The following is a 112,853-nucleotide window of genomic DNA, read 5'->3' on the forward strand; positions in this document are numbered from 1 at the left end:
ACTTACCGGATAAACGAAAACCCCGCCGGAGCGGGGTTTCTCTGGAGGGGATGACGAGAATCGAACTCGCGTCATTAGTTTGGAAGACTAAGGCTTTACCATTAAGCTACATCCCCATTTCGAAGCTACTTCGCTTCGAACAAGTTCTAGTCTAGACCATAAAACTTGGGCATTGCAAATCGGGAAACCAGTCTCCGACTTGGGTGCATTCGCCTAGCACGGAGCGCCACCCAGAAAAGACAGTACACGCCGGGAATTTGAATTTAAAAGAATAAATCCGAATTCCCGGCGCAGCGCATGCTTATTTACCGGCGCGCTTGCGCGGCAGGCGCTGGCATTTGGGGCACCAGTACAGTTTCCTGGCGGCGACCTCAGCGAGGGAGATCGTCGCGGTGCATTTCCTGCATCCCATCCCTTGGCGCTGGTAAACGTAGTAGGCATTATCCGGCCAGAGAAGTCCTTCGGAATCACGGTCTTCGGGGCGGGTCGTGATGATCTTCCCGTCGCGCACGCCGTCCTCCATCGTCGCCACGATGTCGTTCCACAGTTTCTTGGCGGCCCGGGTCGAAAGCTCGTTGGCCGGAAGATCGGGAGAAATCCGGTTGCGGAACAGCGTTTCCGCGCGGTAGATATTTCCGACGCCGCTGATGAGGTTTTGGTTCATCAGCACGATGCCGATCGGCGACTTGGTGCGCAACAGGTTCGCGCGGAACAGCGTGTAGGACTCATCCAGCCGTGCGTCCGCCTCGGCGGCATCCGCCTGGCCCTTGGCCGCCCGGAACCTGACGGCGGCACCGACCAACGGGTCCGGCCCCAATTTGGCCAACTGGGCCTGCACCTGTTCGTGGTCCAGCACCTCGCAGGCTGTTGGGCCGCGCAAGTCCGCCCAGCCGTGCTCGGACACGATGCGTGCGCGCACGGCGCCCACGGGAGCCGGCGGACCGGAGTACTCCCCCGCGTCCTGCGGCGAAGCGGTTTCGCGTTCACCGATCTTCCGCGGGGCGCCGATGGATGACGCGCCGGTGAAGTAGCTGTCTCCACCGAAGCTGAAGGCTCCGTAGAGACCCAGGTGCACCCGCAGGTACAGGTCGTTGGAGAAATGGCAGAACAGCTGCTTGCCCTTGGCGAACGCGTATTCAAGTTCGCACCCGTCGATGCGCTGCGCGTCGACGGCGAAGCGGCCCTGCGGGGAAGAAACGTGGACCGTCTGGCCGCCGAATACGTCGTCGAATTGGCGGGCCAGACGGTGAAGGGAGTGTCCTTCGGGCACGGCTAGTCGATGACCTCGCCGGTGGTTTCATAGGTCGCGATCTTGCCGATGCGGCGAACGTGGCGCTCGGCTTCGCTGAACGGCTCGGCCAGGAATGCCTCGATCAGTTCGGCGGCTTCCTCCACAGTGTGCTGGCGGCCGCCCACGGCGATCACGTTGGCGTCGTTGTGCTCGCGGGCCAGCTTGGCGGTGTCCAGGTTCCAGGCCAGTGCGGCGCGGATGCCCTCGACCTTGTTGGCGGCGATCTGCTCGCCGTTGCCCGAACCGCCCAGTACGATGCCCAGCGCTTCGACGCCGGCACGCTGGTCGGCGACCACTGCCTTGGCCGCGTTGATGCAGAAGGCCGGGTAGTCGTCTTCCGCGTCATAGGCCTTCGGTCCATGGTTGACCATCTCGTAGCCCTTGGCGGTCAGGTGCTTGACCAGGTAGTCGCTGAGTTCAAGACCGGCATGGTCGGTGGCGATATGCACGCGCATCGTGTGGAGCCTCATTCATTGTGGACGGTTGTTGCTGTCTTTTCTAGCTTAGCGACCAACACGCGCGCCGCAGGCATTGCGTCGCGCTCCGGGTAATTGTGTGAAGTCACCGCCCGATTCGGGGAACTAAGAATGGTGACGCCGAAAAAACACGCGAAATATACGGATTCCCCCGGCCCGGGGGTTGCGGAGGGGCGGGTGGCGGGTGACACAATAGGCATAGATATTCAATATCCATTTCAGAACTTCGGGTGAGGTGATGCCTCACGAGAAATTGGAGCCCCCATGCCAGGAATGAACCTCACGCGCGCCGAGGCCGCCGAACGCGCCAGCGTGATCAACGTCGAGTCCTATGAGGTGAATCTCGACCTGACCCGCGGCGAGCGCGTGTTCACCTCGCAGACCACCGTGCGATTCACCGCGACCCCGGGAGCCGCGAGCTTCATCGACGCCGTGACCGACACCGTGCGTTCGGTGAACCTGAACGGCGTCGAGCTGGACCCGGCCGAGGTGGCCGACGGCATCCGCATCCAGTTGCCGAATCTGGCCGCTGAGAACGTCCTGGTGATCGACGCGGATGCGTTGTACATGAACACCGGCGAAGGCCTGCACCGCTTCGTGGACCCGGTGGATCAGGAGGTCTACCTCTACACCCAGTTCGAGGTCGCCGACTGCCGCCGCATGTTCGCCGTTTTCGAGCAGCCGGATTTGAAGGCCACCTTCCAGTTCTCGGTGACCGCGCCGAAGTACTGGAACGTCGTCTCCAACGCCCCGACCCCGCAACCGGTTGAGAAGGGCGAGGCCGCAACCTGGGACTTCGCGCCGACCCAGCGCATCTCCTGCTACATCACCGCGCTGATCGCCGGCCCCTACCAGGTGGCCCGCGACTCGCTGGTCTCCTCCAGCGGCCGCACCGTGGAACTCGGCGTGTTCGCCCGCGCTTCGCTGATGGAGTACCTGGATGTCGCGAACATCGTGACCATCACCCGCCAGGGCTTCGAATTCTACGAGAAGAACTTCGGTACCCCGTACCCGTTCGAAAAGTACGACCAGCTGTTCGTGCCTGAGTTCAACGCCGGAGCGATGGAGAACGCGGGCGCGGTGACCTTCCTGGAAGAGTACGTCTTCCGCTCCCGGCCCACCGGCGCCATGGTTGAACGCCGCGCCATCACCATCCTGCACGAGCTGGCCCACATGTGGTTCGGCGACCTGGTCACCATGAAATGGTGGAACGACCTGTGGCTCAATGAATCCTTCGCCGAGTTCATGTCCACGCTGGCCGCCGCGCAGAACACCGAGTTCACCAGCGCCTGGACCACCTTCAACACACTGGAGAAGAACTGGGCCTACCGCCAGGACCAGCTGCCCTCCACCCACCCGATCGTGGCCCCGATCAACGACCTGGAAGACGTCGAGGTCAACTTCGACGGCATCACCTACGCCAAGGGCGCCTCGGTGCTCCGCCAGCTGGTGGCCTTCGTGGGCCAGGAGGAGTTCATGGCCGGCGTGCGCGAGTACTTTGCGAAGCATGCCTGGGGCAATACCGAGCTGCCCGACCTGCTGCGCGAGCTGGAAGCGGCCAGCGGCCGCGACCTGAGCCACTGGGGCGGATCCTGGCTGGAGACCGCCGGCGTGAACACCTTGACCGCCCAGATCTCCGAGGATGAGAACGGCGTGATCACCGACTTCGCCATCCACCAGAGCGCCGCCGCGGACTACCCGACCCTGCGCCAGCACCGCCTGGCCGTGGGCTTCTACTCGCTGGACGCCGGGGGCAAGTTGCAGCGTGTGCACCGCGAGGAGCTGGACATCGACGGCGAGCTCACCGAGGTGCCGGCGCTGGTCGGCCTGGCGCGCCCGGATCTGGTGCTGCTGAACGACGACGACCTGACCTACACCAAGATCCGCCTGGACGAGCGTTCGCTGGCCACCGCGACCGAGCACCTGAAGGACTTCGCGCAGTCGCTGCCGCGCACGCTGGTTTGGTCCGCCGCCTGGGATGCGGTCCGCGAAGCGGAGTCCCCGGCCCGCACCTACGTCCAGCTGCTGCTGAACAACATCGGCCACGAGGTCGATTCGACGGTGATCATGGTGCTGCTGCGCCAGCTGAACACCTCGCTGGATTCCTTCGTGGCCGCAGAGCACAGCCAGGAGCTCGGCATCCACGCCGCCGACCGGCTGTGGGAGCTGGCCACCGAGGCCGAAGCCGGATCCGACGCGCAGCTGCAGTTCGCCAAGGCCTTCGCCCACCGCTCGCGCACCGCCGCGCAGCTGGATACGGTGCAGGCGCTGTTCGACGGCTCCACCGCGCTCGACGGGCTAGCCGTCGATACCGATCTGCGCTGGGCGCTGGCCATCGCGCTGTCCGCCGGCGGCCGCATGGACGACGCGGGGCTGGACGCGGTGCTCGCCGCCGACGACACCGCCAAGGGCAAGGCCTCCTGGCACACCGCCCGCGCCGCGCGCCCCACTGCGGAAGCCAAGGCCGCCGCGTTCGCGGCCGCAACCAGCGGGGATTTGTCCAACGACCAGCAGAGCGCGGTCATCGCAGGCTTCAACACCACCCACGACTCCGAGCTGATTTCCGGATATGCGCAGCAGTACTTCGACCTGCTGGTCACCACGTGGGAGTCTTTCTCCCATGAAATGGCCAAGCAGATCGTGCTGGGCTTCTACCCCGGCTCGAACGTCTCCGAGCAGACGCTGGCGCAGACCGACAGCTTCCTGGCCTCGCTCGGCCAGAAGCACCCGGCCATGCGCCGACTGCTGGTGGAGTCCAAGGCAGACGTGGAGCGCGCCTTGGCCGCCCGCGCCGCTGACGCGCAGGCCTAGCCCATAACGATCCCGTGGTGTGCCACGCGCCGTGTGCGTGAAGGCACACCACGTTTCGTTTAAAGGGTGGGAGAATGGGGTCATGGACCTCTCGCAGCACCGATACCAGGTGAGCATCGACTGGACCGGCAACCGCGGGTCCGGCACCGAGGGATACCGCAGCTACGGCCGGGACCACATCGTCCTGGCGCCGGGCCTGCCCGATCTTCCCGGGACCGCCGACCCCACTTTCCATGGCGACAAGGACCGGTGGAATCCCGAGCAGCTGCTGCTGGCGGCGCTGACCCAATGCCACATGCTCTCCTACCTGCATGTGGCGGTGACCCACGGCGTCGTGGTCACCGGCTACAGCGACCAGTCAACCGGCACCCTACGCCTGAACCGCGACAACAGCGGAGAATTCACCCAGGTGGTGCTGCATCCCCGCGTGGAACTCGCCGACGAGTCCCAGCGGGAACTGGCCGACTCGCTGCACCACGAGGCCAACAAGGTTTGTTTTATCGCGCGGTCCGTGAATTTCCCGGTCCTGCACGAGCCAGTCACCTTCCAACCGACAGATACCCGAGGACTTAGCCAATGAGCGAACCACAGTTCCTTCCGCAGGTCGCCCGACGCGACCCCATGAGCAACCCATTGGTGATGGGGAAATCCTCGCAGGAATTCCTCGACCTGGCGCAGGAGCCGGTGGATATCTCGCAGTACGCAGGAACCTTCTACGAGGAAGTCGGCGGCCGACCGGTTTTCGCCCAGCTGACCAAGAACTTCTACGCCTCCGTGGCCGAGGACGAGGACTTCCGCCGGATGTACCCCGAGCAAGACCTGCACCCGGCCCAGGTGCGCCTGCAGTTGTTCCTGGAGCAGTACTGGGGCGGCCCCACGACCTTCTCCGAGCATCGAGGCCACCCGCGCCTGCGCATGCGCCACCACAACTACCCGATCAACTCGCACTACCGCGACGTCTGGCTGGGGCACATGAACAAGGCCATCGACCAGCTCGCGCTTCCGATGCTCCAGGCCGAGACGCTGCGCGACTACTTCGAGCGCGCCGCGCACTCGCTGCAGAACACCCCGGACACCATGTAGCCTGCCGCAGAGAGCGAATGGGCTGGAACTCCCCCGAAGGAGTTCCAGCCCATGGTTCGCTTAACGCCCCGCGCTGCCGCCTAGCCCAGCAGCGAGGACCTGCGCAGCACCACGTGCCCGCGGCCGTTGCTGATCCGCACCCAGCTCCCGTTGCGGAAGACCCGGCTTTCGCTTCCCGGTGCCAGGAATCCCAGGGCCTGCATCGCGAAGGCTGCCCCCATGGGAAGCTCGTGCTCGGCACCGGCAATCGGCGATGACCAGATCCGCTGGCGGATCTGGGCGACCACTGGCTTTCCGGGATTCTCGGGAAGGGCCTTGGCCACGGCATCGATACCCGTTTGGGCCGCGCTGCGCAGCACGTCGTCGGCGATGGCGCCGCTATCGATCCATCCCGAAACCGGTACCGAGATCCCGGCCCAGCGGGGGTTCTCCTGCACCGGAGGAAGTGAGAACTCGACGGAGCCGTCCGTCATGCGGGCCAGGCGGTCCTGCATCGAAGCCAGGGAGTAGCTGCGCGTCAGCTCCGCCGGCTGGGCCAACCGGTGCACCCGCATGGCGAGGATCGTGTATTCGCCCTGGCCCAGGTCTGCGGGAACCAGTACCGGGACGTAGACTGCCAGCGCGGCACCCCGGGCCATGAGCAGCGCCGCATCGTCTTCCACAGTTTTGGCGCGGCTGATGAAGTTCGCCAGATCCGCCACGGAGGTATTGTCGTCAAAAACTAATGCGCTGCTTGCCATGCATTCATGGTCTCACGACTCACGTTCGGCAAATCCCAGCTTCCGCTAATGGCGTCATGAACTGCCATGAAACGTATAGTTGGACGATGAGACTGTGGATGGAAGACGTCATGTTACTTTGCGGTACACGGCGTTGCCCTTCCTCCGCATTATGTACCTGAAGGAGTCGAGATCGTGTCCGAAGAACTAGGCACAACACAAATGCTGCTGGATCTGCTCAATCTGGATGGCGATGACCATGCGCGAACCGACGAGGACATCTTCGTCGGACATACGCCGTCGCACACCTTGGGGCGCGTCTTCGGCGGCCAGGTGCTGGCGCAGTCCGTCGTCGCGGCAACGCGCACGGTCGAACCCAGCCGCGCTGTGCATTCGCTTCACGGCTATTTCCTGCGCCCCGGGGACCCCACCCAGAACATCACCTTCGGCGTCCAGCGCCTGCGCGACGGACGCTCGTTCTCGGCACGGCGTGTGCACGCCTACCAGAACGGCGAGCCGATCCTGTCGATGATCACCTCGTTCCAGGAACCGGCCCAGGGCATCGAGCACTACGATCCGCTGCCGATCTCGGCCCCGGACCCCGAGACGCTGCCGACCACGGCCGAGCTGATCGGGCACATCGACCACCCGGTGGCCCGCGAGTGGGCCTACCAGAGGCCGTTCGACGTCCGGCATGTCACCGACGCCATCTACCTTCCGCACAAGTTCGAGAAGTCCCCCGAGGCCGTCGTCTGGCTGCGCACCACCGCCAAGCTGCCCGACGACCCGGCGCTGCATCGCGCCGCCTTGGCCTACGCCAGCGACTACATGCTGCTGGAACCGGTGCTCCGCGCCCACGGCAAGACTTGGGTCCACCCGGGCTTGAGCGTCGCAAGCCTGGACCATGCAATGTGGTGGCACCGGGATTTCCGCGCCGATGAATGGCTGCTGTACGTCTTGCATTCGCCGTCGGCCTCATCGGCCCGCGGGCTGGGGACCGGGCAGTTCTTCAACCGAGAGGGAACGCTCGTGGCGACGGTGGCTCAGGAAGGAATGGTCAGGCTGCCGGAGGACTCGCTGTAGCGAGCCCAGCGGCGGGCCGGGTCAGGTTGGGCGCAAGTCCTCGTCGTCGGCGGCTTCCAGGCGGCGCGCGCCCGAGCCTTCCTGGGCCAGCGCGTCGTCCGGGTTCAGCAACGTGCAGGCCTGCATTGAGAGGCAGCCGCAGCCGATGCAGCCCATCAAGCGGTCTTCGAGTTCCTCGATGGCCCTTCGGCGTGCTTCCAGGACCCGTTTCCATTCGGCTGTCGCCCGCAGCCAGTCGGCTTCGGAGGGCATGGTGCTCATCGGCACCGGTTCAAGCGCACGTTTGATGTCACTCAACGGAATACCCAGCTTGCTGCCAACGGTGATCAGCGAGATACGCCGCAACATGTGCCGCGGATACCGGCGCTGGTTGCCCGCCGACCGAAGCGACGCAATGAGTCCCACGTCTTCGTAATAGTGCAGGGCCGAACGGGCGACCCCGGTTCGCTCGCTCACCGAGCCGATGCTCAGCAGTTCCTGCCCGGGCATCTCGCGAGGCAGCTCTTCGCCGCTCATTGTGTCCATGATCACCACACCTCCGCTTGACCTCAAGTTTACTTGAAGTCTTAGTGTGGGGCGTATAGATGGTTTAGATTCAGGGCCAGCATCGGCTCTGACCAACACTGGACTGCCCCATACAGCCCAGCAGAAGGATCAGTGAATATGTCGACTTTGTCTGATGATTTCCGTACCGCATTCCGTCATCACCCCGCCGGCGTCGCGCTCATCACCGCAACGGTCGACGGCATTCCCTACGGCCTGACGGTGTCATCGCTGGCCTCGCTGTCCATTGAACCCGTCGCTGTGTCCTTTTCCCTGACCAAGGAGTCCGGAGCCGCAGGAGCGGTCTTGTCCGCATCGAGCTTCATGATCCACCTGCTGGGCGAAGACCATCACGAACTGGCAACGAACTTTGCCAAGCCGGGAGCTCCCCGCTTCACCGAGGAACAGGGATTCCAGTTCCTGCCCACCGGTGAACCGTATTTCCCGCATGCTCCGGTGGCGCTTCGCGCGAGCCTCCACTCCTCGATCAGCATCGGCGGTTCCCGGCTGATCGCCGCCGAGGTCCACGAGATCCTGCACGGCACCCACCAGCAGCACCTGCTCCACCAAGACCGCCAGTACCTCCGGCTGTCCGGGCTCATGGCCGCCTCGCCAAACACCTAGGCGCTCACAGGAGCCCGCGCCGGGGTACGAAAAAAGCCGCCACTTTCGTGGCGGCTTTTCCCTTACCCGGAATCTTTAGTCGCGGGTCAAGCGGCGGTGGGTGACGCGGTGCGGCTTCGCTGCATCCGGGCCCAGGCGCTCAATCTTGTTGGCTTCGTAGGACTCGAAGTTGCCCTCGAACCAGTACCAGTTCGACGGGTTCTCTTCGGTGCCCTCGTAGGCCAGGATGTGGGTGGCCACGCGGTCCAGGAACCAACGGTCGTGGGAGACGACCACTGCACAGCCCGGGAACTCCAGAAGCGCGTTTTCCAGCGAGGACAGCGTTTCAACGTCGAGGTCGTTGGTAGGCTCATCGAGCAGCAACAGGTTGCCGCCCTGCTTGAGGGTCAGTGCCAGGTTCAGGCGGTTGCGCTCACCACCGGAGAGCACACCTGCCTTCTTCTGCTGGTCCGGGCCCTTGAAGCCGAACGCCGAAACATAGGCGCGCGAAGGCATTTCGACCTGGCCGACCTGGATGTAGTCCAGTCCGTCCGAAACAACTTCCCACAGGCTCTTGTTCGGATCGATGTTTTCGCGGTTCTGGTCAACGTAGGAGATCTTGACGGTTTCGCCGACCTTCAGGTTGCCGCCGTCCAGCTGCTCCATGCCCACGATGGTCTTGAACAAGGTCGACTTACCGACACCGTTCGGACCGATAACGCCAACGATGCCGTTGCGCGGCAGCGAGAACGATAGGCCGTCGATGAGGACGCGGTCGCCGAAGCCCTTCTTCAGGTCCGTGGCCTCGATAACTACCTGGCCCAGGCGCGGGCCTGGCGGGATCTGGATCTCTTCGAAGTCAAGCTTGCGGGTGCGCTCGGCTTCGGCTGCCATTTCCTCGTAACGTGCCAGACGGGCCTTGGACTTGGTCTGGCGTCCCTTGGCGTTGGAGCGAACCCATTCGAGTTCCTCGGCCAGGCGCTTTGCCAGCTTCTGGTCCTTCTTGCCCTGGACCTCCATGCGTTCGCGCTTCTTCTCCAGGTAGGTGGAGTAGTTGCCCTCGTATGGGTGCAGACGACCGCGGTCGACTTCACAGATCCATTCGGCGACGTGATCGAGGAAGTAACGGTCGTGGGTCACGGCCAGTACGGCGCCCGGGTAGGCCGACAGGTGCTGCTCCAGCCACAGGACCGACTCGGCGTCCAAGTGGTTGGTGGGCTCATCGAGCAGCAGCAGGTCCGGCTTCTGCAGAAGCAGCTTGCACAGTGCTACACGACGGCGCTCACCACCGGAGAGGTGGGTGACCATTTCGTCGCCCGGCGGGCAGCGCAGGGCATCCATGGCCTGTTCAAGCTGGTTGTCGATGTCCCAAGCGTCGGCAGCGTCAATCGCTTCCTGCAGCTTGCCCATCTCTTCCAGCAGGGCATCGAAGTCGGCGCCGTCTTGGGCCATTTCTTCGGAGATTTCGTTGAAGCGCTGGATCTTTTCGTAGATCTCGCCAACGCCTTCCTGGACGTTGCCCAGGACAGTCTTTTCTTCGTTCAGCGGCGGTTCCTGCAGGAGGATGCCGACCGAGTAGCCTGGTGAGAGTCGAGCCTCACCGTTCGACGGGGTATCAATCCCCGCCATGATCTTCAGGATTGTTGACTTACCAGCACCGTTAGGGCCCACGACACCAATTTTGGCGCCCGGATAGAACGACATGCTGACATCGTCAAGAATGACTTTGTCACCAACGGCCTTGCGAGCCTTGGTCATCGTATAAATGAATTCCGCCATACCCTTAAGGCTAGTCTGTCGCAGGCTCCAAAACCCAATCCATGGGGCAGAATCTTCCTCTCACGGTGCCCGGATTCACAAAGTCCGCCCGGGCACCGAAGGTTTTGCGGGTTTCAGGCCGCGTCGGTGTCCTCGCTGGCCCACATGTTCTCTCCCCGCACTTCGTCCGAAGATCGAGAATTCCCCGCGGCCGAGGTGTGCGTCACGCGTTCGGCTTCGCCGCCGTCACTGCGAACCTTGGTGAATAGCGACGTGCCGAACCTGAGATCATGGCCCAGCGAATATGCCTCAAGGTCGGCGCTCATCCCCCGGGTGCCGTCGGGCCGGTCAAACTGTCGAATCTGCAGTTTTCCGAAGATCACCAAATGGTCTCCTTGGGCAATCGACTCCATCGCGTTTTCTGCCAGGGCGCGAAATGCCGAGATGGAAAACCAGCTGGTTGCGCCATCGACCCACTGCCCGGTTTCGCCGTCGCGTTTGCGTTCATGAGTCGCAACACGGAACTTGAGTACCGCGAGTCCCTTCGGGGTAATGCTCAATTGCGGTTCCGTACCGACAATCCCCCGGATGGTCATCAAATCGGTCATGGCCTGTTCTCCTTTGAACGTGGAACCAGCGAATGCCGGCTTCCACTCCATGTTCAGCCATGCTCCTTTTATTCAGGACCGAATCGGACGATCTGTGGATAATCGCGGTGTTGCCGGTTCGCCGAAGGCGCGGACGGACAGCATGACAGCAATCAGAATTGCAGGAAGGATCCACCCGGACCATCCGAGGATCGAGGCCTTTTGCGTATCAAGGATTACGCCCATCACCATGAATAGCGATACGAGTCCCGCACTGGCGTTGAAGATCGCGTGGGCGAGGGCGGCAGGCCAGACCGACTGGGAGAAGGTCCGCAACCAGGCGAAGAATGCGCCCACCACAACGCACATTCCACACATGGACACTACGCCCCATGCTCCGTCGGCCAACGGGTAGTTGTAGCCGAGAAGGATTAGTGGTGCATGCCAAATTCCCCACACGATTCCGGAAATCAGAATGGCGGGAAGTTGGCCCATCGGCTGCAGGCGGGGCCACAACCAGCCACGCCAACCGACTTCTTCACCCAGAGCAGGAAGCAGGTTCATCAGTCCCGCAACAAGGATCAAACCACCCTGATCTGCGAGGTAGTGGCCGATACCATCCTCGCCTGAAACGATTTTCAAGATCGTGAAGTTCTGCAGATCCCCGGGAAAGACGCCGAGCCAGGACCCGACGAAGACCGCCTGGAGGATCAAGAACACCGGAATCAGTATTCCGAGCAGCATGGCGGTGATGAACCGCCAAGGACGGCGCACTGGCCACATGCCGACGTGCTCAAAAAATTTACCGAGCTTCCCTTCGAGGGACGCTACGATAACAGCCGCAATGCTCGGAGTGATCATCATCGCCAGCGCGATCCACCTGAATGATGGATGGGCAAGTCCCCCGCCAAGCCATAGCGGCATGGCGACGATCCACGCAAGAATCATGCTCAAGAGACAGAACAGCACAGTTCCTTGAACTCTCCCGATTTTCCATCGCTGCACGTTAACCTCGCCTAATCAGCAACTGTAAAACCACTGCCAATCCCACCCTATCCGTTTCGAATCGCGTTCCATGCGAACCATAGGCTAAACTATTTTGGGTTCTGCCTCCGTAGCTCAGCTGGATAGAGCAAGAGCCTTCTAATCTCTAGGTCGTGGGTTCGAATCCCGCCGGGGGCGCAAAACAGGAACCGCCGTTCACTTGGTCAAACAGGTGCACGGCGGTTCTTTTCTTCGGTCAGAAACCTCTAGTCCAGTCCGCCGCAATCCCCGGATGCCAACATTGACAAGGCTCTTGTCACTGCAGGCGGTCCCTGAACCGGGCTGATCGATCGCGACTGGCATTGTGAGCCAGCGCGAGGGCGTGCTGCGGACCGCGCTTTCTCCACCGTTAGATGACCTGCGAGCAAATGGCTCGACCTGCTTGGCGACCGGTGAAGAGACAACCGCCCAGAAAAGTTCCCTCAAGAGCGTTGTATCCGTGCATACCCCCGCCGCCGAAGCCTGAGGCTTCCCCCACGGCGTAGAGTCCATTCAGAAGCCTGCCTTCCGGAGACAGCACACGCCCCGAGAGGTCGGTTTGCAATCCGCCAAGCGACTTGCGGGTCAGCACATGCAACTTCACGGCGATCAGCGGCCCGGCGGCAGGGTCGAGGATCCGATGCGGCGCGACGACGCGCATGAGCCTGTCGCCCAGATACCTGCGCGCATTCCGGATGCTTTGCATCTGCGAGTCCTTGCTGAAGGCGTTCTCCACTTGGAGATCTCGTGATTCTATTTGCCGGCGCAGGAGTTCCGTGTCCAACTGTGCCTCTGGCGCAATCGCGTTCATTTTCGCGACCAGGCCTTCGAGAGTATCGGATGACACGAAATCCGCCCCATGCTCCAGGAACGCCGCGACGGGAGCCGGGGCGCCTTTGCCGAAAAGCCGGTCTTTGACCACTGCCTTGCGATCATGGTTGGTGAGGTCCGGATTCTGCTCGGAGCCTGAGAGCGCGAATTCTTTCTCGATGATCCGCTGGTTCAAGACGAACCACGAATGGTCAAACGCGGAAGAGCTCGGATCGGTTCTCAGATGACGGAGGGTACCGATGGTGTCGTGCCCCGGCAGACCGGGCGCAGGCAGGCGGTTGCCGTTTGCATCGAACCACATTGATGTGGGACCCGGGAGTATCCGGATGCCATGCAGTGGCCAAATCGGGTCCCAGTTTCTGATTCCTTCGGTGTAATGCCACATGCGATCGCGGTTCACGACGTTTGCCCCCGCAGCTTCGCCAAGTTCCAGTCCGCTACCATCAACGTACGCAGGCACCCCCGAAATCATGTGGGCTGGCGCGTTGCCAAGGCGGTCCGGCCAGTATTTCCTGACCAAATCATGGTTGCCCCCGATCCCGCCGGTGGCCACGACCACTGCCTGCGAATGGATCTCGAACTCGCTTTCGACGACCCGAGAGGATCTGACGCCACGGGCACTGGCATCCGGCTCCAGGACGCTGCCGCGCACCCCGGTGACGGTCCCATCAGTCACGACGAGTTCGGTCACCCGATGCCTGAAGCAGAGATCTGCTTTGCCGTCCCGGTGCGCTTGAAGAACTTTCTCTGCGAAGGGGCCGCTAACGCCAGTACCCGTTCCCCATGAAATGTGGAAGCGTGGAACGGAGTTCCCGTGGCTTCCCGCGGCGCCGCTACCCCGCTCGGCCCAGCCGACAACCGGAGTCAGCTCGATGCCCTGTTCGCGAATCCACGAGCGTTTTTCCTCAGCGGCGAATTCAACATAGGCCTTGGCCCACTTCACAGCCCAGGCGTCCTGATCTTCCAGCCGATCAAACTGTGCGCTGTCCCGCCAGTCGCTCCAAGCAAGCTCGAAGGAGTCCTTGACACGGAGGTGCCGTTGCTCGGGCGAGTCAACGATAAACAGCCCGCCGAATGACCAATATGCCTGCCCGCCGAGATTGTTCGAGTTTTCCTGGTCCAGGACGGTTACGTGCAGCCCGGCGTCTATGACCTCGGCCGCCGCAACCAGTCCAGACAACCCGGATCCGATGATCACCACATCAGTTTTCAGTGCCTTGGCTCCCACTACCATATCCCCGCTTCGTTGGAAGAGCTTCAGATAATGCTCAGAGCCTACGTGGCATCGGCAAATCACACCAGCCTTGCATTTGTTTGACTTGGGCAATAATTACAGAGCCCGAGGATCTAATCTCGACTGGACCAATCAGGCTGAGGCGGGCGCATTATCCGATTCTGTGAATGGCATACGAGCAAGCGCAACACCGACACTGAAGATCGCTCAAACGAGGGCATCACGCAAGGAAACTAACGCGGAATGAGATAAACTTTTAAGCAGTTTCACGTTGAAGGGCGAAAGGGTAAATGACACAGGCCACCAGCACAGCTTCTCGGAGAGTTCTCACCGAGCGGACTAGCATTAATCTCATTTTTCTAGCTGCTGGCATCTCTTTCGCATCGTGGGCCGGTCGCCTGACCGTCATTGATGAGGTCTTCAATTTTTCGGGCCTGACGTTCGGTTCATTCCTGCTGTGCATGACCGCGGGAACCCTATTGGGCATTTCGATAATTCCGATAATTAGTAGAAAAATAAATACTCGAAAACTACTTTTCTACTTCCCAATTCTACTCGCTGCGTGCCTTGTCGCCCTTGGTATTTCAATTTCAATTACGCGCACACCAATAACTGCGTTTATCTTCCTTTTTATTAATGGGATATTTTTCGGATGCCTGGATATCATGATGAATGTCAGCGGCGCTCGTGTTGAACGGCATCAAGGGCGAAGCCTCATGCCGATATTCCATGGATTCTTCAGTCTCGGAACGCTACTCGGCGCGGGGATCGCGACGGCAACAATTAGCCTCCGGATGCTGACCATCTGGCATTTCTCGATTGTCGCCGCCATGCTGGTGGCTATCGCCGTTCTGGCACAGGTGGGGCTAGTTGGCTGGGAACAAGAAAACTACGGAACTCGATCCAAACCGTCGAACAGGAGCAATACCGCGTCGAACCAAAAGTTGGGCCTGCTGCTCTTGCTCGGGCTCATGGTAGCCGGCCTAAGCTTCGCCGAAGGCGCGGCCAATGACTGGATTGCTCTGGCAACCGTCAATGGCCATGGCTTGCCCCATCACACCGGCGCGCTCATGTTCACCCTTTTCGTGGCAGCTATGACGGCCGGGCGGTTTGCTGGTGGCAAGATCGTGGACAGCGTCGGACCACGGCGCACCCTGCTGCTCATGGGCTCGATAGGGTTGGCCGGCATCTGCATATTCCTGATCGGCCACGGCCCTATCGTCCTTGGAATCGCAGCGGTCATGTGGGGCCTGGGAAGTTCATTGGGCTTCCCGGTGGGCATGACCATCGCCGCCTCGCAGGGCAGCAGACTTGGCCCCAACGCTGTAAGCATCATCAGCGCCTTCGGATACGGCGCGATGCTTTCCGGCCCACCACTGATCGGATTCGCCGTCGATCATACCGGCCTGCCGGAAGCCCTGTGGATCGCTTTCGGGGTCATGTTGATGTCCTTGCTGCTGACACCACGCGTAACCCGCGTGCCGGCAAAGATTACGAGTGTCGGCTAGACCGGCAGGACCGCCCTGCCCTTGATGTTTCGCATGACAATGGTGCTGGTCAACTTTTCAACCGCCGGCAAGTTCACCAGCACCTCGTCATAGACCCGCTGGTAGTGCGGCAGATCCTTGGCGAATACCCGCAGCAGGAAGTCGGGTTCGCCGAACAGGCGCTGCGCCTCCACGATGAGCTCCTCCGATTCGACGGCTGCCTCGAATTCCTTCAAATGCGAACGGTCCCTGAGCGTGACGAACACCAGCGCCTCGAATCCGAGCCCCAGTTGCCTCGGATCGACCACGGCTTGGTATCCGGTGATCACACCGGACCGTTCCAGCTCGCGCATCCGTCGGTGACATGGCGCAACCGATAGTCCGACGCGGGCGGCAACAGCAGTGGCGCTCATTCGCCCGTCCTGCTGCAGTTCAGCGATGATGGCGCGATCCAATTTATCCATAGCTTGATAGTACTGCACAAATATTTTGCTTAAGTTCTGAGTAAGAATGATTTATATTGCTCATGTGGTCCGTCAAGGCAAAGATTCGGCAAGCACATTTCCCGTTTTTTCTCCTAACGTTGTTCCCAGGTCATCAGATACACACTGGAGGAACAATGGAAATCAGTCAGCTGACGGGTTTTTTGCTGGTTTCAATTACCCTTGCCTGCACCCCTGGCGCCGACTGGGCCTACATCATCTCCTCCGCGCTGGGAAAGACCAGCTACCGCCCGGCAGTCTGGGGCCTGCTCTCCGGATACCTGTTCCACACCGCACTTCTGGTCTGCGGCATGGCCGCCCTGGTGGCAAGCTCCCCCAATCTCTTGATGGGCCTGACCATGGCCGGTTCGCTCTACCTGCTCTGGCTTGGCATCTCGACGTTGCGCAGCTGGAAGAAAGCCAAGTTCTATGACGGTTCCGCCGGCCCGGGACTCCAGGAAGTCGCCACCGACCCTACACCGGACGCCCCGCAGGCGTCGGCTTCGGTTGCCCTGCTGCAAAAGGCCCCGACCGAGGTGAAGTCCGCCGGCGCATGGCGCGCCCCGTTCTTCAAGGGTCTGCTCACCAGCGGCACCAACCCCAAGGCCTTGCTTCTTTATGTCGCACTGATCCCCCAGTTCCTCGATAGCGCGCAGCCCATGCCGATGACGGTGCAAACGGCCATTCTCGGCCTCGGGCACTTCGTGGTATCGATCGCCGTGTACTTCTCCGTGGCCAAGGCCGCCCGGGTCCTGCTTCGCTCCAGGCCCGTGGCCGCCCGCATGGTGACCTTCGGCTCCGGAATCATCATGATCGGCCTCGCTCTGGGTTTGATTTACGAGCAGTTTTTCGTCGTATAGCTACTTTCTTGAACAGTGATCAAGAAAATTGAACGGTGATCAAGTATCCTCTTAATTGTGGCCACCCAAGCCATGAACTAAGAGCATGACTGATCGAACTGCACCCAGCAGATCTCATCGGCCTTGCATGAGTGACCTGCTGGAGCATTGTGAACTTACCTCAGATTCAACTGGAGAACGTGACGGTCAGCTACGACGACCGTGACGTGCTGACCAATCTCACGCTCGCACTCAACGAACAGCGCATCGGAATCATCGGTGCCAATGGTGCGGGAAAGAGCACCCTGTCCCGTCTGCTGAACGGATTGGTCCTGCCTACCACGGGCACCGTCCGCGTCGGCGAGCTCACCACGGCCAAGCATGCAAAGCAGATCCGGCGCGATGTGGGGTTCGTTTTCCAGAACCCCGCAAACCAGATCATCATGCCGCTGGTGGCCGAAGACATCGCCTTCGGATTGAAAAACCTCGGACTCGGAAAGCAGGAACGCCAGTTCCGCGTCGCCGACACCCTGGCGCAGCTGAACATCACGCATCTCGCGGAGCGTGAAAGCCATACCCTCTCCGGTGGAGAGCAGCAGATGGTCGCGCTGGCCGCTGTCATCGCGATGCAGCCGCGAACGATTGTCTTCGACGAACCGACCACCATGCTGGACTTGAAGAACCGGCTGGCATTCCAACGAGAAATCGCCCGGCTGGACCAGCGGGCCATCGTGGTCACCCATGACTTGGAGATCCTCGAGGACTTCGACCGGGTCGTGGTGGTCACCGACGGCGGCATCGGATTCGACGGGGCTCCGGACCAGGCCATCGCCCACTACCGTCAGTGGAGCCACGCATGATCGCGGCGAAAAATACGTCGTGGCTGTCCAGAACCCCCGCGGGATGGAAGTTCGGAACCCTGCTGGCGATCAGCATCAGCCTGTATCTGATCTCCTCCTGGCAGGTGCTGCTGGCCTTGCTGCTCGTGAGCATCGCCACCCTGGTATCGGCCCGGGTGGACTTCAAGCAGCTGCGCATGCCGCTGGTAACGCTGGCCGCCATCCTTGCCGTGGTGCTGATCCTGCTGGGAATCCAAACAGGCTGGCTCAACGCAACCATCGCGGTGCTGCGCTTGCTCACCATGTGCATATTCGCCTATTCGGTCAGCCTGACCACGAGTTTCGACGCCATGCTGGAGCTGTTCCAGAAGGTCGCTTCTCCCCTGCGCGTTCTCGGCGCCAATCCGGCGCAGATCGCGTTGGCCCTGTCCATGGCCATCCGGTTCATCCCGGAGCTCAAACGCGTTTATCTTGAGGTCCGCGAGGCGCAGCACGCCCGCGGTCTGGGCAACAACCCGCTCGCGGTAAGCGTCCCGCTGGTCATTCGATCCCTGAAAATCGCGGACGAGACCGCCGAAGCGCTCGACGCCCGCGGCTATGATTCCGCACCGGCACGGCACCACCGGCTCTAGCCGCCCCACCACCCTTCATCGCCTTCACCCGTCTCTAGGAGTACCCATGTCCACCACCACCGCCCCCTCCCAAACACGCAATACCGTGTACGTCGCAGTCTTCGCGGCGATGATCGCCGCAATGGGACTGGTTCCGCCCATCACCCTGGGCGTCATCCCGGTGCCGATCACCCTGCAGACCCTGGGCGTCATGCTCGCCGGCGCCATGCTGGGCCCTTGGCGCGGTTCCTTGGCGTCGCTGGTCGTGATCGTGCTCTCCGTGGCAGGACTGCCGCTGCTGGCCGGAGGCCGCGGCGGGTTGGGTGTGCTGTTGGGCCCAACCGGCGGCTACCTGGTCGGATGGTTCTTCGGCTCGCTGGTCATCGGTGCGCTGTTCAAGTACTGGGTGATCCGCATGCAGTCCAAGCTCCTGCAGCTGGTGTCCGGCCTGGTTGCCACCATCCTCGGCGGCATCGTGGTGATCTACCTGTTCGGCGTCCCGTGGACCGCGGTTGTCACCGGTCTCGACCTGAAGACCTCGCTGGTCGGCTCCCTCGCATTCCTGCCCGGTGACCTGCTCAAGGCAGTGGTGGCCACGCTCGTCGCCCTGACCGTCCACCGCAGCTACCGCGGACTGCTGAAGTAACCTCGTGGATCTCTCGCTTGCCGTGGAGCATTGGGCTCGAAGCACGCCGGACCGGATCGCAGTGGCCTCCGCCAAGGAGGAACTGACCTTCGGCCAGCTGATGCTTCGGGCCCAAGGTCTATCCACGCGCCTTCGCCGGCACCCGGGCCTGCGCGTGGGCATCCATACCCAGGACCCGGTGGCCATGGCGGTCGGGTTCCATGCGGCGGTTCTGGCCGGAAAGTCGCTGGTTGTCCTCGATCCAGCCTGGCCGCAGGAACAGCTAGCAGCAACCGCCCGACGGCTGGGAGCCGCCTTGGTGGTCACCGCCCCGGAGCACGCAGCTGTGCTCCAAAACCTTGGTTTCTCCACCCATTCGGTTCCAGTTGACGGCGCAGGTCCCCTGCACCCGGTCCGGCCGGCCTCTGCAGAGCGCGAACTGCTGGTCATCTGCACCTCCGGATCCAGCGGCGAGCCCAAGGCGATCGTGCGCAGCCAGGGCTCATGGCAGCAGTCGCTGTCCTCGGGCGCCGCGATCCTCGGCGCAGTTCCCGCCGCGCTCACCCTATGCCCCGGGCCGATATCCCATGGGCTCGGACTGTACGCGCTGGTCGAATCGCTGCATACCGGTGGAACCCTGCTGGCCAGCGGACGCTGGAACACCGATACGGCCCGCACCCTGCTTGGAAGGTACGCCTGCACCCGCATCGTCTCGGTCCCGACGATCATCCAGCGGCTGCTCGATGCGTCCCCCGACGGCGCACTGGACTCGCTTACCACGGTGGTCAGCGGCGGTGAACCGCTGCCCGCCCCCACGGTGGAGACGATTTTCACCGATACCCCTGCGACGGCCTGCACCGAATACTACGGCAGCTCGGAGCACAGCCTGATTGCCTACCGCCACCGCGAACCAGGCGAAGAGCCCGCCGGAAACTTCATTGGCATTCCGTTCCACGGGGTGAAGGTGCACATCCACCGTGAGGAGGGCGCTTCGCCCGGGGGCGCGATCTTCGTAGACAGCCCGTTCAACGCCGAAGGCTACGATTCTTCCGGCGCCGTGTGCATCAATCGGTGCGGAGCCTCCACCAGCGTCGGCGACCTCGGGCGGCTGCTCGACGATGGCCGATTGGAACTTCACGGACGCGGCGGAGCGATGCTCAACCTCAACGGCAATAACGTGCATCCGGGTGAAATCGCGCAGGCCTTCGCACGGCTTGGCCTGGCGGACGTGCGGATCCGCATGTCCTTGCGCGGCGGCAGCAAAACGCTGCTGGCCTACACCTGCACGGAACCGCAGCCGGGCCCGGAGCTTGCCGGCCGGCTGCGCGAGCTGCTGCCGAGCTACAAGATCCCCCGCGAACTGGTATTTCTTGAACGCTGGCCGATGACTTCCAGCGGAAAGATCGCCGACGCCGAACTTCCCGATTCGGGTATTCCCGACCTAGCGAAGGTGGCCCTGAGATGAATCACGCCTACATTATCGGCGCCGCGCGCACTCCGATTGTCCGCGCAGGCAAGGAGTTCACCCGGATCACCGCGGACAGGTTGCTCGGGACCGTGGTCGATGCGCTGCTGCAACGCACGGGCATTGCACCCCAGGCCGTGGACCATGTTTATGCCGGCAACGCCGCCGGACCGGGCGGGAACATTGCCCGGGTTGCGGCTCTCGCCTCGGCGCTGCCGCAGACGGTTCCGGCCACCAGCGTGGATGCGCAGTGCGCCAGCGGACTGGAATCCATCGCGGCGGCGGCGCGCATGATCCGCTGCGGCGAAGCGGACCTGGTGATTGCCGGAGGTGTTGAATCCGCGAGCACCGCGCCGTGGCGCGTGGAGAAGCAGACCGATCCCATGATGCAGCCGCGGCTCTATTCGCGGGCGCGCTTCACGCCAGTTCCCGATCCGGACCCGGACATGGGAGTCGCGGCGGAGAATATCGCGCAGCGCTACGGCATCAGCCGGCAGCGGCAGGACAAGTTCGCGTTGGACAGCCACCGCAAGGCGCTGCAGGCCATGGAATCCGGGGCATTCAGCGCCGAGCTTGTGGGCATCCCGACTTCAGGCGGGCTGGTCGAGGCCGACACCTGCCCGCGCCCGGGGCTCACCCCGCGCAAGCTCGCAGCGCTCAAGCCCGCCTTCGTGCCTGGAGGCAGCGTCACAGCGGGCAACGCCTGCCCGATCAACGACGGCGCGGCCGCGGTCGTGCTGACCAGCGAGCGGATGCTCGAACAGCTGGAACCTGACTTTGCCCTGCGCTACCTCGGCGCGGCCTCCGGAGCGAGCGATCCGGAAATCCTCGGCATGGCGGCGACGCCCGCCTACCGGAATCTGGTCCGCCTGCTCGGCGAGGATCCCACGCGCAGCGACGCGCTGATTGAATTCAATGAGGCGTTCGCGGTGCAGGCGCTGGCCTGCCTGGACGAATTGGGCATTGGCGAACACCGGGTGAACCGCCAAGGCGGAGCCTTGGCCCTCGGGCATCCCTACGGGGCCAGCGGAGCGGTCCTGGTCACCCGTTTATTCTGGCAGGCCCAGCAGGCCCCCACCCCGGGCCAGCGTGCCGTCGCGTTGATGGCCGCCGCAGGAGGCACCGGAAGCGCAGTCGCCTTCGAATCGATGCCCAGTAAGCAGGATTAGAGGTTGAAGCCCAGCGCGCGCATCTGGTCGCGGCCGTCTTCGGTGATGTGTTCGGGGCTCCATGGCGGCATCCAGACCCAGTTCAGGCGGTAGGCCTCGACGAGGCTCTGCAAGGCGTTTTCCACCTGGTCCTCGATGACCGGGGTCAGCGGGCAAGCCGCGCTGGTCAGCGTGATGTCGATGTCCAGGGCGCCGTCCTCGGCGAAGCGCAACCCGTACACGAGGCCCAGGTCAACGATGTTCACACCGAGTTCCGGGTCAATGACATCCCGCAACGCTTCTTCAATGTCCTCAATGGGCTTGGCAACCAGCTTGGCGGTTGCGTGCGTCGTTTCTGTCACGATTCTCTCCCCTGTCGCACTCTATGTGAGCTAGCCCTCACTGGAATACAGGGAACTATACGCACGGCTTCGCGCCGCCTGCCACCGCCAGTCCCACTGAGTCGAAATGGGCAGAGATTTTGCCCCTGCAGCCGTACCGCGAGCCGACAGCAGATGGCAAAAGGCGCCGCACGAAACGAAATTCGTGCGGCGCCTTTGTGGCTCAGCCGTGACTAGATGTTGAACCCGAGGGCTCGCATCTGGTCGCGTCCGTCATCGGTGATCCGTTCAGGACCCCAAGGCGGCATCCAGACCCAGTTCAACCGGTGATCGTCGACGACGCTCTCCAGCGCGGAGGCTACCTGCTCCTCGATGATGTCGGTCAGCGGGCAGGCGGCGGTGGTCAGGGTGAGGTCCAGGACCAGCGCGCCGTCTTCGGCGTACTTCAATCCGTAGAGCAGCCCCAGGTCGACAATGTTGACTCCGAGTTCCGGGTCAATGACGTCCTTCAGTGCTTCTTCGACGTCCTCCAGCGGAGTAGTCGTGGAGCCCTTGCTCTGTTCCGTAGCTTCGCTCATGGGAACTTTCCTAACTAGGCGTTGACGTTCAGGTAACGGTCGTAGCCTTCTTCTTCCAGGCGGTCGGCAAGCTCCGGGCCGCCCTGTTCAGCGATCTTGCCATCCACGAACACGTGCACGAAGTCCGGCTTGATGTAGCGCAGGATGCGGGTGTAGTGGGTGATCAGCAGGGTGCCCATCTGGTTCTCCTCCTGGGCGCGGTTGACGCCCTCGGAGACGATCTTCAGTGCGTCGACGTCCAGGCCGGAGTCGGTCTCGTCCAGCACGGCGAACTTCGGCTTGAACAGTTCCAGCTGCAGGATCTCGACGCGCTTCTTCTCGCCGCCCGAGAAGCCCTCGTTCACGTTGCGCTGTGCGAAGTCGGCATCGATCTTCAGCTTGCCCATGGCTTCCTTGACGTCCTTGGTCCAGGTACGCAGCTTCGGGGCTTCGCCGTCGATAGCGGTCTTGGCGGTGCGCAGGAAGTTGGTCATGGTCACGCCCGGAACCTCGACCGGGTACTGCATGGCCAGGAACAGGCCTGCCTTGGCGCGCTCGTCAACGCTCATCTCCAGCACGTCTTCGCCGTCCAGGGTGATCGAACCACTGGTGACGTTGTAGCGCGGGTGACCGGCGATGGTCGACGCCAGGGTCGACTTGCCCGAACCGTTGGGGCCCATGATTGCGTGGGTCTCATTGGTGTTGATGGTCAGGGTTACACCCTTGAGGATTTCCTTGGAGCCCTGCTCGGTGTCGATCGAGACGTGCAGGTCCTTGATTTCCAGAGTAGACATACGTCGTTCCGTTTCTTTCTAAAAGCTGATGAAGACAGGCACTGACTAGTTGTCAGTTGCAGCCAGTTCGGATTCGATGGTCTCGGTCAGACGCTCCTGCAGAGCTTCGTCGCCGATCTGCTGAACGATTTCGTTCAGGAAGCCGCGAACCACCAGGCGGCGTGCGGTCTTCTCGTCGATGCCGCGGGCCATCAGGTAGAACAGGTGCTCGTCGTCGAAACGGCCGGTGGTCGATGCGTGTCCCGCACCGTCGATCAGGCCGGTTTCGATTTCCAGGTTCGGCACCGAGTCGGCGCGTGCGCCGTCGGTCAGCACCAGGTTGCGGTTCGCTTCGTAGGAGTCGGTGCCCACGGCGGCCTTCTGGATCAGCACGTCGCCGACCCATACGGTGTGCGCGTCCTTGCCCTGCAGCGCACCCTTGTAGAGCACGTTGGACTTGCAGTTGGCCACGGCGTGGTCAACGAACAGGCGGTGCTCCTGGTGCTGGCCGGCATCGGCGAAGTACAGGCCGTACAGCTCGATCTCGGCGCGTTCGCCGGTGAAGCGTGCCGACGGGTTCACGCGCACCAAGTCGCCACCGAAGGTGACGGCGATGTGCTTGAACGATGCACCGGCGGCAACCAGCGCCTGCTGCGAGGAAGCATGGACGGCGTCGTTCTCCCAGGCCTGCAGCGAGATCACGGTCAGGCGGGCGTCGGCACGGACATCGAATTCGATGTTCTGCGCCAGCACGGCGGAGCCGACGTGGTCCAGGATGATGGTTGCTTCGGTGTTCTCCTCGGCAACCACGATGATGTGCTGGGCGGCGGCATCCAGCGACTCGCCGGTGATGCGCAGGGTGGCCTGCACGCCTTCGGCGCCCTTCGGAACGGTGACGACCTGCGAGCTGGAAGCGTACTTCCAGGCGTTGGCCGAGACGCGGTCATCCGGGGTGTGGGCGATGCCGTTGAGCACGTCATCGGCGGCGACCTCGGTCAGCACGACTGCATCGCTGCCGGTCAGCTCGACCTTCGGGGCGGCACCGGTCAGCTCGTCGGTGTGCAGGCCCTTCAGGCGCTTGAGCGGGGTGAAGCGCCAGTCCTCTTCGCGGCCGGTCAGCTTGGCGAAGTCCTCGACGTTGTAGCTGGTCAGACGGCCTGCACGCGAGGAGTCCGGAACGCCTACGCCGCCGCCGTGGCTGTGCGCCTTCGATGAAGCGCCGCCCAGCGGCGAGCCGTTGGAGTCGTTGATCGGCGAAAGGTTTTCGCCCTCTTCGGTGAAACCGGGAATCGATGGTGCGCCGATGCGCGACTTCTCTTCCGGGATATGGGTGGTGGTCTCCGACATTCTTAGCCGACCGATCCTTCCATCTGAAGTTCAATAAGGCGGTTCAGTTCCAGCGCGTATTCCATTGGCAGTTCGCGCGCGATCGGCTCGACGAAGCCGCGCACGATCATTGCCATGGCCTCGTCCTCGGCCAGGCCGCGGGACTGCAGGTAGAACAGCTGTTCCTCGGAAACGCGGGAAACGGTTGCCTCATGGCCCATGGTCACGTCGTCCTCGCGGACGTCGATGTACGGGTAGGTATCCGAACGCGAAATCTGGTCAACCAGCAGCGCGTCGCAGACGACCGAGTTCTTGGTGCCCTTGGCGCCTTCCTGCACCTGGACCAGGCCGCGGTACGCCGAGCGGCCGCCGTTGCGGGCTACCGACTTGGCCACGATGGCGCTGGAGGTGTTCGGGGCGATGTGGACCATCTTCGAACCGGTGTCCTGGTGCTGGCCCTCGCCGGCGAAGGCGATGGACAGGGTCTCGCCCTTGGCGTGCTCGCCGACCAGGTAGACGGCCGGGTACTTCATGGTGACCTTGGAACCGATGTTGCCATCGACCCATTCCATGGTGGCGCCCTCTTCGCAGACGGCGCGCTTGGTCACCAGGTTGTACACGTTGTTCGACCAGTTCTGGATCGTGGTGTAGCGAACGCGGGCGTTCTTCTTCACGACGATCTCGACCACTGCGGAGTGCAGCGAGTCGGACTGGTAGATCGGGGCGGTGCAACCCTCGATGTAGTGGACGTAGGAGCCCTCGTCGGCGATGATCAGGGTGCGCTCGAACTGACCCATGTTTTCCGTGTTGATGCGGAAATAGGCCTGCAGCGGGATCTCCACGTGGACGCCCTTCGGGACGTACACGAAGGAACCGCCCGACCAGGTCGCGGTGTTCAGCGAAGCGAACTTGTTGTCGCCAGCCGGAATAACCGAACCGAAGTACTCCTTGAAGATATCTTCGTGTTCCTTCAGGCCGGTGTCGGTGTCAAGGAAGATAACACCCTGTGCCTCAAGGTCCTCACGCAGCTGGTGGTAGACGACCTCGGACTCGTACTGCGCGGCAACACCGGAAACCAGACGCTGCTTCTCAGCCTCCGGGATACCCAGCTTGTCGTAGGTGTTCTTGATGTCCTCGGGCAGGTCGTCCCAGCTGGTGGCCTGCTTCTCAGTGGAACGCACGAAGTACTTGATGTTGTCGAAGTCGATGCCCGAGAGGTCTGGACCCCAGGTCGGCATAGGCTTGCGGTCGAAGTACTTCAGTGCCTTCTGGCGGAGGTTCAGCATCCATTCCGGCTCGTTCTTCAGAGCGGAGATGTTAGCTACTACATCCTTGTCGACACCGCGGCGCGCGTTGGCTCCGGCGTCGTTCTTATCGGCCCAGCCGAATTCGTAATTACCGATTCCCTGGAGTTCAGGGTTCTTTTCCAGAATCTCGGAAATTACACCTGGGTCTGCAGACTCCTGTGCAATCTGATCCGTCATCGCGGCCTCTCCTGCTTCGTGAACTGAATTCGAGTTCTCTTCTCGGCGCGCATTGGCGCCTTTTCACGCCCCACAGGGATGTGGGTCGTGCACACGTGTCCGCCTCCGGCCAAGGTTGAGAGCCTACGCACATCAACCCCGATCAAGCGGGCGAACATTTCGGTTTCCATGTCGCAAAACACCGGAAACTCCCGTGCCAAGTCTTGTATTGGGCAGTGCCCCTGGCAAAGCTGGACGCTATGCATCAGAGCCGTAGCCACCTTGGTGTCGACCTTGCGGGTGTACCCGACAAAGCCGTCCGTGCTGAGCAGTTCGCTCAAAACGTCAGCCCGGGCTTCCAGGCCTTCCACGCCGGCCAGGGCCTTGGCGTAGCGGTCTTCCATCGCCGCAAACCGATCGCGGGCAAACTTGCGGATCGCATCCTCGCCGGCTGCCTCACCGAGCACCTTCAGTGCATCGGTGGCGATTTCCAAGTAATCGTTGCCAAGCTTGGCCTGCCCTCGGTGCGAGAGCACGTATCTGCGGGACGGGCGGCCAGCACCCGTCTTCTGGTTGGCCACGAGCTTTACCTCGACGAGCCCTGCCTTGGACAGGGCGTCAAGGTGACGGCGGACCGCCGCGGGTGTGAAGCCAAGCTTGCTGCCAAGCTCGGCTGCACTGACCGGCCCATCTTCGAGAACAGCGTTCAGGACTCGGTCGCGCGTGCGTTCCTCTGTATCACCCGCAGCGCCGGCGACGACGCTGGTCGAGCTACTCACTGAGTTTGAATTAGATGAATACACAACACAATCATGCGTATATTTTCGCGATCAGTCTAGTAAGGAAGGACTTACTAAGGACGGGCTTTCCCGCCTAGAAGATACGCGGTTTTCGAACTGCTTCTGACATCTTCAATTCTCTCGCGTTGGCGCCGACAACTCGAGTGATGGTGACCAACCACTCAGGCTGGAGAGTTCGACATGACGTAGAATGCTGTGGTGTCTTCTGTAACCCCCAGCCTCGTCATTAATGAGCTGGCCAAAGATTTAGGTCCAGTTCCGGCCCTGGATAATCGCATGCTGCGAGTCCTGGAATCGGTCTCGCTCAAGGCCTACCCGGGGCAAATCACCACGCTGCTGGGCTCCAACGGCGCCGGCAAGTCCACGACCCTGGCCTGCGCTCAGGGACTGATGCGCCCGGATGGCGGTTCCATCGAACTGCTGGGCCAGGACCCCTACGGCGACAACCCGGAACTTCGGGCATGCGTCGGCGTCATGCTGCAGGACGGCGGGCTCCCCCCGTCGATGCGGCCGGTGCCGCTGCTGCGCCATGTCGCTTCGCTCTACCGGAACCCGGTGGACATCGACGCGTTGATCCAACGCCTGGATCTGGAATCCTTCGGATCGCGTAATATTCGCCGCCTCTCGGGCGGCCAGAAGCAGCGGGTGGCATTGGCTCTGGCCCTGGCCGGAGATCCGGAAGTGCTGTTCCTCGACGAACCGAGCGCCGGACTCGATCCGCAGTCCCGGCAAGTCGTTTTCGACCTGATCTCGGAGCTGCGCGACGCCGGCAAGGCGATCGTGCTGACCACGCACCTCATGGATGACGCGCAGCGCCTGAGCGATTACGTGTACATCATCGACAAGGGCTGCACCGTTGCGCAGGGCACCGTCTCGGAGCTCATCGCCAGGGCGGAAGAGGGCCACGATGCACGTCCGGTCTCATTCAGCGCCACTGCAGGGCTCGCACTCCCCCAACCACCGCTTGGCCTGTACCTTGCGGAGACCTCGGCCGGACAGTACCGCTTGGACGGCGTGACGACCCCCGAACACCTGAACTGGCTGACCAGCTGGTGGGCCAGGGAATCGATCCTGCCGACCCAATTGAACTTGCAGTCACGCAGCTTGGAAGATGTTTTCCTCGAGTTTGCGCAGAAGGAGGAACAGGCATGACCCAGGTCAGCACCGAGTCCAACGCGGTTTCACCGCTCAAGCGCATCCTGATCCAGGGCAAGTACGAAGCGCTCCAGATGCTCAGCAACGGCGAGCAGCTGATCCTGGCCGTGGTCATGCCGATGATCGCCCTCTTTGTCCTGACGTTCACGGATCTGATTTCGGATATAGCCGAGCGCACCATTGATGCAGCGGTGCCCGGAGTCCTGGCGTTGTGCGTCATTTCCACCGCATTCACCGGCCAGGGCATCGGCACCGGGTTCGACCGCCGCTACGGGGTGCTGAGAATGTTCTCCACCACCCCGCTGGGCAAAACAGGACTCATTTTCGGCAAGGTCATCGCCGTGCTGACCGTGCTGGTGATCCAGGTGGTCCTGATCAGCGCCGTGGCGCTGCTGCTGGGCTGGCAGCCGAATCCCTGGGGCATTATTCCCGGGATCCTCTTCCTGCTCCTGGGCGCCGCGGCCTTCACCTCCCTGGGTTTGCTGATCGCCGGAACCGTCCGCCCGGAAGCGACGCTGGCCATCACCAACCTGGCCTGGATCCTGCTCGCAGGCGCCGGCGGCGTCCTCTATCCGCTGAGCATGGCCCCGGAATGGCTGCAGCCCACCTTGAGCGCACTGCCGTCGGCAGCCCTGGGCGATGCCATGCGTGATGCACTGATCAACGGGCACTTCAATTTTCCCGGACTGATCTTCCTGGTGCTGTGGGCCGCTGCGGGCTCATTCGCTGCCATCAAGAAGTTCAAATGGAACTAACCACCACACCAAGCCAAAAGGGATGATTCTCATGTCTTCAGACCTAGCCGCAAAGAGCTGGGCCGATAAGCTGCCGACGAAGGTAACCCGCCTCGTTCACGGTCTGGCGATCGCATCACTGATCTCCCAGATTGGCATCATCGTCACCGGTGGCGCAGTACGCCTGACCAAGTCAGGCTTGGGCTGCTCGCAGTGGCCGAACTGCGTGCCCGGTTCCATGACCCCGGTCCCAGAGATGGGTATCCACGGCCTGATCGAGTTCGGCAACCGACTGCTGACCTTTGTCCTTCTGGTCATTGCCATCGCTTTCCTGGTTTCGATCTGGAATATGCGCAAGACCCACTCCACCTTGTACAAGCTGGGACTGGTGCTGCTGATCGGCATTCCTGGCCAGGGTGTCATCGGCGGCATCACCGTGCTGACCGGCCTAAACCCGTGGGTTGTCTCGCTGCACTTCCTGCTCTCGGCATCGCTGGTCGCTTTGGCCACCATCCTGGTCAACCGCACCCGCCGCGAACTCAAGCGTGACGAAGCGCCGGCCACGACCAAGGCCATCGCGCAGGTCGGCACCCTGGTGCTGCTTCTGGCGAGCATCGCCATCATCATGGGCACCATCGTCACCGGCACCGGCCCGCACGCGGGGGACGCCGATGCACCGCGCCACCTGTTTGATCCGCGCATCGTCACCCCGCTGCATACCGGTCCGGTGTACCTGCTGATCCTCGCGACCATCGCCTTCATGGTGCTCGCCTACCGCACGTCCAACAATCCGAAGCTTCGTGCGGCCGGCTGGTGGATGGTTGTTGTCATCCTGGTCCAGGGAGCCATCGGCTACATCCAGCACTTCAACGGCCTGCCGGTCGCCCTGGTGCTGCTGCACATGCTCGGAGCCAGCATGCTCATGGTCGCAGCGACCAACGTCTGGGATCGTTCGAGCCTGATGCCGAAGTCCGCGCGCATCGACCAGGACTAGTTCCCTTCCCCTGCGACGACGGGCGGCTCCCAACGTATTGTTGGGAGCCGCCCGTTGTTTATGCGCAACTTTTCCTAGGCCTTTTGCGCGGGTTGGAGCCGCAGCAACCCTGCCAGCCCGGCAAAGAAATAGATCGTCCCCGCGATCCAGAAGCCGAGCACCAGCATACCCATGTCGAAGACCGACGCGACCAGCAACAGCGCACCGTACGCCGCCAAGACCCAGTAGGCTGCGCGCAGGCCCAGAATCGCTCCCACGGCGGCCAGGACCAAAACCGCCAGCACTGTAATCCCCAGCAGCCCGGTCTCCACGGTTCCGGTGGCCAGGCCGGCCAGCAGCGCCGCGGCAGGGACTCCCGCTGCTAGCCCGGCAGTCATCCGCAAGGGCAGGTGCCTGCGGCCCTGAGCCCGCTGTTGCCGACGGTAGGATACTCCAACGATCATCCACGCGGCCACGATCAGCGGCAGGTAGAAGACTCCGAGGTTGAAGCCGATCACGAAGGGCAGTGCCGTCACGATCACCGCAGCGACCGTCCTGCAGATGCGCGCAGCTTGGGATTTCATCATGGATCCCGCCGCAACCATGAGGCCTGGAAGCAGGAAGAGCAGCATCAAACCCGCTCCGAATCGGGTGCTCGCATCGTAGTTAATCGCGCTCGAATGCAACCAATCCGGCCAGAATTCATCAACATTCAAGGACGGGTAGATCCACGTGTCGACCACTGCGGCCAGCACTCCCGCCGCAAGTGCAATGAAGCCCAGAACCTTGCGCTTCGCGCGTTGCTCCATTTCCACGGCTCCATCGGCGAAGTCCGCCTGGACCTCGGCGGCGATGGCCTGAACCGGCCCGAGGCCGGCGATGATCTGGTCATCGCTGCGGCCGCGTTCCCTGGCTTCGTCGATATGCTCCGCAAGGTCGGCGACGACTGCTTCGCGCCGCGCTGGAGGAACCTTCCGCAACTCGTGGTCGAGCGCTTCCAGATACTTGCCTACAGCACCATGGTTCTCAGTCATGTTCATGTCGTCTCCCGAGTAGTTCGCCTACTTGCCCAGATATTTCGTTCCATACCGCATCGAATTGACGCAGGTGCGATGCTCCCCGATCCGTCATCGCGTAATACTTCCTCCGCCGGCCGGTATCGCTTTCCTCCCACCGAGTGGTCACCAGGTCCGCAGTTTTCATCCGCGCCAGCAAGGGATAGAGGCTTCCCTCGCTGGCCGTCAGATTGCGCTCTACCAGCTCATCGGCGAGCTCAAGGCCGTACTTGTCTCCTTGCGCCAGCAAAGCCAGCACGCAGAATTCCAAGACGCCCTTGCGGATATTCGTCGCAATCTTCTCGCCCTGTTCTTCCATGCTTGGAACCTTACCTTGCATAACAAGACTTGCATAGTAGGGCAAGGTTCGTTTCTGTTGCAAATCAGCGTTAAAGCAAGCATCCGGCACTGAATCAAATGATTCAGCACCGGATGCTTGAAGCGCGGGAGAAGTCCTAGCCGAAAAGCGGGCTTCCCACGAACGGGTCGATGGCCAAGGCCAGGAACACGATCGAAAGGTAGGTGATCGAGATGTGGAAGACCTTCATGGCCTTGCGGTTGACCTCGGCTGGCTTGTGGTCGCGCTGCGCCTCGCGGTAGAGCACATGGGATTCGTAGACGAACCACGCGCCGGCGCCGCCAGCGATCGCCGTGTAGACGATTCCCGCGTCACCCAGCGGCACGAGCAGCAGCGAGCACACCACGGTGGCCCATGCGTAGAGCACAACCTGAACGGAAACGCGGCGCGCATTGGCGATGGCACCCAGCATTGGAACCGATGCCGCGTTGTAGTCGTCCGCGTACTTCATGGACAGCGGCCAGTAGTGCGGCGGGGTCCACAGGAAGATCACCAGGAACAGGATGATCGCAGGCCATTCGATGGTTTCCTTGACGGCCGCCCAAGCGATGAGCACAGGCATGCACCCGGCAATACCGCCCCAGACGATGTTCTGCGCGGTGCGGCGCTTGAGAATCATGGTGTACAGAACGACGTACAGCAGGATCGCCGCAAGCCCCAGCGCGGTGGTCAGCGGGTTGGTTCCCACCCAGAGCACCACCAGCGAAGCGATAGCCAGGGTCCACGAGAAGATCAGCGCTTCCTTGGGCGTCAGGTCGCCGGTAACCAGCGGACGGCCCTTGGTTCGCTTCATGAGCTTGTCCATGTCGCGATCGATGTAGCAGTTGAATGCGCCCGAAGCGCCAGCGGCCATGGCACCGCCAACAAGGGTGGAAACCATGAGCCAGACCGGAGGGAATCCGCGCTGGGCAAAGATCATGGTTGGAAGCGTGCTCACCAACAGCAACTCGATCACGCGAGGCTTGGTCAGTGCGAGGTAGGCACTGGCCTTGCGCTTCAGAAAGTCGCCGGTGGATTCATCAGGCTGGCGCGATGCGCGTGGCACTGACAAGTCGGCGACACTTTGAGTCTTCAATTAAACGCACTCAGTTCTTCGCAGGGTACAAGGACAGACACAACCATTCTACGTGCTATAGAAATTGAAAGAAACTCTCCCCAATCAGGGATTCGGCCGAAACAAGGTGATTTGAGTCAACATGGCGTCTCATGCAGGCCGAGCGCGCGCCCACTGGCACACGATCAACAGACCATCGCTGAACGCAAAGTCCATGCCGCAACATTGCTGGCGAACCCAAGCGCTTCAACAAATGGGTTCGCCCCGCGCAACGGATCCGCCGCCGCGCGACGCCAAAGCAGGTCATGAAATCCGCCCGTCGACATCATCCCGCCCGCACCCAGCCACCCGATGGGCCGGAAAATCATTGGAACCCGATCGCATTGGCCATTAACCAACAAAATCCAAACATAGTGGGCTGTTCACGAACAAATTATAGATCTTGTTCAAAGGTTCCCGTTCCTTGGTATGGAGACGATGCGGCACGCCGCTGCCGTACGCTGACCAAACCGCTCGCCACGTCTTCCCGGACACGATTCGTCCAGTCCGATCAGCCCGACGAGCCGCTCCTGAACTGCCGGCAACGGGCACAAAACGCGCCGGCAAACGCAACGAGTTGCTCGCGGTTACAAATCTTTGGGTGTCATCTTGCTTAACCCGCGCATCAAATGGGCGTTTCGCGATAGAGTTGAACCTGATTGCGCCGTCGCGACCAATGACCCCTCTAAGCTCGAACACCGGGTACATAGGACCGACGGCGTATTGCGTGTCAGCGGGAGTATTTCTCCCGTCCAAGCCTGAATGGAAGGAACGCCGCAGTGGCGACTGAATCCTTAGTAGAAGAGTTCTCCCTCACCGAGTTGGACCGTAAAGCCATTGACACCACCCGTGTCCTGGCGGCAGATGCTGTTGAAAAAGTAGGCAACGGCCACCCCGGCACCGCCATCAGCTTGGCCCCTGCTGCCTATCTGATCTTCCAGAAGCACCTGCGCCACGATCCGAAGGACCCGAACTGGATCGGCCGCGACCGCTTCATCCTTTCCCCAGGCCATACCTCGCTGACCCTGTACCTGCAGCTGTTCCTCTCCGGCTACGGCCTGGAAATGGAAGACATCGCCGCCCTGCGCACCTGGGGCGCCAAGACCCCCGGCCACCCGGAGTTCGGCCACACCGCCGGCGTCGAGATCACCACCGGCCCGCTGGGCCAGGGCCTTGCCTCCGCCGTGGGCTTCGCCTACTCCCAGCGCCGCATGCGCGGCCTGCTGGATCCCGACGCACCGGCCGGCACCAGCCCGTTCGACCACACCATCTACGTCATTGCCTCGGACGGCGACCTCCAGGAAGGCGTCACCTCCGAAGCCTCCTCGCTGGCAGGCCACCAGGAACTGGGCAACCTCGTCGTCATCTACGACGACAACAAGATCTCCATCGAAGACGACACCGACATCGCCTTCACCGAAGACGTCCTGGGCCGCTACGCAGCCTACGGCTGGCACACCCAGCGCGTGGACTGGACCGAAACCGGCGAATACGTCGAAGACGTCGCCGCCCTGGATGCAGCCATCCGCGCCGCCAAGGCAGAGACCGGCCGCCCGTCGATCATCTCGCTGCGCACCATCATCGGCTGGCCATCGCCGACCAAGCAGAACACCGGCGGAATCCACGGATCCAAGCTCGGTGGCGAAGAAGTCGCCGGCCTGAAGAAGGCCCTGGGCTTCGACACCGAGAAGACCTTCGCCATCGAGGACGAGGTGCTGGCCCACGCGCGCCAGACCGTCCTCCGCGGCGCCGCCGCCCACGAAGCCTGGAACAAGGACTTCGACGCATGGAAGACAGCCAACCCGGAAAGCGCCGCGCTGCTGGCCCGCCTGGAATCCGGCCAGCTGCCCGAGGGGTGGACCGAGAAGCTGCCGGTCTTCGAACCCGGCTCCACCATGGCCACCCGCGCCGCCTCCGGCAAGGTCATCAACGCGATCGCCGATGAGCTGCCCGAGCTGTGGGGCGGCTCGGCCGACCTGGCCGGCTCGAACAACACCACCATCGACACCGCCAAGTCCTTCGCGCCCGAACGCCGCTCGACCGACTCCTGGTCGGCCAGCCCGTACGGCCGCGTGCTGCACTTCGGCATCCGCGAGCACGCCGCAGCCTCGATCGTCAACGGCATCGTGCTCTCCAGCCCCACCCGCGCGTTCTCCGGCACCTTCCTGATCTTCTCGGACTACCAGCGCCCGGCCATCCGCCTGGCCGCGCTGATGGGCGTCCCGTCGATCTTCGTATGGACCCACGACTCGATCGGCCTCGGCGAAGACGGCCCGACCCACCAGCCGGTGGAGCAGCTGGCCAGCCTGCGCGCCATCCCGAACTTCGACGTGATCCGCCCGGCGGACGCCAACGAGGTCGCCTACGCCTGGCGCGGCATGCTGGAGCTGACCGGCACCCCGTCCGGCATCGTGCTTTCCCGCCAGAACCTGCCGATCTACGACCGTTCGGCAGCCGGCTTCCGCTCCGCCGAAGGCACCCTGAAGGGCGGCTACGTGCTGGCCGAAGCGGTGCGCGACGGCGCCGAGGTCACCCCCGACGTCATCCTGATCGCCACCGGCTCCGAGGTCGAGCTGGCAGTGGAGGCCCGCGGGGAGCTGGCAGCCAAGAACATTGCCGCTCGCGTCGTCTCGCTGCCGAGCCACGAATGGTTCGCCAAGCAGGACGCCGCCTACCGCGAATCGGTGCTGCCCGCAGCCGTCGCCGCCCGCGTCTCGGTCGAGGCCGGCGTGGCCCAGGGCTGGCGCGAGCTGGTCGGCGCCCACGGCGAAATCGTCTCGCTGGACCACTTCGGCGCCTCCGCCGACTACAAGAAGCTCTACTCGGAGTTCGGCATTACCACCGCAGCCGTGGTGGCCGCCGCCGAAACCTCCGTCCAGAACGCCGCCAACTAAGGAACTCAAGCACACATCATGAGCAACCCCAACACCCAGGCACTATCCGACGCCGGAGTATCCATCTGGCTCGATGACCTGTCCCGCGAACGGCTCACCAGCGGATCGCTGGCTGCGCTGATCGAAGAGAAGAACGTCGTCGGCGTGACCACCAACCCCGCGATCTTCGCCGCCGCGCTGTCCAACGCCGAGGTCTACGGCGATGCCATCGCCGCGCAGCGCCACCACTCGGTGGAAGACGCGATCACCGAAATCACCAGCGACGACGTCGCCGCCGCCTGCGACCTGTTCAAGGGCGTCTACGAGTCGAGCAAGGGCTTCGACGGCCGCGTGTCCATCGAGGTGGACCCTCGCCTGGCCCACGAGACCGCACCGACCATCGCGCAGGCCAAGGCCCTGTACGAGCGCGTGGACCGCGAGAACGTGCTGATCAAGATCCCCGCCACCGTTCAGGGTCTGGAAGCCATCAGCGAGACCATCGCCGAGGGCATCAGCGTGAACGTCACCCTGATCTTCTCGCTGGAACGCTACCGCGAGGTCATCAACGCCTACCTGATCGGCCTGGAGAAGGCCCACGCCAAGGGCCTGGACCTGTCCAAGATCCACTCGGTCGCCTCCTTCTTCGTCTCCCGCGTGGACACCGAGATCGACAAGCGCCTGGACGCCCTGGGCACCGAGGCCGCCGCGGCGGTCCGCGGCCAGGCCGGCGTGGCCAATGCCCGCCTGGCCTACCAGGTCTTCGAGGAATCCTTCACCTCGGCCCGCTACGAGGTGCTGGCCAACGCCGGCGCCAACGTGCAGCGCCCGCTGTGGGCCTCCACCGGCGTGAAGGACCCCGCCTACCCGTCCACCCTGTACGTCACCGAGCTGGTGGCGCCGCAGACCGTGAACACCATGCCGGAGAAGACCCTGGACGCCACCGCGGCCGAGGCCGAGGTGCGCGGCAACGCGATCGCCGGCACCTACGACGCCGCCAACCGCGTGCTGGACAAGCTCGCGGCCCTGGGCATCGACTACAACGAGATCGTGGACCTGCTGGAGGTCGAGGGCGTGAAGAAGTTCGAGGACGCCTGGAACGAGCTGCTCGAGGACATGTCGGTGGCCCTGAAGGGAGCAAAGTAGATGGAACTGGGTCTGGTCACCTCCGGCGACGCCCTGAAGTCAGTCGACGAGCTGCTTCCGCAGCTGATCGAGGCCCGCATCGGCAGCCGCATCGCGGCGCAGGACCCCACCATCTGGGGCCCGGCCGCGGAAGCCGAATCCGCCATCCGCCTGGGCTGGGTCAACCCCTTCGAGGCCGCCGAGCAGCTGCTCCCGGCCATCCTCCAGCTGCGCGAGCAGCTGCACGCCGAGGGCCTGACCCGCATCGTGCTGTGCGGCATGGGCGGCTCCTCGCTGGCCCCCGAGGTCATCGCCGCGCACGACGAGGTGGACCTGGTCATCTGCGACACCACCGACCCGGCCATGCTGCGCCCGATCCTCGCAACTGACCTGGAGCGCACCGTGGTGGTCGTGGCCTCGAAGTCCGGCTCCACCGTGGAGACCGACTCGCAGCGTCGCGCCTTCACCGCCGCCTTCCAGGCCGCCGGCATCGACCCGGCAACCCGCCTGGTGCTGGTCACCGACCCGGGTTCCCCGATGGACAACCCCGAGGGTGTGCGCGCGGTCTTCAACGCCGACCCGAACGTGGGCGGGCGCTACTCCGCGCTGACCGCCTTCGGCCTGGTGCCTTCGGGCCTGGCCGGCGCCGACATCGAGGCGCTGATCGAGGAAGCCGGCCTGCTGCACGACGTGCTGGCAACCGACGACGAGGACAACCTGGCCCTGCACCTGGGCGCGGCCATGGCCACCGCCGGGCGCGACAAGCTGGTCATTGCCGGCGTGGGCGACGCGCTGCCGGGCTTCGGCGACTGGGCCGAGCAGCTCATCGCCGAATCCACCGGCAAGGACTCCAAGGGCGTGCTGCCGGTGGTGGCGCACCCCGGGGCCCCGGAGCTGCGCGAGCCGGCCGCCGACGTGCTGCCGCTCTACGTCTACGATCAGCTGCCCGAGGACATCGACGAGGAGGCCACTGCGGTGCACTTCAGCGCCCCGCTGGGCACCTCCTTCATGATCTTCGAGTATGCCACCGCCGTGGCCGGCTACCTGCTGGGCATCAGCCCCTTCGACCAGCCGGACGTGGAAGCCGCCAAGGTCGCCGCCCGTTCGCTGCTCGACGCCCCGGCCGCGTCCGCCCCGGATGCAGTGGACGGCTCCGTTGAGCTGTTTGGCACCTCGGCCGCCACCCTGGCCGGCGCGCTGGACGAGCTCACCGCCGCGCTGCCGGACGACGGCTACCTCGCGGTGCAGGCCTACCTCGACCGCAATGGCGACGCGGATCTCGAAGGCCTGCGCGACGCGCTGGCCGCCAAGACCGGCCGCCCGGTGACCTTCGGCTGGGGCCCGCGCTTCTTGCACTCCACCGGCCAGTACCACAAGGGCGGACCTGCCCAGGGCGTGTTCCTGCAGGTCACCGCGGACCACCACGAGGACCTGGAAATCCCGGGCCGCCCCTACAGCTTCGGCGGGCTGATCTCCGCCCAGGCCAGCGGCGACGCCGGGGTGCTCTCCGATGCGGCGCACAACCGCCCGGTGCTGCGCGTGAACCTCACCGACCGCAAGGCCGGCATCGCGGCCCTGCTCGAGGCGGCGAAGTAGCCGCAGATGAGCAATCCACTACGCGACGCCCGCGACCGGCGGCTTAACCGCATCGCCGGTCCGGGCGCGCTGGTGTTCTTCGGAATCACCGGCGACCTTGCCCGCAAGAAGCTGATGCCGGCGGTCTACGACCTCGCCAGCCGCGGCCTGCTGCCCCCGAACTTCGCCATCGTCGGCTTCGGCCGCCGCGACTGGTCCGCGCAGGACTTCGCCGCCCAGGCGCGCGAATGGATCCTGGCCAGCTCCCGCACCCCGTTCAACGAGACGGTGTTCGCGCAGCTGGCCTCCGGCATGCGCTTCATCTCCGGCGCCTTCGACGACGACGACGCCTACGAGCAGCTCTCCGCCACCCTGGACGAGCTGGCAGAGACCCGCTCCACCGGACGCAACCACGCGTTCTACCTGTCCATCCCGCCCAGCTGGTTCGACGTGGTCTGCGAAAAGCTCTCCGAGCACAAGCTGGCCAACGACGCCAACGAGGGCTGGGAGCGCGTGGTCATCGAGAAGCCCTTCGGCCACGACCTGGCCAGCGCGCGCGAGCTGAACGAGATCGTCGAGTCGGTGTTCCCGCCGGACGCCGTATTCCGCATCGACCACTACCTGGGCAAGGAGACGGTGCAGAACCTGCTGGCGCTGCGCTTCGGCAACCAGATGTTCGAGCCTTTGTGGAACAACAAGTACGTGGACCACGTGCAGATCACCATGGCCGAGGACATCGGCATCGGCGGGCGCGCGAGCTACTACGACGGCGTGGGCGCGGCCCGCGACGTCATCCAGAACCACCTGTTGCAGCTGCTGGCGCTGACCGCCATGGAGGAGCCCATCAGCTTCGACGCGGACCACCTGCGCAGCGAGAAGGAAAAGGTGCTCGCAGCGGTCAAGCTGCCGCAGGACCTGGGCGCGGCTTCGGCGCGCGGCCAGTACACCTCCGGCTGGCAGGGCGGCGAGGAGGTTGTCGGCTTCCTGGACGAGGAGGGCTTCAATCCCAAGTCCAAGACCGAGACCTACGCGGCGATCAGGCTGAACATCAACACCCGCCGCTGGGACGGGGTGCCGTTCTACCTGCGCGCCGGCAAGCGCCTGGGACGCCGCGTCACCGAGATCGCGGTGGTGTTCAAGAAGGCCCCGAACCTGCTGTTCACCGACCACAAGGACGACGAGTTCGGGCAGAACGCGTTCGTGATCCGGGTGCAGCCAGACGAAGGCGCGACCATCCGCTTCTCCTCCAAGGTGCCCGGCACCCAGATGGAGATCCGCGACGTGACCATGGACTTCGGCTACGGCAACGCGTTCACCGAATCTTCCCCGGAGGCCTACGAGCGCCTGATCCTGGACGTGTTGCTGGGCGAGCCTCCGCTGTTCCCGCGCCATGAAGAGGTCGAGCAGTCCTGGCGCATCCTGGATCCCTTCGAGGAGTATTGGGCGGCCCAGCCCGAGCAGCCGGACCCCTACGCCCCTGGTTCCTGGGGCCCCGCCAGCAGCGACGAACTGATGGCCAAGGATGGAAGGACGTGGCGACGCCCATGATGATCGAACTTCCCAACACGACCACTTCCAAGGTCGCCAAGAAGCTGATCTCCTCGCGCCGCACCCACGGCGTGGTGGCGCTCTCCCGCGTCCTGACCCTGGTGGTCATCACCCGCGAGGGCTTCGCGGAGAACGCCATCGAGGCCGCCAACCTCGCAAGCCGCGAGCACCCCTGCCGCATCATCGTGGTGGTGCGCGGCTCCGCGCAGGGCGAGAACCGCCTGGACGTGCAGATCCGCGTGGGCGGCGACGCCGGCGCCTCGGAGGTCATCGTGATGCGCACGCACGGCCCGGACATGGAGGCCGACGAGGCGCTGATCTCCGCGCTGCTGCTGCCCGACGCGCCGATCGTGGCCTGGTGGCCGCACGGCGTGCCGGTCGACCCGGCCGCCACCGCGCTGGGCAAGATCGCGCACCGCCGCATCACCGACTCCGGCGAGACGAAGGACCCCACCGCGGCGCTGTTCAGCCGCGTGGCGACCTACCGCGCCGGCGACACCGACCTGGCCTGGACCCGCCTGACCCTGTGGCGCGCCCAGCTGGCGAGCATCATCGACCTGGTGGGCACCGAGGGCCTGACCAGCATCACCGTGAAGGGTTCGGAGAACTCCCCCTCCACCACGCTGCTGGCAGCCTGGCTGACCATGTGCCTCGACGTGCCGGTCACCATCGCCGCTGACAAGTCCACCGCGGGCCTGTCCTCGGTGCGGCTCTCCCGCGAGGGCGGCGACGTGGAACTCTCCCGCCCCTCGGGTCCCGTGGCTCATCTGTACCTGCCGGGCTCCGCTCCGCAGCGCATCTCGCTGCCGCGCCGCTCGGTGGCCGAATGCCTGGCCGAGGAGATGCGCCGCCTGGATGCGGACGACGTCTTCGGCGAGGTCATCACCCGCGGCCTGGCCCTGACCAACCTGAGGAGCATCCGTTCAAGTGATCGCTAGACAGATCGTCATCCACGAGGACCTGGCAGCCACCGCGCACGGCATCGCCGCCCGGCTGGTCACCTCGATCGCCGACGCCATTGCCGCCCGCGGGGTGGCGCACGTGGTGCTGACCGGCGGCTCGCTGGGCATCGCCGCGCTGGCCGCCGTGGCGGAGAATCCCGCCCGCGTGAGCGTGGACTGGTCGAAGGTGCACTTCTGGTGGGGCGACGAGCGCTTTGTCCCCGCCGATTCGGCGGACCGCAATGCCGGACAGGCGGAGGTGCTGTTCGCGGCCCTTGAGACGCTGGGACTGGACCGCGAGACCGTGCACGCCATGGGCTCCGCCGACCAGTACGACTGCGCCGAGGACGCGGCGGCCGCCTACACGGCCCTGCTGGCCCAGGAGGCTCCGGAAGGCGCCGCGAGCCCGGCCTTCGACGTGCTGATGCTGGGCATGGGCCCGGATTCGCACGTGGCATCCCTGTTCCCGAACCACACCAGGTCGGCCGAGCTGGGAGCCATTGCGATCCACGACTCCCCCAAGCCTCCGCCGCACCGCGTGTCGCTGACCATGGGCACCATCAACTCGGCCCGCGAGGTCTGGCTGCTGGTGGCCGGGGCGGAGAAGGCTCCGGCCTTGGCCGCCGCGCAGCACGAGGTCAACGAAGCCGCCGTGCCCGCCAGCGCGGTGCAGGGAACGCAGGCCACCCGCTGGCTTGTGGACCGCGCCGCCGCCACGCTGCTCTAAAACACGTTATCCGCCGATGCCGCCAACACCAGCTGTTGGCGGCATCGGCCTTTGCTTTTCCCGAAAGGACTCCCCCATGCCCAGCACTGCCCTGAGCATCACCGTGATCGGCGCCGGCGTCATCGGCCTGTCCGCGGCCCACGAGCTGGCCGCCGCCGGGCACCAGGTCACCGTCGCCTACGACCAGGAACTGCACGAGTGCGTCTCCTCGGTCGCCGCGGCCATCTGGTTCCCCTACCACTCGGAGAACTCCCCGGCCGCCGACCAGCTGCTGGCGGATTCGCTGGCCCGCTTCGAGCAGCTCTCGGAAAACCCCGAGACCGGCATCGACTTGCGCCGCGGCCTGAACGTGGACCACTTGCCGGGCGCGGACCGCAGCTGGACCCGCATCGTCGCCGGCACCGAGGAAGCATCCCCAGCGGATCTGCCGGACGGTGCCCACGCGGGCGTCTGGGCGACGGTGCCGATCATCACCATGAGCACCTACCTCGGCTGGCTGCGCGGCCAGGTCGAAGCGCTGGGCGTGAAGTTCGAAAAGCGCACCGTTGGCGATCTGGCGGAGCTCAAGGACGAAGCGGATCTGGTGGTGCTGGCTGCGGGCCTGCGCGGCGGCGAGCTGCTGGGCGACGATGAGACCGTCTACCCGATCCGCGGGCAGGTGGTGCGCCTGGCCAACACGAAGAAATTGACGCAGTGGCTGTGCGACGACGACTACCCGCAAGGCGTCAGCTACATCATCCCCCGGCGCGAGGACATCATCGTCGGCGGCACCGACACCGCGAACGACTGGAACCGCGAGGTCGAGCCGCAGACCTCCGTCGACATCCTGGAGCGCGCTGCCAAGCTGGTGCCGGAGCTGGAAGGCCTGGAGGTCCTGGAGCACAAGGTCGGTCTGCGCCCGGCGCGAGAGACCATCCGGCTGGAGCACGTCGCAGACCACCCGCTGCCGGTGATCGCGGCCTACGGGCACGGCGGCGCCGGAGTCACGCTGTCCTGGGGCACCGCGCAGCGCGTCGTGGAGCTGGCCGAGGTGCTTCGCGCAGGCACGAACTAGCAGCTACCGCTGCTGCAGATCGGCAGGCGGCGCGGCGGCCATGTTCTTGGCCGCGGCATTCGCCCTGCTCGCAGAGAGCAAGGCCAGGCAGGTGACTGCAAGATAGCCGATGGCCGTCACGGCGAAGGCCCACCCGGCCAGCTGCAGCAGGCACAATGCTGCACCGGTGAGCAGCACCGCCCAGCCGCAGCGGGCAGCTGCCTTCAGCACCGGCGCGCCGGCTGCATGGCCGCGCAGCCACGCCGCATCGCTGGGGAGCGTATGCCTCGTCTTGATTCCGATCGCGGTGTTCCGCGGCAGTCGGCCCTCGCGCATCGAGGGCGCTAGAACGGCTGCAACCACGGTGACGACCAGGAGCCCCGCCATGAACGGGATGACGCTGATGAGTTCCACGTGTTCCTGTATTGAAGTCCTAGAAGAGCCCGGGGATCTTGCGTGGAAAGAGCGACGAGGACATGGCCAACGCCAGGCCGCTGAAAATAAGCAGCGGGGCGATGATGCTTGCCAGCAGCGGGCCCAAGGATTCGGTCCGGGTGGCGTTTGCAACAGCGAGCCTGCCGTCGGCCGTCAGGGAGTCCCGCTCCGTGAACAGCATCACCAAAGCCACCCCGAGCTCCATGGCGACGATTCCGAAGCCGGCCATCCAGACGGCGTTGGCGCGTCTGTCGGGTTCGTTCTCCAGCTGCTGCTCCGAACTCATGCTGGTCCTCAGGCAATTAAAAAATCGGTGGGCATCTTCCACAAGTATGCGGAAGATGCCCACCGATTGCACGCGATGCGATGCCGAAGACTATGCCTCGATATTGAATCTCATCACCAGGGCCAAGCCAATAATGACTGCGCCCCAGATCAGGCCAAGGATGATGGTGATGCGGTTCAGGTTTCGCTCTGCGACCCCCGAAGAGCCCATCGAACTGGTCATGCCGCCGCCGAACATGTCGGACATACCGCCACCCTTACCCTTGTGAAGGAGAATCAGGAGGGTCAGCAAGACACTGGTAATGCCCAGCAGGACCTGCAAAATGATCTTGATAATATCCAAGACGACGGTTCCTTAGTTAGATTCAGTCGGTAACGAGATGATGCTCGAACCGTACAATATTAGCAAATTCTTCGGCGTCGAGGCTGGCTCCGCCAACCAACACGCCGTCGACGTCGCGTTCACGCATGATCGCAGCCGCATTCGAGGCCTTGACGCTGCCGCCGTAGAGCAGTCGGGTCTTTTGCGCGATGTCCTCGCCGAAGCGCTCGGCCAGTGCCCCGCGGATCGCCGCGCACAGTTCCTGCGCGTCAGCCGGTCCCGCGACCTCGCCGGTGCCGATGGCCCAGACCGGCTCGTAGGCGATGACCAGGTTTTCGGCCTGCTCGGCGCTCACGCCCGCCAGGGATTCGTTCAGCTGCTCAAGGGTGAAGGCTACATGCTCTCCTGCCTTGCGGACTTCCAGGCCTTCGCCCACGCAGAGAACCGGGGTCACTTCGTGGCGGTAGGCCGCCGCGAGCTTCGAGGCGATGACCTCATTGGTTTCGTTGTGGTACTCGCGTCGTTCCGAGTGGCCGACCAGCACGTAGGTGCAGCCCAGCTTCTTCAGGAACTGCCCGGAAATCTCGCCGGTGTAGGCGCCCGAATCGTGGGCGGACAGATCCTGCGCACCGTAGACAAGATCCAGCTTGTCGCCCAGGGTCAGGGTCTGCACACCGCGGATGTCGGTGAAGGGCGGGAAGACCGCAACCTCTGCACGATCGTAGTCGTGCTCGTGGTCCTTCAGCGTCCACGCCAGCTTCTGGACAAGGGTGATGCCCTGGACATGGTCCATGTTCATCTTCCAGTTGCCGGCGATCAGCGGCTGGCGCACAAAGGCGCCGTTCTGCGAAATGGTCATTAATTAGCCTTCCAGTGCGGCAACACCCGGGAGGGTCTTGCCTTCAAGGTACTCCAGCGAGGCGCCGCCGCCGGTGGAGATATGTCCGAAGTCGTCCTCGGAGAAGCCCAGCGCGCGCACGGCCGCGGCAGAGTCGCCGCCGCCTACCACGCTGAACGCCTCCGAACCGGCCAGTGCCTGCGCGACGGTACGGGTGCCCTCGGCGAACGCAGGGATCTCAAAGACACCCATCGGGCCGTTCCAGAACACGGTGTTGGCGCCGGTGATGTAGCTGGCGAACTTCTCCGCGGACTTCGGGCCGATGTCCAGGCCCAGGCCGTTGGAGCCGAAGCTGGCTTCCTCGATCTTGTCGGCGTCCAGCACCTCGTGGGCTGCGTCGGCGCCGAACTTGTCGGCCACCACGACGTCAACCGGGAGGATGATGTCGCAGACGAGCTTCTCGGCGCGCTGCAGGTACTCCTGGCACACGGCGATCTGGTCTTCTTCAAGCAGCGAGCCGCCGATGTTATGACCCTGGGCCTTAAGGAAGGTGAACGCCATGCCGCCGCCGATGAGCAGCTGGTCGGCTTTGCCGATCAGGTTGTCGATGACCGCCAGCTTGTCCGAGACCTTCGAACCGCCCAACACGACCACGTAGGGGCGCTTGGGTGCTTCGGTCAGGGTCTTGAGGACCTGGACCTCGGTCGCGACCAGGTCGCCCTGGTAGCTCGGCAGCAGTGCGGCGATGTCGTACACCGAAGCGTGCTTGCGGTGCACTGCACCGAAGGCGTCGTTGACGTAGGCGCCGTCGGGGCCGGTCAGCGCGGCCAGTTCCTTGGCCAGCTCGACACGCTCCGCGTCGATCTTGGAGGTCTCACGGGCGTCGAAGCGGACGTTTTCCAGCACCAGGACCGAGCCGTCGGCCAGTCCGGCAGCCGCCTCGCGGGCCGAGGGGCCCACGACGTCGGATGCCACGGTGACGTCGAAGTCAGCCAGCTCGTTCAGGCGCTTGGCCGCCGGAGCGATGGAGTACTTCGGGTCGAACTGGCCCTTCGGACGGCCCAGGTGGGCCATCACGATGACCTTGGCGCCGGCATCGGCCAGCTTGGAAATGACCGGCAGCGAAGCGCGGACACGGCCGTCATCGGTCACGGTGGCTCCGTCGAGCGGTACGTTCAGGTCGCTGCGGACCAGTACGTAGCGTCCGCGGACACCGTTGTCAGCGAGCAATTCGTCGAGAGTATGTGAAGTCATGTCTCTAGGTTATCGACTAGAGGCTGGAACCCACGAATTCGACAAGGTCAACAAGGCGTGAGGTGTATCCCCACTCGTTGTCGTACCAAGCCACAACCTTCACGCTGTTGCCGATCACGGTGGTCAGCCCGGAATCGAAAATCGCCGAATGCGGGTTCGTCACAATGTCGGTGGAAACCAGCGGGTCGGTCGAGTATTCGAGGTACTTGGACAGCTTGCCCTCGCTGGCCGCCTTTTCGAAGGCCGCGTTGACCTCTTCCACGGTGGCGGTGCGGGCCAGGTTGACGGTCAGGTCGGTGGCCGAGCCGGTGGGAACCGGCACGCGCATGGCGTAGCCGTTGAGCTTGCCCTTCAGCTCCGGAAGCACCACGCCGATGGCCTTGGCGGCGCCGGTGGAGGTCGGGATCATGTTCAGCGCCGCGGCACGGGCGCGACGAGGGTCGCGGTGCGGGGCGTCCTGCAGCCGCTGGTCGGCGGTGTAGGCGTGGATGGTGGTCATCAAGCCGTCGACAATGCCGAATTCGTCGTTGAGCACCTTGGCCACCGGGGCCAGGCAGTTCGTGGTGCACGAAGCGTTCGAGATGATGGCGTGGCTGGCCGGATCGTACTTGTCCTGGTTGACACCCATCACGATGGTGATGTCCTCATGCTTGGCGGGGGCAGAGATGATGACCTTCTTGGCGCCGGCTTCGATGTGGTGGCGGGCGTCGTCGGCCTTGGTGAACAGGCCGGTGGACTCGATGACGATGTCTACGTTCAGGTCGCGCCATGGCAGGTTGCCTGGCTTGCGCTCGGACAGGACCTTGATGCGGCGTTCGCCGATGACGATCTCGTCGCCGTAGACGGAAACCGGCTCGCCCAGCGGGCCGAGGACGGAATCGAACTTCACCAGGTGAGCAAGCGAATCGATTGAACCAAGGTCGTTCACGGCGACGATATCGATGTCCGCCTTGTGGGCAAGGACCGCACGCAGGAAGTTGCGTCCGATACGACCGAAACCATTGATTCCAACACGGGTTGTCACGTGACTATCTCCTCTAAATGGGAAAATGATGCCACGACCGCAAACTTACGGAAGTGGCCTACTTTAAAGAGGACACTCCGTTGTGCCGTGCATGCGGATCCCGGCTGATGCCGGGATCCACCACACACTTAAACATCCTACGCCATCTCAGCGCTGAATGTGAGCTAACTTACCGAATAAGTCAGTTTACTTGCCTGGAACGATCAGCCCGGCGGCGCCGTTGCGGGCAGCCTCGAAGCGAGCCTGGACGTCGGCCCAGTTCACGATGTTCCAGAAGGCCTTGACGTAGTCGGCCTTGACGTTGACGTAGTCCAGGTAGAAGGCGTGCTCCCACATGTCCAGCATCAGCAGCGGGATGGTTGCCACTGGGACGTTGCCCTGCTGATCGTAGAGCTGCTCGATGACCAGCTGGCCGCCGATTGCATCGTATGCCAGGACTGCCCAGCCGGAGCCCTGCAGGCTCATGGCCGACGCGGTGAAGTGACCGCGGAATGCATCGAAGGAACCGAAGAAGTCGTCGATCGCGGCAGCCAGCTCGCCCTCAGGCTTGTCGCCGCCTTCTGGGGACAGGTTGTTCCAGAAGATCGAGTGGTTGGTGTGGCCGCCGAGGTGGAAGGCCAGATCCTTGGACAGCTTTGGGATGTTGCCGAACTCGCCCTTTTCGCGAGCCTCAGCCAGCTGCTCCAGTGCCGAGTTGGCGCCGGCAACGTAGGTTGCGTGGTGCTTCGAGTGGTGCAGCTCCATGATGCGAGCCGAGATGTTCGGCTCAAGGGCAGCGTAGTCGTACTGCAGTTCTGGCAGCGAATAGACAGCCATGATTCTCCTCAATCTGTTCAATTGGATGAATCTCCGCGGAAAGGATTACCGCGGGGACACTTTACTGTTCCAGTTCATCTACTGGAACGCTGGACTCGGTGCCGGGTATTCCCAGATCACTGGCTTTTTTATCGGCCATCGCCAAAAGGCGGCGGATCCGGCCGGCAATCGCGTCCTTGGTCATGGGTGGTTCAGCCATGCGGCCGAGCTCATCCAGCGACGCCTGTTTGTGCTCCAGGCGCAGCAGTCCGGCGTAACGCAGGTGCTCTGGCACCTCGTCACCCAGAATCTCGATGGCGCGCTCAACTCGCGCACCGGCGGCCACCGCGGCCTGCGCGCTGCGGCGCAGGTTGGCGTCGTCGAAGTTCGCCAGGCGGTTGGCCGTGGCGCGCACTTCCTTGCGCATGCGGCGCTCTTCCCAGACCATGAGCGCATCGTGCGCGCCCATGCGGGTCAGCAGCTGGGCGATGGCGTCGCCGTCGCGGATCACTACGCGGTCCACGCCGCGCACCTCGCGGGCCTTGACGGTCAGCCCCAGGCGGCGCGCCGCGCCCACCAAGGCCAGCGCCGCTTCGGGGCCGGGGCAGGTGATTTCCAGGGCGGAACTGCGTCCGGGTTCGGTGAGCGAACCGTGGGACAGGAACGCACCGCGCCACACGGCCTCGGCGTCTGCCGTCGAGCCGTTGACGATCACCGAGGGCAGGCCACGCACCGGGCGGCCGCGCTGGTCGAGCAAGCCGGTCTGGCGGGCCAGGACTTCGCCGTCCTTGGAAACGCGCACGATGTAGCGGCTGCCCTTGCGGATCCCCGATCCGGACACCATGACGATCTCGGCATCGTGGCCGTACAGCTCGCCAATGGCAATCTTCAAGCGGCGGGCGGTCGCAGCCAGGTCCACTTCAGCTTCGATGACAATTCGCCCGGAGACGATATGCAATCCTCCGCTGAAGCGCAGCATGGTAGAGACTTCGGCCTTGCGGACCGAAGGCTTGCGAATTTCCACCCGCGACAGCTCGTCTTTGACGGAAGCCGTCAATGCCATGAATCAAACTCCCTTACATGGATCCTTCCTAGGATCCGATTGCGGTAAACACCTCGTGATAGGCCGCCGCTAGACGCAACGGGTCGTGCACTGCACGACCGTCAGATACTCCTACTCTACTAAAAAAGGTCCGGGCACCGAGTTTTTGCGCTGCCAGCTCAAATCGCTCCTTGTTGTTCACCAGCGATTCGTCGGCCAGAATGGCGTCGAATTTCACCTCCGGGGCGTAGCGGCTGAGCACCTCCAGGTGCGCCGCGGCATCCAGTCCGGAAGTTTCGGCGGTTTCCAGGTCCAGGTTCATGGTCAGCAGCCGCTTGGCAGTGGTGCTGGCAATGGCCTGGCGCATGTCGGGAAGCAGCAGGTGCGGCAGCACCGAGGTGTACCAGGAGCCGGGGCCCAGGACCACCCAGTCGGCCAGTTCGATGGCTTCCAGGGCTTCGGCGCAGGCCGGCGCATCGGGCGGATCAAGGCTCACGTTGGTGACCAGTCCCCCGTGCCCCGCCTTGGCGATCTTCGCCTGGCCTTCGATGCGTCGGCGCACCAGCGTATCGGTGGCCGAGTCGGCCTCCAGCACCTCGCCGTGGATGGACAGCGGCACCGTGCTCATCGGCAGCACCTGGCCGCGAGCCCCGAGCAGGGCGCCAGCCCAGCGCAGGCCCGCCACCGGGCTGTCCAGCAGCTCCCAGAGCGCCAGGATCAGCAGATTGCCCACGGCGTGGCCGTTGAGCGGCTCGTCAGCGTTCTCCAGCGACTCGAAGCGGTGCTGCATGACATCGCGCCAGGTGCGGCCCCAGTCGTTGTCGTCGCACAAGGCGGCCAGCGCCATGCGCAAGTCGCCCGGGGGCAGCACGTCGAAGGAATTGCGCAGGCGTCCGGAGCTGCCGCCGTCGTCGGCGACGGTCACCACGGCAGTGAGGTCGGTGGACAGCCGGCGCAGCGCGGACAACGACGCGGACAGGCCGTGTCCGCCGCCCAGGGCGACGACCGACGGGTTGCGGTAGTCGTCGCTGCGGTTCAGGCCCTGGATCGGGATGGGGCCGGTAGCGAAAGCCATAATCCCTACTCGCGTCCCAGGTCTCGGTGGCTGACGTTGACGCGGACGTTGGGCAGCTGGGCAAGCCGGCGGCCTAGCTCGATGCTGGTGGCCACCGAACGGTGCTTGCCGCCGGTGCAGCCCACGGCGATCGTCGCGTAGTGCTTGTTCTCACGGCGGTAGCCTTCGAAGACGGGCTCCAGCGCCTTGAGGTAGTTCTCGATGAATTCGCTGGTTCCGGTCTGCGAGAGCACGTAGTCCGAGACTTCCTTGTCGCGGCCGGTCTGCGGGCGCAGCTCCGGCACCCAGTGCGGGTTCGGGATGAAGCGCACGTCGGCCACGTAGTTGGCGTCGGTGGGCAGACCGTACTTGAAGCCGAAGCTCATCACGTTGATACGCAGGATGATCGGTCCGGACTCGCTGAACAGCTCGTTGACCGAGCGGGCCAGGTCGTGCACCGACATGGAGGAGGAATCCAGGATGATCTCCGCGGCGTCGCGCAGCTCGCGGGTGATTTCGCGTTCGCGCTGGATGCCGTCGACGATGCGCCCGTCGCCCTGCAGCGGGTGCGGGCGTCGTCCCTGCTCGAAGCGGCGCACCAGCACCTCGTCGCTGGCGTCGAGGTAGACCAGGCGGTACTTGACGCCGCTGGCCGTCAGATTGGCCAGCGCGTCGCGGATCTCCGGGAACATGTCCTTGGAGCGCACGTCCATCACCACGGCCATGCGCGGGATGGATCCCTGCGAGCGGCTCATCAGCTCGGTCAGGGGTCCGAGCATGGCCGGCGGCAGGTTCTCCACCACATACCAGTCCTGGTCCTCCAGGGCGTGGGCAACAGTCGTGCGACCGGCACCTGACATGCCGGTAACGATCACCAGCTCGGACTCCGGGGGCTTTACGGCTTCATACTCAGCGCTCATACTTCAAGGCTAGTCCAGAATTTCTCCGGTAGTCATGTTTACCGCGCCCGGTGACGCGCCTTGGAGCGAATCCTTGATGGTTTGCGCCAGCTTCGGGCCCACACCCGGCACTTCGAGCAGCTCCTCCACGCTGGCGGCGCGGATCTTCTTCATGGAGCCGAAATGCTTGCGCAGCGCTTCCTGCTTGGCCTTGCCCAGCCCCGGCACGGCATCCAGCTCGGATGCGAGCATCGACTTGCCGCGCTTGGCCCGGTGGAAGGTGATCGCGAAGCGGTGCGCCTCGTCGCGCAGCCGCTGCACCAGGTACAGGGCGGCGGAGGCACGCGGCAGGATCAGCGGGAACGGGTCATCCGGCAGCCACAGCTCTTCCAGGCGCTTGGCCAGGCCGACGACGGGGATGTCGTCGATGCCCAGGTCGTCCAGGGCCTTCTGGGCGGCGGCGACCTGGGGCGGGCCGCCGTCGACGATCACCAGCGAGGGCGGGTAGGCGAACTTCTTCACCTCGGCGGTGCCGGGCTCCACCTCGCCGCCAGCGAGCACCAGCGGGTCCACCTTTTCCTTCAGGTAGCGGCTGAAACGGCGGTGGATCACGTCGTACATGCTGGCGGTATCGTCGCGCGCGGCTTCCCCGGTGATGGAGAACTTGCGGTATTCGCTCTTCTTGGGCAGTCCGTCCTCGAACACGACCATCGAGGCGACCACGTTGGTGCCCTGGGTGTGCGAGGCGTCGTAGCATTCGATGCGCAGCAGCGCCTGCTCGGCGCCCAGCGCGTCCTGCAGCTCCTGCATGGCCAGCGAACGCGTGGTGATGTCGCCGGCGCGCTTGGACTTGTGCAGGCGCAGCGCCTGCTCGGCGTTTTCCACCACGGTGCCGGCCAGCGCGGCCTTGTCCCCGCGCTGGGCCACGCGCAGCGAGACCCGCGAGCCGCGCAGCTCGGAGAGCCACTGCGTGACGTCGTCCACGTCCTCGGGCAGCGTCGGCACCAGGATCTCGCGCGGGATGCGGTCGGCGTGGTCCGCGTAGACCTGGGTGAGCAGCTGCTCGACGAATTCCCCGTCGGTGGTGTCGGTGACCTTCTCCACGACCCAGCCGCGCTGGGAGCGGATGCGCCCGTCGCGCACGTGGAACACCTGCACCGCGGCTTCCAGCTCGTCCCCGTGGATGCCGAAGATGTCCGCGTCGGTGTTGTCCGCCAGCACCACCGCATTGCGCTCGAAGACCTTGTTCAGCGCCGCGATGTCGTCGCGGTAGCGGGCCGCCTGCTCGTATTCGAGCTGGGCTACGGCTTCCTGCATCTTGGCGGTCAGCGCCTTGGTGAAGCGGGTGGCCTCCCCGCCCATGAAGGTGCACAGGTCATCGGCCAGCGCCCGGTGGTCTTCCTCGCTGATGCGCCCTACGCAGGGCGCGGCGCACTTGTCGATGTATCCCAGCAGGCACGGGCGGCCCGAGGCCTGCGCGCGCTTGAACACCCCGGGGGCGCAGCTGCGCACCGGGAAGACGCGCAGCAGCGTGTCAAGGGTTTCGCGGATGGCCTTGGCCGGGTAGAACGGGCCGAAGTACTTCACGCCCTTGCGCTTGTCCCCGCGCATCACCAAGGCGCGCGGGAACTTCTCGTCCATGGTCACGGCCAGGTAGGGGTAGGACTTGTCGTCGCGGAAGACGATGTTGAAGCGCGGGTTGTACTCCTTGATCCAGGTGTACTCCAGCTGCAGCGCCTCCAGCTCCGAGCCCACCACGGTCCACTCGACGCTCGCGGCGGTGAACACCATGGTGCGGGTCTTGGGCGTGAGCCGCTCGGGCTTGGCGAAGTAGGACAGCAGCCGGCTGCGCAGGATCTTGGCCTTGCCCACGTAGATGACCCGGCCGTGCTCGTCGCGGAAGCGGTACACGCCCGGCCTGGTGGGGATGTCCGAGGTTTTCGGACGGTAGCTGGCGGGATCGGCCATGGCTTACTTGGCGTCCGGGGGCAGCTGGTTGTAGGAGTCCACGCGGTCCTGGCCGGAAAGCTCGGCAATCGCGTCGACGATCCTATCGGTGGCCAGGCGGCGCTGCGGCAGCGGGTGCTTGCGTCCGAGCTTGTCGAAGTACAGCGGCTCGCCGTAGTGGATGTGGAACTTGGCCGGGCGGAAGCCCTTGGTGCCCGCGGGCTGCAGCTTCTCGGTGCCGATCAGCCCGACCGGGACCACCGGCACGCCGGTGGTCAGCGCCAACCAACCCACCCCGGTGCGGCCGCGGTACAGCCTGCCGTCGCGCGAACGGGTGCCCTCCGGGTAGATGCCGATGCCGGAACCGCCCTCGATGATCTCCACCAGCGAATCCAGGGCCGCCACGGAGGCGGCCTGCTCGCCGCGCTGGACCGGGATGGATCCCACCGACTCGAAGAAGGACTTCATCAGCTTGCCCTTCACTCCGGGCGTGGTGAAGTATTCGGCCTTCGCGAAGAATGCGACATCGCGCGGCGTCAGCGCCTGGATGATCAGCGAGTCGAAGAAGGACAAGTGGTTGGAGGCGACGATGAAGCCGCCCTCCTTGGGCACGTTCTCCAGGCCGGTGACCTCGGCGCGGCAGATGCCGTGGATGATGCCGCGGATCGAGGATCGCGTCATGGTGTAGATGCTCATCTACCGTGCACCTTCCTGCATCAGTTCTTCAAAGTTCAATTCGGCCGCGCCGTCCCTGCCCAGCAGCAGCTGCGCCAGTTCGACCGCGGTGGAGACCCGGTAGTCGGCGGCGTCCAGCTCGTCGCCCTGGGCGAAGCCCCAGCGCACGCCGATGGACTTCACGCCGTTCGCGCGCGCGGCGTCCAGGTCGTAGTGCCGGTCCCCCACCACCACGCTACGCGACGGATCCAGATCCGCGTGCTTCAACGCGGCGGCCACGATGTGCGCCTTGCTCGATCCGTGGGATCCGCCTTCGCCGGTGTTACCGTGCACCGCATCCAGGCTGCCGGCCAGGGACTGCGCCTCGATCAGCTCACGGGCGATCGGGAGCGGCTTGGCGGTGGTGACCGCGGTGTGGATGCCGGCGGCCCGAAGCCCGTCCAGCAGCGTACGCATGCCCGGATAGACCACCGACTGCCGCATGCCGACCTCCGAGTATCGGGCCCGGTAGGCGGCGATCACCGAGTCGATATTCGCGTCGGTGACACCGTCCAGGGTGCGCAGCCCGATCTGCAGCGGCGGGCCGACCAACGCTTCGATTTTTTCCTCGCCGGGATCCGGGAGCCCATGGGCCACCAAGGCATGGCGGATTCCTGAGGTTATGGACCCTGCAGGGTCCACGAGGGTCCCGTCCAGATCAAAGAGCACGCTGGTTACCGACATATTCACTAGGACATCATCCCATGAAGCGGACGCGGGTAAATAATCCATAACTGAAATCGAATATACCCCCGCCCGTTCCCCCCGGGTTCGCCGCTCGCGGCGCCCCCGGGCTAGAGGATTTCGGCCAGGAACCGTCCGGTGTGCGATTCGGCGACCTTCGCGACCTTCTCCGGGGTGCCGGTGGCCATGATGGTGCCCCCTCCCGAACCGCCTTCCGGTCCCAGGTCGATGACCCAGTCGGCGGACTTGATGACATCCAGGTTGTGCTCGATGGTCAGCACGGTGTTGCCCTTGTCCACCAGCCCCTGCAGCACCAGCAGCAGCTTGCGGATGTCCTCGAAGTGCAGGCCGGTGGTCGGCTCGTCCAGCACGTAGATGGAGCGGCCGTTGGAGCGCTTCTGCAGCTCCGCGGCAAGCTTCACGCGCTGCGCTTCGCCGCCGGAGAGCGTGGTCGCCGGCTGGCCCAGGCGGACATAGCCCAGGCCCACGTCCACCAGGGTTTTCAGATGGCGGGCGATCGGGGTGAAGGCGCTGAAGAACTCGGCGCCCTCCGCGATCGGCATGTCCAGCACGTCGGCGATGTTCTTGCCCTTGTAGAGCACCTGCAGGGTTTCGCGGTTGTAGCGCGCCCCGTGGCAGACCTCGCAGGGCACGTAGACGTCCGGCAGGAAGTTCATCTCGATCTTCAGCGTGCCGTCGCCCGAGCAGGCCTCGCAGCGTCCGCCCTTGACGTTGAAGGAGAAGCGGCCCGGCTGGTAGCCGCGAAGCTTCGCCTCGTTGGTCTCCGCGAACAGCTTGCGGATGTTGTCGAACACGCCGGTGTAGGTGGCAGGGTTGGAGCGCGGGGTGCGGCCGATCGGCGACTGGTCCACGTGGACCACCTTGTCCAGGTGCTCCAAGCCCTGCACACGGGTGTGCCGGCCGGGGACCTGCTTCGCGCCGTTGAGCTTGTTCGCCAGCACCTTGTAGAGGATGTCGTTGACCAGGGTCGACTTGCCCGAGCCGGACACGCCGGTCACCGCGGTCAGCACGCCCAGCGGGAACTCGACGCTGACGTTCTGCAGGTTGTTCTCGCTGGCGCCGACGACCTTGAGCTTGCGGTCCTTGTCCACCTTGCGGCGCTTGGACGGGATCTCGATCTGCTTGCGGCCCGAAAGGTAGTCGCCGGTCAGCGAACGGGTGTTCTCCTTCAGCCCCTCCACGGAGCCGGAGTGCACCACTTCGCCGCCGTGCTCGCCCGCGCCAGGGCCGATGTCAACGATCCAGTCCGCCTCGGCGATGGTGTCCTCGTCGTGCTCCACCACGATCAGGGTGTTGCCCAGCGAACGCAGGTGCAGCAGGGTCTCGATCAGCCGTCGGTTGTCGCGCTGGTGCAGGCCGATGGACGGCTCGTCGAGCACGTAGAGCACACCCACCAGGCCGGAGCCGATCTGGGTGGCCAGGCGGATGCGCTGGGCTTCGCCGCCGGACAGCGTGCCGGCCGCGCGTTCAAGGGTCAGGTATTCCAGGCCCACGTCCAGCAGGAACTTCATGCGGGCGCCGATTTCCTTGAGCACCTGCACCGCGATCTGCGCCTCGCGGTTGCTCAGTTCCAGGGTGGTCAGGAACTCGGCGGCGCTGCGCAGGTCCATGGCGGAGACCTCGGCGATGGACTTGCCGCCCACCAGCACCGACAGCGAGGCCGGGTTCAGCCGGGCGCCGCCGCAGGTCGGGCACGGGATCTGGCGCATGTACTGCTCGTAGCGGTCGCGCGCGTGGTCCGATTCGGTTTCCTGGTGCTTGCGGTGCACGTAGGAGATGACGCCCTCGAAGCCGGTCGAGTACTTGCGTTCGCGGCCGAAGCGGTTCTTGTACTGCACCACGACCTTGTGGTCCTTGCCGTTCAGGATGGCCTGGCGGGCTGCGGCGGGAAGGTCTTTCCAGCGGGTGTCCATGCTGAAGCCCAGGTCCTTGCCCAAGCCCTCGATCAGCCGGTTCCAGTACTCGGTGGTGGCCTTGCCCAGCGACCACGGGGCGATTGCGCCCTCACTGAGGGTCACCTCGTCGTCGGGGACGATCAGGTGCTCGTCCACCTCCAGCTTGGTGCCGATGCCGGAGCAGGCGGCGCAGGCGCCGAAGGGGTTGTTGAAGGAGAAGGTGCGCGGCTCGATCTCGTCGATGGCCAGCGGGTGCTCGTTCGGGCAGGCCAGGTTCTCGGAGAAGGAGCGGATGCGCTTCGGGTCGTCGTCCTCCAGGTCCACGAAGTCGGCCAGCACGCGGCCGTCGGCGATGCCCAGCGCGGTCTCGATGGAGTCGGTCAGCCGCTGGCGGACCTCCTCCTTCATGGCCAGGCGGTCGACGACCACCTCGATGGTGTGCTTGACCTGCTTGGCCAGCTTCGGCGGATCGGTCAGCTGGATGGTCTGCCCGTCCACGCGGGCGCGGGAGAAGCCCTTGGCTGACAGCTCCGCGAACAGGTCGACGAATTCGCCCTTGCGGGCGCGGACCACGGGAGCCAGGATCTGGAAGCGGGTTCGCTCGGGCAGCTCCATGAGCTGGTCCACGATCTGCTGCGGGGTCTGCTTGGAAATCGGCTCGCCGCATTCCGGGCAGTGCGGCCGGCCCACGCGCGCCCAGAGCAGGCGCATGTAGTCGTAGACCTCGGTGATGGTGCCGACAGTGGAACGCGGGTTGCGGCTGGTGGACTTCTGGTCGATGGACACCGCCGGGGACAGGCCCTCGATGAAGTCCACGTCCGGCTTGTCGACCTGGCCCAGGAACATGCGCGCGTAGGCAGAGAGCGACTCGACATAACGTCGCTGGCCCTCGGCGAAGATGGTGTCGAACGCGAGGGAGGACTTGCCGGACCCGGACAGGCCGGTGAAGACAATCATCGCGTCGCGGGGCAGATCGATGTCCACGTTCTTCAGGTTGTGCTCGCGCGCGCCCTTCACGACCAGGCGCGTCAGATCAGTTTTCTTGCTCTCTGCAGTAATAGCCACGAAGCAATACTAATCGAAAATTGCTTCGAATGAGTGTGAACTCTGACGCAACTCACATGCAAATCGCCAAAGGCCGCACCGTCGACCGGCGAGCGCCGTGCGATCCCCCGCACCGGGCGGGCTCAGTGCCCGCCGGCCTGCTGGGCGATCCGCGCGGTTCCGGGCAGGCGACGGACAAGTCGCGGGAGGAAATTGAACACAACGAGGACCACCAGCATGCCCAGGCCAAGACCGAACAGCACGTCGTGCGGGTAGTGCGCGCCGACTCCCACCCGCGCCACGGCGATGAGCAGGGCCGTGGCGGCCAGGTACCAGCGCAGCCGCACGATGGCCAAGGCGCAGGCGGTCGCGAAGGCGGCGGCGAGCACCGAGTGGTTCGAAGGCCAGGACCAGTCCCCGTGCGGCGGGCAGGTTTCCGCAATGGCCACGTGAATGCTCTGGCAGGGCCGCGCCTCGGTCAGGATCAGCTTGAGCGTGCTGCTTGCGGCGTAGGCGAGGATCACTCCCAGGCCTCCCAGCACCAGCCTCGCGAACGCCGCCCGGTCCCTGAACCATGACCATACGGCCAGCCCGGCGGTGAACAAGACCAGCAGCAGCAACGCCGCGTCGGCGAAGAACACCGCCAGCAGGGTGAGTGCCGGAGAGGAACCGGCCGCCGCGGTGACCGCTGTGTACAGCTGTTCGCGGACTATAAATGCCGGCAGTGACAGCGCCATGAGGCCCAGGGCGATGAGCACTGGGATGGCAGGCCGCGTTGACGTGACCCGAGCGGATTCTGTAGTCATGAGACGTGATTGTAGGCCTGGTTTCTGGGAGGGTATTCCAGCAAGTTTCAGGCCTGTTCCCAGAGAAGCTTCCCGCAGGGTTTGCCGCCTGGGGCACTATTCATCGGGCATGCGGTACGCGACCATGCCCGCGCGGTCCGGGAGCACCGCGATCCGCTGCTGGTCCTTGCCTGTGCGCTGGAACTCCGCATACAGCGGAAGGTCCTTCGTGGCCTTCTGCGTGTCACGGGTGCATGGTTGCACGGTCTGCGGCACCCTCAGGTAGGCCGTCTGTTCGTATCCGTCGATGTGCCTGACTTCCACCGAATCGCGGTCGCTGGTGCACAAGACGGTGTCACCAAGGACGTGGGAGAGTTCGAGCTTTTCCCCGGTCGAGCTGTCCACGGCGGCGAATCCCGAGGCCATGGGGACGATCACGTATTTCTGGTCGCCGAGGATTCTGTTGTTGGCCTTGGCCAGTTCCACAGCTTTCTCGTATCCGGGCATGTCATACGCCCAGCGTTCCTTGCCGGTGGTCGCGTCGATGCCTGCAACGTCCCATTCGAGGCCCGTGAGCGCCCCGCGCTTGCCGGTGGACGGCTGCACCGTAGCCAACGCCTGGTGGAATCTGCAGGTGACGAAGGTGCTGCGCGTCTGGGCTTGGCGGGTCTCAACGATTCCGGAGCAGTCCTGGTCCGCGCCGGGCACCGCCCACCGGCGTTTTCCGGTGTCTGGGTCGATCCCGACCATCATGGCGTCCTTGTTCCAGTCCTGCACGTAGGCATCGCCTTCGGGGTGGTACTGGTAGTCAATCCGGAAACCATGGCCGACGAAGATCTGCTGCGGTTCCTCGAACGTAGTCCACTCCCACCCGTTGTCCGTGGAGTAGTACGAGTCGAAGACCTGTTCGTAGGGCACGCTCCACAGGATCTTGCCGTCCCGCGCGTAGCTGAGCAGTTCCTCCCTGGGCCCGCGCTGCGACGACGACGAGAGACCTTCGCCGACGAATCGGTCGTCCGGATTCTTTTTCGGTGTGGGAAGGTCCTCCCCGGCGAGCTGCTTCCAGCGGCCCTTCTCCATGTCGTAGCGCATGTTCACCGGTTCTCCGGATTTCCTGTCACCCTCAACGCACCAGGTCTCTTCGCATTCAACGGGACGGTTGGTCATGAAGTCAACCTCAATACTCGCCGAGGTGTTCTTCCCGGTAGCGAGATCAATGACCACCAGCCGTTCGGATTTCCCCTTCACCGATTCAACAAATGCCGCCATCCGGCTTCCGTTGTGCTCGAAGACCGGCAGCCTCATCCTCATGCCCCCGGGGTTGTGCCCCACCGATGCCTCGCGCTTCCAGCGCAGCGAACCGTCGGCGAGCTCGCGGGCCACCAGTGTCAGCTTGCGCTGGCGTTCAACATAGGCGATGGCCAAACCAAGCTGCTCTTCGACCTGGATTTCCGAGACGACGTTCTCCTTGCTGCTCCAGGCAAGCGAGACCGGTTGCGCACTGCGGTCAACCGCAGGGGGCTCGGGCTGCGCAGGCGGTGCCGTACAACCTGCCAGCAGGCCGACCATCAGGCAGGCCGCGACAGCGGTTGGCAGTTTCAACCGGTTTTCAGCAGTGTGGTTCATGGTGTGCTCCCGAATCTTCCGTTGGGTCGATTGGCACAGCCTATGAGCTACTGAAAAATTCGTGGAAGGTTTTCCACAGCCGGAAAACATTGGTGAGAGGTACCCAGTAATACGTGGGTAATGGACTGCCCCGCATCATGTGTTCCAGGAGTGCCGCAGCAACTCCCGCGGATAGCGCTTTGCGCAGCCCGCCCACGTCGAGAACCAGGAGACTGCGATGGAACGACTGAACCGATCGGTATTGCTGGATGACAAAACCATCAGGGTGACGGTTCCCGCCACGGCGATGTACGACTTGGACCAGATGCAGAAAATTCAGCGCGAGGTGCTGGGACGGCTCGGCTGCCCTGCCTGTTGCTCGGGCTTCGACATCCGTTTCGATCTGGCCCGGAGGTTCATGGTCGATGAGGATCTTGTTGTCCGCCCGATGGACGAGCTGGCTTGATTCCGCTCACCGCTCTGCCCGAGCTCGGCGTCGGAGTGATCTACTGGCCTGCCCTCGACGGGGTGCTCTCCCGGACGGACAACGGCGTGGACGTGCTCGAACTGGAACCGCAGGCCTTCTGGTTCCAGCCCGGGCCCGACACACACGGGTACATGCTGGATGAAGCGGTGTTCAGCCACCTCGCCGAGGCTCCGCAGACCTGCCTGGCCCACGGTGTCGGCTTCCCCGTCGGAGGAACCTGCCCACCGGACCCTGAACAGGTTGATGCATTCGTGCGCAGCATTATCCGATTGGGCGCCCCTTGGGCCAGCGAGCACCTGAGTTTCAATCGGCTGCGGCAAGCCGGCGGCGAGATCGACATGGGTTTCCTGCTTCCCCCGATCCAGTCCCCCGAGTCGGTGGCTTGCGCGGTGGACAACATCCGCTTCCTGAAGCGCCACCTGCCGGTGCCGCTCGCCGTCGAAACCGGGGTCAACTATCTCAAGCCCTTGCCCGGCGAAATGCCGGACGGCGAGTTCTTCCGCTCCGTCGCCGAACAGGCCGATTGCGGGATCCTCCTGGACCTGCACAATCTCTGGGCCAACGAACGCAATGGCCGCCAGCCCATCTGCGAGGTGGTCAACCAGCTGCCGCTGGAGCGGGTCATCGAAATGCATCTGGCCGGCGGCCAGGAATACGGCGGGTACTGGGTCGACGCGCATAGCGGGCTCGCCGACCCGGAACTGATGGACATTGCCCGGCAGGTGGTGCCCCGGCTGCCGAACTTGAAGGCCATCACCTTCGAGATCATGCCCCAGTTCCTGCTGGCCTACGGCATCACCGATGATGCGCTGATCGACCAGTTCGCGCAATTGCGGAAACTGTGGCAGTTGCGCGGCACGGCGGTTTCCGAGGCACCGGTTCCGGGTCCGCGCCGAGCGGGAGCCCGTCCGGGCCCGGTGCTGCCTGCGCCTGGCCAATGGGAGGAAGCGCTGGCCTCGATCTTGCTGCCGCACCAACACACCGCTCCGGGTTTCGCCGAATCACTGGCCGGGGATGACGGCGCCGGGGTCATCCGCAAGTTGATTTCCGCCGCCAGGGCCGGAAAGGTCGCCGACGCACTGCCCCTGACCACGCGCCTGCTGCTGCTCACGCTCGGCGCCGCCCGCGTGGATCAGGTGCTGGATGACTTCTGGGCATGCACCCCGTCGGAGCAGATGGCTTCGAATGAGGCGTGCAAATTCATCGAATGGGCGCTGTCCGGTTCGCTCGGGTCCGAGGTACCGCATCTTGCCCAGGTCTCGGCATTCGAGCTGGCCGCCAACCAGGCGATCATGACCGGCCGCGAGCAACTGGTCGACTTCACCATGGACCCCGTCGAGCTGCTCGGCGCGCTGCGTGCGGGACGGATGCCGTCGAAGCTTCCCGCAGGCAGATATTCGTTGACGGTGACTCCACCCGCAGCGCCATCCGCCTGAAGGGACCGGGCCGAGAATTCCGCGGCACTTCGCGGGTGCGGATTATTTGGGCAGCGAGCTGAAGGCGGCGCGCAGGTACTTCACCGCGGTCTCCTCGTCCACGTTCCACATCTGCGAGATCCGCGCCAGGTCGGCGGCGGCGTCGCTGACTTCCTGGTCCCCGCGGTCCTCCGCGGCCTGGACTACCGTCCCGTGCCTGCCGCGGGTGGCGACCGCACCCTGCAGCTCCAGCTCCTTGTAGACCTTGGCGACAGTGTTCACTGCAAGGCCCAGCGATCCGGCGAGCGCGCGCACCGAGGGAAGCTTGGTTCCCGGGGCGAGCCTGCCATCGGAGATGGCCGTCAGAATCTGCTCGCGCACCTGCTGATATGGAGCTACCGTTGATTTCTGGTCGAGGCTGACAAAATCCAGGTCGGTCATGCAACGCTCCGTTTCATAGATTGGATGTCGTATTCCGAGCCTATCGTGTACGCACCTGGTTTCCCCGTAGTCTGGGGACATGAATGAACTTCTTCTGGACGATGTAAGCATCCGCTGGATCTCCGTATCCGAGATGAGCAACAACGTGTACCTGATCACCGAGAGGGCCAGCGGCAAGCAGCTGCTGGTTGATGCGGCCGATGATTTCCCCGCCATTGAAGAGTTGATCTCCGCCGCGTCCGAGGACGGACCGGACACCGAGATCGTTGCCATCGCAACAACCCACCAGCATTGGGACCATGTGCGCGCGCTGGCCGCGGCGGTCGAGAAGTACCCGGTCACCACCTATGCGGGGGCCGACGACAGGCAGGGCATCGCCGACGAGTCGGGTGTGAAGATCAGCCATCCGCTCTCCCATGGAGAGAAGATCCAGCTGGGCGACGTGGTCATCGAGGCGATCCACCTGCGCGGCCACACCCCGGGATCCATCGCCTACGCGCTGGTGGATTCCTCGGGCCAGCCGGTGATCCTCAGCGGCGACAGCCTGTTCCCGGGCGGGGTGGGCAACACCTGGAAGGATCCGCAGCGCTTCAGCTCGCTGATCGCCGACGTCACCGAACGCATCTTCGACCGCTTCCCCGACGAGACCAAGGTCCTCCCCGGCCATGGCGGTACCACGGATCTGGGCACCGAGCGTCCGCACCTGGATGAATGGCGCGAACGCGGCTGGTAGGAACCCTCAGGCGGCTGCCGCAGGTCATCCGGCCGGCGGCAGCTCCTGGTAGTACAGCAGCATGCGCCACTCGCTGCCCGGCTCGCGATTGGCGAAGCCGTGGCGCTCATAAAAGCGCCGCGTTCCGGTGTCGTCCTCGTCCACGTTGATATGCAGCTCCAGGCTGCCGCGCCGCTTCAGTTCCTGGAGCAGGCAGCTGACCAGGGCTGACCCGATGCCCCGGCCGCGCAGGGCGGGTTGCACGTAGAGTTCGTCGAGCACCGCCAGCGGCCCGTCGAAATAGATGGTGGGCCGCAGGGTGAGCAGCGCGTGCCCCACGAGGCCGTGCCCATTTTGGGCGGCGACGGCGAAACACTGCGCGCTGGCCAGCATGGACTCCAGACGCCGCGCGAGCACCTCAACCGGCGGACACGGCGAATCGAACTCTCGATTGAAGTCGGCTTGCAGCCGGGCCAGATTCAGGCTGTGCTCCGGTGCCGCAAGAAAGGCATCGTACGCGTCCATGCACACAGTATGCTCCGCTTGGCCCGGTCGCGCCAGAGCCGGTGGCCTGCCGGGTGGCAGGACGCGCGTCGTCAGCCGAGCTTGCGGCCGATCATGAAGATGCGGCGGAACGGGAAGTTCGTGACTTTCGTTCCGTCAGGTCCGGCGAACGAGGGATAGTGTGCCGAGATCTGCACCCGGTAGTCATCCTCGAAGCGCTGGTAGTCCTCGGCGCTCAGCGCGGCCTTGATCGGCAGCAGCGCGGTGCCCCGCACCCAGTCGAGGATCGGGTCCTCGCCGATCATCACCTGCTGGTAGGTGGTCTCCCAGACGTTCGCCTGGAACCCAGCCTGCAGCAAGATGCGCTGGTACTCGTCAGGTTCCCCCACCACGTCGTCGTGGCGCAGCACCCCGACCAGCTTGTCCGCCCAGGCGGCGCTGTCGGCGACCTGGCGCATCACCGCATGGGACGGGGAGCCGAAGTTCCCCGGCACCTGGATGGCCACATAGGCTCCGGGTTTCAGCTCATCGAGCCACACCCTGAGCAGCTCGCGGTGCCCGGGCAGCCACTGCAGCATGGCGTTGGAGAACAACAGGTCAGTGTCCGGGTCCGGATGCCAGTGCATGGCGTCGGCCAGCGCGAATCCCAGATTCGGCTCGTGCTCGCTGCCAGAGGCGCGCTGGATCATTTCCGGCGAGGAGTCCAGACCCGTGACCTGCGCCTGCGGCCAGCGCTGGGCCAGCAGCCGGGTCATGTTTCCCGGCCCGCAGCCCAGGTCGACAACCTTCGCTGGGTCCAGCTCGCCCAGCTGGCCGAGCAGGTCCTTGTAGGGGCGGCCGCGGTAGTCGGCGAATTCGGTGTACTTTGTCGGGTCCCACTTCATATTCCAGAGCATATTCGCGCGGCGCGTCATCGCCTAGCCCGTGGTCACAGTTCGCAGAGGATAGGCTTGGAGCATCATGTTGCTCACCGATTACCTGCCTGCAGACGCGAAAAACGTATCCGACGACGAAATCTACGAGGCCTTCGGCCGCTGGGTGTCCACCCGCGGCATCGAGTTGTACCCGGCCCAGGACGAAGCGTCGATGGCCCTGGCCGGCGGCAGCAATGTCATCCTGGCCACGCCGACCGGCTCCGGGAAGTCGATGGTCGCGATCGCCGCGCACTTCTACGCCATGGCCCGCGACCAGATCAGCTTCTACACCGCGCCGATCAAGGCGCTGGTCTCGGAGAAGTTCTTCGATTTGTGCAAGATCTTCGGCGCGGAGAACGTCGGCATGGTCACCGGCGACTCGTCGGTGAATGCGGATGCCCCGATCATCTGCTGCACCGCGGAGATCCTGGCGAACATCGCGTTGCGCGAAGGCTCGCGGGCCGACGTGGGCTGCGTGATCATGGACGAATTCCACTTCTACGCCGACCCGCAGCGCGGCTGGGCCTGGCAGGTGCCGCTGATCGAGCTGCCGCAGGCGCAGTTCCTGCTGATGAGCGCGACCCTGGGCGACGTGTCCCGCTTCGAGAAGGAGCTTGAGGAGCGCACCGGCAAGACCACCGTCACCGTCGCGCACACCCAGCGTCCGATTCCGCTGCACTTCTACTACTCCATGGACCCGGTGCAGGAAGCCGTGGAGGAGCTGATCAAGACCCGCCAGGTGCCGATCTACATCGTGCACTTCTCCCAGCTGGACGCGATCGACCGCGCCACCGGGCTGATGAGCATCAACGTGGCCACCCGCGAGGAAAAGGACCGCATCGCGGAGCTGATCGCCGGGTTCCGCTTCGCCGCGGGCTTCGGCAAGACGCTGAACCGCCTGGTCCGCCACGGCATCGGCGTGCACCACGCAGGCATGCTGCCCAAGTACCGCCGCCTGGTCGAGCAGCTGGCGCAGGCAGGGCTGCTGAAGGTCATCTGCGGCACCGACACCCTTGGTGTGGGCATCAACGTGCCGATCCGCACCGTGGTGATCACCGCGCTGTCCAAGTTCGACGGCACCCGCACCCGCATCCTGAACGCCCGCGAATTCCACCAGATCGCCGGACGCGCCGGACGCGCAGGCTTCGACACCGCTGGCACCGTGCTGGTGCAGGCCCCGGAGCACGCGATCGAGAATCATAAGGCCATGGAAAAGGCCCTGAAGAAGCACGGCGAGGGCTCGACCAAGCTCAAGCAGATCCCCAAGAAGAAGCCGCCGCAGGGATTCGTGACCTGGGGTGAGAAGACCTTCGAGAAGATCGTGGACGCCGCCCCCGAGACGCTGAAGTCCTCCTTCCAGGTCTCGCACTCGATGTTGCTGAACCTCCTGGAGCGCGAGGACAACGCGTTCGAGGCCGCGGTGCGCCTGCTCACCGAGAACCACGAGACCCCCTCCACGCAGCGCAAGCTGAAGCTGCGCGCCATCGGCATCCTGCGCGAGCTGATCGCCACCGGCGTGGTGGTGCGCCGCGAGCAGCCAGACCAGTACGGCAACTACTACGAGCTGACGGTGCACCTGCAGCAGAACTTCGCGCTGAACCAGCCGCTGTCCCCGTTCGCGCTGGCGGCCCTGGAGCTGCTTGACCCCGACTCTGCCAGCTACGCGCTGGATGTGGTCTCCACCATCGAGGCGACCCTTGAAAAGCCGCGCCAGGTGCTCTCCGGGCAGGAGAAGAAGGCGCGCGGCGAGGCGATCGCCGCGATGAAGGCCGAGGGGATGGACTACGACGCGCGCATGACCGCGCTGGAAGAGGTCACCTACCCGATGCCGCTGGCCGAGAAGCTGGAGGCGGCGTTCGAGCAGTACCGCGCCGGCGCCCCGTGGCTGGCTGACTTCGAGCTGCAGCCCAAGTCCGTGGTGCGCGATATGTACGAACGCGCCATGGGCTTCTCCGACTTCGTGCAGTACTACCAGCTGGCTCGCTCCGAGGGTGTGCTGCTGCGCTACCTGACCGACGCCTACAAGGCGCTGCGCCAGTCCGTTCCGCAGGACGCGCTGCGCGAGGACCTGGAAGACTTGATCGAGTGGCTGGGCGAGATGATCCGCCAGATCGACTCCTCGCTGCTTGACGAGTGGGAGGAGCTCTCCCGCGGCGAACTGCACGACGAGTCCGAGGAAATCACCCCGCCGGCCCCGGAGAAGCTCACCAGCAACGTGCGCGCCTTCCGCGTGATGGTCCGCAACGAGATGTTCCGCCGCGTCAAGCTCTTCGCCGACGAGCAGGACAAGGCGCTGGGTGAGCTGGACGAGCACAACGGCTTCGACGCGGACACCTGGGCCGACGCCATGGACGACTACTTCGACGAGCACGAGGACATCGACGACGGCCCGACCGGGCGCAGCTCCAAGCTGTTCATCGTCACCGAGAAGCCCGGCCGGATCTGGGAGGTCCGGCAGATCTTCGCCGACCCGGAGGAAAACCACGACTGGGGCATCAACGCCACCATCTCGCTGGACGACTCCGACGCGGTGGGCGAGCCGGTGGTCACGGTCACCGCCGTGGGACGCCTGGACTCCTGAGTCCCTCCCACTCCCCCGCACCTGCGTGCTTTCTACGGCCCGCGGCAGCGCCAGCAGCTCTGGCCTTGCCGCGGGCCGTGTCGTAGGATTTGGCCATGAACGGTCCGCGGCTGCGCCTGTGCGGCGCACTGATCCTCCTGCCGACCCTAGTGCTGCTGCTCAGCGGCTGGTCGGTGCTGTTCTCCGCCGAAGGCGCGGTGCCCACCATCGTGCAGTTCGCCCTGCTCGCCGCAGGCCTGGCCATGGTGTACCGGGGCGAGAATCCCCCGGCCCAAGCCGGCGGGTAATGCTCCGGTAACGCTACAGCGCCCATCCTTTGTGCCAACACCGCGTTCGCGGCACCGCAAAGGAGCACCCCATGATACTGCTGAGCCTGCAGCCAGCCGAACCGGCGACGCTGCATTCGCTGCCTCCCACCCTTGACCTGGAGGCCCTGCGCCCGCACCTGGTCAACCTCTCCAACGGGCAGTTCTCCGACGACGGCGCCCTGGTCACCAGCGCCGAGGACGTGGACGCGATCTTCGCCGAGCACCTGCCCCGCTACATGGAGCAGCACGAGGGCCCGCTGCGGCTGCTCTTCTGGGCGCACGGCGGGCTGGTCAGCGAGGCGCGCGGCATCATCGGCGCTTCCCGCCTGCTGCCGCACTGGCTGGAACACGGCATCTACCCTATCTTCTTCATCTGGGAGACCGGGCTGCTCGACGCCCTGTGCTCGCTGCTGCCGCGCAGCGGCGCCCGCGAGCTGCAGGAACAGGGCCGGGCCCGCAACCTCGTCGAGGACCTGTGGAGCGCCGGGGTGGAACGGGCAGTGCGCCCGCTGGGCCAGAAGGTCTGGGCGCAAATGAAGGTCGGCGCGGACCAGGCCGTGGCCGCGGACGGCGGCGCCGCCTACGTGGCGCAGCGGCTAGCCGAATTCACCGCCCGGAATCCCGGCGCCGTCCAGGTGCACGCGGCAGGGCATTCGGCCGGCGCGATCTTCCACTCACGCTTCCTGCCGCTGTACCTGCAGCACGGCTCGGGCACCGGCGTCAGTTCGCTGAACCTGCTGGCAGCGGCCCTTTCCATCGCCGACTTCAACCGGCTGCTGCGCCCGCTCGTCGGCTCGCCGCAGGGCATCGAACAGCTGCACCTGTTCGGCCTGCACCGGCAGCTGGAAGAAGACGACAGCGTGCTGTGGCTTTACCCGCGCTCGCTGCTCTGCCTGATCAGCTCCGCGCTGGAAGCCGAACGCGGCGTCGGCCTGCTCGGCCTGGAACGCTCGGTCGCCGCGGATGCGGACCTGACCGGCTTCCTGGGCACCGCCGCGGCGGACGCGACCTGGTCCAAGACCCAAGTCGGCGCCCCGGGCCGGCGCTGCCTGGCCTCCGCGCATGGCACCTTCGACGAGGACCCGGCCACCTTGAACAGCGTCGCCTACCGGGTGTCCACCGGATGATCCCGGCGCGTAACGCCGGGGTAATAACCGGGTAACGACGCTCCGGCTACGCTGGAGCCTCCACGCGGCCGACGCGCCCGAACCCGGGCGGCCGACCCGGTATCCACCGGCTACGGCACGGGCGTTGGCCTCAGCATGAGGGGGAAAAATCATGGCGGATATCAATGAGGGGACCGATCTGGTCTTCGACCGGCTGCTAGCGGCCCGGCGCGAAGAGGTCGTCGCCCTGCAGAAGGCGCAGGCCGACCGGCTGGCCGACGTCGAGACGCGCGGGCAGCGCAGCCTGGCCGCGCTGCAGGACTCGCTGCCGGAATCCCTGGCCTCGTACCTGGGCAGCGATTCCTCCGCAGAGGAAGCAGCGGCGAAGGACATGAAGTCCTGCGCGGCAACGCTGGCCGAGCAGGCGCCGCGCGAATCTACGGCGCTCTCCGCGGTCATGGGCAACGGGCCTTCCGCGGCGGCGGTGGGCTGGCTGACCCCGTACTACGGCACGCTACACGGTTCCAACGGGGCCATCGCCTGGCAGGGCTACAACCCCGGCAACATCGACGCGTCCTGCTGGGCCAGCGGCGCCGGCTCGGGGCTCTTCGGCACCGGCGCCGGCTCGTTCACCCTGTACATGGACTGGTGGTTCACCTTCCGCGCCCCGGAGAACCGCAACTACGCCCAGACCATCTACGTCCCGTTCAACGGCTTCTACATCGTGCGGGCGGACGACGGATGGTTCGACTCCAAGGAGGCGAAGGTCAACATCTCGATGACCGCCCGCGGCTACCAGTACAACTACAAGCCGGCCGGCAGCGTGAACGTGCTGTCGACCGGGGATGACAACATCAACGTCAACGACCGCTTCGACGGCTGGCGCACGATGTACTATTCGGATCTGCTCGGTGCCGACCAGGCCTACCTGCTGCTGTCCGTCGCGCTCTACGTCTACGCGCGCGGCGGAGGCTCCAACGCCCAGCTGAACTTCGCCGACGGCAATGCCAACTACCTTGGCGTTCCGCTCGTCTACGTCAGCTAGGCAGACCGCGCGCCGCACCGCACCCGGTGCGGCGCGCACCCTCGAAACTCCGTGAAACCTGAATCCAGGGAGCAGGATATGAGCAATGAAAACCGGCCGCTGTGCCTGACCAAGCCGATCGTCCAACGCGAGCTTCCGGCCGGTCTGCCGGACCTGCGGATGCGCCTCATACGGGTGCTGTCCAAGGTCTGGGTCAATGAGACCGAGCTGCACTACTTCTTCATCGACGGGCCCGAAGCGCAGCGCGAAGCCGTGCGCCAGGCCTTCGCCGAGTGGAAGGCCCTGCCGCTGGGCCTGAAGTTCACCGAGACCACCGACCGCGGATCCTCTGAAATCCGCATCGCCTTCGACCAGGCTGACGGATCCTGGTCCTATGTGGGACGCGACCTGCTGGGCATACCCGCCACCGAAACCACCATGAATTTCGGCTGGGACCTGACCGACGACTACGGGCACACCACCGCCTTGCATGAGATCGGGCACAGCCTGGGCCTGCCGCACGAGCACCAGAACCCGTTCTCCGGCATCGTGTGGGACGAGGACGCGGTCTACAAGTTCTTCACCGGGTCCCCGAACTTCTGGACGCGGGCGCAGACCGAGCAGAACGTGCTGCACAAGTTCAGCGCGCAGGAGGTGGACGGCTCCCCGTGGGATCCGAACTCTGTCATGGAGTACTGGTTCCCCGCAGGCCTGATCGTGCAGCCCGCCCAGTATTCCGGCGGCCTGGAACCTGCCGGAGGGCTCTCGGACCAGGACAAGGAGTGGGCCAAGAAGTTCTACCCGGCCACCACCGCCGCCGTCACCGAGCTGAAAGCCTTTGAATCCAAGGTGCTGCAGCTGTCCGCCGGGCAGCAGGCGGACTTCACCATCGTCCCGGACGCCTCGCAGGACTACACGATCGCCACGTTCGGCCAATCCGACATGGTGCTGGTGCTCTTCGAGGACGATAACGGCTCGCTGCGCTACCTGGGCGGCGACGACGACAGCGGCACCGGGCTGAACGCCCAGCTGAAGACCCGCCTGCTGGCCGGGCGCCGCTACGTGGTGCGGCTGCGCCTGTACTGGGCAGGCGGCAGCGGCAAGTCAAGCATCATGTACTGGTAGCCGCGCGCGGCATCGCGCCCCGGACCGTCGGATCCCGGACGGTCCGGGGCGCCCTTGCGCCCTGGGCTGTACACCTAGGCCGGACGGCCCGTCTGATCGGTCTTGAACGACTGGGTCTGGAACTTGTTCAGGAATCCCAGCAGACTCCCGTCTGGCTTGAGCACGATGGTGCCGCCATCCTGCCAGATCCAGTTCTCCGCATCGTGCCCGCCGCCCACCGGGTCGCCCTGGTTCTGGTGCACGTTGTGCACTCCCAGCCCGCTGGAGAACGGCTCGCCGAACACGAAGAACCGGGTGCCCGCATAAATCACGCTTTCCAGCTCGGTCAGCGCCTGGAACCCGGTACCGCTCTTCCACGGCGGGTTCCAGCGCAGCCAGGCCAGCAGCCGGTTCAGGCAGCTTGAAAAGCGCAGCAGGTGGACGATGACCGGCGGGTGCAGCACCGCGGCGCGGATGTAGTCCAGCGCCCCGGAGGACGGATCGGAGGCCAGCGGGTGCCAGCCGTCGGCTAGGGAAGACAGCGCCGCGAAGTCCAGCGCGCGCAGCCGCACGGTGCGCCACTGCACGCCGTCGGGCATGTTCTTCGGATCCACGTCGATGGCGCACTTGTAGTTGCCGGCCGGCGCGTGGATCACCAGGTTGCCGTGGTAGTAGCGCCCGAAGTCATCCGGCGGGTCCCGGTAGTAGTCGTGCAGGGTCCCGATCAGCACCCCGTACCCGTTGGCCAGCGGCATTCGGATATTCCTTCCTCGTCTCGAAGATCAGGCCCTTGCAGGTTCGTCGATCTCCCCGACCTGGTCTTGCACCCGCTTGGCCTGCTTCTCCACCATGGAGGTGAACAGCTGCTGCGCGGCACCGAAAATGACCGCCCACGCGATGATCTGCGGGGCGCTGTCGAGGTCTGAGAGGCCGGGGAAGAATCCTCCGCGGATCAGCAAGAGTCCGAATACGGCGGTCAGCCCGCCCAATGGCAGCTTCAGGAAAGCCAACGCGATCGCAAGGTTGAAGGGCGTCGCCGTGCCGCCGACCTTCCTGAAGGAACTGGCTGCCGTGATGGCAGCGCCAACCATGCCAACGAAAATCAGCAGGAATATATCCGCCTTGCCGGCCGTCTGCGCGATCACCGCATCCCGGTCGAAAACTGCCCTGTTCTCGGCGGCGACGGATTCGCTGCTCTTGCCATCTGCTTCGGATGTCGTTCCGCCGGCGCCATCCCCGGTGGCAGCAAGGGTTGCCGGGAGCGGACTTTCGTTGCTCGGGCACACCACGACGTTTTTCCCTTCCGGGTTGAAGCAGATCGCCAGATCGGTCGGCCTGGCCACTCCCCAGAGCCCCAACCCGATGCTCAGAATGAGCAATACGACGCTCCAGACGCTCAAGCCCCGATGGAAACTGAGCATTCGCGCATACTCCCGGCGGTAGGCCATATTGGCTGCGATGCTCGCGCTGATGATTTCCTCGCGGATATGCGGTTGCTGCAGATAAGCCCGTTTCTTGTCAGCGGTGGTGTGGATCTCCTCCAGGTCCTTGACCAGCTGTTCGAACGAAATTCGCTGCGGATCCATCGTTGCGAGGTGGTTCCTGATATCGGTCCGGATCTTGGGCAGCTTCCCCATGAGATAGTCGGTGTCTCCGCGCCGCAACATCATGGACTCCGCCGCGTGCAGGTGGGCCAGGACGCTGCCGATGAGCGTGGTGCCCAGCATCATCTTGAACCGCGGATTGGTCAGCCGCGCCTGCGCGGTCTTCAGGTGCTGCTTGATCGCCTCGTCCAGCTTGGCGACATCCTGCACCGCGCTGTTTTGATGGACCGCCGGCGGCGGCAATTGGGATAGATAGCGCGCTTCATCCTGCAAGGCGGTGAGATCCGAAACGACTATCGGAAAACGCTGCTGGGCCATGTTTGCGGTGAATTGCGGAAGGGGGCCGGTGTTCGGCATGGTCAGTACCTCGATGATCTCCCACGGCTCAGGGAAATGCATAGCATTTCAACCCGCCGGCGCAGCTCTGCGCGTCGCCGGCAGGATACAAGGAACCAGCAACACCACCCCGGTGCAGGACCGCGAGGCCCGCCTGGGAGATACGCCGGTACACGGATAAGCCCAGTGTCCGCCGGCGCCCGTTACACGAGCATTACCAGGATCTGCCGCATCCCCGGTCCTGCCGGCGCGGTCATGCGACGATCAGTGCGACCCCCACGTACACGGTGAGCAGTGAGGCCAGAGTCCATTCGGCGGCGGACCCGGTTGCAGCCAGAACCGGCACGGCAACCCGTCCGTTGGCCTTCCACACCGAGCCGATGACCGGCAGGCGCCGGAACCAGCGCGGGGAGCGGATCTTGATCGGCCAGATCAGGTTGCAGCCACCGATCGTGAGCATGTCCCCCAGCACGTGCGCCGCCACGCCGACGGCGACCGCCAGCAGGAACCACTGGTTCTCCTCGGGCGTATTCATGCCGACAAACGCCCCGGCCGCCAGCGCGATGACCCAGCACAGGGCCGGGGGCATGAACTTCACCGACTTCACGGCGAAGGAGATCAGCAACACCGCGAACAGCGCGGCGGCCGGATACACGATGCCCAGCGCCGCGGTCTGCACCGCCCAGCCGTTGGCCAGCCAGGCCAGCAGGATGAAAAACGCCATGCCTAGGATGGAATGGGTGCCATTGCGGTGTCCGCCGGAGACCTTGCCAATGATGCGGGTGAAGATGCTTGAAATGGGCGGCAGCGACCTGGCGATAGTGGCGCCGTGGTGGTCCGCGTCGGGCAGCAGCGCGGCGCCCGCGCACACGATCGCCCCAGCCAGCGTTTCCCACCGATCCATCTGCAGCGCGCCGAAGCCGAGGTCTACGGAGCCAATGCTCACCGGAGTCGTAATTGCTAGCCATGCGGCAGCGCCGCTCATGGCGTGGTGTCCACCCATCATGGATTCAACCTTAAGACTGGTCACCGACGAATTGGCGGCGCGGCGGCGGTAAGCTTGAGCACATGAGTAATGTGCGCGAAGCAACACCGGCCGACTGCCCGCAGATTCTGGAGCTGATCCACGAACTTGCAGTGTACGAGAAGGAGCCGGACGCGGTGCGCAACACCGTGCAGGACCTGCAGAGCCACCTTTTCGGCGCGGACCCCAAGGTCTTCGCCCACGTGGCCGAGGACGAGTCCGGCACCGTGATCGGCGTGGCGATCTGGTTCCTGACCTACTCCACCTGGGAGGGCCGCCACGGCATCCACCTGGAAGACCTGTATGTGCGCTCCGCCCGGCGCGGATCGGGCACCGGCACCGCGCTGCTGCAAACGCTTGCGCAGATCTGCGTCGAGCGCGGCTACAAGCGCCTGGAATGGGCGGTGCTGGACTGGAACGAGCCGGCCATCAAGTTCTACGATTCGATCGGTTCGTCCTCCATGGACGGCTGGACCACCCGCCGCCTGGACGGCGACGCATTGACCGCCCTGGGCACCAAAGGAGCAGCACGATGAACCACTACCGCGGCATGGACGTCACCGAGCACCGCATCGAGGTCCCGCTGGACTACACGCGCCCGGCCGGCGAGAAGATCAGCGTGTTCGCCCGCGAGATCAGCACCGATGCGACCCTGCCCTGGCTGCTGTTCCTGCAGGGCGGACCGGGCGGGAAGTCCCCGCGTCCCGGATCCCTGTCCGGTTGGCTGGCCGAGGCGGTCAAGCACTTCCGCGTGCTGCTGCTGGACCAGCGCGGCACCGGGTTGTCCACCCCTGCCACCCGGAAGTCCCTGCCGCTGCGCGGCGACTTCGCCGCCCAGGCCCGCTACCTGGAGCACTTCCGCGCGGACTCGATCGTGCGCGATGCCGAGGCGCTGCGCGAGCACCTGGGCATCGACATGTGGAGCACCCTGGGCCAGAGCTACGGCGGGTTCTGCACGCTCACCTACCTGTCGCTGTTCCCGCAGTCCCTCGAACGCTGCCTGGTCACCGGCGGCCTGGCCTCCCTGGATGCCGATCCGCGGGATGTCTACCGGGCGACCTACCAGCGCATGGCCGAACGCAATACCGAGTACTTCTCCTGGTATCCGCAGGACTTCGAGGTCCTGGGCCGGATCTACGAGCACGTGCGCCACGGCGGCGACGAGGTGCTGCCCAACGGGCAGCGCGTCACCGTGCCGCTGGTGCAGATGCTGGGCATGTACCTAGGCGGCAACAGCCGGGTGCACCTGCTGCACCATGTGTTCGAGGAAGCGTTCATCGACACCCCCGGCGGCCCGCGCCTGTCGGACACCTTCCTGGAGGCGCTCTACGCGCAGTCATCCTTCGCCGCCAACCCGCTGTATGCGCTGATGCACGAGAGCATCTACGCCCAGGGCTCGGCGACGAACTTCGCGGCCGAGGCGGTGCTGCCGGAGTTCCCGCAGTTCACCTCGCATGCGAAGACCCCGTTGCTGACCGGGGAGATGATCTTCCGCTGGCACTTCGCCGAGGACCCGGCCCTGCGCCCGCTGGAGGACGTGGCCCGGATCCTGGCCGAGCACGAGCACTTCGGCCCGCTGTACGACCTGGGTGTGCTGGCCGAGAACACCGTGCCGGTGGCCGCGGCGGTCTACCACGACGACGTCTACGTGGACCGCGAACTGTCGCTGGAAACCGCCTCGCGAGTCAAGGGCCTGCAGGCCTGGGTGACCGAGGACTTCCACCACGACGGGCTGGGCGACGAGGGTCCGGCGATCTTCCGCCGACTGCTGGCCATGACAAATGGCGAGGACCCGGAAGCCGCCGCGAAGGGCCTTTCCGGGTCCTAGGCCTGGCTGGCGCGTTCAGGCCGTTCAGCCGTCCAGCTGGGCGGCCAGTTCATCGCACAGCTTCTGCAGCAACGGCGCGGCGGTGCCCAGGATCTGCTGGTCGGCTTCGGGCAGCGTCTGGATGCCGCCGGCCAGCGCCGTGTAGGCGCGCAACCGGTAGGCTTCGACCTCGTTCCTGCCCTGCCCGGTCAATTCGACTAGGCTGGCGCGGCCGTCGTGGGGATCGGGACGGCGGGCGACCAGGCCGTCCTGTTCCAGCCTGATGACCAGTCCGGTCATGGTCGGCTGCGCGACGCGCTGCTGGAGTGCAAGATCCCCCACGCGCTGCGCCCCGTCCCGGTCCAGCCCGGAGAGCACGCGCCAGGCGGTGACGGATCGCCCCTGCCCGGCGGCATGCCCCAGCAGTCGGGAGAGGGTGCCGGAGGCCACCGCAATTCCTGCGGCGGTTTCGGTGACGGCGGACGGTGTGGTGCTCATGATGTGTACCCTAGCAGAATGCGTTAATGGTGGATTCCGGACAGCGAAAAGCCCGCCTGACCGGCCCTGGTCGGGCAGGCGGCGGGCAGTTCGCCTGACGTTGCTACTTGCCGTCGTTGGCCTCGGCCGCGGCCTTGGCTGCCGCGGAAATCGCCTCGGCTTCCTCGGCTTTTTCGGCGGCTCGGCGGCCCATCGGGGTCCACAGCGACAGCACGGTGGCGACGACAATCGCGCCGAGGATCACCAGCAGGGAGATGCCCACCGGAATGTCCAGCCAGGCGAACTGGTGCAGCGGCTCGCCGCCGTTGATGAATGGCACCTGGTTCTCATACAGGGCGTGGAAGACCAGCTTGACGCCGATGAACGCAAGGATGAAGCTCAGTGCGTGCTTCAGGAACACCAGTCGGTTCATCAGGCCGCCGAGCAGGAAGTACAGCTGGCGCAGGCCCATTAGGGCGAAGATGTTCGCGGTGAACACGATGAACGCCGACTGGGTCAGCCCGAAGATCGCGGGGATCGAGTCGAAGGCGAACAGCAGGTCGGTCATGCCGATGGTGATGAACACCATCACCATCGGGGTGAACAGCTTCTTGCCGTCGACCACGGTGCGCAGCCTGTTTCCGTCGAAGCTGTCGGAGATCGGCAGCTTGCTGGTCAGCTTCTTGACCAGGCCGCTTTCCTCGTCTTCGTCGCCCTCGTCCTTCAGCTGGTTCCATGCGGTCCACAGCAAGAAGGCTCCGAAGATGTAGAAGACCCACGACCACTGCTCGATGATGGCTGCGCCGGCCACGATGAAGATCGCGCGCAGGATCAGCGCGATGATGATGCCGAACATCAGCACTTCCTGCTGGTACTTTCGCGGTACCGAGAAGCGGGCCATGATGATGATGAACACGAACAGGTTGTCCACGGACAGTGCGTATTCGGTAACCCAGCCGGCGTAGAATTCCTGGCCGAGCTGCGGGCCTGCCTGCCACCAGAGCACGCCGCCGAAGGCCAGCGCCAGGCCGATGTAGATGACGACGAAGATGCCAGCTTCCTTCATGGAAGGAATGTGCGGACGCTTGGTCACATAAAGTAGATCGGCGACGAGCACCGCGCACAGCACGATCAGTGCGATGGTTTCAAATTGAAGTGTTAACCCGGAAATGCCCACGGAAGAGCGACCTTTCATTGCAGGGTATGGCTGATATTCGCAAGTCTCTCCGCCGGCCGCACCGCGATCCGGCGGTGCGAAATTCGGCTGCTGCGCCCGGCGAATCGCCGTTGATTCGCGTGCTGACGTTCACAGCATTTGGGATACTCCCCTACGTCCAATCAACCATTGTATCCCACAGCGAAATCACAGCCCCGGGTGGGGCGTCCTACGCCAAGTCAGACATCCGGGCGCGCGAAACCCCGTCCCGGCGGGGATTTTTGTCCGGACGGGGTTGACGTTTTGCCGAAGGCAGTGCCGCTCAGGCGTGGCCGGCGGCCTTCATCTGCCGCAGCTCCTTCTTCAGCTCCGCCACCTCGTCACGCAGCCGGGCCGCCAGCTCGAACTGCAGCTCGGCCGCCGCCGCGTGCATCTGTCCGGTCATCTCTTCGATCTGGCCCAGCAGGTCTTCGGCCGGCGCGGCGGCCAGGCCGTCCTTGCGCACTGTCGACGACGCCGAGGTGCGCTTGGCGCCCTTGGCCAACCGGTTGTTGTTCAGCAGCTCCTGGGTGTCGGCGTCCTCCCTGGCCAGCTGGTCGGTGATGTCCGCGATCTTCTTGCGCAGCGGCATCGGGTCGATGCCGTGCTTCTCGTTGTGCGCCCGCTGGATCTGCCGGCGGCGGTTGGTCTCCTCGATCGCCTGGCTCATGGCGTCGGTGATCTTGTCCGCGTACATGACCACCTGGCCGGACACGTTGCGGGCTGCGCGGCCGATGGTCTGGATCAGCGAAGTCGCCGAGCGCAGGAAGCCTTGCTTGTCGGCATCCAGGATCGCCACGAGCGACACCTCGGGCAGGTCAAGGCCCTCGCGCAGCAGGTTGATGCCCACCAGCACGTCGAAGGAGCCCATGCGCAGTTCGCGCAGCAACTCCACGCGCCGGATCGTGTCCACGTCCGAGTGCAGGTACTGCACGCGCACCTGGTGCTCGGTCAGGTAGTCGGTCAGGTCTTCCGCCATGCGCTTGGTCAGGGTGGTGACCAGCACGCGTTCGTCGCGATCCACGCGGGTGCGGATCTCATCCAGCAGGTCGTCGATCTGGCCCTTGGTCGGCTTGACGATGATCTCCGGGTCGATCAAGCCGGTAGGGCGGATGATCTGCTCCACGAAGCCGTCGGACTTGCCCAGCTCGTACTTTCCCGGGGTAGCCGACAGGTACACCGTCTGCCCGATGCGCTCCAGGAACTCATCCCATTTCAGCGGACGGTTGTCCATCGCGCTGGGCAGGCGGAACCCGTGCTCCACCAGCGTGCGCTTGCGCGACATGTCGCCCTCGTACATGGCTCCGATCTGCGGTACGGTCACGTGGGATTCGTCGATGACCAGCAGGAAGTCGTCTGGGAAGTAATCCAGCAGGCAGTGCGGGGCGGAACCCGGCGCACGACCGTCGATGTGCCGCGAATAGTTCTCGATGCCGTTGCAGAAGCCCATCTGCTCCATCATTTCCAGGTCGTAGGTGGTGCGCATGCGCAGCCGCTGGGCCTCGACGAGCTTGTTCTGCGACTCCAGTTCCTTCAGCCGCGTTGCCAGCTCGTCCTCGATGGACTTGATCGCCTTGTGCATGCGCTCGGCTCCCGCCACGTAATGGCTGGCCGGGAAGATGTACATCTCGGTTTCCTCGCGGATCACCTCGCCGGTGACCGGATGCAGCGTGTAGATCGCTTCCACCTCGTCGCCGAAGAACTCGATGCGCACCGCCTGCTCCTCGTACATCGGGATGATCTCCACGGTGTCCCCGCGCACCCGGAAGGTGCCGCGGTGGAAGTCCATGTCGTTGCGGGTGTACTGCATGGCCACGAACTGGCGCAGCATCGCGTCGCGGTTCAGCTCCTCGCCTTGGCGCACCGTCACCATCCCGGCGACATACTCCTCCGGGGTGCCCAGACCGTAGATGCAGGAGACCGTAGCGACCACGATGGTGTCGCGGCGGGTCAGCAGCGAGTTGGTGGCCGAGTGGCGCAGCCTTTCGACCTCCTCGTTGATCGAGGAGTCCTTCTCAATGAAGGTATCGGTTTGCGGCACGTAGGCCTCGGGCTGGTAGTAGTCGTAGTAGGACACGAAGTACTCGACCGCGTTGTTCGGCATCAGCTCGCGGAACTCGTTGGCCAACTGGGCGGCCAGGGTCTTGTTCTGCACCAGTACCAGGGTGGGGCGCTGCACCTGCTCGACCAGCCAGGCGGTGGTCGCGGATTTGCCGGTACCGGTCGCGCCGAGCAGCACGATGTCCTTCTCACCGGCCTGGATCCGCTGCGTCAGCTCCGCGATGGCCTGCGGCTGGTCGCCAGCAGGCTCGTATTCGCTGATGACCTCGAAGGGGGCGACAACTCGTTTGATGGGCTGTGCAAGACTCATACATCTAGGCTACGCCCTGGGTCCCGACTCTTTGCGCGCTGCTGGCGATTGGCTGAAAGAATCCAGCAATCGGTTAATCGCCTCGATGCGCTCGGGGTCTCGGGATGGGGCGGCGCGCCATGGCATCGGCCCAGTCGAAGTAGCGCTTTGCCCCATCAAGCACGGCGGGCATGAGAACCGGCGACCCGATGCGATCCGGTACCCCGCCCAGCGAAAACCCGCGGCGTACAGGTTCCCCGCAAGAGAGATTTCCGCGCAGAATGAGCCGCGGCCGGTGCCCATCGACATGGATCCTTCCAGCGCTTCAAACAGCGCAGGCCAGATTGCCACCGTGTCGCTCCGCAAACAGGGCAGCACAAGTAGCCTGCCAACATGGTGTACCTGCACGATCGGCTCACCGCAGCAGGAGTTATTCCACGTGCTCGGTGAGGCCACCAAGAATTCCATCCGTAGACCATCTTGTTCGACGGTGCCCAGTCCGCGTCGATTGGGTGCTTGGCCAATAGATGGCGGCCGGTAATCACTTCGGTCTGCCCTGCGGCCAAGTCTGATGCGAACCTCAGGATCGTGGCCCGCCGGGTTCCGGGCACATCGTCGATCATCACTGCGAGGGGCAGCCGCAGCAAGGGGTGACACGGCCGGAGGCTTCCTCCTGCTCCGTCCAGCAGGCTCGCGCGATCGAGACCTTGCTGGAACGGGACCAGGTATTCGCCGATGCCGCTTTTCGACGAGTTGAGCCTGATTGATTCGGGGGGGCAGATGTTGCTTGGGCGGCGGCAAGTACCTGGTACCTGCGTGAACCAGGGCCAAGGTTGCTACCGCCCAGACTCTCCACCCGGCCATAGAGCAACCACACCCCCGCAAAGACGCCGTATCCCGCTCTCGGGTGCTACTCGCTCTGTTCCAAGCTGCGATCCGCCCTCCGTTTCGGGCATGGAACGATCGCCGTGGCCAACGGGGTGCCGCAGCGGTAATGCCGGGGCAACACCGCAGTAATTTCGCCGCGCGATAGTAGGGGCAGCACGTTCGCCGCCGGATCATCCGGGGACGGGCGAGTCCTGGGGCGAACCGGTGCATGTATTGCCGCCCGGTCCCCTTGGCCGTTGACACGCACACCCGGGGGCCGGCTTTCTCGAACCTCCCCTCGCTGTGCCCTTGCGGGTCCCGTCTGCCGCCGCTTCGCCACGGCCGGCGCGGGATCCATTCCAATCCACGCCACCCAAGGGAGGAAGGCACCCGAATGCCAGTCCCATTCCAAGGCGAATTATTCACCTTTCAGAACCCCGACGGATCCGAGTTGACGCTCAAGGGCTGGGGCAACCAGTTCCACGCGGTCTTCGAAACCCTGGACGGCTACACCGTCGTCAAGGGCGAGGACGGCTTCTACCAGTACGCGGCGCTCGCCGAGAACGGCGAATCGTTGCAGCCCACCGGCGAGCGCGTAGACACCGCCGATCCGCAAACACTCAACCTGCCGCAGCATCTGCGCATCACCCGCGAATCCAGCGCCATGCAGGCCCGCGAGACGCGCGAATCCCTAGGGCCGGTGCCGCGCTGGATGCAGCGCCGCACCGGAGCCCAGGCGCAGCTGAAGGCGCAGTCGGCCTCCCCTGATGCGGCGCCGCCGGCGAACCCGACCACCGGAAATTTCCGGGGGCTGGTGCTGCTCATTGATTTCAGCGACTTCCCGGCCACGATCAGCCGGCAGGAGGTCGACGACTTCTGCAACTTGGCGGGCTACACCGGCTTCGGCAACAACGGATCGGCGTTCGACTACTTCCGCGACGTCTCGGACGGCAAGCTGTCCTACAAGAACCTCGTGGCCGCCTACTACCGGGCGGCGCATCCGCGCACCTATTACACGGACCCCGCCATCAGCTACGGCACCCGGGCCCAGGAGCTGATCCGCGAGGCGCTGGACAGCCTGGTCGCGGCCGGCTTCGACTTCTCCTCGCTGACGTCCGACGCGGGCGGCTACATCAAGGCGCTGAGCGTCTTCTACGCCGGGGTGCGCTCGAACGCGTGGAGCGAAGGGTTATGGCCGCACAGCTGGGCGCTGGCCTCGCCGTACGTGCTCAGCGCGACGCGCCGCTTCTCCGACTACCAGATCACGGATTTGGGCAACCAGCTCACGCTGCGCACGTTCTGCCACGAGAACGGGCACATGGTGTGCGACTTCCCGGACCTGTACGACTACGACAGCGTCGGGGTTGGCCTGGGCGTCGGGCATTATTCGCTGATGTGCTACGGCGGCAACGACAAGAACCCGACCCAGGTCGACGCCTACCTGAAGCATGCGGCGGGCTGGTCCTCGGCGGCCACCACCATGGCTTCCGGGCAGAGCTACACCATCGCGGCAGGGCGCAACGAGTTCCTGCTGCATCCGCGCAGCGCCACGGAGTACTTCATCGTGGAGAACCGCGAGCAGGCCGGCAGGGACGCCTCGCTGCCTGATTCGGGTGTGGCGATCTGGCATGTGGACACCACCGGCAACAACAGCAACCAGGAGATGACCCCGGCCAAGCACTACGAACTGTCATTGGAGCAGGCGGACAACCGCTTCGATCTGGAGCGGCGGGTGAACTACGGCGACGCCACCGACCTCTACGGAGGGTCGGGCTCCAGCTTCGGCCCTTCCTCGGCACCGAACAGCAACTGGTGGGACGGCAGCGGCTCGGGACTGGACATCGAGTCCGTCTCCGCCGTCGCCCATTCGATGACGGTGGCCACCCGGAACAACGGTCCGGCCACCTACTACAACATCTCGGTCAACCAGGTCTTCGCAACCGTCAATGCGCAGAACGCATGGGCGCACGTGGGAACCCTGGGATGGCGCAAGATCACCACCGGCGCCCCGGACGGCATCACCAACATGCTGGCCATGCTCGCGCTGGCGCAGGCCAAGGGCCTGAAGGTCACCGTCGTCGCCGACGCGTCAAACATCTCGCAGTGCTACCTGTGAAACCGTGAACGAGCAACGTGAAAGAAGGATCAACCATGTGGACCACCATCAACCAGATCTTCACCTCGAACCATTCGCAGAACGCCTGGGCCCATCTGGCCTCGGACAACGCCTGGCACAAGGTGCTGACCGGAGCGACCGACGGGGTGACCAACGTCCACCTGGTGCTCTCGGTGGCCAAGGCCACCGGCAAGCAGGTGTACATCGTGCTGGATGCGGCGAAGAACATCACCCAGGTCTACCTCTAGCCCGACGGTCCAAGAAAGGGGTGCAAACGCACATGAGCAAGGACTACGAGATCAAGATCAGTGTTGCCGGCACCGGCGGGGACGGTTCCCGAGGCGGAGCGGATTCCTCGGCCCCGTCTCCGATGCCGCTGGAACAGCTGGCGGCTTCCGCAGCCGGACAGGACGCAACGGGGTCGGCGCCCACGCCGATGGCGCTGGGCCAGATGGCCGCCGGAGGGCCGGACGCTGCGCCAGAACCCATGGTGCTGGACCGACTGCCCGATCCGGGCGGTTCCTGATCCGGTGCCCGATTCCGCACCGGGATAGTGCATGATGCGCGGCGGGCCACGTGGCCTGCCGCGCCTCGCTGCGTCTCAGGCTTCCTAGCGTCCACGCTTCATGCCGTAGCGGATGGAATTGCGCGCCACGGTGCGGCGGATGGCCCCTCCGAAGAACCCGACCGTTAGCCAGGTCGCGGCCACCAGCCCGAGAAGGGCCAGCCAGCCGCTGATATATACCACCGGCGAGTAGGGCCCGTCGGAGGCGACGAATTCGCTGCGCCCACCGAATCCCAGCCAGAGCACCAGCGCGGCGGCGAAGCTGGCGAGCATGATCCACTTGGCGGTTTTCAGCATCAGCGCACCAGCTCCTGCCGGTAGAGCTCCTCGACCCGGGCCAGCAGCTGTTCCCGGGTGCCGTCGTTGACCAGCAGGTAGTCGGCGATCTCGGCGCGCTGCTCGTCGGTGGCCTGCGCGGCCATGCGCGCCTCGGCGTCCTGCCGGGTCCAGCCGCGGTCCTCGACCATGCGGCGGATGCGCTCCTCGCGCGGGGCCTGCACGACGATGACCACGTCGTAGGCCCCGGCCTGCCCGGATTCGGCCAGCAGCGGCACGTCCTCGACCACCAGCGCCCCGGGGGCCGCGGCCTGGCGCAGGCGGGCGGCTTCCTCGCGGATCAGCGGGTGCACGATCGCGTTGAGTTTTTCGCGGGCGCCGTCGTCGGAGAACACCAGAGCGCCCAGCGCCGCGCGGTCCAGCGTCCCGTCGGCCTGCAGCATGTGCTCGCCGAAGGTTTCGCGGATCGCCGCCAGCCCGGGGGTGCCCGGCTCGACGACCACCCGCGCGAGCGCGTCGGCGTCGATCACCACCGCCCCGAGCTGTGCCAATTTCGCCGCCACTACTGATTTACCGGATGCCACCCCACCGGTCAGGCCCACATGCATCATGGGTTCCAGCCTAGTACGGGGCCGGCCTGCACCGGGTTTACGGCGCACCGCGGCCTGGCGCACCGTCCGTGCCGCGGCGGCCGGGCGGCTAGGCGGCCGGGCGGCTAGGCGGCTACGCGCCGCGCAGCTGGGTGAGTGTGTGCAGCAGCTCGGGACCCGGTTCCACCCCGAGTTCGGTCTTCAGCCGCCCGATGAATTGCAGCAGCCCCGCGGTGGCCGAGGCGTTGTTGCCCTGCCCGGATTCGGCGCGGGCGCATAGGCTCGCAGCCGATTCGCGCATCGGATCCAGCCGCAGCGCGCTCTGCGCCAGCTGCCAGGCCCGATGCTGCAGCCCCAGGTTCAGCAGCTGCGCCGACGCGGTCTCCAGCGCGCGCAGCTGCAGCTGGCGCAGCGCCTCCTGCTCCTCGAACAGCCACGGCTCGTCCCAGTCGGGCAGCAGCTGGCGGGTGTTCAGGAAAATGTCCTCCTGCAGGCTGTCGGCGTCCGGGGCCAGCAACAAGTGCTGCAGCCGGTGGCGTAGGGTGTGCAGGTCCACGGATACCGCAGGGTCGATTTCCACCCACCCGTCGTCGCAGCGGATCGCCCCGGGGCACTGCTGGTGGATGTGGCACAGGCTTACGCGCAGGCTGTCGGCCGCGCGCATTTCGGTGGTTTCAGGCCAGAGCATTCCGGCCATCCGGCGCCGCGAGACCGGTCCATGGACCGCCAGCAGGGTCAGCACCCGCTGTTCACGCAAACGCAGTTTAACCGGCTGGCAGTCAGCAATCAGACGCCATCGGTCAAGCAGCTCAATTTCATACGATGCAGCCATTGGCAACTCCCCCAGCAATGCAAAACCAGCCCCAGTAGATGCCCCATGTGGAGAATATTTTCCCACCCCCAAGGCCTAGCGTCAATGCTGAAACCACGGATAAATCAACCTGAAAAACCGTTGCGAGGTGCACACATCGTGTTAAATCGTGCAGCGCGGACTATTGCCGCGGCCCGGCTTCCGGACCGGCTTCCGGACCGCTTGGCGCGCCGCGCGATAAACTGGTGATAATGAACTCCACCGATTCTCGCGCGTCGGCCTACACCACCCTGAGCCGCGACAGCGTCCACGAGGTCGAGATCAAGCGCTCCCGCTTCATCACCTACCTCTTCCGGGTCGAATCCGAGGCGCAGGCCCGCGAGCACATCGCCGCGCTGCGCAAAACGCACTTCGACGCCCGCCACCACTGCAGCGCCTTCATCCTGGGCCCGGACCGGATGATCCAGCGCTCAAACGACGACGGCGAGCCCTCGGGCACCGCCGGCATCCCGATGCTCGAAGCCCTCGCCAAGCGCGACACCGGGCACGGCACCGACCTGTCCGACGTGCTGGCAGTGTGCGTGCGCTACTTCGGCGGCATCAAGCTCGGCGCCGGCGGCCTGGTCCGCGCCTACTCCGATTCGGTCTCACAGGCCCTGGAGCATTCGACCCTGCATGTGCGCCAGCGCCTGCGCATCTTCACGCTGCCCGCCCCGCACGCGCTGGCCGCGCGCTGGGAGAACGAGCTGCGTGCCGCCGGCTACCAGCTCGAACCCAGCGTCTGGGAAGCGGCGCACGCCGTGCTGCACATCGGGATCGACGACACCGAGCACGACGCCGGCCAACTGGCAGCCTTCACCGCCGCGCTGACTTCCGGCGCGGGCCGGCTGCAGCCCTTCGACACCAAATGGGTGGACCTTCCATGAGCACCGAGCATGACCCGGCCGGCATCCCGGCCCCCGCGCAGACCCCCGCCGACCCTGCCCGGGCCCTGCTCGCGCAGCTGAGCCGCTGGCCCGACGTGCAGGCGGAAAACCTGTTCGCGGTCGACGCCGCCGACCGGCTGGTGCTTGACACCTGCGCCGCAGCGCTGGCGCAGCTCGGCGCCCCCTGGCCCGGCACGCTCGCCGTGATCGGCGACCACTACGGGGCGCTCACCCTCGGGGCGCTGGCCCGCGGGGCCGGAACGGTGCGTGTATTCACCGACGCGCTGACCTCCCGCCGCGCCATCGAGAACAACCTCGAATCCCTGGCCCCGCAGTGGGCCGAGCGGGTCGCGTTCACCTCGCTGGACGAGGCGGCCCGCGGCGCGCGCCTCGTGCTGATGAACCTGCCGCGCGGGCTGGACGTGCTGGCCGAGCAGGCCGACGCCATCGCCGCAACGGCGGACCCGGCGGTGCAGGTGTTCGCCGGCGGGCGCATCAAGCACATGAACCGCTCGATGAACCAGGTGCTCGACGAGCGCTTCTCGCGCGTCGACGTCTCGCTGGCCAGGCAGAAGTCCCGGGTGCTCACCGCCTGCGGGGTGCGCGAAACCCGCCCCGCCAGCCGTTTCCCGCAGCTTGCCGAGCACCAGGTCAACGGCACCGCCTTCACGCTGGCCGCGGGCGCCGCGACCTTCGGGGCAGCCCGGCTGGACCCGGGCACCCGGCTGCTGCTGGAGCACCTGCCCGACCTCTCCGCGCACCGGACGCTGGTGGACCTGGCCTGCGGCAACGGCTCCATCGGCATCTATGCGGCGCTCACGCACCCGCAGCTGCGCATCGCCGCCTGTGACCACTCGGCCTCCGCCGTCGCCTCCACGCTGGCCGCCGCTCGCGCCAACCAGCTGGCGGAGCGGATCGACGCGGTGCAGGACGACGCCCTGTCCCGGCTGCCGGAGGCCAGCGCCACTCTGATCACGCTGAACCCGCCGTTCCACATCGGCAATGCGGTCACCGCGGACATCGCCTTCAAGCTGATCGACGACGCCGCCCGCGTGCTGGCCGACGGCGGCGAGCTGCTCTGCGTGTTCAATTCGCACCTGCGCTACCGCGGCGAGCTGGCCCGGCGCATCGGCCCCACCCGCCAGCTGGCACGCGACAAGACCTTCACCGTCACCGCCTCCACCCGCCGCCGGGGCTGACCCCGGGGGGAACAGCCCGCAAAAAATAGTTATCCACATTTTCGCCGGCCCCTCGCCGCGGCCGGCGGCGCGGGAGCATGCTGGGCCCATGAGCACACCACTGACGCAGGTCCTCGAGGACCTGTCCCGCAGGCTGGAGCAGCCGGATCTGGGCGCCGGAGACGCGTTGGCCCTCGCCGTGCTCATCCCCGCGCTCCTGCGCCGAGTGCGCTCCGCCGGCGGCCCGTCGTCGTCCGCCGATCCGCGTTTCGCGCTGGCCTTGGCCGCCGCGGCGGAGGAAACCGCCGACGAATCCGTGCGCGTCCAGATCCACGCCGCGCACCTGATCGAGGCAAGCGCCGCCCATGGCCTGTCGGTGCTTGAGCTCGACGCGCTGCGCGAGACCGAACCCGACCTGGCGCTGCCGCCGCAGCTGTGCGAGGGCCGCCCCAGCTTCACCTCCCCCGAGGAACTGGCCGCCGCCTGGCTGGATGTGGACTTCTTCGAGGCGCGGCGCCGGATGGCCGATGCCCACCACGTCATCGCCCAGTTCGACTACCAGCACCAGCAGCACCCTCCGCAGTTCACCCGGCTGGCCGCCAGGTTCGCGGATCCCGGCCAGCACCCGCGCGAAATCCTCTCCGCCGCCCGCCGGCTGGAGAAGTTCGAGGAACCTGCCGCCGAATTCGCGGCCCCCTGCACCGCTTCCGCGCAGGATGCCTCCGGCGCGCTGCTGGAGCAGCTTATCGACGACGCCCTGGACGAACCGCAGTCGACCTCGCGGCAGCGGCGGGTGAACAAGATCTTCAAGCAGGCCCGCACCCAGACCGAAGAGGAGGATCCCGCCGCGTTGGCGGGCCTGTTCCGTCGCGGCACCCGCCACGGGTTGACCTGCATCGAGCTGCTGCTGGACCCGCTGGGCGCGGAGCTGTTCGACTCCATTGTCGCGCAGGCGGACAATCCGCGCACCCAAGCCGGCCAGCAGGCGCGCGAAGGTCAGTCAAACGTCGTTTTCGGCGCGTTCGGGCGTCAGGAATCCGCCGCCCCCATCCCCGAACACCCTGATTTCGTGACCGACGAGGAAGCCGCCGCCCACACCGAGCCCGATCCTGCCCCGGAGCCCTCCGTGGCGCTGCGCCGGCTGAACGCCCTGCTCGGCTTCCTGCGCATCAATTCGCAGCGGCTGCGCAAGCTGGTGGAACCCGGCGGGCAGGACCCGCTGCCCGGGACCGGGGATACCAACGGGGCGCAGGGCGTGGCCACGGTGGCGCCGCAGGTCGTCGTCACCCTCACGCTGGCCGAGCTTGAGGAGCGTGCCGCCACCCACGGCATCACCCTGCACGGGCATCAGCTGTCCGCCGCGCAGCTGCGCCGCACACTGGCCGAGGCGAAAATCATCCCGCTGGTGCTCGGCGGCAAGAGCCAGGTCCTGGACCTGGGCCGGGCCGCGCGGTACCACACCGAGCCGATGCGCCTGGCGATCACGGTGCGCGACGGAGGCTGCATCGTGCCCGGGTGCACCCGCGATCCGGAGTCCTGCAACATCCACCACATCTGGCTTTGGTCCGAAGGTGGCGTGACCTCCGTATACTGGGGCGCAATGCTGTGCGAGAAGCACCACCACGATGTGCACGCGGGGTTGATCAAGGTCATTGCGAACGGCGGGGTGCCACAGGTGATCATGCCCCGCTTCATGGACCCGGACCAGCGTCCGGTGCGCAACACCGTCAACCAGCACCGCGCCGCCTAGCCTCGGCCCCGGTGCCGGAGTCGGTGCCGGGCTTACAGCCCTTCGAACAGGTCGGTCAACAACGGTGCGCCGCGTGGGCGCGGCGGCCAGGCGAGCACCGCTGGTTCCCGCCCCACGATGCGCTCCCACCCGGCTTCGCCGCCCGGGTAGGTCAGCACCGGGCGCTGGCTGCGGTGTTCATGCAGCCCGGCGAGAATCCGTCCGGCGACCTGCGTGGTGTCCACCTCGATGTCGATCAGGCTGTCTGGCACTGGCCGCAGCTGGTATTCGACTGCCGGGTCGAAGGGCGGCAGCCCGCGACGTTCGCGCGAGGCGTTCCAGCGCTGGAAGGTCGATTCCCGCACCGCCCCGTGGACCAGCCGGCGCAGCCCCGGCCCGGGGACCTCCCTGGCCTGGTGGAAGGCGGCGTCGGCAGCCCGCCCGATGGCGATGTGGTCCCGGTGCCCGGTGATCCCGTCGGGGCCGAAGGTCGCCACGACCTGCGGCCGTTCTTCCAGCAGGATCCGGCGCACCCGGTCCTCCAGCTCACCGGGTTCTACCAGGTGCAGCCCGCCATCGGCGTAGTCGAGCCACTCATGGCGGTCAGGCACCCGCCCGTGGGCCTGCCAGGCGCGCACGCTTTCGCCGCGCCGCCAGGAGCCCAAGGTTTCCGGCGTCGCCGGGATGCCGTCGGCGATCAGTCCCGCCCCGCCATCGGTCGCGATCACCAGGATGAACCTGAAGCCGGGGTCGGTTTCGTGCAGGGCGATCGATCCCGCACACCCATAGGCATCGTCGTCCGGGTGGGCGACGATCACGGCGATCGAATGCGGTTCGCTCATGCAAGCATGATAAATCCGCGCGGGATCACGATGCTAGGATCTCGCGGCGTCCCGTTCAGCCGGTATCCGCGCATCGGCCGCCTCGAAGCGGACCCGTTGGCCTGCTACGCGCACGGCATGCCCGCGCAGGCCCACCGGCGCCAGATTGATCCGGTCGATGACCTGTTCCGAAGCGGCATCGATCGCTTCCGGGGCCAGGGCGTTGCCCCTCGGATCCACCCACCTGATGCTGCGCGTGGCGCGGCGCAGCGGTTCGCGCGCCGTGCCGGGCAGCAGATGCGCCCCGGTCTGGAGGCCGCCGCTGAAGAAGCTGCGAACGCCCAGCCGGACCGGCTTCGAGCCCCAGCCGTACAACCCGGAGATGACCATACGCCCGGTGCCCGCGCACGGCAGTGCCTCCACATTCGCTCCGTACACCCACGGCTCCTGCGCGATCTCCAGGAATTGCCTTGCGGAAAGCTCGTTGACGGCGCGGATGCCGTGGACCGCGCACCGGTCGGACACCAGAAACCAGCCGGGATGCTTGAAGTCCTCGGCCTGGTTGTTGGCCTCATCCTGGGCGCAGGTGCACTGCGCGGACTGTACCTGGGACGCCGGCAGCCCATTGCCCACGCCGATGAAACCCAGCGGCCCGGTTTCGGGTACCCCCGGGATCTCAAGCGCCATCAGCGGAACACTACGGGATTCGAACCACTTGAAGAGGCCGACCAACTGGACCAGGGCCATCACCCCGAGCCCCACACCTAGTTCGTAGTACAGCTCAGCGTCAACCGCGGCGAAGTCCATGTCGGCGACGGTGAAGAATTTCCAGCCTGCCTTGAGCAGCGGCCAAACTACGATGGCACTGGTCAGGCCCCACATCCAAGTGGGGATCAGCTGGCTGTAGCGCAGCGGCTTGAATGCGTTCGAGGGTACCTGCACGCTTCCCTGCGCTTGCCGGCGCCAGGTCGTCAGCAATGCCGCAAATCTCAGCTGGCCGATCAGTCCCGCGATCGCCAGCAGGCCGAAGTAGCCCATGGCGGCATACAGCACCTGCTGCTCGGTTCCTGTCGGATCCAGCAGCGCATCGAACCAGATGGCGGCCGCCAGCCCGATCCACGCCGCGTGCCGGCCGGCCCCGCCGAGCAGCACGATGACCCCGATGAAAAACGAGTAACTCAGCAGGATTGGCGCCCAGCTGCCCAAAACCAGGGGCTGCGGCGCGAAGCGGATGAGGTAGAGCAGCAGGGCCCCCAGCGGGACCCAGACGCCGACGCCCAGCCACAGGTCCGGGATGGTACGCGGTACCTGCGCCCACTCGTCCTCGCGCAGCGAACAGAACGGGATGTTCTTGTGCGACGTGGACCCGGACGCGGCCTGGTTCGCCATCTGCATTTTGCGCACTCCTTCGGACCGGCGATCCGGCCGTTGCCGGAGTCGGGAAACCGCTCTTGGGTTTAGACTACCGAACGGATCTATTATCGGGAGTCCACCGCGGGAGCGATCTGGAAGTGCGCGGATCAGCACTAATGATGACGCGGTCTGGGCCGGCCGGGCGGAGCCGGCGGTTAAATGGGGCAAGGCCCAACCCGAAACGGGTTGGGCCTTGCACAGCAAACGCTTTCGTTCACCCCGCCGCAGCGGGAGAAGCGAAATTAGTTGCCGGTCAGCTTCTCGCGCAGAGCAGCCAGTGCTTCGTCGGAAGCCAGGGTGCCGGCGTCGGTGGCTGGAGCCTCCGACGAGTACGATGCTGGGGCAGCCTCGCCGGCAGCAGCAGGCTCTGCTTCTGCATCGGCGGTGATTGCGGCAGCAACCTGCTTCTTGTGGGCTTCCCAACGCTCCTGGGCAGCAGCGTACTGTGCTTCCCATGCAGCGCGCTGGGTCTCGAAGCCTTCAAGCCATTCGTTCGACTCTGGGTCGAAGCCCTCTGGGTACTTGTAGTTGCCGGCCTCGTCGTACTCTGCAGCCATGCCGTAGAGTGCTGGGTCGAACTCGGTGCCCTCTGGGTCCACGCCTTCATTGGCCTGCTTGAGCGACAGCGAGATGCGGCGGCGCTCCAGGTCGATGTCGATGACCTTGACGAACAGCTCGTCGCCCACGGAGACAACCTGCTCGGCCAGCTCAACGTGGCGAACTGCCAGCTCGGAGATGTGAACCAGGCCTTCGATGCCGTCTTCGACGCGAACGAACGCACCGAATGGAACCAGCTTGGTGACCTTGCCCGGTACAACCTGACCCAGTGCGTGGGTGCGGGCGAAGGTCTGCCATGGATCTTCCTGGGTAGCCTTCAGCGACAGGGAAACGCGCTCGCGGTCCAGATCGACTTCCAGAACCTCGACGGTGACTTCCTGGCCAACCTCGACAACCTCGGATGGGTGGTCGATGTGCTTCCAGGACAGCTCGGAAACGTGTACCAGGCCGTCTACGCCGCCCAGGTCCACGAATGCACCGAAGTTGACGATGGAGGAAACAACGCCCGGACGAACCTGGCCCTTTTCCAACTTGTTGAGGAAGGTCGAGCGGACCTCGGACTGGGTCTGCTCGAGCCATGCACGACGGGACAGCACAACGTTGTTGCGGTTCTTGTCCAGCTCGATGATCTTGGCTTCGATTTCCTGGCCGATGTATGGGGCCAGGTCGCGAACGCGACGCATCTCGACCAGCGACGCAGGCAGGAAGCCGCGCAGGCCGATGTCCAGGATGAGGCCACCCTTGACAACCTCGATGACGGTACCGGTAACGACGCCGTCCTCTTCCTTGATCTTTTCGATGTCGCCCCAAGCGCGCTCGTACTGTGCACGCTTCTTGGACAGGATCAGGCGGCCTTCCTTGTCTTCCTTGGTCAGGACCAAGGCCTCGACGTTGTCGCCAACGGTGACAACGTCACCCGGGTCAACGTCGTGCTTGATGGAAAGCTCGCGGGAAGGGATGACACCTTCGGTCTTGTAACCGATGTCGAGCAGAACTTCGTCGTGGTCAACCTTGACGACGGTGCCTTCGACGAGGTCACCATCGTTGAAGTACTTGATGGTGGCATCGACTGCGGCCAAGAAGTCCTCAGCGGATCCAATGTCGTTGATTGCGACAACTGGTGCGCTGTTGTTCTCGTTCGAGGTGATGGTCATGTAGTAGGGACTCCGATGTGGATAGATTTGATCAGTCGAAACCCCGGAAGTCCCGGAATTTCGAGCGGGTAAAACAATTTGCGGACATGGCATGGCCACGGCACGCTGTTCAAGTCTACGCGCTGGGCTTTGCCGAGGCAAAGCAGATCACCCCAACATCCGCAGCTCTGCTTTGTGAGGTTCGCTACATTTGGGTTCCTCGGGCGGGGCCCGGGCAGCCGTTCACCAGCCCTGGGAAAGCCGTACGAGCTCGACTCCGGCATCCTGCAAGGTTTTGAGCCCTTGGCGAACCCCGGCGGCCGTGCCGGAATCCGGGCGGTTGAAATGGCCGATCCCGACGTCGCCGGCGCGCAGGCCGCCGACCTGCGCCGCGACGGTGGAGGCCGGGAAGGTCGCCCCGGCATCCAGATTGACCGTGAAGTTCATCGGCACGAGCCCCAGGTCGCGGCACAGCGCGGCGCCGACCTGGTCCATGTGGGCGGTGCCGGATCGGAAGAACTTCGCGGTGAGGCCGAACTCCTCCTGCAGGTAGCGCTGGTTGCCCATGATCTCGTCGTAGGCCTGTCCCACCGACGCGGTGCCCGGGATGCCATAGGCCATCTGCCCGGCGGTGCCCAGCGGCGCATGGCTGGTTCCGTGATTGGCAATCTCGAACAAAGGATCGGCGGCAAGCTCCGCGGCCAGGGACCGGTTGGCCCGCGCCCAGCGCTGGTTGACGAACAGCGTGGCCGGCGCCTCGGCGTCGCGCAGCGCCGTGATCAGCGCCGGGTCGAATAACGCTCCGCCCGGTCCCCCGCAGGCATCGAAGGTCAGCGCCGCGGTTTTGTTCCCGCGGGGCAGCCCGAGCTGGATCCCCGGGACGTCCAGTCCGAACGTGCCGGGCTTCCGGCCGTGGTACTTCGCGGCCGCCTCGGCGCGCGACATGACCGCCGCGGCTCTTGGCTGCGGCGTCGCGGATGGACCGGCGGAGGCGCTTCGCGAGGGTTCGGGCGCGGGTGGGGCGTCCGTCCCGCTGGGACCGCCGCGGGTCGGGGCCGGTGCTTCGGGGTTGGGTGCGCACCCGGTGAGTGCGGCGATTGACAGTGTTCCCAGACCCAGCGCACCGCGCAGGACCCCGCGCCGGGTGGGAGCGGGTGATCGTTCGAAGGTCGGCATCGGGTCTAGAAGTCCGCCTGGCAGTACGGGGTGCGCGGACCGGTGAACAGCGCATCCAGGTCATCGAGGGCGCCGGCCCGGTGCTCGGCGAGCAGCCCGGCGCCAGCCAGATGGGTGGCGCTGCGCGTGCCCAGGTAGAGCGTGGCCAGATCCCGGGCGTCCAGCCGGGCGTCGGCGGCGGCCCCGTCCGCGTGCTGCACCGACATCACTCCCGCGGCAGTTTCCAGCACCCAGGTGCCCGCGGCGTAGCCCAGATCGTCGTCGACCTGCAGGACCACTCGCGCATCACGCCGGTAGCTCCGGGCGCCCAGCGCTGCGGGCACGTCAAGGATGCGCACCCACAGGTGGTCCCCGCGCGCGGTGGTTTTGTAGTCGCGGGCATTGCGCAGCGCGGTGGGCAGCACGTCGTCCACCGGGCCGCGCCCGGTGACGCGTTCGATCAGGTCGTGGTCGCACAGGTAGGCGACAAGTTCGCGGCGCGCGGTCTCGTTCACCGTGCACAGGGTGCCGATGGACATCGCCGGCTCCTCTTGCTTCCACCCCTCGAAGGTGTAGGTGATGAACCCGTCCAGGGTGCCATGCGCGTCGTAGTGCAGGGCGCCGCGCAGTTTCGCGGCCGGCTTGAGGTTGTCGTAGCTTTCCCAACGGCCGGTGGCCCTGCCCAGGTCGAAGGAGTTGTTACTCACCGAGCCGAGCGTGGCCAGGTGGTGCTCGCGGTAGAGCTGCGCCACCTGCTCGGCCATCGCCGAGGGGGCCACGGCCTGCACGGTGCCGGAGGCCGGGGCGCGGAACTGCGCGCCCTGCCCGGACTTCAGCTCGAAGCGGCAGCGTTCGGCGGCCACCCCGAATCCGAAGCGGCCATAGATGGTGGCTTCCGAGGCGGTCAGCACCGCCACCGGGACGCCGTCGGCCGCGGCGCGGTCCAGGTGGGTGGTGATCATCGAGCGCAGGATGCCGCGGCGGCGGTGGGTCGGGCTGACGGTGACCGAGGTGATCTCGTGCACCTCCAGCAGCTGCGGCCCGCCGACGTTCAGCGTGCCGGCAAAATACGAATAGGTGCCTACGGGATCGGCGGCATGCAGGCTGGGCGCGGCCGCCGTGCGGTCAAAGGCGAGGATGGACTGCACTTCGTCCTGCTCGTCAAGCTCCGCTAGGATCTTGCGGCCATCGGCGTCCGCGCTGGATTCATGGAAGCCGCGGGCGATGGCGCGTTCGAGCAGCAGCCAGGACGCGGAGGGCTGGCCGTCGACGAGGCCGGACCCGATGAATTCCAGTTCGATCCCTTCGGGGGTTGCAGGGTTCATGGTGTCGGGCCTTTCGCTGGTGGATGTTTTGTGGGCTGGTGCCGAAACCGCCGGGCCGCACCGGTGGAAGGTGCGGCCCGGCGGATCGGAATCGGTGGCGGCCGGGGGCTAGTGCGCCGCCTCGTGCCAGGTGGCGCCGACGCCGGGCTGGACGTCCAGCGGGACCAGCAGGTCCGCGGCGCGGCCCATTTCCAGGGTCACCAATTCGCGTACCGCGTCCAGCTCGCCCGGGGCGATTTCCAGCACGAGTTCATCGTGCACCTGCAGCAGCATGCGCGAGGCGTAGCCGCCGGAGGCCAGGCCATCGGCGATCTTGAGCATCGCGACCTTCACCAGGTCGGCGGCCGAACCCTGGATCGGGGCGTTGAGCGCGGCGCGTTCGGCGATGTCGCGCAGGCGGCGGTCGGAGCTGTTCAGCTCAGGCAGGTAGCGGCGGCGCCCGAAGATGGTCTCGGTGTAGCCGTCCTTGCGCGCCTGCTCGACGACCGAACGCAGGTAGGTGCGCACGGCGCCGAAGCGGTCGAAGTAGTCCTTCATGAGCTTGCGGGCCTCGTCGACGCCGATCTTCAGCTGCTTGGACAGCCCGAAGCTGCTCAGCCCGTAGGCCAGGCCGTAGCTCATCGCCTTCACCTTGGAGCGCATCTCGGAAGTGACCTCGGCCGGTTCGACGTTGAACACGCGTGAGCCGACGTAGCGGTGCAGGTCCTCACCGTTGCGGTAGGCCTCGATCAGCCCCTCGTCCTCGGAGAGGTGCGCCATGATGCGCATTTCGATCTGCGAGTAGTCGACGGTCAGCAGGGTGTCGTAGCCCTCCCCGACGGTGAACACGTCGCGGATGCGCCGGCCCTCCTCCGAACGCACCGGGATGTTCTGCAGGTTCGGGTTCAGGCTGGACAGGCGGCCGGTGGCGGCGACGGTCTGCGCGTAGGTGGTGTGGATGCGGCCGTCCGGCTGCACGGACTTCAGCAGCCCGTCCACGGTCTGGCGCAGCTTGATCGCGTCGCGGTAGGCCATCAGCGCGATGAGGAACGGGTGCCCGGTCTTGACCAGCAGGTCCTGCAGCGACTCGGCATCGGTGGTGTAGCCGGTCTTGATCTTCTTCGTCCGCGGCAGGTCCAGCTCCTCGAAGAGCACCACCTGCAGCTGCTTGGGGCTGGAGAGGTTGACCTCATGGCCGATCGCGGCGAACGCCTCATTGGTCGCCTGGTCCACCTGGGTGGTGAAGTGGGCGCGCAGCTCATCGAGGCGGGCGCGGTTCACCGCCACGCCGGCGCGCTCCATCGCGAAGAGCACCGGGATCAGCGGCAGCTCCATGTCGCGGGCGAGCTTGTCCGCATGCTTCTCCACCAGCTTGGTGTCCAGGTAGGCCGACAGGTCGAAGATCGCCTGCGCCTGGGCCAGGGTCGGTTCGGCCAGTTCTCCGGCCAGCCCCAGATCCAGTTCGCCCTTCTTCGCCTGGTACACCGGCACCTGGTACTTCATGTGGTACTGCACCAGGTCGACCAGTTCGTGGCTGCGCCGGTCCGGCTGGATCAGGTAGGCGCTGATCAGGGTGTCATCGGCGATCCCGTCCACGCCCAGCCCGCGCTCGGCCAGCAGGTGCATGGCGACCTTCGCGTCGTGGAAGATCTTCGGGGCGTCGGCATCCTTCAGGAAGTCCGCTAGCACGGTTTCGGTGGCCTCGTCCAGGGAGGAGAGCTCCACCCAGGCGGCTTCGTTGCCGCGGAACAGGCCCAGGCCCACGGCTTCGCCGTTGGCGACGCCGGGCTGCACTGCGACCGGCGCACCTTCTCCGGCGGCCAGGAATGCTGCCAGCGATTCGGCGTTGTCGGTGATCACGCGCGCGAACTCGGCGACCTCCGGAGCGGTGTCCTCCTCCTGCGCGGCGAACAGGTCGAACAGGCGCTTGCGCAGCGTGTTGAATTCCAGCGCGTCGAAGAGGTTCTCGATCTCCTCGCGGTTCGGAGCCACCAGCTCCATCTCGTCCAGGGTCACCGGCAGGTCCAGGTCGTGGCGCAGCTGGTTCAGGCGGCGGTTGCGGGTCACGTTGTCCACGTGGGCGCGCAGCGATTCGCCGACCTTGCCCTTGATCTCGTCGACGTGCTCCAGGATGCCGGCCAGGTCGCCGTACTGGTTGATCCATTTGGCCGCGGTCTTGGGGCCGACCCCGGGCACGCCGGGCAGGTTGTCGGCGGATTCGCCGACCAGTGCGGCCAAATCCGAGTAGCGCTCGGGGCGCACGAAGTACTTGGCTTCCACCGCGTCGGCGTCCATCGGCGGGATGTCACTGATGCCCTTTTTCGGGTACAAAACCAGGGTCTTGTCGGTGATCAGCTGGAAGGCGTCGCGGTCGCCGGAAACAACCAGGACCTTGAAGCCGGCTTCCTCGCCCCGCGTGGACAGGGTGGCCAGGACATCGTCGGCTTCGAACGGGTCGAGGCTCACCGTGGGGATGTTCATCCCGTGCATGACCTGCTGGATCAGCTCGATCTGCCCGTAGAACTCTTCGGGGGTCTTGTTGCGTCCGCCCTTGTATTCGCTGTATTCCTGCACGCGGAAGGTCGGGGTGTCCAAGTCGAAGGCCACCGCGACATGGGTGGGCTTCTGCTGGCGGATCATCGTCAGCAGCATCGAGACGAAGCCGTGCACGGCGTTGGTATGCTGACCGGTGCTCGTGGCGAAGTTCTCCGCGGGCAGCGCGTAGAACGCGCGGAAGGCCATGGAGTGTCCGTCGATGATCAGCAGGGTCTTGTCCGACGTGGGCGTCGGTTTGGTAGTTTCGCTCACACCTGAAAGCCTAGTTGGCATGAGCGACAATTTCACTTCCAGAACCGCGCAATCTTCAGCACACCCGTTTGCCCAGCAGCTGGCCGCCCACGGGGTCCCCGAATCAATGTGGCCTTTCCTGTCCCGCCATGGGGTGGGCACCCTGGTGGAAAAGCTGGGCATTGTATTCACCGAGTTCTCGGTGGACCGGCTCTGCGCCACCATGCCGGTGGAGGGCAACACCCAGGTGATGGGGATCCTGCACGGCGGCGCGTCGGCGGCGCTGGCCGAAACCCTGGGTTCTTTCGCCGCGGCCCTGCACGGGGCAGGCAAGGCCAACCCGGTAGGTATGGACCTGAACATCACCCATCACCGCGCCGGGCGCGCCGGGCTGGTCAGCGCCGCCTGCACCCCGCTGCACTTGGGCCGGCGCAGCACCACGCATGAGATCGTGATCAGCGACGCGGACGGCAAACGGGTGGCCACCGCGCGCATCACCAACATGCTGCTGCCCATCGAGCCCTAAGTCACGTCACGGTCAGAAAAAACGCCCGTCCCGGATGGACCCGGGGCGGGCGCTGTCATGCCGCAGGAAGTCAGCCTGCCGCGGGCGGATCAGGTGATGGCGTAGCGCGAGGCGAAGACGTTGCCGCCCAGGTCCTTGAGCTCCAGCCCGTCCAGCTCCATGTTCACGCCGCGGCCGAAGATGTTCGCCCCGCCGCCCAGCAGCACCGGCACGGTGATCAGCAGCAGCTCGTCAAGCATGCCCGCTTCGACGAAGCCGCCGGCCAGGTCGGCGCCGCCGACCACCCAGACGTCCCCCACCGAGGCGCTGCGCGCGATGTCGCGGCTCCAGAAGCCGATTTCTCCGCGGATGAAGGTCAGGTCCGCCCCCGGCACCGTCGGCAGCTCATGGTGCGTGAACACCCACACCGGCTTGTCGCCGTAGACCCATTCCAGCTTGCCCTCGGCCACATCGCGGGCGATGTTCTCATAGGTTTTGCCGCCGATCACGATGGCGCCGACGCCGGCGAAGAATTCGTCAAAATGCTCGCGGACTCCGGCCAGCTTGGAGAAGGGCTGGAGCCAATGCGCATCCCCGGCGCGATCTGCGATGAAACCGTCGATGGAGGCACCCACGTAGTACTTGAAGCTTGTCATGGCTCTAGTCTATGGGTGCCTCCATCGAAGGCAATATTCAGTTGTCCGCCGGGCCCCGGCACGTCAGGCCGGTGGCCCTAGGAGATCCCCAGGATCGCCTCGCTCAGCTGCGGCACGATCAGGACCACGCCGAAGGCGACGATCAGCCCGCACAGCGTGAAGCAGGCGTAGGCGCCGGACTTGTTCAGTCCCACGTTGGCGCCCTTGTCCTTGGCCACGGCCAGCAATCGCACACCCATCGAGTATGCGGCCACGATCAGCAGGGCGGCGGCCCAGGTGACGACGGCAACGATCAGAAATGCTGTCCAGTCGATCATGCTTTGTCAACTTTCTCTTCTTCAGCTTCCTCGCGTTCGGCCTTGGCGCGCAAGGCAGCCTGCTTCGCCTTGGCTTCGGCCTTGGCCTTCGCGCGGCGTTCCTTCTTGCTCAGGATGTTCACTGCGGCACCCGAGTTGTCGATGTCGGACATCGCCGTCTCGTGGGTGTGCGGATTCTTGCGCGACAGCACCCAGATGGCGAGCATCGAAACCAAACCGGCAACTGCGACGATGATGACTCCGACGGTGCCCGCGTGGGTGATCCACGCGGCCAGGCCGCCGACGATTGCCGCTGCCGGCAGGGTGAACAGCCAGCCCAGGGCGATACGCCCGGCGGTGCCCCAGCGGACCTCGGCGCCCTTGCGCCCGAGTCCCGAACCGATGACGGAGCCGGAAGCGACCTGGGTGGTCGACAGGGCGAAGCCCAGGTGCGAGGAGGTCAGGATGGCCGACGCGGTCGACATCTCGGCCGCGAAGCCCTGTGCGGGCTTGACGTCGGTCAGGCCCGAGCCCATGGTCTGGATAATGCGCCAGCCTCCGGTGTAGGTACCCAGCGCGATCGCGAACGCACAGGCCGCGACAACCCAGAAGTGCACCGGAGTGCCGGCGTCCTGCAGGCCGGAGGCCACCAGGGTCAGGGTGATGACGCCCATGGTCTTCTGCGCATCATTGGTACCGTGCGACAGCGCGACCAGCGAGGAGGAGAAGATCTGGCCGTAGCGGAAACCGCCGCGCTTGGGCGAGGTTCCCGACTGGCGCTTGGTGATCGCATAGGCCAGCTTGGTGCAAAGGTACGCGGAGATACCCGCGATCAACGGGGCCACGATGGCCGGCAGCAGCACCTTGGACAGCAATACGCCGTAGTTCACGGCGCCGAATCCGGCGCCGACGATTGCCGCGCCCACCAGGCCGCCGAACAACGCGTGGGAGGAGCTGGATGGCAGGCCGAGCAGCCAGGTCAGCAGGTTCCAGATCACCGCACCCATCAGACCAGCGAAAATCATGGCCGGGCCGATGGCGACCCCGGTCGTGGGGTCCTCGTTGATGATGCCTCCGGAGATCGTTTTGGCGACCTCGGTGGAAAGGAACGCGCCGACGAGGTTCAAAATTGCGGCGAGGGCTACTGCTTTTTTGGGCGAGATTGCCCCGGTTGCGATTGGGGTGGCCATCGCATTGGCCGTGTCATGGAAACCGTTGGTGAAGTCGAAAAACAACGCCAAGGCAATGACCAGGACGACGATAAGCGTCAAATCCATTGAATACCAGCCTGAGGGGTCGAACGGCAAGGAAAATTACGTGGACCGCGGACGATCCGTGTTGCGAGTTGGAGGGCGCGCCAAACCAAGGGTCAGCGCGTAATTTCAATCTTATGCCCATGTAATGGTTCGTCAACATGTCCACCATGGCAACGCAAGGTTAACGGAAGGTGAACAACCGGCAACTTCCTGTGCAAACACCGGAATCGAGAATTCCGCGGCTGACGCGGAAAATAAAAAATGTGCGTCAAACCACAGGTGGTCTGACACACATTTCGATGGTTTATGGGCCTACGGCCGGTTACTTCACCTGATCGATGACGGTTTCGGCGACCTGACGCATGCTCAGGCGGCGGTCCATGGAGGTCTTCTGGATCCAGCGGAAGGCCTCGGGCTCGCTCAATCCCATCTTGGTGATCAGCAGGCTCTTGGCGCGGTCCACGAGCTTGCGGGTTTCGAACTGCTCGGCCAGGCTGGAAACTTCTTCCTCCAGCGCGCGCAGCTCGTCGTTGCGGGAGATGGCGATTTCGATCGCGGGGGTCAGATCGGCCGGGGTGAACGGCTTGACCACATAGGCCATGGCACCGGCCTCGCGGGCGCGCTCCACGAGCTCCTTCTGGCTGAACGCGGTCAGCAGTACCACCGGGGCGATACGCTCCTTCACGATGGCTTCGGCCGCGGTGATGCCATCCATGACCGGCATCTTGACATCCATCAGCACCAGATCAGGCTTCAGCTCGCGGGCTTTCTCCAACGCGCTCTGGCCGTTGTCCGCCTCGGCGACGACGTCGTAGCCTTCGGAACGCAGAATTTCGACGATGTCCAGGCGAATCAGGGTCTCGTCTTCGGCCACGATGACGCGGCGCGGCGCGCTGCTCGCCTCGGAGGGGATTCTGGTGATTTCTGGTAGCTCGCTCATTCGGCGCCGTCCTTCGTATTAAGAATGCCTGCCATCATGATCGGCAGATTTCGGTGGTTTCAGTACGTGAAGCCCCGTTGCCTCAGTGTCACCTCTAAGCCTACTGGTTTGCGCACGGAACAGGGCTGATATCGACCACGAACTCAATTAGGAATTCCGCGAACGCTCAAGTAGGATATTCTTTGTGCTCGCCCAAGTGGCGGAATCGGTAGACGCGCCGCACTCAAAATGCGGTATCGAAAGATGTGTGGGTTCGAGTCCCACCTTGGGCACCAAAGCAGATCCGCTGGCAGCAGTTTTCCAACTGCCGCCAGCGGATTTTTTGCGTCACCGGACACCGAGGCAGCTGCGCTCATCTTCGCCGGACGGCACCCGGTGGAGGAAGGCGAAGGACCCATCCGCTCTTCGATGGAGATCGAAGCGCGGACGGGTCCTTGGGTTTCAGCCTGCCAGCCGAGGCCGAAGCGCTAGAGCGACTTGGGCACCGAGACGTTTTCCTCGGCCCACGGCCCGACCTTCTCGCGGGCCGGCATCGGCTTGCCGTTGACCAGCTGGCCGGCGTCGGCGAGGTCTCCGACCTTGTGCACGCGCAGCGAGTTGGTCGAGCCTGCCTGCCCCGGAGGGGAACCGGCGGCGATGCAAACGATGTCGTTCAGCTCGGCCAACCCCTCGGAGAGCAGTGCCTCGTCGACTTGGGCGGTCATCTTGTCGGTGTGGTCCGCGTAGGCGACCAGGCGGGCCTGCACGCCCCACATCAGGGTCATGATGTTGTAGGTCTGCTGCAGCGGGGTGAAAGCCAGCACCGGCTTCTTCGGCCGCAGGCGCGATAAGCGCCGGGCCGAGTCGCCGGACTGGGTGAAGGCCACGATGTACTTCGCGTCGAGCTGGTCGGCGATCTCTACCGCGGCACGGGTGATCGCGCCGCCGCGGGTCTTGGGCTTGGAGCCCAGGCGCGGGATGCGGTCCAGGCCGTGCTGCTCGGTGGAGGCGATGATGCGGGACATGGTCTCCACGGTCTCCACCGGGTAGGCGCCCACCGAGGTCTCCCCCGAGAGCATGACCGCATCGGCGCCGTCGAGCACCGCGTTGGCGCAGTCCGAGGCCTCGGCGCGGGTCGGGGTCGGCGATTCGATCATGGATTCGAGCACCTGGGTGGCGACGATGACCGGCTTCGCCCAGCGGCGGGCCAGCTCCACGGCGCGCTTCTGCACCACGGGCACGTCTTCCAGCGGCAGTTCCACACCCAGGTCGCCGCGGGCGACCATGATGGCGTCGAACGCGTTGATGATTTCCTCCAGCGCGTCCACTGCCTGCGGCTTCTCGATCTTGGCGATGACCGGCACGCGGCGGCCTTCCTCGTCCATGATCTCGTGCACGCGCTCGATGTCGCTGGCATTGCGCACGAAGGACAGCGCGACCATGTCGATGCCGGCGCGCAGCGCCCACCGCAGGTCGTCTTCGTCCTTGTCGCTCAGCGCAGGCACGTTCACGGCTACGCCGGGCAGGTTGATGCCCTTGTTATTGGACACCTCGCCACCGACGACGACCTCCGAGCGCACCTCGGTGTCGGTGACCTCGACGGCCTTGAGCTTGACCTTGCCGTCGTTGACCAGCAGGAAGTCGCCCACCTGCACATCGGAGGGCAGTCCCTTGAAGGTGGTGCCGCACAGGTTGCGGGTGCCTTCGACCTCCTCGATGGTGATGGTGAATTCCTCGCCGGCCTCCAGGATGTACTTCGCGTTGTCCTTGAAGCGGCCCAGGCGGATCTTCGGGCCCTGCAGGTCGGCGAAGACGCCGACCGCGCGGCCGATCTCGGCCGCCGCGTTGCGCACGTTCGCCAGGGATTGCGCGTGCATCGAGTGGTCCCCGTGGCTCATGTTCAGGCGGGCCACGTCGACGCCCGCCTTCAGTACCGCTACGGTGTTTTCATAGCTCGCCAGGGAGGGGCCCCAGGTAGCAACAATCTTTGCGCGTCTCATTCCGTCAGCCATATGCCTTTCATGTAAACCGTAGGCAAAATGCGGCCCACCCCGGGCGGGGTGTGCCGCATTCAAGCCTGTGACTCTCAAATGATGCTGATGGCCCTATCGGTTGGAGCTACGGGCGCGGGAAGCGTGGTCGAGCCCATGAGGAACTTGTCCACCGAGGCTGCGCAGGCACGCCCTTCGGCGATTGCCCACACGATCAGCGACTGCCCCCGACCGGAGTCTCCGGCGGCGAACACCCCGTCGGCGTTCGTCATGTAGTAGCCATCTCGGGCGACGTTGCCCCGGTTGTCGAATTCGGTACTGACCTGTTCGACCAACCCGGAATCTTCCGGACCGGTGAACCCGAGGGCAAGCAAAACCAGATCCGCCTTGATGACGCGTTCGGTTCCAGGCTTCGGGAGGCGCTTGCCAGCAACAAATTCTGTCTCTGCCACTGTAACACCGATCACGGTGTTCTGCTTACTTCCCTCGCCGCCGACGAAGTTGACGGTCGATGCTAGGTAGGTGCGTTCGCCGCCCTCCTCGTGGGAGGACTGCACCTCGAAGAGCACCGGCATCATCGGCCACGGGTGGTTCTCGCTGCGTTCGGTGCCCGGCTGCTTGCCGATGGCCAGCGTGGTGACGCTGGCCGCGCCCTGGCGCAGCGCGGTGCCGATGCAGTCCGAGCCGGTGTCGCCGCCGCCGAGCACGATCACATGCTTGCCCGCCGCGTCGATGCCGCGCTCGGACTTCAGGCCGGCGACCACGCGGTTGTTCTCCGTGAGGAATTCCATCGCGTGGTGCACCCCGCCCAGCTCGCGCCCCGGTACCGGCAGCTCGCGCGGCACGGTGGCGCCGGTGGCGACGATGACCGCGTCGTAGTCGCGGCGCAGCTGCTGCCAGGTGATGTCCTTGCCGATCTCGATGCCGGTGCGGAAGATCGTGCCCTCGGCGCGCATCTGCTCCAGCCGGCGGTCGATCACGTGCTTTTCCAGCTTGAAGTCGGGGATGCCGAAGCGCAGCAGCCCGCCGATGGCCTCGTCGCGCTCGTAGACTGCCACGGTGTGCCCGGCGCGGGTCAGCTGCTGGGCGGCGGCCAGGCCGGCCGGGCCGGAGCCGACGATCGCCACACGGAACTCGGTGTGGCGCGCCGGCGGGGCGGGGGTGAAGTCCCCGGCGTCCATCAGGTGCTCGGCCAGCTCGGCCTCCACCTGCTTGATGGTCACCGCCGGCTGGTTGATGCCCAGCACGCAGGAGGCCTCGCAGGGGGCCGGGCACAGCTTCCCGGTGAGCTCCGGGAAGTTGTTGGTGCTCAGCAGCCGGGCGGCGGCGTCGTCCATCCGGTCCTTGTAGACCAGGTCGTTGAACTCCGGAATGAGGTTGCCCAGCGGGCAGCCGTTGTGGCAGAACGGCACACCGCAGTCCATGCAGCGCCCGGCCTGCGACTTCAGGGTACCGGCCGCCTGGCGTTCGGTCACTTCCTTGTAGTCCATGAGCCGGATCGGCACCGGCCGCTTGGGCTGGGTGACCCGTTCGGTCACCGTCAAGAATCCGCGTGGATCAGCCACGGGTCACCTCCAGAATTTTGGTCCAGACCTCCGGCGAGTCGGGGTTGTCCCCGGCCGCGACGGCGTCGGTTCGCAGTTGCTGCACGGCCGCGAAGCCGCGCGGGATGATGCTGGTGAACCGGGCGCGGGTGCGCTCCCAGTCAAGCACCAGGCGCTGGGCCAGCGGCGAGGCGGTCAGCGCGATGTGCTCGGTGAGCAGCTCGAAGATGCGCTGCGCTTCTTCGTCGTCGATCCCGCGGATCAGCAGGTCGCCGTCCGCGGCGGCCAGCGGGTTCAGCGTGGCCGCATCGAAGTCCAGCACCCAGGCGGTGCCTCCGGAGAAGCCGGCGCCGAAGTTGCGCCCGGTGGGACCCAGGATGAGCACCTGGCCGCCGGTCATGTACTCGCAGCCGTGCTCGCCGATGCCCTCCACGAGCAGGGTCGCCCCGGAGTTGCGCACCGCGAAGCGTTCGCCCACGCAGCCGTTGATGAACAGCTGCCCGCTGGTGGCGCCGTAGCCCACCACGTTGCCGGCGATGACCTGCTCCTCCGGCGCGGATTCGGTGCGCTGCGGCGGGTGAATGGCGATCCGCCCTCCAGACAGGCCCTTGCCGACGTAGTCGTTCGCGTCCCCGGCCAGCGCGAGGGTGATGCCGGCGGGCAGGAACGCGCCCAGCGACTGCCCGGCGCGGCCGGACAGGTTCACCTTGATGGTGTCCGCATCCAGCTCGTCCAGCCCGAAGGTCTTGGTCACATGGTGGCCCAGCAGCGTGCCCACCGACCGGTCGGTGTTCACGATGTCCGCCTCGATGGACACCGGCAGTCGGTCGGCCAGGGCCGGCTGCGCGGCGGCCAGCAGGCGCTGGTCCAGGTGCGCTTCCAGCCCGTGGTCCTGACAGATCCGGCGGCTGCGGGCGGCCAGCGGCACCTCGGGCACGTGGGTGATGGCCTCCAGCGCCAGGCCGGCGACCTTCTGGTGCGCGGCCAGCTGCTGCTGGCTGACCTTGAGCAGCTCGACGCGGCCGACGACCTCGGCCAGGGTGCGTGCCCCGAGGCTGGCGAGCAGCTCGCGCACCTCCTGGGCCAGGAACTCGAAGAAGTTCACTACGAACTCGGCCTTGCCGGAGAAGCGCTCGCGCAGCACCGGGTTCTGCGTGGCCACGCCCACCGGGCAGGTGTCCAGGTGGCACACGCGCATCATGATGCAGCCCGAGACCACCAGCGGGGCGGTCGCGAAACCGAACTCCTCGGCCCCCAGCAGGGCACCGATCAGCACGTCGCGCCCGGTCTTCAGCTGGCCGTCGACCTGCACGGTCACGCGGTCGCGCAGCCCGTTGAGGATCAGCGTCTGCTGCGCCTCGGCCAGGCCCAGCTCCCAGGGGGTGCCGGCGTGCTTGAGCGAGTTGATCGGCGAGGCGCCGGTGCCGCCGTCGTGCCCGGAGACCAGCACCACGTCGGCCTTCGCCTTGGCCACGCCGGCCGCGACGGTGCCGATGCCGGACTCGGAGACCAGCTTCACGTGCACGCGGGCTGACGGGTTGGCGCACTTGGCGTCGTGGATCAGCTGGGCCAGGTCCTCGATCGAGTAGATGTCGTGGTGCGGCGGCGGGGAGATCAGCCCGACGCCCGGGGTGGAGTGCCGGGTCTTGGCGATCCACGGGTAGAGCTTCTGGCTCATCAGCTGGCCGCCTTCGCCGGGCTTGGCGCCCTGGGCCATCTTGATCTGGATGTCGTCAGCGTTGGTCAGGTACAGGCTGGTCACGCCGAAGCGCCCGGAGGCGATCTGCTTGACCGCGCTGCGCCGCTCGGGGTCCAGCAGGCGCTCGGGGTCCTCGCCGCCCTCGCCGGTGTTGGACTTGGCGCCCAGCCGGTTCATCGCGATGGCAAGGGTCTCGTGAGCCTCGGCGGAGATCGAGCCGTAGCTCATCGCGCCGGTGGCGAACCGCTTGACGATTTCGCTCACCGGCTCAACCTCGTCGATGTCGATCGGGGTGATGCCGGCGGTGTCGAATTCCAGCAGCCCGCGCAGGGTCTTCAGCTCCTTGGCCTGGTCGTCGACGGCCTTGGTGTACTCCTTGAACACGTCGTAGCGGCGGGTGCGGGTGGAGTGCTGCAGCCGGAAGACGGTTTCCGGGTTGAACAGGTGCGGCGGGCCTTCGCGGCGCCACTGGTACTCTCCCCCGGTCTCCAGCTCGGCCGGCTGCGCGCCGCCGTCGATCTGCGGGTAGGCGCGGGAGTGCCGGGCGGCGGCTTCGGCGGCCACCACGTCCAGCTCGATGCCCGAGAGCTTGGTGGCGGTGCCGGTGAAGTACTGGTCCACCACACGCTGGGACAGTCCTACGGCCTCGAAGGTCTGCGCCCCGCAGTAGGAGGAAACCGTGGAGATGCCCATCTTGCTCATGATCTTCAGCAGCCCCTTGCCCAGGGCCTTGATCAGGTTGGCGCTGGCCTTCCCCGGGCCGACGCCGGGCAGCTCGCCGTGCTCCGCCATCTGCTCCACCGACTCCAGGGCCAGGTAGGGGTTGATGGCGCTGGCGCCGTAGCCGACCAGCGCGGCGATGTGGTGCACCTCGCGGGCGTCGCCGGATTCGATGATCAGCGACACGCGGGTGCGGGTGGAGCTCTTGAGCAGGTGGTGGTGCACCGCGGAGGTGAGCAGCAGCGATGGGATCGGCGCCCAGGCGGCCGAGGAGTCGCGGTCGGAGAGCACGATGTAGCGCACGCCGCGGTTCACGGCGGCGGAGACCTTCTCGCAGATTTCCTGCAGCCGGGCGCGCAGCTCGGACTCGCCGCCGGTGGGGCGGTAGAGCCCGCGGACCTTCAGCGAGTACTTGGCGCCGGATTCGTCGCGCAGGTTCACGATCTTTGCCAGCTGGTCGTTGGAGAGCACCGGGTAGTCCAGCGCCAGCTGGGTCTGCGGCACCCGTCCGGTGGCCAGCAGGTTGCCGTCGGGCCCGATGGAGGTGCCCAGCGAGGTGACCAGCTCCTCGCGGATGGCGTCCAGCGGCGGGTTGGTGACCTGGGCGAAGGACTGGGTGAAGTAGTCGAACAGCAGGCGCGGGCGGTCGGCCAGCGCGGCGATCGGGGTGTCAGTGCCCATGGCGGCCAGCGGCTCGGCGCCGTGCGCGGCCATCGGGGCCAGGATGATGCGCAGCTCCTCGGTGGTGTAGCCGAAGGTCAGCTGGCGCTGCAGCACGGAGGCCGAGTTGTGGCGCACATGCTCCAGATCCGGGAAGTCGTCCAGCGACTTCAGGTTCTGCGACACCCACTCGCGCCACGGCTTGGCGGCGGCGACCTGCGCCTTGATCTCGTGATCCTGCACGATGCGCCCGGCGTCCAGGTCGATCGCGAACATCTTGCCCGGGGCGACGCGCCCCTTGGCCAGGATGTGCTCCTCGGCGACGTCGATCACGCCGACCTCGCTGGCCAGCACCACCAGGTCGTCGTCGGTGACCCACCAGCGGGCAGGACGCAGGCCGTTGCGGTCCAGCACGGCGCCTGCCATCTTCCCGTCGGTGAAGCACACGGCGGCCGGGCCGTCCCACGGCTCGATGAGCATCGAGTGGTACTGGTAGAAGGCGCGCAGGTCCGCGTCCATGGCGGTGTCGTTCTCCCACGGCTGCGGAATCATCATCATGATCGCCTCGGCGACGTCGCGACCGGAGAGCATGAGCATCTCGGCGACCTCGTCGAAGGAGGCGGAGTCCGAGGCGCCGGCGGTGCAGATCGGGAACAGCTCCTCGGGCACTTCGCCGAGCAGGTCGGAGGCCAGCGTGGACTGCCGGGCGCGCATCCAGTTGCGGTTGCCCTTGACCGTGTTGATCTCGCCGTTGTGCGCGATGGTGCGGAAGGGCTGGGCCAGCGGCCAGGAGGGGAAGGTGTTGGTGGAGAAGCGCGAGTGCACGATCGCGCAGCGGCTGGCGAAGCCGGCGTCGGACAGATCCGGGTAGAACGGCTCGAGCTGGGCGGTGGAGACCATGCCCTTGTAGACGATGCTCTGCGAGGAGAACGAGGCGAAGTACACACCCAGCTTGTTGTGGGCGCGGCGGCGGATGCGCCAGGCGGCGGCGTCCAGCTCGCGCGAGGCGGCGGCGGACGCGGCGCCGCTGCGGGCGGCGACGAAGAACTGGGTGATGTGCGGCATCACGGCGCGGGCCGAGGCGCCCAGCACTGAGGCGTCCACTGGCACGTCGCGCCAGCCGAGCACGGTGAGGTTTTCCTCTTCGGCCAGGGCTTCGAGCTCTTCGCGGGCCAGCTGCAGTTCGGCGGCCTGGGCGGGCAGGAAGCCCATGCCGACGGCGTAGCTGCCGGGGGCGGGGAGGGCGAATTCGGCGACGCTGCGCAGGAAGGCGTCGGGCAGATGGAGCAGGATGCCGGCGCCGTCGCCGGTGCCTTCGTCGGCGCCGATCGCGCCGCGGTGCTCCAGGCGGCGCAGGGCGGTCAGCGCGTGGGAGACGATCTGGTGGGATGCGGAATTCTTGAGCGATGCGATCATCGCCAGGCCGCAGGCGTCTTTCTCTGCGGCGGGGTCGTACAGGCCTTGCGCGGGTGGCACGGCGGAGAATCGGGTATAGGGCGAGGGGCGTCCCCCGCCAAAGCCTGGCGAGGCGTTCAACTGGACTCCGGTCATGCTCATGAGCGTGCCTTTCTATGGTTCAAGCAGGAAAGGCGGTCGGGCTGGCGAGGCTGCGCTGCGCGGCAGCAATGCTCGGTGCAGGGATCCATCGGCTGCCGGCCACCTGTGTTTCATCATCGTGCCCCAACACATCGAACGGGTAGCGCCGGTGGGCTCTACGGTCGAGGTCATGAGGGACGAACGGTTCCCACCTCGTTGTGGTTCACGCGCCGCCGGGCCTCCGCGGGGTGGGGAGGCTTGCAGTGCGGTGCGTGGGATCCAGACTACGCACGGTTTGTTTCTTTCGTGCGCACGGTTGTGTTTCCGGAATGTTAAAAGCACCTATGAACTTTCTGCGCTCCCCTGCCCGCTTCGCCGCCGAGGCTGGGCGCGAACCCCGCCGTTCTGCCCGAAACCGGCAGCCGCGCCATGTTTCGAAAATGTTGCGCGCGCAACGCCGCCGCGTTCGGCGCGCGGGCGAATGTTTCGCCCGATTGCGGGTTTTTGACGCGGGGTTTCGAGCAGGACGCGCGTTGTCGACGATTCGGGCCCTGCTGGCGGGCATGGCAAAGGGGGCCATCCTTGATGGATGGCCCCCTTGCCGGAGTTGCTTGATGCGGTGCGCTCAGCCCTTGGCCTCGGGGCCCTCGGGCGAGCCCGAGTCGGCAGGCTTGTCGAAGTCGGCAGGCGTGTTCGAGGCGGAGGCGTCGTCGGCCCTCGCGTCCTGGCCCGCGTCCACGGCCGCCGGTTCGCGGCCCGGCAGGAAGATCGAGTCCTGGTGCTGCGGGCGCAGCTTGGCCAGCACGTAGATCAGCGCGACGGTGCCCAGCACGATCAGGCCGATGGCCAGCCACTGGTGGATGCGCAGGGACAGCGGGCCGATGGTGATGACTTCGGCCGGGTCCAGGCGCAGCGACTCGGTGAAGGTGCGGCCGATGCCATACCAGATCACGTAGCACCAGAACAGCGCGCCGCGGCGCAGCTGGAACTTGCGGTCCAGCCCGATCAGCACGAAGAAGCCCAGCAGGTTCCAGACCGATTCGTACAGGAAGGTCGGGTGGAACAGCGTGTCCGCCGGCAGCCCGGGCGGGAAGTTGTGGTTGCCCGGGTCGATCTCCAGGCCCCAGGGCAGGGTGGTCGGGGCGCCGAAGAGCTCCTGGTTGAACCAGTTGCCCCAGCGTCCGGCCATCTGCGCGAGCAGCACGCCCGGGGCGGCCGTGTCGGCGAACGCCGAGAGCCGGATCCCGGTGCGGCGGCAGCCGATCAGCGCGCCGACCGCGCCGAGCGAGATCGCGCCCATGATGCCCAGCCCGCCCAGCCACAGCTGCGGGATCTCAGCCCAGTGGGACTGCTGCCCGCCCAGGCCGAAGTAGTAGCCGGGGTCGGTGATCAGCACGTGGTAGAGCCGCCCGCCGACGATGCCGAACGGGATCGCCCAGATGACGATGTCCCAGAGCATGTCCGAATTGCCGCCGCGCGCCGTCAGCCGGCGGTTGGTCACCCACAGGGCGATCAGGATGCCGGCCAGGATGCACAGCGCGTAGGCGTGGATGGTCAGCGGGCCGATGGAGAACTTGGAGAACTCCGGCGGCGGGGACGGGATGGAGGCGGGCAGGGCCAGGGCAAGCTGTGCGGACAGGTTCATCCTAGGCGTGCTCCTTGGCGGCCGCGCCGCTCAGCTCCGCGGCCAGCGCTGCGACCGCTGCGACTCCCCCGTCGCGCAGCGCGGCAACCAGGGCGGTGCCCACGATCACCCCGTCCGCGTAGGCGCCGATTTCCTGCACGTGCTCGCGGCGCGAGACGCCCAGGCCCACGCAGGCGTTTTCCGCGCCGGCGGCATGGGCCGCGTCGACCACTGCCTGCGCCGCGGAGGACACCTCGGCGCGGGCGCCGGTAACGCCCATCAGCGAAACGCAGTAGATGAAGCCGGAGGAGGCGTCGACGGTGCGCTGCACACGCTGGGCCGTGGAGGACGGCGCGATCAGGAACACGCGCTCCAGCTCGTGCTTTTCGCTGGCCTCGATCCATTCGGCCGCTTCCTCCGGCACCAGGTCCGGGGTGATCAGCCCGGAGCCTCCGGCTTGCGCGAAGCGGCGGGCGAACTCGTCCACGCCCATGCGCAGCACCGGATTCCAGTAGGTCATGACCATCACCGCGGCGTCGGTGCGCGAGGTGATGCCGCGCACGATCTCGAACACGTCGGCCACGCGGAAGCCATTGGCCAGCGCCTGCACGGTGGCGGCCTGGATGACCTCGCCGTCCATCACGGGGTCCGAATACGGGATGCCGATCTCGATGATGTCCACGCCGTTCTCGGCCAGCGCGACGGCAGCCTCGATGCTGGTGGGCACGTCGGGGAAGCCTGCGGGCAAATAGCCGATCAGGGCAGGGCGCCCCTCGGCGCGGGCCGCGGCGATCTTCTGGGCGCTGGTCACGCGGGTCATCTACTTCTCCTCGTCATCCGCTGCGGAGCGCTCGGCGGCCGCCGCGGCGCCGCTGATTTCCGCGTCTGCGTCTTTTTCGTCGATCATGTTGAACCAGGCGGCGGCGGTGCCCACGTCCTTGTCACCGCGGCCGGAGAGGTTCACGATGATGATGGTCTCTTCCGGCGTCGCGCCGTCGGCGACCAGCTTCTTGGCCAGCCGCATGGTGCCGGCCAGCGCGTGGGAGGACTCGATCGCCGGCAGGATGCCCTCGGTGCGGCACAGCGCCTTGAACGCGTCCATCGCCTCGGTGTCGGTGACCGGTTCGTAGTTCACGCGGCCGATGTCCGCCAGGAAGGCGTGCTCGGGACCGACCCCCGGGTAGTCCAGGCCGGCGGAGATCGAGTGCGACTCGATGGTCTGCCCGTCCTCGTCCTGCATCAGGTAGCTTTTCGCGCCGTGCAGCACCCCCGGGCGGCCCAGGGTGATGGTCGCGGCGTGGCGGTCGGTGTCCACGCCGTCGCCGCCGGCCTCGAAGCCGTACAACGCCACGTCCTTGTCATCGAGGAAGCCGTGGAAGATGCCGATGGCGTTCGAGCCGCCGCCGATGCACGCGGTGACCGCGTCGGGCAGGCGTCCGGCCTGGGCCAGGATCTGCTCGCGGGCCTCCTCGCCGATGACCTCGTGGAAGTAGCGGACCATCGCCGGGAAGGGTGCGCCGCCGGCGGCGGTGCCCAGCAGGTAGTGGGTGGTCTGAACGTTGGCGACCCAGTCGCGCAGCGCCTCGTTGATCGCGTCCTTCAGCGTCTGGGAGCCGACGGTCACCGGGATCACGGTGGCGCCCAGCAGGCGCATGCGCGCGACGTTCAGCGCCTGGCGGCGGCAGTCCTCGGCGCCCATGTAGACCACGCACTCCAGACCCATCAGGGCCGCGGCGGTGGCCGAGGCGACGCCGTGCTGGCCCGCTCCGGTCTCCGCGATGATGCGGGTCTTGCCCATGCGCTTGGCCAGTAGGGCCTGGCCGAGCACGTTGTTGATCTTGTGACTGCCGGTATGGTTCAGGTCCTCGCGCTTGAGGAAGATGCGCACGCCGTCGCAGTACTGCTGTGAGAAGCGCTTGGCCTCGGTCAGCAGCGAGGGGCGCCCGGAATAGTTGGTGTTCAAGTCGCGTACCTGGGCGACGAACTCGGGGTCGTTCTTGGCCGCTTCGAAGGTCTCGTTCAGCTCGTCCATGGCGGCCATGAGGGATTCTGGCATCCATCGTCCGCCGTAGGCACCGAAGTACGGGCCGCTGGCGTGCTTAAGCGACTGCTGGTCGATCGAGTCGGCGTGCTCGGAGTGCTCCGGTGTGCTCATCGATTCCCTCTTTCCTTCAACGAAACGTCAATCGTGGTAGATTTCGTGCCCCGCCGGAAGCTTCCTGCGGGGCACGATCAGTTTGGTGGGCTGCGCCGTGGTCGGGGTCGTCCGCCTCAGCGCTGCGGCTTGGCCGCGGTTCCTGCCTGGATGAACTCCTGCACCGAGGTGCGCGGGTCGGCGTGCTTGACCAGCGCCTCGCCGACCAGGATGGCGTCGGCGCCGTCCGCGGCGTACTGGCGCACCTGCACGGTGGACTCCACGCCGGATTCGGCGACGATGACCGCGTCGGCCGGCAGCAGGTGGGCGAGCTTGCCGAAGTTCGCCGGATCAACGTCCAGCGTCTTCAGGTTGCGCACGTTCACGCCGATGATCTTCGCGCCCGCGGCGATCGCGCGCGCGATCTCCTCTTCGGTGTGCGTCTCCACCAGCGCGTTCATTCCCAAGTCATGGGTCAATTCTAGAAAGGTTCGCAGTCTCTGGTCATCCAGCGCCGCAACAATGAGCAACACGAGGTCGGCGCCGTGGGCGCGGGCCTCGTAGATCTGGTACTCGTCGACCGTGAAGTCCTTGCGCAGCACCGGGATGCTCACGGCCTGGCGCACGGCGTCCAGGTCGTCCAGCGAGCCGCCGAAGCGCCGGGCCTCGGTCAGCACGGAGATCACCGAGGCGCCGCCGGCCTCGTACTCGCCGGCCAGCACTGCCGGCTCCGGGATGTCGGCCAGCGCGCCCTTGGACGGGGACTTGCGCTTGACCTCGGAGATCACCCGCAGGACGGTGTCGCGCTGCGCGGGGTCGGCATGGCCCCCCAGGGCGGCGTAGGCGTCGAGCGCCGCCGGGGCCTGCGCGGCGCGCTGCTTGACCACGTCAAGGCTCTGAAGCGCGCGACGGGCGCCCAGGTCTTCCCGGACGCCCGCGATGATGTCATCAAGAACAGTCAACTTAGTGCGCTGCTCCGCTGCGCGAACCGCCCACGCCGAAGCCCGCGGCCTTCAGCACGCCGCCGAGGACCAGGCCCAGGACGACGACGCCCATGGAGATCCAGA

At 65.5% G+C, this 112,853-nt stretch carries 103 protein-coding genes and 3 tRNA genes (1 of these 106 running past the window's edge); 41 read left to right on the forward strand and 65 right to left on the reverse strand.

From position 1 onward, the window contains the following. Positions 1-42: 42 nt before the first annotated feature. The 3 genes from ACTX90_RS10015 to ACTX90_RS10025 all read right to left on the reverse strand — a co-directional run bounded on the left by ACTX90_RS10015 (position 43) and on the right by ACTX90_RS10025 (position 1,746). Positions 43-116 (reverse strand) — tRNA-Gly (locus ACTX90_RS10015). Positions 117-301: 185 nt separating this feature from the next. Beyond that, on the reverse strand, positions 302-1,270 hold the full coding sequence (locus tag ACTX90_RS10020) for an Fpg/Nei family DNA glycosylase (protein WP_047119308.1): 969 nt from the start codon (positions 1,268-1,270) through the stop codon (positions 302-304). A 2-nt stretch (positions 1,271-1,272) separates the two neighbouring features. Beyond that, on the reverse strand, positions 1,273-1,746 hold the full coding sequence (locus ACTX90_RS10025; RefSeq protein ID WP_047119309.1) for a ribose-5-phosphate isomerase: 474 nt from the start codon (positions 1,744-1,746) through the stop codon (positions 1,273-1,275). A gap of 285 nt (positions 1,747-2,031) precedes the next feature. Between ACTX90_RS10025 and pepN the strand changes: the two genes are divergently transcribed. The 3 genes from pepN (at position 2,032) to ACTX90_RS10040 (ending at position 5,661) form a co-directional block, all read left to right on the forward strand. After that, positions 2,032-4,578, forward strand: a complete 2,547-nt coding sequence (pepN, locus tag ACTX90_RS10030) for an aminopeptidase N (RefSeq protein WP_443442035.1) — start codon at positions 2,032-2,034, stop codon at positions 4,576-4,578. Between the two features lie 82 nt (positions 4,579-4,660). Then, on the forward strand, positions 4,661-5,158 hold the full coding sequence (locus ACTX90_RS10035; RefSeq protein ID WP_443442036.1) for an OsmC family protein: 498 nt from the start codon (positions 4,661-4,663) through the stop codon (positions 5,156-5,158). Beyond that, positions 5,155-5,661: a globin gene (locus ACTX90_RS10040; protein ID WP_443442037.1), complete on the forward strand. Its 507-nt coding sequence runs from the start codon at positions 5,155-5,157 to the stop codon at positions 5,659-5,661. The genes ACTX90_RS10035 and ACTX90_RS10040 overlap by 4 nt, the downstream gene beginning before the upstream one ends. An 80-nt stretch (positions 5,662-5,741) precedes the next feature. Here ACTX90_RS10040 and ACTX90_RS10045 read toward each other — a convergent pair whose 3' ends face one another. Continuing rightward, positions 5,742-6,401, reverse strand: a complete 660-nt coding sequence (locus tag ACTX90_RS10045) for a DUF8185 domain-containing protein (RefSeq protein ID WP_113606371.1) — start codon at positions 6,399-6,401, stop codon at positions 5,742-5,744. A 174-nt stretch (positions 6,402-6,575) separates the two neighbouring features. On the opposite strand from ACTX90_RS10045, the gene ACTX90_RS10050 reads away from it, so the two are divergent. Continuing rightward, entirely contained in the window at positions 6,576-7,463 is an 888-nt protein-coding gene (locus tag ACTX90_RS10050; protein ID WP_425323552.1) for an acyl-CoA thioesterase, read from the forward strand. Between the two features lie 21 nt (positions 7,464-7,484). On the opposite strand, the gene soxR is transcribed toward ACTX90_RS10050, so the two are convergent. Further along, positions 7,485-7,988 (reverse strand): redox-sensitive transcriptional activator SoxR, encoded by a 504-nt coding sequence (soxR, locus tag ACTX90_RS10055; protein WP_244910781.1) that lies wholly within the window; start codon positions 7,986-7,988, stop codon positions 7,485-7,487. Between the two features lie 138 nt (positions 7,989-8,126). Here soxR and ACTX90_RS10060 point away from each other — a divergent pair, with 138 nt between their 5' ends. Further along, on the forward strand, positions 8,127-8,630 hold the full coding sequence (locus tag ACTX90_RS10060; protein WP_053798280.1) for a flavin reductase family protein: 504 nt from the start codon (positions 8,127-8,129) through the stop codon (positions 8,628-8,630). Between the two features lie 75 nt (positions 8,631-8,705). Here ACTX90_RS10060 and ettA read toward each other — a convergent pair whose 3' ends face one another. The 3 genes from ettA to ACTX90_RS10075 form a co-directional block, all read right to left on the reverse strand. Then, positions 8,706-10,388: an energy-dependent translational throttle protein EttA gene (gene ettA / locus ACTX90_RS10065; protein WP_053798281.1), complete on the reverse strand. Its 1,683-nt coding sequence runs from the start codon at positions 10,386-10,388 to the stop codon at positions 8,706-8,708. A gap of 113 nt (positions 10,389-10,501) precedes the next feature. Continuing rightward, positions 10,502-10,975, reverse strand: a complete 474-nt coding sequence (locus tag ACTX90_RS10070) for a single-stranded DNA-binding protein (protein WP_160309084.1) — start codon at positions 10,973-10,975, stop codon at positions 10,502-10,504. Between the two features lie 72 nt (positions 10,976-11,047). After that, the gene (locus ACTX90_RS10075) at positions 11,048-11,923 is read right to left on the reverse strand and encodes a CPBP family intramembrane glutamic endopeptidase (protein ID WP_424677949.1); all 876 of its coding nucleotides are present in this window, start codon (positions 11,921-11,923) and stop codon (positions 11,048-11,050) included. 139 nt (positions 11,924-12,062) lie between these two features. On the opposite strand from ACTX90_RS10075, the gene ACTX90_RS10080 reads away from it, so the two are divergent. Beyond that, positions 12,063-12,136: transfer RNA gene (locus ACTX90_RS10080), tRNA-Arg, on the forward strand. Positions 12,137-12,347: 211 nt separating this feature from the next. On the opposite strand, the gene ACTX90_RS10085 is transcribed toward ACTX90_RS10080, so the two are convergent. Beyond that, the gene (locus ACTX90_RS10085) at positions 12,348-14,036 is read right to left on the reverse strand and encodes an FAD-binding dehydrogenase (RefSeq protein WP_425323553.1); all 1,689 of its coding nucleotides are present in this window, start codon (positions 14,034-14,036) and stop codon (positions 12,348-12,350) included. Positions 14,037-14,332: 296 nt separating this feature from the next. On the opposite strand from ACTX90_RS10085, the gene ACTX90_RS10090 reads away from it, so the two are divergent. Beyond that, positions 14,333-15,550: an MFS transporter gene (locus tag ACTX90_RS10090; RefSeq protein WP_113606374.1), complete on the forward strand. Its 1,218-nt coding sequence runs from the start codon at positions 14,333-14,335 to the stop codon at positions 15,548-15,550. On the opposite strand, the gene ACTX90_RS10095 is transcribed toward ACTX90_RS10090, so the two are convergent. Next, complete coding sequence (locus ACTX90_RS10095; RefSeq protein WP_047119318.1) at positions 15,547-15,993, reverse strand: Lrp/AsnC family transcriptional regulator; 447 nt, start codon at positions 15,991-15,993, stop codon at positions 15,547-15,549. The genes ACTX90_RS10090 and ACTX90_RS10095 overlap by 4 nt on opposite strands. 155 nt (positions 15,994-16,148) lie before the next feature. On the opposite strand from ACTX90_RS10095, the gene ACTX90_RS10100 reads away from it, so the two are divergent. The 6 genes from ACTX90_RS10100 to ACTX90_RS10125 all read left to right on the forward strand — a co-directional run bounded on the left by ACTX90_RS10100 (position 16,149) and on the right by ACTX90_RS10125 (position 21,559). Next, entirely contained in the window at positions 16,149-16,871 is a 723-nt protein-coding gene (locus ACTX90_RS10100) for a LysE family translocator (protein ID WP_053798285.1), read from the forward strand. Positions 16,872-17,020: 149 nt separating this feature from the next. Continuing rightward, positions 17,021-17,710, forward strand: a complete 690-nt coding sequence (locus ACTX90_RS10105; RefSeq protein WP_082344783.1) for an energy-coupling factor ABC transporter ATP-binding protein — start codon at positions 17,021-17,023, stop codon at positions 17,708-17,710. Then, on the forward strand, positions 17,707-18,321 hold the full coding sequence (locus tag ACTX90_RS10110) for an energy-coupling factor transporter transmembrane component T family protein (protein ID WP_113606375.1): 615 nt from the start codon (positions 17,707-17,709) through the stop codon (positions 18,319-18,321). The genes ACTX90_RS10105 and ACTX90_RS10110 overlap by 4 nt, the downstream gene beginning before the upstream one ends. A 46-nt stretch (positions 18,322-18,367) precedes the next feature. Beyond that, a complete protein-coding gene (locus ACTX90_RS10115) occupies positions 18,368-18,946 on the forward strand; it encodes a biotin transporter BioY (RefSeq protein ID WP_047119321.1) in 579 nt (192 codons plus the stop codon). A 4-nt stretch (positions 18,947-18,950) separates the two neighbouring features. Then, positions 18,951-20,390 (forward strand): class I adenylate-forming enzyme family protein, encoded by a 1,440-nt coding sequence (locus ACTX90_RS10120; protein ID WP_113606376.1) that lies wholly within the window; start codon positions 18,951-18,953, stop codon positions 20,388-20,390. Then, positions 20,387-21,559 carry a thiolase family protein gene (locus ACTX90_RS10125; RefSeq protein WP_113606377.1) on the forward strand — a complete coding sequence of 391 codons (1,173 nt, stop codon included), beginning with the start codon at positions 20,387-20,389 and terminating at the stop codon, positions 21,557-21,559. The genes ACTX90_RS10120 and ACTX90_RS10125 overlap by 4 nt, the downstream gene beginning before the upstream one ends. Here ACTX90_RS10125 and ACTX90_RS10130 read toward each other — a convergent pair. From ACTX90_RS10130 to ACTX90_RS10155, 6 genes are all read right to left on the reverse strand, one after another. After that, a complete protein-coding gene (locus ACTX90_RS10130; protein WP_047119324.1) occupies positions 21,556-21,900 on the reverse strand; it encodes a metal-sulfur cluster assembly factor in 345 nt (114 codons plus the stop codon). The two genes, ACTX90_RS10125 and ACTX90_RS10130, sit on opposite strands and share 4 nt — an antisense overlap. Before the next feature lie 212 nt (positions 21,901-22,112). Then, the gene (locus ACTX90_RS10135) at positions 22,113-22,457 is read right to left on the reverse strand and encodes a metal-sulfur cluster assembly factor (protein ID WP_047119325.1); all 345 of its coding nucleotides are present in this window, start codon (positions 22,455-22,457) and stop codon (positions 22,113-22,115) included. Positions 22,458-22,471: 14 nt separating this feature from the next. After that, positions 22,472-23,230, reverse strand: a complete 759-nt coding sequence (gene sufC, locus ACTX90_RS10140; RefSeq protein ID WP_047119326.1) for a Fe-S cluster assembly ATPase SufC — start codon at positions 23,228-23,230, stop codon at positions 22,472-22,474. 45 nt (positions 23,231-23,275) lie between these two features. After that, positions 23,276-24,556 (reverse strand): Fe-S cluster assembly protein SufD, encoded by a 1,281-nt coding sequence (sufD, locus tag ACTX90_RS10145; RefSeq protein WP_047119327.1) that lies wholly within the window; start codon positions 24,554-24,556, stop codon positions 23,276-23,278. 2 nt (positions 24,557-24,558) lie between these two features. Then, complete coding sequence (gene sufB, locus ACTX90_RS10150; protein WP_047119328.1) at positions 24,559-26,019, reverse strand: Fe-S cluster assembly protein SufB; 1,461 nt, start codon at positions 26,017-26,019, stop codon at positions 24,559-24,561. Then, positions 26,016-26,777 carry a helix-turn-helix transcriptional regulator gene (locus ACTX90_RS10155; protein WP_244910782.1) on the reverse strand — a complete coding sequence of 254 codons (762 nt, stop codon included), beginning with the start codon at positions 26,775-26,777 and terminating at the stop codon, positions 26,016-26,018. The genes sufB and ACTX90_RS10155 overlap by 4 nt, the downstream gene beginning before the upstream one ends. Positions 26,778-26,996: 219 nt before the next feature. On the opposite strand from ACTX90_RS10155, the gene ACTX90_RS10160 reads away from it, so the two are divergent. From ACTX90_RS10160 to ACTX90_RS10170, 3 genes are read left to right on the forward strand one after another with little or no spacing between them, the layout of a single operon-like run. Further along, the gene (locus ACTX90_RS10160) at positions 26,997-27,950 is read left to right on the forward strand and encodes an ABC transporter ATP-binding protein (RefSeq protein WP_443442038.1); all 954 of its coding nucleotides are present in this window, start codon (positions 26,997-26,999) and stop codon (positions 27,948-27,950) included. After that, on the forward strand, positions 27,947-28,708 hold the full coding sequence (locus tag ACTX90_RS10165) for an ABC transporter permease (protein ID WP_053798291.1): 762 nt from the start codon (positions 27,947-27,949) through the stop codon (positions 28,706-28,708). Before ACTX90_RS10160 ends, ACTX90_RS10165 begins: the two co-directional genes overlap by 4 nt. A gap of 31 nt (positions 28,709-28,739) precedes the next feature. After that, positions 28,740-29,681, forward strand: a complete 942-nt coding sequence (locus ACTX90_RS10170; RefSeq protein WP_443442039.1) for a COX15/CtaA family protein — start codon at positions 28,740-28,742, stop codon at positions 29,679-29,681. A 74-nt stretch (positions 29,682-29,755) separates the two neighbouring features. Here the strand turns inward: ACTX90_RS10170 and ACTX90_RS10175 are convergent, their stop codons facing one another. The 3 genes from ACTX90_RS10175 to ACTX90_RS10185 form a co-directional block, all read right to left on the reverse strand. Then, positions 29,756-30,694: a DUF1700 domain-containing protein gene (locus tag ACTX90_RS10175; RefSeq protein WP_443442040.1), complete on the reverse strand. Its 939-nt coding sequence runs from the start codon at positions 30,692-30,694 to the stop codon at positions 29,756-29,758. Continuing rightward, positions 30,687-31,034 (reverse strand): PadR family transcriptional regulator, encoded by a 348-nt coding sequence (locus ACTX90_RS10180; RefSeq protein WP_443442041.1) that lies wholly within the window; start codon positions 31,032-31,034, stop codon positions 30,687-30,689. The genes ACTX90_RS10175 and ACTX90_RS10180 overlap by 8 nt, the downstream gene beginning before the upstream one ends. Before the next feature lie 136 nt (positions 31,035-31,170). Then, positions 31,171-32,124: a heme o synthase gene (locus ACTX90_RS10185; RefSeq protein ID WP_443442042.1), complete on the reverse strand. Its 954-nt coding sequence runs from the start codon at positions 32,122-32,124 to the stop codon at positions 31,171-31,173. Positions 32,125-32,945: 821 nt separating this feature from the next. Here ACTX90_RS10185 and tkt point away from each other — a divergent pair. From tkt to ACTX90_RS10220, 7 genes are all read left to right on the forward strand, one after another. Beyond that, positions 32,946-35,060, forward strand: a complete 2,115-nt coding sequence (gene tkt / locus ACTX90_RS10190) for a transketolase (protein ID WP_443442043.1) — start codon at positions 32,946-32,948, stop codon at positions 35,058-35,060. Between the two features lie 18 nt (positions 35,061-35,078). Next, the gene (gene tal / locus ACTX90_RS10195; protein WP_047119336.1) at positions 35,079-36,182 is read left to right on the forward strand and encodes a transaldolase; all 1,104 of its coding nucleotides are present in this window, start codon (positions 35,079-35,081) and stop codon (positions 36,180-36,182) included. Continuing rightward, entirely contained in the window at positions 36,183-37,757 is a 1,575-nt protein-coding gene (locus ACTX90_RS10200) for a phosphoglucose isomerase-related protein (protein ID WP_443442044.1), read from the forward strand. A gap of 6 nt (positions 37,758-37,763) precedes the next feature. Continuing rightward, complete coding sequence (gene zwf, locus ACTX90_RS10205) at positions 37,764-39,284, forward strand: glucose-6-phosphate dehydrogenase (protein ID WP_053798296.1); 1,521 nt, start codon at positions 37,764-37,766, stop codon at positions 39,282-39,284. Then, positions 39,281-40,222, forward strand: coding sequence for a glucose-6-phosphate dehydrogenase assembly protein OpcA (locus ACTX90_RS10210; protein ID WP_047119339.1), 942 nt, complete (start codon positions 39,281-39,283; stop codon positions 40,220-40,222). The genes zwf and ACTX90_RS10210 overlap by 4 nt, the downstream gene beginning before the upstream one ends. Further along, entirely contained in the window at positions 40,212-40,952 is a 741-nt protein-coding gene (gene pgl / locus ACTX90_RS10215; RefSeq protein ID WP_053798297.1) for a 6-phosphogluconolactonase, read from the forward strand. Before ACTX90_RS10210 ends, pgl begins: the two co-directional genes overlap by 11 nt. 76 nt (positions 40,953-41,028) lie before the next feature. Continuing rightward, complete coding sequence (locus ACTX90_RS10220) at positions 41,029-42,006, forward strand: NAD(P)/FAD-dependent oxidoreductase (protein ID WP_443442045.1); 978 nt, start codon at positions 41,029-41,031, stop codon at positions 42,004-42,006. 3 nt (positions 42,007-42,009) lie between these two features. Here the strand turns inward: ACTX90_RS10220 and ACTX90_RS10225 are convergent, their stop codons facing one another. The 16 genes from ACTX90_RS10225 to ACTX90_RS10300 form a co-directional block, all read right to left on the reverse strand. After that, a complete protein-coding gene (locus tag ACTX90_RS10225; protein ID WP_443442046.1) occupies positions 42,010-42,399 on the reverse strand; it encodes an SdpI family protein in 390 nt (129 codons plus the stop codon). Between the two features lie 19 nt (positions 42,400-42,418). Further along, positions 42,419-42,706, reverse strand: a complete 288-nt coding sequence (locus ACTX90_RS10230) for a hypothetical protein (protein ID WP_443442047.1) — start codon at positions 42,704-42,706, stop codon at positions 42,419-42,421. Positions 42,707-42,796: 90 nt separating this feature from the next. After that, the gene (gene secG, locus ACTX90_RS10235) at positions 42,797-43,048 is read right to left on the reverse strand and encodes a preprotein translocase subunit SecG (protein WP_047119343.1); all 252 of its coding nucleotides are present in this window, start codon (positions 43,046-43,048) and stop codon (positions 42,797-42,799) included. Positions 43,049-43,070: 22 nt separating this feature from the next. After that, positions 43,071-43,886: a triose-phosphate isomerase gene (gene tpiA / locus ACTX90_RS10240; protein ID WP_047119344.1), complete on the reverse strand. Its 816-nt coding sequence runs from the start codon at positions 43,884-43,886 to the stop codon at positions 43,071-43,073. 3 nt (positions 43,887-43,889) lie between these two features. Then, complete coding sequence (locus ACTX90_RS10245; RefSeq protein ID WP_047119345.1) at positions 43,890-45,119, reverse strand: phosphoglycerate kinase; 1,230 nt, start codon at positions 45,117-45,119, stop codon at positions 43,890-43,892. 16 nt (positions 45,120-45,135) lie between these two features. Beyond that, positions 45,136-46,143: a type I glyceraldehyde-3-phosphate dehydrogenase gene (gene gap / locus ACTX90_RS10250; RefSeq protein ID WP_053798301.1), complete on the reverse strand. Its 1,008-nt coding sequence runs from the start codon at positions 46,141-46,143 to the stop codon at positions 45,136-45,138. 186 nt (positions 46,144-46,329) lie between these two features. After that, a complete protein-coding gene (locus tag ACTX90_RS10255) occupies positions 46,330-46,959 on the reverse strand; it encodes a superoxide dismutase (protein WP_047119347.1) in 630 nt (209 codons plus the stop codon). 61 nt (positions 46,960-47,020) lie between these two features. Continuing rightward, complete coding sequence (gene whiA, locus ACTX90_RS10260) at positions 47,021-48,001, reverse strand: DNA-binding protein WhiA (protein WP_047119348.1); 981 nt, start codon at positions 47,999-48,001, stop codon at positions 47,021-47,023. Between the two features lie 28 nt (positions 48,002-48,029). Continuing rightward, positions 48,030-49,055, reverse strand: a complete 1,026-nt coding sequence (locus ACTX90_RS10265; RefSeq protein ID WP_047119349.1) for a gluconeogenesis factor YvcK family protein — start codon at positions 49,053-49,055, stop codon at positions 48,030-48,032. A 5-nt stretch (positions 49,056-49,060) separates the two neighbouring features. Beyond that, positions 49,061-49,954, reverse strand: a complete 894-nt coding sequence (gene rapZ, locus ACTX90_RS10270) for an RNase adapter RapZ (RefSeq protein ID WP_047119350.1) — start codon at positions 49,952-49,954, stop codon at positions 49,061-49,063. Between the two features lie 9 nt (positions 49,955-49,963). Continuing rightward, on the reverse strand, positions 49,964-51,901 hold the full coding sequence (gene uvrC, locus ACTX90_RS10275; RefSeq protein ID WP_047119351.1) for an excinuclease ABC subunit UvrC: 1,938 nt from the start codon (positions 51,899-51,901) through the stop codon (positions 49,964-49,966). Between the two features lie 3 nt (positions 51,902-51,904). Next, complete coding sequence (locus ACTX90_RS10280; protein WP_047119352.1) at positions 51,905-52,576, reverse strand: lysophospholipid acyltransferase family protein; 672 nt, start codon at positions 52,574-52,576, stop codon at positions 51,905-51,907. Then, the gene (locus tag ACTX90_RS10285) at positions 52,577-53,278 is read right to left on the reverse strand and encodes an HAD hydrolase-like protein (RefSeq protein WP_424678602.1); all 702 of its coding nucleotides are present in this window, start codon (positions 53,276-53,278) and stop codon (positions 52,577-52,579) included. It abuts the gene before it with no gap. A gap of 110 nt (positions 53,279-53,388) precedes the next feature. Continuing rightward, on the reverse strand, positions 53,389-56,259 hold the full coding sequence (gene uvrA, locus ACTX90_RS10290) for an excinuclease ABC subunit UvrA (RefSeq protein WP_047119354.1): 2,871 nt from the start codon (positions 56,257-56,259) through the stop codon (positions 53,389-53,391). A gap of 122 nt (positions 56,260-56,381) precedes the next feature. Continuing rightward, positions 56,382-57,044: a phosphatase PAP2 family protein gene (locus tag ACTX90_RS10295; RefSeq protein ID WP_082123918.1), complete on the reverse strand. Its 663-nt coding sequence runs from the start codon at positions 57,042-57,044 to the stop codon at positions 56,382-56,384. 96 nt (positions 57,045-57,140) lie between these two features. Further along, entirely contained in the window at positions 57,141-58,649 is a 1,509-nt protein-coding gene (locus tag ACTX90_RS10300; RefSeq protein ID WP_443442048.1) for an outer membrane protein assembly factor BamB family protein, read from the reverse strand. A 217-nt stretch (positions 58,650-58,866) separates the two neighbouring features. On the opposite strand from ACTX90_RS10300, the gene ACTX90_RS10305 reads away from it, so the two are divergent. Beyond that, complete coding sequence (locus ACTX90_RS10305; RefSeq protein ID WP_047119356.1) at positions 58,867-59,094, forward strand: hypothetical protein; 228 nt, start codon at positions 58,867-58,869, stop codon at positions 59,092-59,094. After that, positions 59,091-60,551, forward strand: a complete 1,461-nt coding sequence (locus ACTX90_RS10310) for an MbnB/TglH/ChrH family RiPP precursor modification enzyme (protein ID WP_443442049.1) — start codon at positions 59,091-59,093, stop codon at positions 60,549-60,551. Before ACTX90_RS10305 ends, ACTX90_RS10310 begins: the two co-directional genes overlap by 4 nt. Before the next feature lie 42 nt (positions 60,552-60,593). Here the strand turns inward: ACTX90_RS10310 and ACTX90_RS10315 are convergent, their stop codons facing one another. Further along, positions 60,594-60,971, reverse strand: a complete 378-nt coding sequence (locus ACTX90_RS10315) for a GntR family transcriptional regulator (RefSeq protein WP_047119357.1) — start codon at positions 60,969-60,971, stop codon at positions 60,594-60,596. Between the two features lie 79 nt (positions 60,972-61,050). Here ACTX90_RS10315 and ACTX90_RS10320 point away from each other — a divergent pair, with 79 nt between their 5' ends. After that, positions 61,051-61,704: an MBL fold metallo-hydrolase gene (locus tag ACTX90_RS10320; protein ID WP_047119358.1), complete on the forward strand. Its 654-nt coding sequence runs from the start codon at positions 61,051-61,053 to the stop codon at positions 61,702-61,704. A 24-nt stretch (positions 61,705-61,728) separates the two neighbouring features. Here the strand turns inward: ACTX90_RS10320 and ACTX90_RS10325 are convergent, their stop codons facing one another. Beyond that, positions 61,729-62,208, reverse strand: coding sequence for a GNAT family N-acetyltransferase (locus ACTX90_RS10325; protein WP_120989292.1), 480 nt, complete (start codon positions 62,206-62,208; stop codon positions 61,729-61,731). A 71-nt stretch (positions 62,209-62,279) separates the two neighbouring features. Further along, positions 62,280-63,071, reverse strand: a complete 792-nt coding sequence (locus ACTX90_RS10330) for a trans-aconitate 2-methyltransferase (protein ID WP_443442050.1) — start codon at positions 63,069-63,071, stop codon at positions 62,280-62,282. Positions 63,072-63,147: 76 nt separating this feature from the next. Between ACTX90_RS10330 and ACTX90_RS10335 the strand changes: the two genes are divergently transcribed. The 5 genes from ACTX90_RS10335 to ACTX90_RS10355 all read left to right on the forward strand — a co-directional run bounded on the left by ACTX90_RS10335 (position 63,148) and on the right by ACTX90_RS10355 (position 69,245). After that, complete coding sequence (locus ACTX90_RS10335; protein ID WP_424677970.1) at positions 63,148-65,682, forward strand: DEAD/DEAH box helicase; 2,535 nt, start codon at positions 63,148-63,150, stop codon at positions 65,680-65,682. A gap of 95 nt (positions 65,683-65,777) precedes the next feature. Then, on the forward strand, positions 65,778-65,969 hold the full coding sequence (locus ACTX90_RS10340; protein ID WP_047119362.1) for a hypothetical protein: 192 nt from the start codon (positions 65,778-65,780) through the stop codon (positions 65,967-65,969). Positions 65,970-66,040: 71 nt separating this feature from the next. Beyond that, positions 66,041-67,117 (forward strand): hypothetical protein, encoded by a 1,077-nt coding sequence (locus ACTX90_RS10345; RefSeq protein ID WP_443442051.1) that lies wholly within the window; start codon positions 66,041-66,043, stop codon positions 67,115-67,117. A gap of 151 nt (positions 67,118-67,268) precedes the next feature. Next, positions 67,269-68,141: a hypothetical protein gene (locus ACTX90_RS10350; protein ID WP_047119364.1), complete on the forward strand. Its 873-nt coding sequence runs from the start codon at positions 67,269-67,271 to the stop codon at positions 68,139-68,141. Between the two features lie 78 nt (positions 68,142-68,219). Then, positions 68,220-69,245 carry a M12 family metallopeptidase gene (locus ACTX90_RS10355; RefSeq protein ID WP_047119365.1) on the forward strand — a complete coding sequence of 342 codons (1,026 nt, stop codon included), beginning with the start codon at positions 68,220-68,222 and terminating at the stop codon, positions 69,243-69,245. A gap of 74 nt (positions 69,246-69,319) precedes the next feature. On the opposite strand, the gene ACTX90_RS10360 is transcribed toward ACTX90_RS10355, so the two are convergent. From ACTX90_RS10360 to ACTX90_RS10370, 3 genes are all read right to left on the reverse strand, one after another. Continuing rightward, complete coding sequence (locus tag ACTX90_RS10360) at positions 69,320-69,979, reverse strand: DUF2278 family protein (protein WP_113606397.1); 660 nt, start codon at positions 69,977-69,979, stop codon at positions 69,320-69,322. A gap of 27 nt (positions 69,980-70,006) precedes the next feature. Next, positions 70,007-71,227, reverse strand: coding sequence for a hypothetical protein (locus ACTX90_RS10365; protein WP_443442052.1), 1,221 nt, complete (start codon positions 71,225-71,227; stop codon positions 70,007-70,009). Between the two features lie 190 nt (positions 71,228-71,417). Continuing rightward, complete coding sequence (locus ACTX90_RS10370; protein WP_231735939.1) at positions 71,418-72,194, reverse strand: metal-dependent hydrolase; 777 nt, start codon at positions 72,192-72,194, stop codon at positions 71,418-71,420. A 38-nt stretch (positions 72,195-72,232) separates the two neighbouring features. On the opposite strand from ACTX90_RS10370, the gene ACTX90_RS10375 reads away from it, so the two are divergent. Both ACTX90_RS10375 and ACTX90_RS10380 read left to right on the forward strand, forming a co-directional pair. Further along, entirely contained in the window at positions 72,233-72,724 is a 492-nt protein-coding gene (locus ACTX90_RS10375; RefSeq protein ID WP_047119368.1) for a GNAT family N-acetyltransferase, read from the forward strand. Then, positions 72,721-74,016 carry an alpha/beta fold hydrolase gene (locus tag ACTX90_RS10380; RefSeq protein ID WP_424677972.1) on the forward strand — a complete coding sequence of 432 codons (1,296 nt, stop codon included), beginning with the start codon at positions 72,721-72,723 and terminating at the stop codon, positions 74,014-74,016. Before ACTX90_RS10375 ends, ACTX90_RS10380 begins: the two co-directional genes overlap by 4 nt. 24 nt (positions 74,017-74,040) lie before the next feature. Here ACTX90_RS10380 and ACTX90_RS10385 read toward each other — a convergent pair whose 3' ends face one another. From ACTX90_RS10385 to uvrB, 3 genes are all read right to left on the reverse strand, one after another. After that, a complete protein-coding gene (locus ACTX90_RS10385) occupies positions 74,041-74,493 on the reverse strand; it encodes a MarR family winged helix-turn-helix transcriptional regulator (protein ID WP_053798313.1) in 453 nt (150 codons plus the stop codon). A 103-nt stretch (positions 74,494-74,596) separates the two neighbouring features. Next, complete coding sequence (locus tag ACTX90_RS10390) at positions 74,597-75,667, reverse strand: TerC/Alx family metal homeostasis membrane protein (protein WP_053798314.1); 1,071 nt, start codon at positions 75,665-75,667, stop codon at positions 74,597-74,599. 283 nt (positions 75,668-75,950) lie between these two features. After that, entirely contained in the window at positions 75,951-78,038 is a 2,088-nt protein-coding gene (uvrB, locus tag ACTX90_RS10395; protein ID WP_047119372.1) for an excinuclease ABC subunit UvrB, read from the reverse strand. 1,240 nt (positions 78,039-79,278) lie between these two features. On the opposite strand from uvrB, the gene ACTX90_RS10400 reads away from it, so the two are divergent. Genes ACTX90_RS10400 through ACTX90_RS10410 form a run of 3 tightly spaced genes read left to right on the forward strand, consistent with a single transcriptional unit; the run spans position 79,279 to position 81,526 of the window. Next, positions 79,279-81,000 carry a M6 family metalloprotease domain-containing protein gene (locus tag ACTX90_RS10400; protein ID WP_443442053.1) on the forward strand — a complete coding sequence of 574 codons (1,722 nt, stop codon included), beginning with the start codon at positions 79,279-79,281 and terminating at the stop codon, positions 80,998-81,000. 35 nt (positions 81,001-81,035) lie between these two features. Further along, a complete protein-coding gene (locus tag ACTX90_RS10405; RefSeq protein WP_047119374.1) occupies positions 81,036-81,248 on the forward strand; it encodes a hypothetical protein in 213 nt (70 codons plus the stop codon). Between the two features lie 32 nt (positions 81,249-81,280). Further along, a complete protein-coding gene (locus tag ACTX90_RS10410; RefSeq protein ID WP_113606402.1) occupies positions 81,281-81,526 on the forward strand; it encodes a hypothetical protein in 246 nt (81 codons plus the stop codon). A gap of 84 nt (positions 81,527-81,610) precedes the next feature. Here ACTX90_RS10410 and ACTX90_RS10415 read toward each other — a convergent pair whose 3' ends face one another. The 3 genes from ACTX90_RS10415 to ACTX90_RS10425 all read right to left on the reverse strand — a co-directional run bounded on the left by ACTX90_RS10415 (position 81,611) and on the right by ACTX90_RS10425 (position 83,263). After that, positions 81,611-81,862 (reverse strand): hypothetical protein, encoded by a 252-nt coding sequence (locus ACTX90_RS10415; RefSeq protein WP_113606403.1) that lies wholly within the window; start codon positions 81,860-81,862, stop codon positions 81,611-81,613. Next, entirely contained in the window at positions 81,862-82,452 is a 591-nt protein-coding gene (gene coaE, locus ACTX90_RS10420; protein ID WP_047119377.1) for a dephospho-CoA kinase, read from the reverse strand. Before coaE ends, ACTX90_RS10415 begins: the two co-directional genes overlap by 1 nt. 112 nt (positions 82,453-82,564) lie before the next feature. Continuing rightward, positions 82,565-83,263 (reverse strand): AfsR/SARP family transcriptional regulator, encoded by a 699-nt coding sequence (locus ACTX90_RS10425; protein WP_047119378.1) that lies wholly within the window; start codon positions 83,261-83,263, stop codon positions 82,565-82,567. 230 nt (positions 83,264-83,493) lie between these two features. On the opposite strand from ACTX90_RS10425, the gene ACTX90_RS10430 reads away from it, so the two are divergent. The 3 genes from ACTX90_RS10430 (at position 83,494) to ACTX90_RS10440 (ending at position 87,096) form a co-directional block, all read left to right on the forward strand. After that, positions 83,494-84,168, forward strand: coding sequence for an IMPACT family protein (locus ACTX90_RS10430; RefSeq protein WP_047119379.1), 675 nt, complete (start codon positions 83,494-83,496; stop codon positions 84,166-84,168). Then, a complete protein-coding gene (locus tag ACTX90_RS10435; protein ID WP_424677975.1) occupies positions 84,165-85,367 on the forward strand; it encodes a class I SAM-dependent methyltransferase in 1,203 nt (400 codons plus the stop codon). The genes ACTX90_RS10430 and ACTX90_RS10435 overlap by 4 nt, the downstream gene beginning before the upstream one ends. A gap of 88 nt (positions 85,368-85,455) precedes the next feature. Further along, complete coding sequence (locus tag ACTX90_RS10440) at positions 85,456-87,096, forward strand: HNH endonuclease signature motif containing protein (RefSeq protein ID WP_443442054.1); 1,641 nt, start codon at positions 85,456-85,458, stop codon at positions 87,094-87,096. A 32-nt stretch (positions 87,097-87,128) separates the two neighbouring features. Here the strand turns inward: ACTX90_RS10440 and ACTX90_RS10445 are convergent, their stop codons facing one another. The 6 genes from ACTX90_RS10445 to polA form a co-directional block, all read right to left on the reverse strand. Further along, a complete protein-coding gene (locus ACTX90_RS10445) occupies positions 87,129-87,917 on the reverse strand; it encodes a PIG-L deacetylase family protein (protein WP_443442055.1) in 789 nt (262 codons plus the stop codon). Positions 87,918-87,950: 33 nt separating this feature from the next. Then, complete coding sequence (locus tag ACTX90_RS10450) at positions 87,951-89,291, reverse strand: hypothetical protein (protein ID WP_443442056.1); 1,341 nt, start codon at positions 89,289-89,291, stop codon at positions 87,951-87,953. A gap of 260 nt (positions 89,292-89,551) precedes the next feature. Next, on the reverse strand, positions 89,552-91,021 hold the full coding sequence (rpsA, locus tag ACTX90_RS10455; RefSeq protein WP_047119382.1) for a 30S ribosomal protein S1: 1,470 nt from the start codon (positions 91,019-91,021) through the stop codon (positions 89,552-89,554). Between the two features lie 222 nt (positions 91,022-91,243). After that, positions 91,244-91,945: a polysaccharide deacetylase family protein gene (locus tag ACTX90_RS10460; RefSeq protein ID WP_443442057.1), complete on the reverse strand. Its 702-nt coding sequence runs from the start codon at positions 91,943-91,945 to the stop codon at positions 91,244-91,246. A gap of 236 nt (positions 91,946-92,181) precedes the next feature. Beyond that, a complete protein-coding gene (locus tag ACTX90_RS10465) occupies positions 92,182-93,480 on the reverse strand; it encodes a GNAT family N-acetyltransferase (protein WP_443442058.1) in 1,299 nt (432 codons plus the stop codon). A gap of 108 nt (positions 93,481-93,588) precedes the next feature. Then, the gene (gene polA, locus ACTX90_RS10470; RefSeq protein ID WP_244910799.1) at positions 93,589-96,201 is read right to left on the reverse strand and encodes a DNA polymerase I; all 2,613 of its coding nucleotides are present in this window, start codon (positions 96,199-96,201) and stop codon (positions 93,589-93,591) included. Positions 96,202-96,286: 85 nt separating this feature from the next. On the opposite strand from polA, the gene ACTX90_RS10475 reads away from it, so the two are divergent. Beyond that, the gene (locus ACTX90_RS10475; RefSeq protein WP_113606412.1) at positions 96,287-96,772 is read left to right on the forward strand and encodes a hotdog fold thioesterase; all 486 of its coding nucleotides are present in this window, start codon (positions 96,287-96,289) and stop codon (positions 96,770-96,772) included. Positions 96,773-96,861: 89 nt separating this feature from the next. Here the strand turns inward: ACTX90_RS10475 and ACTX90_RS10480 are convergent, their stop codons facing one another. The 4 genes from ACTX90_RS10480 to ACTX90_RS10495 all read right to left on the reverse strand — a co-directional run bounded on the left by ACTX90_RS10480 (position 96,862) and on the right by ACTX90_RS10495 (position 99,899). After that, positions 96,862-97,407, reverse strand: a complete 546-nt coding sequence (locus ACTX90_RS10480; protein WP_053798324.1) for a dihydrofolate reductase family protein — start codon at positions 97,405-97,407, stop codon at positions 96,862-96,864. A 77-nt stretch (positions 97,408-97,484) separates the two neighbouring features. Beyond that, positions 97,485-97,724, reverse strand: a complete 240-nt coding sequence (locus ACTX90_RS10485; protein WP_047119386.1) for a hypothetical protein — start codon at positions 97,722-97,724, stop codon at positions 97,485-97,487. Beyond that, on the reverse strand, positions 97,721-98,980 hold the full coding sequence (locus tag ACTX90_RS10490) for an inorganic phosphate transporter (protein WP_113606414.1): 1,260 nt from the start codon (positions 98,978-98,980) through the stop codon (positions 97,721-97,723). Before ACTX90_RS10490 ends, ACTX90_RS10485 begins: the two co-directional genes overlap by 4 nt. Positions 98,981-99,281: 301 nt before the next feature. Continuing rightward, positions 99,282-99,899: an ANTAR domain-containing response regulator gene (locus tag ACTX90_RS10495; protein WP_047119388.1), complete on the reverse strand. Its 618-nt coding sequence runs from the start codon at positions 99,897-99,899 to the stop codon at positions 99,282-99,284. A gap of 190 nt (positions 99,900-100,089) precedes the next feature. Here ACTX90_RS10495 and ACTX90_RS10500 point away from each other — a divergent pair. Further along, positions 100,090-100,174: transfer RNA gene (locus ACTX90_RS10500), tRNA-Leu, on the forward strand. A gap of 192 nt (positions 100,175-100,366) precedes the next feature. On the opposite strand, the gene pyk is transcribed toward ACTX90_RS10500, so the two are convergent. The 8 genes from pyk to ACTX90_RS10540 form a co-directional block, all read right to left on the reverse strand. Then, the gene (pyk, locus tag ACTX90_RS10505; protein ID WP_047120774.1) at positions 100,367-101,878 is read right to left on the reverse strand and encodes a pyruvate kinase; all 1,512 of its coding nucleotides are present in this window, start codon (positions 101,876-101,878) and stop codon (positions 100,367-100,369) included. 86 nt (positions 101,879-101,964) lie between these two features. Then, on the reverse strand, positions 101,965-103,434 hold the full coding sequence (locus tag ACTX90_RS10510) for a glutamate synthase subunit beta (protein WP_443442059.1): 1,470 nt from the start codon (positions 103,432-103,434) through the stop codon (positions 101,965-101,967). After that, a complete protein-coding gene (gene gltB, locus ACTX90_RS10515) occupies positions 103,427-108,049 on the reverse strand; it encodes a glutamate synthase large subunit (protein WP_443442060.1) in 4,623 nt (1,540 codons plus the stop codon). The genes ACTX90_RS10510 and gltB overlap by 8 nt, the downstream gene beginning before the upstream one ends. Positions 108,050-108,653: 604 nt before the next feature. Beyond that, positions 108,654-109,673 (reverse strand): prolipoprotein diacylglyceryl transferase, encoded by a 1,020-nt coding sequence (gene lgt / locus ACTX90_RS10520; protein WP_047119390.1) that lies wholly within the window; start codon positions 109,671-109,673, stop codon positions 108,654-108,656. Position 109,674: 1 nt separating this feature from the next. Beyond that, positions 109,675-110,472 carry a tryptophan synthase subunit alpha gene (gene trpA, locus ACTX90_RS10525; protein WP_047119391.1) on the reverse strand — a complete coding sequence of 266 codons (798 nt, stop codon included), beginning with the start codon at positions 110,470-110,472 and terminating at the stop codon, positions 109,675-109,677. Next, positions 110,473-111,807 carry a tryptophan synthase subunit beta gene (trpB, locus tag ACTX90_RS10530; RefSeq protein ID WP_047119392.1) on the reverse strand — a complete coding sequence of 445 codons (1,335 nt, stop codon included), beginning with the start codon at positions 111,805-111,807 and terminating at the stop codon, positions 110,473-110,475. A 116-nt stretch (positions 111,808-111,923) separates the two neighbouring features. Further along, positions 111,924-112,748: an indole-3-glycerol phosphate synthase TrpC gene (trpC, locus tag ACTX90_RS10535; RefSeq protein ID WP_053798330.1), complete on the reverse strand. Its 825-nt coding sequence runs from the start codon at positions 112,746-112,748 to the stop codon at positions 111,924-111,926. Position 112,749: 1 nt separating this feature from the next. Next, positions 112,750-112,853, reverse strand: partial view of an HGxxPAAW family protein gene (locus tag ACTX90_RS10540; protein ID WP_047119394.1) — the 3' portion only. It continues 145 nt past the right edge of the window; only the last 104 of its 249 coding nucleotides appear in the window; its start codon lies off the right edge, out of view — the gene reads right to left on this strand; its stop codon occupies positions 112,750-112,752.

Source organism: Glutamicibacter soli, assembly GCF_052322135.1.
GTDB classification, from domain to species: Bacteria; Actinomycetota; Actinomycetes; order Actinomycetales; family Micrococcaceae; genus Glutamicibacter; species Glutamicibacter soli.

Excerpts from the sequence above, each read along its gene's own strand:
- ACTX90_RS10465 (WP_443442058.1), bottom strand. The coding sequence starts at position 93,480 with ATGAACCCTGCAACCCCCGAAGGGATCGAACTGGAATTCATCGGGTCC.
- ACTX90_RS10300 (WP_443442048.1), bottom strand. The coding sequence starts at position 58,649 with ATGAACCACACTGCTGAAAACCGGTTGAAACTGCCAACCGCTGTCGCG.
- ACTX90_RS10220 (WP_443442045.1), top strand. The coding sequence starts at position 41,029 with ATGCCCAGCACTGCCCTGAGCATCACCGTGATCGGCGCCGGCGTCATC.
- ACTX90_RS10460 (WP_443442057.1), bottom strand. The coding sequence starts at position 91,945 with ATGTCGCGCGCCGAGGCGGCCGCGAAGTACCACGGCCGGAAGCCCGGC.
- ACTX90_RS10355 (WP_047119365.1), top strand. The coding sequence starts at position 68,220 with ATGAGCAATGAAAACCGGCCGCTGTGCCTGACCAAGCCGATCGTCCAA.
- ACTX90_RS10375 (WP_047119368.1), top strand. The coding sequence starts at position 72,233 with ATGAGTAATGTGCGCGAAGCAACACCGGCCGACTGCCCGCAGATTCTG.
- ACTX90_RS10180 (WP_443442041.1), bottom strand. The coding sequence starts at position 31,034 with ATGGAAGAACAGGGCGAGAAGATTGCGACGAATATCCGCAAGGGCGTC.
- ACTX90_RS10200 (WP_443442044.1), top strand. The coding sequence starts at position 36,183 with ATGGAACTGGGTCTGGTCACCTCCGGCGACGCCCTGAAGTCAGTCGAC.
- ACTX90_RS10230 (WP_443442047.1), bottom strand. The coding sequence starts at position 42,706 with ATGAGTTCGGAGCAGCAGCTGGAGAACGAACCCGACAGACGCGCCAAC.
- ACTX90_RS10345 (WP_443442051.1), top strand. The coding sequence starts at position 66,041 with ATGATACTGCTGAGCCTGCAGCCAGCCGAACCGGCGACGCTGCATTCG.
- ACTX90_RS10350 (WP_047119364.1), top strand. The coding sequence starts at position 67,269 with ATGGCGGATATCAATGAGGGGACCGATCTGGTCTTCGACCGGCTGCTA.
- gltB (WP_443442060.1), bottom strand. The coding sequence starts at position 108,049 with ATGAGCATGACCGGAGTCCAGTTGAACGCCTCGCCAGGCTTTGGCGGG.
- ACTX90_RS10025 (WP_047119309.1), bottom strand. The coding sequence starts at position 1,746 with ATGCGCGTGCATATCGCCACCGACCATGCCGGTCTTGAACTCAGCGAC.
- ACTX90_RS10360 (WP_113606397.1), bottom strand. The coding sequence starts at position 69,979 with ATGCCGCTGGCCAACGGGTACGGGGTGCTGATCGGGACCCTGCACGAC.
- rpsA (WP_047119382.1), bottom strand. The coding sequence starts at position 91,021 with ATGACCATCACCTCGAACGAGAACAACAGCGCACCAGTTGTCGCAATC.
- ACTX90_RS10090 (WP_113606374.1), top strand. The coding sequence starts at position 14,333 with ATGACACAGGCCACCAGCACAGCTTCTCGGAGAGTTCTCACCGAGCGG.
- ACTX90_RS10485 (WP_047119386.1), bottom strand. The coding sequence starts at position 97,724 with ATGATCGACTGGACAGCATTTCTGATCGTTGCCGTCGTCACCTGGGCC.
- ACTX90_RS10285 (WP_424678602.1), bottom strand. The coding sequence starts at position 53,278 with ATGTCGGTAACCAGCGTGCTCTTTGATCTGGACGGGACCCTCGTGGAC.
- ACTX90_RS10490 (WP_113606414.1), bottom strand. The coding sequence starts at position 98,980 with ATGGATTTGACGCTTATCGTCGTCCTGGTCATTGCCTTGGCGTTGTTT.
- ACTX90_RS10380 (WP_424677972.1), top strand. The coding sequence starts at position 72,721 with ATGAACCACTACCGCGGCATGGACGTCACCGAGCACCGCATCGAGGTC.
- ACTX90_RS10325 (WP_120989292.1), bottom strand. The coding sequence starts at position 62,208 with ATGGACGCGTACGATGCCTTTCTTGCGGCACCGGAGCACAGCCTGAAT.
- ACTX90_RS10305 (WP_047119356.1), top strand. The coding sequence starts at position 58,867 with ATGGAACGACTGAACCGATCGGTATTGCTGGATGACAAAACCATCAGG.
- trpB (WP_047119392.1), bottom strand. The coding sequence starts at position 111,807 with ATGAGCACACCGGAGCACTCCGAGCACGCCGACTCGATCGACCAGCAG.
- ACTX90_RS10405 (WP_047119374.1), top strand. The coding sequence starts at position 81,036 with ATGTGGACCACCATCAACCAGATCTTCACCTCGAACCATTCGCAGAAC.
- ACTX90_RS10400 (WP_443442053.1), top strand. The coding sequence starts at position 79,279 with ATGCCAGTCCCATTCCAAGGCGAATTATTCACCTTTCAGAACCCCGAC.
- ACTX90_RS10060 (WP_053798280.1), top strand. The coding sequence starts at position 8,127 with ATGTCGACTTTGTCTGATGATTTCCGTACCGCATTCCGTCATCACCCC.
- whiA (WP_047119348.1), bottom strand. The coding sequence starts at position 48,001 with ATGGCATTGACGGCTTCCGTCAAAGACGAGCTGTCGCGGGTGGAAATT.
- ACTX90_RS10175 (WP_443442040.1), bottom strand. The coding sequence starts at position 30,694 with ATGACTGAGAACCATGGTGCTGTAGGCAAGTATCTGGAAGCGCTCGAC.
- tal (WP_047119336.1), top strand. The coding sequence starts at position 35,079 with ATGAGCAACCCCAACACCCAGGCACTATCCGACGCCGGAGTATCCATC.
- ACTX90_RS10170 (WP_443442039.1), top strand. The coding sequence starts at position 28,740 with ATGTCTTCAGACCTAGCCGCAAAGAGCTGGGCCGATAAGCTGCCGACG.
- pepN (WP_443442035.1), top strand. The coding sequence starts at position 2,032 with ATGCCAGGAATGAACCTCACGCGCGCCGAGGCCGCCGAACGCGCCAGC.
- ACTX90_RS10450 (WP_443442056.1), bottom strand. The coding sequence starts at position 89,291 with ATGCAGATGGCGAACCAGGCCGCGTCCGGGTCCACGTCGCACAAGAAC.
- pyk (WP_047120774.1), bottom strand. The coding sequence starts at position 101,878 with ATGAGACGCGCAAAGATTGTTGCTACCTGGGGCCCCTCCCTGGCGAGC.
- ettA (WP_053798281.1), bottom strand. The coding sequence starts at position 10,388 with ATGGCGGAATTCATTTATACGATGACCAAGGCTCGCAAGGCCGTTGGT.
- coaE (WP_047119377.1), bottom strand. The coding sequence starts at position 82,452 with ATGATGCATGTGGGCCTGACCGGTGGGGTGGCATCCGGTAAATCAGTA.
- ACTX90_RS10095 (WP_047119318.1), bottom strand. The coding sequence starts at position 15,993 with ATGGATAAATTGGATCGCGCCATCATCGCTGAACTGCAGCAGGACGGG.
- ACTX90_RS10435 (WP_424677975.1), top strand. The coding sequence starts at position 84,165 with ATGAGCACCGAGCATGACCCGGCCGGCATCCCGGCCCCCGCGCAGACC.
- uvrC (WP_047119351.1), bottom strand. The coding sequence starts at position 51,901 with ATGGCCGATCCCGCCAGCTACCGTCCGAAAACCTCGGACATCCCCACC.
- ACTX90_RS10390 (WP_053798314.1), bottom strand. The coding sequence starts at position 75,667 with ATGAAAGGTCGCTCTTCCGTGGGCATTTCCGGGTTAACACTTCAATTT.
- ACTX90_RS10295 (WP_082123918.1), bottom strand. The coding sequence starts at position 57,044 with ATGACTACAGAATCCGCTCGGGTCACGTCAACGCGGCCTGCCATCCCA.
- uvrB (WP_047119372.1), bottom strand. The coding sequence starts at position 78,038 with ATGAGTCTTGCACAGCCCATCAAACGAGTTGTCGCCCCCTTCGAGGTC.
- rapZ (WP_047119350.1), bottom strand. The coding sequence starts at position 49,954 with ATGAGCGCTGAGTATGAAGCCGTAAAGCCCCCGGAGTCCGAGCTGGTG.
- ACTX90_RS10445 (WP_443442055.1), bottom strand. The coding sequence starts at position 87,917 with ATGAGCGAACCGCATTCGATCGCCGTGATCGTCGCCCACCCGGACGAC.
- zwf (WP_053798296.1), top strand. The coding sequence starts at position 37,764 with ATGAGCAATCCACTACGCGACGCCCGCGACCGGCGGCTTAACCGCATC.
- sufD (WP_047119327.1), bottom strand. The coding sequence starts at position 24,556 with ATGTCGGAGACCACCACCCATATCCCGGAAGAGAAGTCGCGCATCGGC.
- ACTX90_RS10320 (WP_047119358.1), top strand. The coding sequence starts at position 61,051 with ATGAATGAACTTCTTCTGGACGATGTAAGCATCCGCTGGATCTCCGTA.
- ACTX90_RS10165 (WP_053798291.1), top strand. The coding sequence starts at position 27,947 with ATGACCCAGGTCAGCACCGAGTCCAACGCGGTTTCACCGCTCAAGCGC.
- ACTX90_RS10340 (WP_047119362.1), top strand. The coding sequence starts at position 65,778 with ATGAACGGTCCGCGGCTGCGCCTGTGCGGCGCACTGATCCTCCTGCCG.
- ACTX90_RS10475 (WP_113606412.1), top strand. The coding sequence starts at position 96,287 with ATGAGCGACAATTTCACTTCCAGAACCGCGCAATCTTCAGCACACCCG.
- ACTX90_RS10125 (WP_113606377.1), top strand. The coding sequence starts at position 20,387 with ATGAATCACGCCTACATTATCGGCGCCGCGCGCACTCCGATTGTCCGC.
- ACTX90_RS10040 (WP_443442037.1), top strand. The coding sequence starts at position 5,155 with ATGAGCGAACCACAGTTCCTTCCGCAGGTCGCCCGACGCGACCCCATG.
- ACTX90_RS10265 (WP_047119349.1), bottom strand. The coding sequence starts at position 49,055 with ATGGCTTTCGCTACCGGCCCCATCCCGATCCAGGGCCTGAACCGCAGC.
- ACTX90_RS10330 (WP_443442050.1), bottom strand. The coding sequence starts at position 63,071 with ATGAAGTGGGACCCGACAAAGTACACCGAATTCGCCGACTACCGCGGC.
- soxR (WP_244910781.1), bottom strand. The coding sequence starts at position 7,988 with ATGGACACAATGAGCGGCGAAGAGCTGCCTCGCGAGATGCCCGGGCAG.
- ACTX90_RS10315 (WP_047119357.1), bottom strand. The coding sequence starts at position 60,971 with ATGACCGACCTGGATTTTGTCAGCCTCGACCAGAAATCAACGGTAGCT.
- ACTX90_RS10425 (WP_047119378.1), bottom strand. The coding sequence starts at position 83,263 with ATGGCTGCATCGTATGAAATTGAGCTGCTTGACCGATGGCGTCTGATT.
- ACTX90_RS10045 (WP_113606371.1), bottom strand. The coding sequence starts at position 6,401 with ATGGCAAGCAGCGCATTAGTTTTTGACGACAATACCTCCGTGGCGGAT.
- ACTX90_RS10255 (WP_047119347.1), bottom strand. The coding sequence starts at position 46,959 with ATGGCTGTCTATTCGCTGCCAGAACTGCAGTACGACTACGCTGCCCTT.
- ACTX90_RS10245 (WP_047119345.1), bottom strand. The coding sequence starts at position 45,119 with ATGACTTCACATACTCTCGACGAATTGCTCGCTGACAACGGTGTCCGC.
- ACTX90_RS10135 (WP_047119325.1), bottom strand. The coding sequence starts at position 22,457 with ATGAGCGAAGCTACGGAACAGAGCAAGGGCTCCACGACTACTCCGCTG.
- sufC (WP_047119326.1), bottom strand. The coding sequence starts at position 23,230 with ATGTCTACTCTGGAAATCAAGGACCTGCACGTCTCGATCGACACCGAG.
- ACTX90_RS10430 (WP_047119379.1), top strand. The coding sequence starts at position 83,494 with ATGAACTCCACCGATTCTCGCGCGTCGGCCTACACCACCCTGAGCCGC.
- ACTX90_RS10385 (WP_053798313.1), bottom strand. The coding sequence starts at position 74,493 with ATGAGCACCACACCGTCCGCCGTCACCGAAACCGCCGCAGGAATTGCG.
- ACTX90_RS10100 (WP_053798285.1), top strand. The coding sequence starts at position 16,149 with ATGGAAATCAGTCAGCTGACGGGTTTTTTGCTGGTTTCAATTACCCTT.
- ACTX90_RS10070 (WP_160309084.1), bottom strand. The coding sequence starts at position 10,975 with ATGACCGATTTGATGACCATCCGGGGGATTGTCGGTACGGAACCGCAA.
- ACTX90_RS10035 (WP_443442036.1), top strand. The coding sequence starts at position 4,661 with ATGGACCTCTCGCAGCACCGATACCAGGTGAGCATCGACTGGACCGGC.
- trpA (WP_047119391.1), bottom strand. The coding sequence starts at position 110,472 with ATGACCCGCGTGACCAGCGCCCAGAAGATCGCCGCGGCCCGCGCCGAG.
- ACTX90_RS10415 (WP_113606403.1), bottom strand. The coding sequence starts at position 81,862 with ATGCTGAAAACCGCCAAGTGGATCATGCTCGCCAGCTTCGCCGCCGCG.
- ACTX90_RS10110 (WP_113606375.1), top strand. The coding sequence starts at position 17,707 with ATGATCGCGGCGAAAAATACGTCGTGGCTGTCCAGAACCCCCGCGGGA.
- ACTX90_RS10480 (WP_053798324.1), bottom strand. The coding sequence starts at position 97,407 with ATGACAAGCTTCAAGTACTACGTGGGTGCCTCCATCGACGGTTTCATC.
- ACTX90_RS10365 (WP_443442052.1), bottom strand. The coding sequence starts at position 71,227 with ATGCATTTCCCTGAGCCGTGGGAGATCATCGAGGTACTGACCATGCCG.
- ACTX90_RS10440 (WP_443442054.1), top strand. The coding sequence starts at position 85,456 with ATGAGCACACCACTGACGCAGGTCCTCGAGGACCTGTCCCGCAGGCTG.
- ACTX90_RS10210 (WP_047119339.1), top strand. The coding sequence starts at position 39,281 with ATGATGATCGAACTTCCCAACACGACCACTTCCAAGGTCGCCAAGAAG.
- ACTX90_RS10410 (WP_113606402.1), top strand. The coding sequence starts at position 81,281 with ATGAGCAAGGACTACGAGATCAAGATCAGTGTTGCCGGCACCGGCGGG.
- polA (WP_244910799.1), bottom strand. The coding sequence starts at position 96,201 with ATGGCCTTCCGCGCGTTCTACGCGCTGCCCGCGGAGAACTTCGCCACG.
- tpiA (WP_047119344.1), bottom strand. The coding sequence starts at position 43,886 with ATGACCATTTCGCAGAACGGCGCCTTTGTGCGCCAGCCGCTGATCGCC.
- ACTX90_RS10115 (WP_047119321.1), top strand. The coding sequence starts at position 18,368 with ATGTCCACCACCACCGCCCCCTCCCAAACACGCAATACCGTGTACGTC.
- ACTX90_RS10495 (WP_047119388.1), bottom strand. The coding sequence starts at position 99,899 with ATGAGCGAGCTACCAGAAATCACCAGAATCCCCTCCGAGGCGAGCAGC.
- ACTX90_RS10280 (WP_047119352.1), bottom strand. The coding sequence starts at position 52,576 with ATGAGCATCTACACCATGACGCGATCCTCGATCCGCGGCATCATCCAC.
- lgt (WP_047119390.1), bottom strand. The coding sequence starts at position 109,673 with ATGAACCTGTCCGCACAGCTTGCCCTGGCCCTGCCCGCCTCCATCCCG.
- ACTX90_RS10335 (WP_424677970.1), top strand. The coding sequence starts at position 63,148 with ATGTTGCTCACCGATTACCTGCCTGCAGACGCGAAAAACGTATCCGAC.
- sufB (WP_047119328.1), bottom strand. The coding sequence starts at position 26,019 with ATGACGGATCAGATTGCACAGGAGTCTGCAGACCCAGGTGTAATTTCC.